This window comes from Romboutsia sp. LXY-2 (genome assembly GCF_056171995.1).
Genome location: NZ_JBKFGI010000014.1, coordinates 57672 through 160113, shown reverse-complemented (window position 1 = coordinate 160113; position 102442 = coordinate 57672). Strand labels below are relative to the sequence as shown.

Annotated in this window: 97 protein-coding genes and 2 pseudogenes (1 of these 99 running past the window's edge); 86 read left to right on the top strand and 13 right to left on the bottom strand. The window is 28.4% G+C overall.

Annotated features, from left to right (window positions below):
• The 21 genes and pseudogenes from ACI48P_RS18895 to ACI48P_RS18795 all read left to right on the top strand — a co-directional run.
• Positions 1–371, top strand: a pseudogene (locus ACI48P_RS18895) (hypothetical protein); the annotation flags it as partial.
• Between the two features lie 55 nt (positions 372–426).
• A complete protein-coding gene (srtB, locus tag ACI48P_RS18890; RefSeq protein WP_475218609.1) occupies positions 427–1161 on the top strand; it encodes a class B sortase in 735 nt (244 codons plus the stop codon).
• Between the two features lie 335 nt (positions 1162–1496).
• On the top strand, positions 1497–1799 hold the full coding sequence (locus ACI48P_RS18885; RefSeq protein WP_475218607.1) for a hypothetical protein: 303 nt from the start codon (positions 1497–1499) through the stop codon (positions 1797–1799).
• Between the two features lie 36 nt (positions 1800–1835).
• The gene (trxA, locus tag ACI48P_RS18880) at positions 1836–2153 is read left to right on the top strand and encodes a thioredoxin (protein WP_475218606.1); all 318 of its coding nucleotides are present in this window, start codon (positions 1836–1838) and stop codon (positions 2151–2153) included.
• Between the two features lie 140 nt (positions 2154–2293).
• Positions 2294–2626 (top strand): winged helix-turn-helix transcriptional regulator, encoded by a 333-nt coding sequence (locus tag ACI48P_RS18875; protein ID WP_475218605.1) that lies wholly within the window; start codon positions 2294–2296, stop codon positions 2624–2626.
• 181 nt (positions 2627–2807) lie between these two features.
• Positions 2808–4205 carry a dihydrolipoyl dehydrogenase family protein gene (locus ACI48P_RS18870; RefSeq protein WP_475218604.1) on the top strand — a complete coding sequence of 466 codons (1398 nt, stop codon included), beginning with the start codon at positions 2808–2810 and terminating at the stop codon, positions 4203–4205.
• Between the two features lie 22 nt (positions 4206–4227).
• Positions 4228–5445, top strand: a complete 1218-nt coding sequence (locus ACI48P_RS18865; RefSeq protein ID WP_475218602.1) for a redoxin family protein — start codon at positions 4228–4230, stop codon at positions 5443–5445.
• A gap of 247 nt (positions 5446–5692) precedes the next feature.
• Positions 5693–6562 (top strand): FAD binding domain-containing protein, encoded by an 870-nt coding sequence (locus tag ACI48P_RS18860; protein WP_475218600.1) that lies wholly within the window; start codon positions 5693–5695, stop codon positions 6560–6562.
• 1 nt (position 6563) lies between these two features.
• Entirely contained in the window at positions 6564–7037 is a 474-nt protein-coding gene (locus tag ACI48P_RS18855; RefSeq protein ID WP_475218599.1) for a (2Fe-2S)-binding protein, read from the top strand.
• Complete coding sequence (locus tag ACI48P_RS18850) at positions 7037–9361, top strand: xanthine dehydrogenase family protein molybdopterin-binding subunit (protein WP_475218597.1); 2325 nt, start codon at positions 7037–7039, stop codon at positions 9359–9361. The genes ACI48P_RS18855 and ACI48P_RS18850 overlap by 1 nt, the downstream gene beginning before the upstream one ends.
• A 230-nt stretch (positions 9362–9591) precedes the next feature.
• Complete coding sequence (locus ACI48P_RS18845) at positions 9592–9846, top strand: hypothetical protein (RefSeq protein WP_475218596.1); 255 nt, start codon at positions 9592–9594, stop codon at positions 9844–9846.
• Positions 9847–10358: 512 nt separating this feature from the next.
• The gene (locus ACI48P_RS18840) at positions 10359–11693 is read left to right on the top strand and encodes a CoA-disulfide reductase (protein ID WP_475218594.1); all 1335 of its coding nucleotides are present in this window, start codon (positions 10359–10361) and stop codon (positions 11691–11693) included.
• A gap of 44 nt (positions 11694–11737) precedes the next feature.
• A complete protein-coding gene (gene nhaC / locus ACI48P_RS18835) occupies positions 11738–13165 on the top strand; it encodes a Na+/H+ antiporter NhaC (RefSeq protein WP_475218593.1) in 1428 nt (475 codons plus the stop codon).
• A gap of 80 nt (positions 13166–13245) precedes the next feature.
• Positions 13246–15303 carry a sigma-54 interaction domain-containing protein gene (locus tag ACI48P_RS18830; RefSeq protein ID WP_475218591.1) on the top strand — a complete coding sequence of 686 codons (2058 nt, stop codon included), beginning with the start codon at positions 13246–13248 and terminating at the stop codon, positions 15301–15303.
• Between the two features lie 396 nt (positions 15304–15699).
• Positions 15700–16347, top strand: coding sequence for a PAQR family membrane homeostasis protein TrhA (trhA, locus tag ACI48P_RS18825; RefSeq protein ID WP_475218589.1), 648 nt, complete (start codon positions 15700–15702; stop codon positions 16345–16347).
• A 273-nt stretch (positions 16348–16620) separates the two neighbouring features.
• A complete protein-coding gene (locus ACI48P_RS18820) occupies positions 16621–16815 on the top strand; it encodes a hypothetical protein (RefSeq protein WP_475218587.1) in 195 nt (64 codons plus the stop codon).
• 15 nt (positions 16816–16830) lie between these two features.
• Positions 16831–18213, top strand: a complete 1383-nt coding sequence (locus ACI48P_RS18815; protein ID WP_475218585.1) for an MATE family efflux transporter — start codon at positions 16831–16833, stop codon at positions 18211–18213.
• A gap of 203 nt (positions 18214–18416) precedes the next feature.
• Complete coding sequence (locus ACI48P_RS18810; RefSeq protein ID WP_475218583.1) at positions 18417–18794, top strand: YtxH domain-containing protein; 378 nt, start codon at positions 18417–18419, stop codon at positions 18792–18794.
• A 1-nt stretch (position 18795) separates the two neighbouring features.
• On the top strand, positions 18796–19128 hold the full coding sequence (locus ACI48P_RS18805) for a hypothetical protein (RefSeq protein WP_475218582.1): 333 nt from the start codon (positions 18796–18798) through the stop codon (positions 19126–19128).
• Between the two features lie 163 nt (positions 19129–19291).
• Positions 19292–20095 (top strand): MerR family transcriptional regulator, encoded by an 804-nt coding sequence (locus tag ACI48P_RS18800; RefSeq protein WP_475218581.1) that lies wholly within the window; start codon positions 19292–19294, stop codon positions 20093–20095.
• Positions 20096–20184: 89 nt separating this feature from the next.
• Entirely contained in the window at positions 20185–21498 is a 1314-nt protein-coding gene (locus ACI48P_RS18795; protein WP_475218579.1) for an MATE family efflux transporter, read from the top strand.
• A gap of 137 nt (positions 21499–21635) precedes the next feature.
• Here ACI48P_RS18795 and ACI48P_RS18790 read toward each other — a convergent pair whose 3' ends face one another.
• Complete coding sequence (locus ACI48P_RS18790; protein ID WP_475218577.1) at positions 21636–22157, bottom strand: cob(I)yrinic acid a,c-diamide adenosyltransferase; 522 nt, start codon at positions 22155–22157, stop codon at positions 21636–21638.
• 236 nt (positions 22158–22393) lie between these two features.
• Between ACI48P_RS18790 and ACI48P_RS18785 the strand changes: the two genes are divergently transcribed.
• The 11 genes from ACI48P_RS18785 (at position 22394) to ACI48P_RS18735 (ending at position 34402) form a co-directional block, all read left to right on the top strand.
• Positions 22394–22840, top strand: a complete 447-nt coding sequence (locus tag ACI48P_RS18785; RefSeq protein WP_475218576.1) for a MarR family winged helix-turn-helix transcriptional regulator — start codon at positions 22394–22396, stop codon at positions 22838–22840.
• Positions 22841–22849: 9 nt separating this feature from the next.
• Positions 22850–24217, top strand: a complete 1368-nt coding sequence (locus ACI48P_RS18780; protein ID WP_475218574.1) for an MATE family efflux transporter — start codon at positions 22850–22852, stop codon at positions 24215–24217.
• A gap of 93 nt (positions 24218–24310) precedes the next feature.
• Complete coding sequence (gene bcp, locus ACI48P_RS18775; protein WP_475218572.1) at positions 24311–24766, top strand: thioredoxin-dependent thiol peroxidase; 456 nt, start codon at positions 24311–24313, stop codon at positions 24764–24766.
• A 341-nt stretch (positions 24767–25107) separates the two neighbouring features.
• Positions 25108–25410, top strand: a complete 303-nt coding sequence (locus tag ACI48P_RS18770; protein ID WP_475218570.1) for a hypothetical protein — start codon at positions 25108–25110, stop codon at positions 25408–25410.
• Positions 25411–25564: 154 nt separating this feature from the next.
• The gene (locus tag ACI48P_RS18765; protein ID WP_475218569.1) at positions 25565–25996 is read left to right on the top strand and encodes a MarR family winged helix-turn-helix transcriptional regulator; all 432 of its coding nucleotides are present in this window, start codon (positions 25565–25567) and stop codon (positions 25994–25996) included.
• Between the two features lie 541 nt (positions 25997–26537).
• Positions 26538–27479 carry an iron-hydroxamate ABC transporter substrate-binding protein gene (locus tag ACI48P_RS18760; protein ID WP_475218567.1) on the top strand — a complete coding sequence of 314 codons (942 nt, stop codon included), beginning with the start codon at positions 26538–26540 and terminating at the stop codon, positions 27477–27479.
• Between the two features lie 77 nt (positions 27480–27556).
• The gene (locus ACI48P_RS18755) at positions 27557–28570 is read left to right on the top strand and encodes a FecCD family ABC transporter permease (protein ID WP_475218565.1); all 1014 of its coding nucleotides are present in this window, start codon (positions 27557–27559) and stop codon (positions 28568–28570) included.
• 2 nt (positions 28571–28572) lie between these two features.
• Positions 28573–29586 (top strand): FecCD family ABC transporter permease, encoded by a 1014-nt coding sequence (locus ACI48P_RS18750; protein WP_475218563.1) that lies wholly within the window; start codon positions 28573–28575, stop codon positions 29584–29586.
• A gap of 48 nt (positions 29587–29634) precedes the next feature.
• Positions 29635–30420 carry an ABC transporter ATP-binding protein gene (locus tag ACI48P_RS18745; protein WP_475218561.1) on the top strand — a complete coding sequence of 262 codons (786 nt, stop codon included), beginning with the start codon at positions 29635–29637 and terminating at the stop codon, positions 30418–30420.
• Positions 30421–30434: 14 nt separating this feature from the next.
• Positions 30435–31775 (top strand): MATE family efflux transporter, encoded by a 1341-nt coding sequence (locus tag ACI48P_RS18740; protein WP_475218559.1) that lies wholly within the window; start codon positions 30435–30437, stop codon positions 31773–31775.
• 221 nt (positions 31776–31996) lie between these two features.
• Positions 31997–34402, top strand: a complete 2406-nt coding sequence (locus tag ACI48P_RS18735) for a PAS domain-containing sensor histidine kinase (protein WP_475218557.1) — start codon at positions 31997–31999, stop codon at positions 34400–34402.
• Between the two features lie 49 nt (positions 34403–34451).
• Here the strand turns inward: ACI48P_RS18735 and ACI48P_RS18730 are convergent, their stop codons facing one another.
• Entirely contained in the window at positions 34452–35012 is a 561-nt protein-coding gene (locus ACI48P_RS18730; RefSeq protein ID WP_475218556.1) for a TetR/AcrR family transcriptional regulator, read from the bottom strand.
• Positions 35013–35231: 219 nt separating this feature from the next.
• Between ACI48P_RS18730 and ACI48P_RS18725 the strand changes: the two genes are divergently transcribed.
• Together ACI48P_RS18725 and ACI48P_RS18720 are read left to right on the top strand one after the other, a co-directional pair.
• On the top strand, positions 35232–35933 hold the full coding sequence (locus tag ACI48P_RS18725; RefSeq protein WP_475218554.1) for an ABC transporter ATP-binding protein: 702 nt from the start codon (positions 35232–35234) through the stop codon (positions 35931–35933).
• Between the two features lie 12 nt (positions 35934–35945).
• On the top strand, positions 35946–39353 hold the full coding sequence (locus ACI48P_RS18720) for an FtsX-like permease family protein (RefSeq protein ID WP_475218552.1): 3408 nt from the start codon (positions 35946–35948) through the stop codon (positions 39351–39353).
• 209 nt (positions 39354–39562) lie between these two features.
• Here the strand turns inward: ACI48P_RS18720 and ACI48P_RS18715 are convergent, their stop codons facing one another.
• From ACI48P_RS18715 to ACI48P_RS18705, 3 genes are all read right to left on the bottom strand, one after another.
• Positions 39563–39844: a hypothetical protein gene (locus tag ACI48P_RS18715; protein ID WP_475218550.1), complete on the bottom strand. Its 282-nt coding sequence runs from the start codon at positions 39842–39844 to the stop codon at positions 39563–39565.
• A gap of 125 nt (positions 39845–39969) precedes the next feature.
• On the bottom strand, positions 39970–40677 hold the full coding sequence (locus ACI48P_RS18710) for a LytR/AlgR family response regulator transcription factor (protein WP_475218612.1): 708 nt from the start codon (positions 40675–40677) through the stop codon (positions 39970–39972).
• Between the two features lie 36 nt (positions 40678–40713).
• Positions 40714–40896 carry a hypothetical protein gene (locus ACI48P_RS18705; RefSeq protein ID WP_475218549.1) on the bottom strand — a complete coding sequence of 61 codons (183 nt, stop codon included), beginning with the start codon at positions 40894–40896 and terminating at the stop codon, positions 40714–40716.
• Between the two features lie 723 nt (positions 40897–41619).
• On the opposite strand from ACI48P_RS18705, the gene ACI48P_RS18700 reads away from it, so the two are divergent.
• The 7 genes and pseudogenes from ACI48P_RS18700 to ACI48P_RS18670 all read left to right on the top strand — a co-directional run bounded on the left by ACI48P_RS18700 (position 41620) and on the right by ACI48P_RS18670 (position 48001).
• The gene (locus ACI48P_RS18700; RefSeq protein ID WP_475218548.1) at positions 41620–42789 is read left to right on the top strand and encodes an MFS transporter; all 1170 of its coding nucleotides are present in this window, start codon (positions 41620–41622) and stop codon (positions 42787–42789) included.
• A gap of 300 nt (positions 42790–43089) precedes the next feature.
• Positions 43090–43691 (top strand): annotated as a pseudogene (locus tag ACI48P_RS18695) (DUF4300 family protein).
• A 37-nt stretch (positions 43692–43728) separates the two neighbouring features.
• A complete protein-coding gene (locus ACI48P_RS18690; protein WP_475218547.1) occupies positions 43729–44658 on the top strand; it encodes a polysaccharide deacetylase family protein in 930 nt (309 codons plus the stop codon).
• A gap of 411 nt (positions 44659–45069) precedes the next feature.
• The gene (gene hpf / locus ACI48P_RS18685) at positions 45070–45603 is read left to right on the top strand and encodes a ribosome hibernation-promoting factor, HPF/YfiA family (RefSeq protein ID WP_475218545.1); all 534 of its coding nucleotides are present in this window, start codon (positions 45070–45072) and stop codon (positions 45601–45603) included.
• A 157-nt stretch (positions 45604–45760) separates the two neighbouring features.
• Positions 45761–46546 (top strand): EcsC family protein, encoded by a 786-nt coding sequence (locus ACI48P_RS18680; RefSeq protein WP_475218544.1) that lies wholly within the window; start codon positions 45761–45763, stop codon positions 46544–46546.
• A 71-nt stretch (positions 46547–46617) separates the two neighbouring features.
• Positions 46618–47208: a helix-turn-helix domain-containing protein gene (locus ACI48P_RS18675; RefSeq protein WP_475218542.1), complete on the top strand. Its 591-nt coding sequence runs from the start codon at positions 46618–46620 to the stop codon at positions 47206–47208.
• 190 nt (positions 47209–47398) lie between these two features.
• Positions 47399–48001: a hypothetical protein gene (locus ACI48P_RS18670; protein WP_475218541.1), complete on the top strand. Its 603-nt coding sequence runs from the start codon at positions 47399–47401 to the stop codon at positions 47999–48001.
• 119 nt (positions 48002–48120) lie between these two features.
• On the opposite strand, the gene ACI48P_RS18665 is transcribed toward ACI48P_RS18670, so the two are convergent.
• Positions 48121–48672 (bottom strand): CD3072 family TudS-related putative desulfidase, encoded by a 552-nt coding sequence (locus ACI48P_RS18665; protein ID WP_475218539.1) that lies wholly within the window; start codon positions 48670–48672, stop codon positions 48121–48123.
• A 180-nt stretch (positions 48673–48852) separates the two neighbouring features.
• Between ACI48P_RS18665 and ACI48P_RS18660 the strand changes: the two genes are divergently transcribed.
• From ACI48P_RS18660 to nrdF, 6 genes are all read left to right on the top strand, one after another.
• Positions 48853–49428, top strand: a complete 576-nt coding sequence (locus ACI48P_RS18660; RefSeq protein WP_475218537.1) for a CD3073 family putative ECF transporter S component — start codon at positions 48853–48855, stop codon at positions 49426–49428.
• 234 nt (positions 49429–49662) lie between these two features.
• On the top strand, positions 49663–51084 hold the full coding sequence (locus ACI48P_RS18655; RefSeq protein ID WP_475218535.1) for an FAD-dependent oxidoreductase: 1422 nt from the start codon (positions 49663–49665) through the stop codon (positions 51082–51084).
• Between the two features lie 2 nt (positions 51085–51086).
• A complete protein-coding gene (locus tag ACI48P_RS18650; protein WP_475218533.1) occupies positions 51087–51980 on the top strand; it encodes an FAD-dependent oxidoreductase in 894 nt (297 codons plus the stop codon).
• Between the two features lie 317 nt (positions 51981–52297).
• Positions 52298–53014, top strand: a complete 717-nt coding sequence (locus ACI48P_RS18645) for a DeoR/GlpR family DNA-binding transcription regulator (protein ID WP_475218532.1) — start codon at positions 52298–52300, stop codon at positions 53012–53014.
• Positions 53015–53264: 250 nt separating this feature from the next.
• Positions 53265–55364 carry a class 1b ribonucleoside-diphosphate reductase subunit alpha gene (gene nrdE, locus ACI48P_RS18640; protein WP_475218530.1) on the top strand — a complete coding sequence of 700 codons (2100 nt, stop codon included), beginning with the start codon at positions 53265–53267 and terminating at the stop codon, positions 55362–55364.
• 13 nt (positions 55365–55377) lie between these two features.
• On the top strand, positions 55378–56349 hold the full coding sequence (nrdF, locus tag ACI48P_RS18635; protein ID WP_475218528.1) for a class 1b ribonucleoside-diphosphate reductase subunit beta: 972 nt from the start codon (positions 55378–55380) through the stop codon (positions 56347–56349).
• Between the two features lie 92 nt (positions 56350–56441).
• Here nrdF and ACI48P_RS18630 read toward each other — a convergent pair whose 3' ends face one another.
• Positions 56442–56837: an RrF2 family transcriptional regulator gene (locus tag ACI48P_RS18630; RefSeq protein WP_475218527.1), complete on the bottom strand. Its 396-nt coding sequence runs from the start codon at positions 56835–56837 to the stop codon at positions 56442–56444.
• 239 nt (positions 56838–57076) lie between these two features.
• On the opposite strand from ACI48P_RS18630, the gene ACI48P_RS18625 reads away from it, so the two are divergent.
• Entirely contained in the window at positions 57077–58405 is a 1329-nt protein-coding gene (locus ACI48P_RS18625; RefSeq protein WP_475218525.1) for an APC family permease, read from the top strand.
• 107 nt (positions 58406–58512) lie between these two features.
• Here the strand turns inward: ACI48P_RS18625 and ACI48P_RS18620 are convergent, their stop codons facing one another.
• Positions 58513–59406 carry a LysR family transcriptional regulator gene (locus ACI48P_RS18620; protein WP_475218523.1) on the bottom strand — a complete coding sequence of 298 codons (894 nt, stop codon included), beginning with the start codon at positions 59404–59406 and terminating at the stop codon, positions 58513–58515.
• Between the two features lie 237 nt (positions 59407–59643).
• Between ACI48P_RS18620 and ACI48P_RS18615 the strand changes: the two genes are divergently transcribed.
• The 4 genes from ACI48P_RS18615 (at position 59644) to ACI48P_RS18600 (ending at position 64058) form a co-directional block, all read left to right on the top strand.
• Positions 59644–61338 carry an FAD-dependent oxidoreductase gene (locus ACI48P_RS18615; RefSeq protein ID WP_475218522.1) on the top strand — a complete coding sequence of 565 codons (1695 nt, stop codon included), beginning with the start codon at positions 59644–59646 and terminating at the stop codon, positions 61336–61338.
• A 39-nt stretch (positions 61339–61377) separates the two neighbouring features.
• The gene (locus ACI48P_RS18610; RefSeq protein WP_475218520.1) at positions 61378–62658 is read left to right on the top strand and encodes a YeeE/YedE family protein; all 1281 of its coding nucleotides are present in this window, start codon (positions 61378–61380) and stop codon (positions 62656–62658) included.
• Positions 62659–62853: 195 nt separating this feature from the next.
• On the top strand, positions 62854–63567 hold the full coding sequence (locus ACI48P_RS18605) for an N-acetylmuramoyl-L-alanine amidase family protein (protein ID WP_475218518.1): 714 nt from the start codon (positions 62854–62856) through the stop codon (positions 63565–63567).
• A gap of 95 nt (positions 63568–63662) precedes the next feature.
• Positions 63663–64058, top strand: a complete 396-nt coding sequence (locus ACI48P_RS18600; protein WP_475218516.1) for a hypothetical protein — start codon at positions 63663–63665, stop codon at positions 64056–64058.
• 89 nt (positions 64059–64147) lie between these two features.
• Here the strand turns inward: ACI48P_RS18600 and ACI48P_RS18595 are convergent, their stop codons facing one another.
• The gene (locus ACI48P_RS18595) at positions 64148–64327 is read right to left on the bottom strand and encodes a hypothetical protein (RefSeq protein WP_475218514.1); all 180 of its coding nucleotides are present in this window, start codon (positions 64325–64327) and stop codon (positions 64148–64150) included.
• Positions 64328–64539: 212 nt separating this feature from the next.
• Here ACI48P_RS18595 and ACI48P_RS18590 point away from each other — a divergent pair, with 212 nt between their 5' ends.
• The 6 genes from ACI48P_RS18590 to ACI48P_RS18565 all read left to right on the top strand — a co-directional run bounded on the left by ACI48P_RS18590 (position 64540) and on the right by ACI48P_RS18565 (position 70490).
• Positions 64540–65376 (top strand): MerR family transcriptional regulator, encoded by an 837-nt coding sequence (locus ACI48P_RS18590; protein ID WP_475218512.1) that lies wholly within the window; start codon positions 64540–64542, stop codon positions 65374–65376.
• A 135-nt stretch (positions 65377–65511) separates the two neighbouring features.
• Positions 65512–65976: a GNAT family N-acetyltransferase gene (locus ACI48P_RS18585; RefSeq protein WP_475218510.1), complete on the top strand. Its 465-nt coding sequence runs from the start codon at positions 65512–65514 to the stop codon at positions 65974–65976.
• A gap of 1 nt (position 65977) precedes the next feature.
• Positions 65978–67339, top strand: a complete 1362-nt coding sequence (locus ACI48P_RS18580) for an MATE family efflux transporter (RefSeq protein ID WP_475218508.1) — start codon at positions 65978–65980, stop codon at positions 67337–67339.
• 127 nt (positions 67340–67466) lie between these two features.
• Complete coding sequence (pdxS, locus tag ACI48P_RS18575; protein WP_475218507.1) at positions 67467–68345, top strand: pyridoxal 5'-phosphate synthase lyase subunit PdxS; 879 nt, start codon at positions 67467–67469, stop codon at positions 68343–68345.
• A gap of 1 nt (position 68346) precedes the next feature.
• Positions 68347–68919 (top strand): pyridoxal 5'-phosphate synthase glutaminase subunit PdxT, encoded by a 573-nt coding sequence (pdxT, locus tag ACI48P_RS18570; protein ID WP_475218505.1) that lies wholly within the window; start codon positions 68347–68349, stop codon positions 68917–68919.
• Positions 68920–69017: 98 nt separating this feature from the next.
• Positions 69018–70490, top strand: coding sequence for a protein adenylyltransferase SelO (locus ACI48P_RS18565; RefSeq protein WP_475218503.1), 1473 nt, complete (start codon positions 69018–69020; stop codon positions 70488–70490).
• A gap of 149 nt (positions 70491–70639) precedes the next feature.
• On the opposite strand, the gene ACI48P_RS18560 is transcribed toward ACI48P_RS18565, so the two are convergent.
• Positions 70640–71185, bottom strand: a complete 546-nt coding sequence (locus ACI48P_RS18560; protein ID WP_475218502.1) for a DUF6143 family protein — start codon at positions 71183–71185, stop codon at positions 70640–70642.
• A 217-nt stretch (positions 71186–71402) separates the two neighbouring features.
• On the opposite strand from ACI48P_RS18560, the gene ACI48P_RS18555 reads away from it, so the two are divergent.
• The 6 genes from ACI48P_RS18555 (at position 71403) to phnX (ending at position 78682) form a co-directional block, all read left to right on the top strand.
• Positions 71403–72086, top strand: coding sequence for a DUF421 domain-containing protein (locus tag ACI48P_RS18555; RefSeq protein ID WP_475218501.1), 684 nt, complete (start codon positions 71403–71405; stop codon positions 72084–72086).
• Between the two features lie 134 nt (positions 72087–72220).
• Positions 72221–73087, top strand: a complete 867-nt coding sequence (locus tag ACI48P_RS18550) for a MurR/RpiR family transcriptional regulator (protein ID WP_475218499.1) — start codon at positions 72221–72223, stop codon at positions 73085–73087.
• A 127-nt stretch (positions 73088–73214) separates the two neighbouring features.
• Positions 73215–73967, top strand: a complete 753-nt coding sequence (locus tag ACI48P_RS18545) for an ABC transporter ATP-binding protein (RefSeq protein ID WP_475218497.1) — start codon at positions 73215–73217, stop codon at positions 73965–73967.
• Positions 73960–76623, top strand: a complete 2664-nt coding sequence (locus ACI48P_RS18540; protein WP_475218495.1) for an extracellular solute-binding protein — start codon at positions 73960–73962, stop codon at positions 76621–76623. The genes ACI48P_RS18545 and ACI48P_RS18540 overlap by 8 nt, the downstream gene beginning before the upstream one ends.
• Before the next feature lie 74 nt (positions 76624–76697).
• A complete protein-coding gene (gene phnW / locus ACI48P_RS18535) occupies positions 76698–77819 on the top strand; it encodes a 2-aminoethylphosphonate--pyruvate transaminase (protein WP_475218493.1) in 1122 nt (373 codons plus the stop codon).
• An 86-nt stretch (positions 77820–77905) separates the two neighbouring features.
• Entirely contained in the window at positions 77906–78682 is a 777-nt protein-coding gene (gene phnX, locus ACI48P_RS18530; RefSeq protein ID WP_475218491.1) for a phosphonoacetaldehyde hydrolase, read from the top strand.
• Between the two features lie 195 nt (positions 78683–78877).
• Here the strand turns inward: phnX and ACI48P_RS18525 are convergent, their stop codons facing one another.
• Complete coding sequence (locus ACI48P_RS18525; RefSeq protein ID WP_475218490.1) at positions 78878–80224, bottom strand: MATE family efflux transporter; 1347 nt, start codon at positions 80222–80224, stop codon at positions 78878–78880.
• A gap of 100 nt (positions 80225–80324) precedes the next feature.
• Here ACI48P_RS18525 and ACI48P_RS18520 point away from each other — a divergent pair, with 100 nt between their 5' ends.
• Together ACI48P_RS18520 and ACI48P_RS18515 are read left to right on the top strand one after the other, a co-directional pair.
• Positions 80325–81149 (top strand): MerR family transcriptional regulator, encoded by an 825-nt coding sequence (locus tag ACI48P_RS18520; protein WP_475218488.1) that lies wholly within the window; start codon positions 80325–80327, stop codon positions 81147–81149.
• A gap of 196 nt (positions 81150–81345) precedes the next feature.
• The gene (locus ACI48P_RS18515; protein ID WP_475218486.1) at positions 81346–83106 is read left to right on the top strand and encodes a hypothetical protein; all 1761 of its coding nucleotides are present in this window, start codon (positions 81346–81348) and stop codon (positions 83104–83106) included.
• 131 nt (positions 83107–83237) lie between these two features.
• Here the strand turns inward: ACI48P_RS18515 and ACI48P_RS18510 are convergent, their stop codons facing one another.
• The gene (locus ACI48P_RS18510; protein ID WP_475218484.1) at positions 83238–84032 is read right to left on the bottom strand and encodes a M55 family metallopeptidase; all 795 of its coding nucleotides are present in this window, start codon (positions 84030–84032) and stop codon (positions 83238–83240) included.
• A 629-nt stretch (positions 84033–84661) separates the two neighbouring features.
• Between ACI48P_RS18510 and ACI48P_RS18505 the strand changes: the two genes are divergently transcribed.
• From ACI48P_RS18505 to ACI48P_RS18410, 20 genes are all read left to right on the top strand, one after another.
• The gene (locus tag ACI48P_RS18505; RefSeq protein ID WP_475218482.1) at positions 84662–85354 is read left to right on the top strand and encodes a GntR family transcriptional regulator; all 693 of its coding nucleotides are present in this window, start codon (positions 84662–84664) and stop codon (positions 85352–85354) included.
• Positions 85355–85585: 231 nt separating this feature from the next.
• The gene (locus tag ACI48P_RS18500; protein WP_475218480.1) at positions 85586–85897 is read left to right on the top strand and encodes a PTS sugar transporter subunit IIB; all 312 of its coding nucleotides are present in this window, start codon (positions 85586–85588) and stop codon (positions 85895–85897) included.
• Between the two features lie 21 nt (positions 85898–85918).
• Positions 85919–87232 carry a PTS sugar transporter subunit IIC gene (locus tag ACI48P_RS18495; protein WP_475218478.1) on the top strand — a complete coding sequence of 438 codons (1314 nt, stop codon included), beginning with the start codon at positions 85919–85921 and terminating at the stop codon, positions 87230–87232.
• Positions 87233–87530: 298 nt separating this feature from the next.
• On the top strand, positions 87531–88841 hold the full coding sequence (locus ACI48P_RS18490; protein WP_475218476.1) for a 6-phospho-beta-glucosidase: 1311 nt from the start codon (positions 87531–87533) through the stop codon (positions 88839–88841).
• 8 nt (positions 88842–88849) lie between these two features.
• Positions 88850–89575, top strand: a complete 726-nt coding sequence (locus tag ACI48P_RS18485; protein WP_475218474.1) for a carbohydrate deacetylase — start codon at positions 88850–88852, stop codon at positions 89573–89575.
• 12 nt (positions 89576–89587) lie between these two features.
• Positions 89588–89905 (top strand): PTS lactose/cellobiose transporter subunit IIA, encoded by a 318-nt coding sequence (locus tag ACI48P_RS18480; protein WP_475218472.1) that lies wholly within the window; start codon positions 89588–89590, stop codon positions 89903–89905.
• Between the two features lie 260 nt (positions 89906–90165).
• Positions 90166–90477 (top strand): hypothetical protein, encoded by a 312-nt coding sequence (locus ACI48P_RS18475; RefSeq protein ID WP_475218470.1) that lies wholly within the window; start codon positions 90166–90168, stop codon positions 90475–90477.
• 37 nt (positions 90478–90514) lie between these two features.
• On the top strand, positions 90515–90772 hold the full coding sequence (locus tag ACI48P_RS18470; protein WP_475218468.1) for a hypothetical protein: 258 nt from the start codon (positions 90515–90517) through the stop codon (positions 90770–90772).
• A gap of 361 nt (positions 90773–91133) precedes the next feature.
• Positions 91134–91766, top strand: a complete 633-nt coding sequence (locus ACI48P_RS18465; RefSeq protein ID WP_475218466.1) for an HAD family hydrolase — start codon at positions 91134–91136, stop codon at positions 91764–91766.
• Positions 91767–92789: an ROK family protein gene (locus ACI48P_RS18460; RefSeq protein WP_475218464.1), complete on the top strand. Its 1023-nt coding sequence runs from the start codon at positions 91767–91769 to the stop codon at positions 92787–92789.
• Positions 92790–93066: 277 nt separating this feature from the next.
• On the top strand, positions 93067–93909 hold the full coding sequence (gene licT / locus ACI48P_RS18455; protein ID WP_475218462.1) for a BglG family transcription antiterminator LicT: 843 nt from the start codon (positions 93067–93069) through the stop codon (positions 93907–93909).
• Between the two features lie 27 nt (positions 93910–93936).
• On the top strand, positions 93937–94434 hold the full coding sequence (locus ACI48P_RS18450) for a PTS sugar transporter subunit IIA (protein WP_475218460.1): 498 nt from the start codon (positions 93937–93939) through the stop codon (positions 94432–94434).
• Between the two features lie 97 nt (positions 94435–94531).
• Positions 94532–95968: an N-acetylglucosamine-specific PTS transporter subunit IIBC gene (gene nagE, locus ACI48P_RS18445; protein WP_475218459.1), complete on the top strand. Its 1437-nt coding sequence runs from the start codon at positions 94532–94534 to the stop codon at positions 95966–95968.
• A gap of 112 nt (positions 95969–96080) precedes the next feature.
• Entirely contained in the window at positions 96081–96860 is a 780-nt protein-coding gene (locus ACI48P_RS18440; RefSeq protein ID WP_475218457.1) for a copper homeostasis protein CutC, read from the top strand.
• A 289-nt stretch (positions 96861–97149) separates the two neighbouring features.
• The gene (locus ACI48P_RS18435; protein ID WP_475218455.1) at positions 97150–97620 is read left to right on the top strand and encodes a GNAT family N-acetyltransferase; all 471 of its coding nucleotides are present in this window, start codon (positions 97150–97152) and stop codon (positions 97618–97620) included.
• Positions 97621–97669: 49 nt separating this feature from the next.
• Positions 97670–98899, top strand: coding sequence for an MFS transporter (locus ACI48P_RS18430; RefSeq protein ID WP_475218453.1), 1230 nt, complete (start codon positions 97670–97672; stop codon positions 98897–98899).
• A 45-nt stretch (positions 98900–98944) separates the two neighbouring features.
• Positions 98945–99505: a histidine phosphatase family protein gene (locus tag ACI48P_RS18425; RefSeq protein WP_475218451.1), complete on the top strand. Its 561-nt coding sequence runs from the start codon at positions 98945–98947 to the stop codon at positions 99503–99505.
• A 201-nt stretch (positions 99506–99706) separates the two neighbouring features.
• A complete protein-coding gene (locus ACI48P_RS18420) occupies positions 99707–100435 on the top strand; it encodes a hypothetical protein (RefSeq protein ID WP_475218449.1) in 729 nt (242 codons plus the stop codon).
• Between the two features lie 39 nt (positions 100436–100474).
• Positions 100475–101245: a bactofilin family protein gene (locus ACI48P_RS18415; protein WP_475218447.1), complete on the top strand. Its 771-nt coding sequence runs from the start codon at positions 100475–100477 to the stop codon at positions 101243–101245.
• A gap of 11 nt (positions 101246–101256) precedes the next feature.
• A complete protein-coding gene (locus ACI48P_RS18410) occupies positions 101257–101880 on the top strand; it encodes a DUF4004 family protein (RefSeq protein ID WP_475218446.1) in 624 nt (207 codons plus the stop codon).
• A 251-nt stretch (positions 101881–102131) separates the two neighbouring features.
• Here the strand turns inward: ACI48P_RS18410 and ACI48P_RS18405 are convergent, their stop codons facing one another.
• On the bottom strand, positions 102132–102442 hold the end of the coding sequence (locus ACI48P_RS18405; protein WP_475218444.1) for an MATE family efflux transporter. The gene runs 1078 nt beyond the window's last position; 311 of the gene's 1389 nt are visible here — the last part of the coding sequence; its start codon lies off the right edge, out of view; it ends in the stop codon at positions 102132–102134.

The following is a 102442-nucleotide window of genomic DNA, read 5'->3' as shown; positions in this document are numbered from 1 at the left end:
TTGATCCAACGAAACCGGAAGTGCCAGTTGATCCAACAAAACCGGAAGTGCCAGTTGATCCAACGAAGCCGGAAGTACCAGTTGATCCAACGAAGCCGGAAGTACCAGTTGATCCAATGAAACCGGAAGTGCCAGTTGATCCAACGAAGCCGGAAGTACCAGTTGATCCAACGAAACCGGAAGTGCCAGTTGATCCAACGAAGCCGGAAGTACCAAAGGAGTCAATAAAGTCGGATATAGAAAATAATGATATTACAGAAGATAAAAGTATTCCTAAAACAGGATATACACAATATTATGATGTTGCATTATTAGCAATGATAGCTTCAGCATCAATATTCTTCATAATTAGAAAAAAAGAATATAAATAATAAGCAAAAACGCCCCTTAAAAACATATAGGGGCGTTTATATATAGGTGGATATAATGAAAAAATTAAAATTTATTGAAATAATATTAATACTAATTTTTATAATATCCTTGGGGTATATAGGATGGAATAAATTTATAGAAAGAAAAGAAACTAAAGTCTATGATGATATAAAAAAAATTAAAGAAAAAGAGCTGAATGAACCGAGTAAGCTTGCAGAAGAAAATTATTTGAGATTAAAAGATATTAATAAAGATCTAGTAGGATGGATAAATATTAATAACACAAGCATAGATTATCCAATTTTACAAACTGAGGATAATGAGTTTTATTTAAATCACGATATTAATAAAGACAAAAGCAAAATAGGATCAATATATGTGGACTATGAAGTTAATCTTAAAGATTCTCCTAAAAATATAATTATATATGGCCATAACATGAATAATGATAGCATGTTTTCTAATCTAGATAAATTTAAAAGTAAAGAGTTTTATAAAGATAACTCAATAATTAGTATAAATTTGTTCGGGCAAGAAATGGAATATAAAATATTTGGTGTATGTATAATAGATATCAAAAGTAATGATGATACATTTAAATATAATCAATTTGTAAAACCTAAAAATAATGAAGAAGTACAGGATTATATAGAAGAAGTAAAAATGAGAAGTTTATATGACACAGGTGAAGATGCTTCATTAGAAGACGAATTTATAACATTATCTACATGCTCATCTGAATTAGATGATTTTAGACTTATTGTAGTAGGCAAAAAAATAAATATTTAAATAAGATAAGAAATGGGTATTGATTAAAATATTAATACCTATTTTTTACGCTTAAGTATATTATAATACTTCGAATTATGTGGATAAATTTTTAAGATAAGTAATATCAATAAACTGGTTTTGAGCGTAAAAAATATTTTGAGCAACGGACGAAGTCGTTGGCGACATGAGCAAAGCGAATTTTTTATTAAAGTAAATGAGTTGTTGTATATTTAGATGATGGTTACTAAAAAGTACCTAATTGAGAGCTAAATTAAGATTTGATATATTAACTATATAATAAATCTCAAGAAAGAATTTAAGGGAGAATAACCTTAAATATATAGGTGAACAATATGAACAATAAATTAACTTACAAAATAAAAGATGTGATAAATAAAAATGAATATAAAGATGTAATAATAAAGCACAAAATAGAAGGTGATGATGTACAGATAAACAATGCAAATGTAAGATTTAGATATGATGCAAAAGAAGATAAAGCATATTTAAGTTTTGGAAACTCTGAGGAATATACTGTATGTGAGGTTGAAGATAGCAGAATAAACGAAGTTATAATAGATAGTGATTCTTTAAGCATAGAAACTAATGAAAAAAGCTATTATTGTTATATAAGTGATGAAAAATTATATTATTAAGATAAAAATTATATTATTAAAAAAGGAGAAAGAAAAATGGCAAATATAATAAACAGCAATGAATTTATAAACGAAGTAGAAAATAAAGAGGGTGTAGTTGTAGTAGATTTCTTTGCAACTTGGTGTGGTCCGTGTAAAATGTTATCACCTGTGTATACTTCACTAGGAGAAGAGATGAAAGAAAAGGCAAACTTCTTAAAAGTAGATATAGATGAAAGTATGGAACTAGCTCAAAGATTTACTATAACAACAGTTCCTACTGTAGTGGTATTTAAGAACGGAGAAGAAATGGACAGATTAGTAGGATTTATTCCAAAAAATAGTTTAAAAGAGAAGGTAGAACAATATATATAGATAATTACTCAATAAAGAGCGTAGATGAATCTACGCTTTTTTTATATAATGAATATATCTTTATAGCTAGTATATTGTATTTTATGGTATAATGGATAACTATATAGTTAGAAAAATAATCAAAAGTGGGAGATGATAAGGTGTATAATATAGATGAAATCATATATGACTGTCCTGTAGAAGCTTTATCAAACATATTGGGTAAAAAATGGGTTGCTATAATAATATGGGAATTACAAGATAAAAAAATGAGATTTGGAGAGTTACAAAGAGCTGTAGAAGGTTGTACAAAGAAGATGCTTGCACAACAATTAGACTTGTTAATTGAGCATGAAATTGTGGTAAATGATAAAAAAGTAAGCAATAATACAGTAGAATCAACTTATTACTTAAGTAAGGCGGGATTAAATTTACTGCCTATTATGGAAACAATGATATATTGGAGTAATAAAAACCTTGCTTGTGATAATTAAATAGAAGTTACTAAAAGTGCCTAATTGAGGCACTTTTTTTATTACTATAGTTTATTTACGGAAAAAGATAAAAAATGGAGTGGAAATTTATCAGGTTACTAAAAAGTACCTAATTTAATTAAATCCATAATAGCTATATATTATAAGTAATTAATAAAACGAATAGGAAGGTGCGTTTAATATGATAAATAAATTTGACTCAATAATAATAGGATTTGGAAAAGGTGGAAAAACACTAGCTATGGACTTAGCTAATAAAGGTGAAAAAGTAGCATTAATAGAAGCATCTAAAGAAATGTATGGAGGAACATGTATAAATCAAGCATGTATACCAACTAAAATATTAGAAAATAAGTCAAGTGTTATAAGAAGATCAAATATAAGTGACTTTAATGAAAGAGAATTAAAATACCAAGAATCAATAGATAGCAAAGAAGAATTAATAACAAAGCTAAGAACAGCAAACTATAACAAATTAAATAACAATGAAAATATAACTATATTTACAGGACATGGTTCATTTACAAATGAAACTACAGTAGAAGTAAAATTAGCAGACGGTCAAAATATTTTATTAGAAGGTGAAAAGATATTTATAAACACAGGATCGAAGCCTAACATACCAAATATAAAAGGAGTAGATAACTCAAATATAGTTTATACAAATGAAAGCCTAATGAAGTTAAAAGAATTACCTAAAAAAATGACTATTATAGGAGCTGGATATATAGGATTAGAGTTTGCAGGAATATACGGGTCATTTGGTAGTGAAGTAACTGTAGTTAACAATCAAAGCGCCATACTTCCTAATGAAGATAATGACGATGCTGAAGAAGTAATAAAAATATTACAAAAAAGGAATGTAAGTTTTTTAAATGATGTTTCAATTGTTGAGATAAAAGAAGAAAACAATAAAGCTAAGTTAGCATATACAAAAAATGGACAACAAGAAGCTTTAGAAGTAGAAAGCGATATAATATTGGTAGCTACAGGTAGAAAAGCAAATACAGATGGAATAAACTTAGAAAATGCTAATATAGAATTAAATGAAAGAGGGTTTATAAAAGTAAATGAAGTCTTAGAAACTAGTACTAAAAATATATGGGCATTAGGTGATATAAATGGAGGACCTCAATTCACTTATATATCATTAGATGATTATCGTATAATAATAAACCAATTATTTGGAGATAAGACAAGAAAAACTACAGATAGAAAAAATGTACCAGGATCATTATTCTTAGATCCAGCGTTTTCTAAAGTAGGGTTAAATGTAAAAGAAGCTAAAGCTAAAGGTCATAATGTTTTGGTTGCAAAGATGGCAACAGAAGCTATACCAAGAGCTAAGCAAATAGGTAAAACTGATGGCTTTATCAAAATAGTTATAGATAAAGATAGTGAAATAATACTAGGGGCAACTATGATTTGTGAAGACTCTAGTGAAATGATACATTTAATACAATTAGCAATAGATATGGGATTAAAGTATACTTATTTAAGAGATAGAATATATGCTCATCCTACTATGACAGAAGCTCTTAATGATGTGCTATCACAAGCTTTTATTAAAGAAGCATAAGAAGAAATAAGCAGGAGGAGTAATGGAAAATTTAAATTTAGTAGTAGTTTTTATAGAAGGATTATTATCATTCTTATCACCTTGTATATTGCCAATATTGCCGGTGTATATAAGTATATTATCAAACAGTAGTGTAGAAAATTTAAATAATGGAAGTTTTGCTAAAAGTTCATTATTTAAAAATACATTATTCTTTACATTAGGTATATCAACTACGTTCTTTATATTAGGTTCATCAATGAATGTACTAAGCTCATTCTTTAGTACGAACAAAGACTTAATAATGATAGTTGGCGGAATAGTTATAATACTTATGGGGTTATTCTACATGGGTGTTTTAAAATCAAGCCTTTTAAATAGAGAAAAAAAATTCCAAATGAAATCTAAAGCTATGAATCCAATAACGTCATTTTTATTAGGTTTTACATTTAGTTTTGGATGGACTCCTTGTATAGGCCCTATACTTGCATCAGTGCTTATTATGTCTTCAAGTGCAGATAGCCAGTCTACATCTTATTTGTTATTAGGAGTTTATACAATAGGATTTATAATACCATTTCTATTAGTTTCATTATTTTACAATAAATTGATTACTAGTATTGATAAAATTAAAAAGCATATGGATATTATTAAGAAGTTTGGTGGTATAGTCCTTATAATATCAGGTATAGTGATGTTATCTAATGGAGTTAATATTAAGATAAACTCTTTAAATATTGAAAATAATAAAATAGAAAATAATCAAAGTGCAGGAAATGAACAAATAGAAGAACATGAACAAAGTAAAGATGAACAACCAGCTGAGGATGAAAAAATACCAGCTATAGACTTTACTTTATACGACCAATATGGAAAAGAGCACAAACTAAGTGATTATAGAGGAAAAACAGTATTTTTAAACTTCTGGGCTACTTGGTGCCCTCCATGTAGAGAAGAAATGCCTTATATAGAAGATTTATATAAAGAATACAATAAAAATAATGATGATGTAGTAATCCTTGGGATTGCATCACCAAATTTAGGAAATGAAGGTAACCAAGAACATATAGAAAAGTTTTTAAAAGATGAAGGTCATACTTTCCCTGTAGTATTTGATGAAGGAGGAAGTTTAGTTTACCAGTATGGTATTAGTGCTTTCCCATCAACATTTGTTATTGATAAAGATGGAAACATATCTCAATATGTAAGAGGTGGATTAGATAAAAATACTATGAAATATCTTATAGAGGTATCTAAATAGGAGTATGAGAAATAAATAAAGGCTTTGTAGATTATAATTCTGCAAAGCCTTTATTTTATTGCAATATAAAAATATGCTACTGTATTTATTAATATTGATTAAATAACTTCTATAGCTAAAATGACAAAAGTGCAACTATAAACCTTAAGGTAAAAGTATTTATTTGGTAAAATATAAAATATCATGAAATAGTTTATTAATACAGTCACTTAAAATAAGCGAATTTTTTATTTGAGGAGGATTATATATGGGAGAGTTAAAATACTATAAACCAACTACCTTAAAAGAAGCAGAGAATTTATTAATAGAAAATGGATCTGATTCAAAGATACTAAACGGTGGAACTTTTGTAGTATCGCAATTAAAACTAAATAATAGATTTGAAAAACCAACGGCATTAGTTGATATAAAGGGGATAAAAGAACTAAAACAAATTACTTTCTCAAAAGAGGAAGGGATATATATAGGGGCTACAATGACTATATCAGAAATAGCTCATCATAAAGATGTAGTAGAAAACTATACGGTATTAGCAGATGCGCTAGAATCAGTAGGTTCTGGGCAAATAAGAAATAGAGTAACTTTAGCAGGAAACAACTGTACAGTATCTCCTTTTGCTGATACTACTACACCATTACTGGTACTAGATGCAGTATTTGAAGTTTATTCAAAAGGAGAGTTTATAGATATACCTGTAAATGATTTTTATAGAGGATTTAGAAAGAATGCACTATCTCGTTCAGATATAGTAACAGGTATTAAAATACCTTACTATAAAAATCTTGAGGGAATATTTACAAAAATAGGTAGAAGAAAAGAGTTTGATTTATCTACTATAAGCTCCACAGTAGCTAAGGTAAATGGCGAATATAGAATAGGGCTACAAACTGTAGCACCAACTCCAATTAGAGCAAAACAAACAGAAGAATATTTGAAAGATATAGATTTTAAAAATAATAATATAGATTTAGAAATAGCTGAATTAGCTGGTGAAATAGCAAAGAGTGAGTGTTCACCAGTAGATGATTTAAGAGGAAGTAAAAAGTATAGATTACAAATGGTAAAAGTAGCAGTTAAGCGTAGTTTAATAGAGTTATTTGGCTTGGAGGTAAAATAAGATGTACAGTATAGAATTTACATTAAACAATGAATTAGTAGAAGTAAGTGTAAGTCCTGAGCTAACACTTGTAAAACTTCTTAGAGAAACCTTTGATTTAATAGGAGCAAAAGAAGGTTGTGGGCAAGGAGAATGTGGTACTTGCACTGTATTAATAGATGGAAAACCAATAAACTCGTGTTTAGTATTAGCAGTAGAAGTAGACAAAGCAGAGGTACTTACTATTGAGGGGTTAAGTGAAGATGATAAGTTAGATGTACTACAAAAGAGTTTTATGGATAAAGGGGCAATTCAATGCGGATACTGCACACCTGGAATGATAATGTCAGCAAAAGGACTTTTAAAAATTAATCCAAATCCTACAGAAGAAGAAGTGATAAAAGCAATAAGTGGAAATTTATGTAGGTGTAGTGGATATAAAAAAATAGTAGAAGCAGTACTAGATGCATCTTCAAAAGATGGTGGTGGTGAATAATGGATTATATAGGGAAGAGTATATTGAAATCAGATGGGATAAAAAAATCTACAGGAGATTTAAGGTATGTAGATGATATAAAAATTCCAAATATGTTATATGCAGCAGTAAAAAGAAGCCCATACCCACATGCAAAAATTATTAATATAGATATATCAAAAGCAAAGGAATTAAAAGGTGTAAAAGTAGTAATAACAGGAGAAGATGTTCCTAATAAAGTAGGGGCTCATTTAGGAGATAAAACATTTTTAGCAGTTGATATAGTTAGATATGTTGGAGAAGGAGTTGCAGCAGTTGCAGCAGAAACTGAAGAAATAGCTAAAAAAGCAATAAGTTTAATTAAGGTGGAGTATGAAAAACTTCAACCAGTTACAAATGCTAAGGAAGGTATAAAAGAAGATTCACCATTAGTGCATCCTAACCTTCATAATTATAGAAAAGCTAAAGTATTAAATTCGATAGAGGGTACTAATATCTGTGAGCATTTTAAATTGAGAAAAGGAAATGCAAAAGAAATATTTGAGAAAGCTGATTATGTATTTGAAAATGAATACCATGTGCCCCATATTCAACATTCTGCCTTAGAAAACCACTGTGCTATAGCAAAAGTTGAAAGAGATGGAGATACAACAGTATGGTCATGTACTCAATCTCCATATATAGTTCGAAGTATTTTAGCAGATGTTTACAATATACCTTTAAATAAATTAAGAATGATATCTCCAGCAGTTGGAGGTGGATTTGGATCTAAAACAGGAAATACCTTAGAAGGGATTGTATTACCACTAGCTAAAAAAGCAAAGGGAAGACCTGTAAAACTTACATATTCAAGAGAAGAAAGCTTTAGCAATTCATTTTTAAGACCTGCATTGTTTTCTAAATATAAAACAGCAGTTAATAAAGATGGAAAAATAATAGGTATGGAAGTTGAGTATATATGGGATGGTGGAGCCTATGCTGAGTTTATTACTAAAATAACTAAATCAGCAGGATATACTGCAGTAGGTCCATATGATATAGAAAATATATGGTGTGATTCTTACTGTGTTTATACAAATAATTTAGTAGGAGGTCCATACAGAAGCTTTGGAATGTCAGAGATACATTTTGGGATAGAGCAAAATATGGATGATATATCAAATAAATTAGGAATAGATTCATTAGAATTTAGAAAAATTAATGCACAAAAGCCAGGCGGAAAAATGCCAACAGGAGGACCTGTATATAACAATTGTAGCTATATAGATTGCTTAGATAAGGTAGCAAAATCAATAGAGATAGATAGGCCAAGTGAAAAGCCAAACGAAAAGTGGAAAGTAAGAGGTAAAGGTATAGCTGGAGGCGCAAAAGCACCATCAATGCCGCCAAATGCGTCTTCTTCAGCGATTATAAAATTAAATGAAGATGGTACAGCATATTTATCAATAAGCTCGCAAGATATAGGACAGGGTTCAAACACAGTTATGGCACAAATTGCAGCAGAGATCGTATCTATACCAGTAGAAAAAATATCTGTAAATACTGGAGATACAGCAACTACACCATATGAATGGCAAACTGTAGCAAGTAGAACGACTTACTCAACAGGAAATGCAGTATCAAAAGCCTGTGAAGATGCAAAATCACAGATATTAGAATTAGCAAGCATTAAATTTAATGAACCAAAGGAAAGCCTAGTATTAGAAAATGAGCAAGTAATATGTAAAAATGATAATAGCAAAAACATTAAAATTTCAGATATTGCTATAGGGTTAGTAGTAAAGGGTGGCTCTGGGATTCACGGCCCAATAATAGGTAGAGGATCATTTATACCAGAAGGGATAAAAGGACTAGACAAAGAAACTGGACAAGGTGATAAGCCAGCAGCCTTTTGGACTTATGGGGCAAATGGGGTAGAAGTTGAAATAGATATAGAAACAGGACAAATAGAAATAATAAAAATTACTTCATGTTGGGATGTAGGAAAAGTAATGAATCCTAAGTTGATCGAAGGTCAATGTGAAGGTGCAATGATGCAGGGAATAGGTTCTACTATTTTAGAAGAAGTAATATTTGATAATGGTAAGTTTGTAAATTCTTCTTTTACAAATTATAAAATACCAAATGCTTCAGATATGCCAAAGATGGTATGTGAATTTTTAGAAAATCCTCAGCATGATGGGCCATTTGGAGCAAGGGCAATAGGTGAACCTGCAATGATAGCAACAGCACCTGCAATTGCCAATGCAGTATATAATGCTATTGGTATTAGGATTTGTGACCTTCCTATAACGCCAGAAAAAATACTAAATGGTATAAATCTGAAAATGGGTGAAATAAGATAAATAATAAAACTGTTTATCCCATAAAAAACTGGGTAAATAATAAATACAGAATAATTAACATAAGCGCGATTTAAAAAACTTTATGGCAAAACCCCCTTTGAAAGCCAAACTTTATTAAAATATATAATTTTAAAATATATTTTATAGAGTTTGGCATATTTTTTGCTTTTATATAAATGTGAGATTTATAAATAATAAAAAATATAAAAGTATTTTAGGAGGATTTTAAAATGAAAGTAACAGTATTAGGAAGCCACTTATGTCCAGACACATTATATGCACTATGTAAATTAAGAGAAAAGGACATAGAGGTTGATTTTAAAGATTTATCATCTAGTTTAGGCGCTTTAAAGAAGTACTTATCATATCGTCAAAGTTTAGATATGTACAAAGATATAAGAGAAGCTGGTGGGATAGGAATACCATGCTTTACATTAGAAGATGGAACTCAAACTTTAGATTTAAATGAAGTATTAGCAAAATAACTAAAATGTGAAAAAAATAAGCCCCTTATTATAAATGAGTGGCTTATTTTTTTAAAAAATTTTATGTTTTTGGGGCTTAATATATACCCTAAATATACCAATAAAATTTGGAAAATTGAAATTTAATATAAAGATTATTGATATAGAGAATTAAAAAAGATAAAAGATAAGTGGTAAAGTACAGGATGGTTAAAAAATTTTGAAAAGTTAGAAAATATATACTATGTTTAAATAAAAATGGCATAGATATTGCTGATATAAAAAACGATTAATATTTTACATGGGTATGTTAATGGTAAAACAAGAAATACGTTGGGGTTTTGAAGTAAAAGTAAACTTTTAAATTTAAGAAGAAAGTGGGGGATTTAAAAAAGAAATACTATGTGTTAATTTTGAATTTAGGCAAATGTTTTAGTATTATTTTGAAATTAAATTATGAGTTTTATAAGTCAATAGCAACAATGGTAAAAAAGAGAAAATACATTTTAAAACAGATTTAAAGGAGAGTATTCATGAGGATTATAATAATTGGAGGAGTAGCTGCAGGGATGAGTGCAGCAGCAAAGTTAAAAAGGCTAAAACCAGAATATGAGGTTGTAGTATATGAAAAAAGCGATGTAGTTTCTTTTGGAGCATGTGGATTACCTTATTTTGTAGGTGGATTTTTTGATGAATCAAGTAATATGATATCTAGAAGTGTAGAGAAATTTATAGAATCAGGCATAGATTTAAAGGTATTTCATGAAGTTATTGGTGTAGATGATAAATTAAAAAGAATACAAGTTGAAGATATTAAAACTGGAAATATATTTGAAGATTCATATGATAAATTAATGATAGCAACTGGAGCAAGTAGTATAATTCCCCCTATAAAAAATATTAATCTCAAAAATATATCTACTTTGAAATCTATGGAAGATGGGATTAAAGTAAAGAATATATTAAAAAATGAAACTATACAAAAAGTAGTAATAATAGGTGCTGGATTTATTGGTATAGAATTTGTTGAGGCAGCAAAAAAACTAGGTAAAGAGGTAGTGATTGTTCAAGCTACAGATAGGATACTGGATCAAGTATTCGATAAAGAAATAACAGATATATTAGAAGATGAAATTAGATCTCAGAATGTAGAATTAAGAGTAGAAGAACTGGCAACAGAATTTATAGGAACAGATAAAGTTGAAGCTGTGATAACGAATAAAGGTAAAATAGAAGCAAATCTAGTGATAATAGCAACTGGAGTGAAGCCAAATACTAGTTTTTTAAAAAATACTAACATAGATATGCTAGCAAACGGAGCAATAGTAGTAGATGAATATGGCAAAACTTCTGTAGAAGATATATACTCTGCAGGTGACTGCGCTACTATAAAAAATTTAATAACTAATGATGATATGTTTGTACCATTAGCAACAGGTGCAAACAAATTAGGAAGAATAGTAGGAGAAAACTTAGCAGGATGCAACAAATCATTCCAAGGGTCTTTAGCTTCAAGCTGTATAAAAGTTATGTATATAGAAGCTGCTACAACAGGTATGACAGAGCAAAAAGCTAGAAATATGGGGATAAACTATAAAACTAAATTTATAAGTGATTTTAATCAAACAAACTATTATCCAGGTAGAGGAAAAATACATGTAAAGATTGTTTATGACAAAGAAAGTAAAAGAATATTAGGAGGGCAAGTCGTAGGCACTAAAGATTCGGTTCAAAGAGTAAATGTATTAGCTGCAGCTATATTTGGTAAAATGACTACTACACAATTGGGAATGTTAGATTTATGTTATGCACCCCCATTTTCTAGGACATGGGATGTTCTGAATGTTGTGGGGAATGTAAGCAAGTAAAAAAATTTTATGTTGGAAAATTTTAAAATAAAGGGGAGAAAATAATGAACCAAGTTAAAGAGAAAAAGAGCCCATCTTTTAAATTTGCACTGGCAGTGATATTAGCTGTTATTGTATTAACTTCAGTAGGTATGATTGTATTTAAAGCAAATATAGTAGCGATGTTTATGTTGTCGTGGTTAATAGTAGTTCCAGCGGCTATGAAGCTAGGATATACGAATTCAGAAATTGAAAAGTTTGCATTTGATGTTGCAAAAGATTCTATGCAATCAAATATGATAATACTTTCTGTAGGGGTATTAATTGGTACGTGGATTGCAGCAGGAACTATTCCAACAGTAGTTTATAGTGGATTAACAATAATAACACCAAAATACTTTTTGGTTACAACATTAATAGTATGTTCCCTTACTTCTATAGCGACAGGAACATCATGGGGAACTGTAGGTACATCAGGTATTGCTATGATGAGTATAGGAACTAGTATGGGAATACCTGTAGGTATTACAGCGGGAGCAATTATATCTGGTGCATATTTTGGGGATAAGATGTCTCCATTATCAGATTCAACAAATCTTGCAGCAGCGGTATGTAAAACAGATTTAATAACTCATATTAAACATATGCTTTATACAACGGGTCCAGCATATGCTATATGTATCGTATTATATACAGTTATAGGTTTTAAATATGCTGGTACTAATATAGACTATAATCAAATAAATGAAGTTATATCTGTTTTAAAGAACAACTTTAATATTGGGTTTGTAGCTGTACTCCCTATAGTTTTCTTATTAGGTTTATTATTGTTACAAAAGCCAGCGATTATTTCAATATTAGCATCATCAGTATTAGCATCAGTTATTGCTGTATTTTCAGAAGGTGAAAAAATAAGTAATGTTTTATCATATATGATTGATGGATATTCAATAGAAACGGGACTTGTATATACAGATAAGTTGCTAAATAGAGGGGGAGTAATGAGTATGGCTGAAACTGTGCTATTAGTCCTTGTAGTATTTATGATAGCAGGTATTTTACAAAAGACAGAAATACTAGAAGTAATGTTAAAACCAATGATAAATAAGGTTGGTAATTCTAGAATAAAGCTTATTGGATCAACATTTGTGGTTAGTTATTGTGCAAATGCATTTAGTTCTTCTATGATGTTTACGACTGTATTTGTTGGAACTGTTATGTCTCCGATATATAAAGAATTTAAGTTGAAGCCTGAAAATTTATCTAGAGTAATAGAAGATACATCTACTATGGGGGCAGCGCTTATTCCATGGAATTCAAATGCAATATTTTGTAGTCAAACATTAGGCATTTCTCCATATGAGTTTATACCATACTGTTTTTTAAATTGGATAACTCCTATAATATCTTTAATATACGGAATAACTGGAATAACTATGAAAACTTATACTGAAGAAGAATTTAGAGAATTACAAATGATAGAACAAATATAATACTTAAATTTTTGATTTATATGTAGATTATTGATATAATCGAATGTAATATTTATATTAATAGTGTATAAGGAGTAATTATGGGAATAAGAGAAATAGCTATAATAACATTAAAAAAAGATGCAGGAGAAGTTTATGCAAATCAAATAAAGGAATTTTTAGGCGACAACATAAAAATAAACTTGTACTCTTTTGAAGAAGGAAATATTACATTTTTAGAAGAAAAAGTAATAGTTCTCTCTGTAAAGTTAAAGTATGATGAGATTTCATCAATATGTGCAAAAGATGCACAAATAGTCATACCAAAACTAACTTTTGAAAAATCTAGTTATAATAAGATTTCAAAAGTAGATAAGACGAAGAATGTGTTCGTATACAATCTTTCTAGAAGTATGGCACTTGAAACTATAACAATCATACGTAGGCTAGGCTTTAACATACCAAACCTTATACCTAGTTACCCTGGTTCTGATAATATTTTACCTAATTCTGTAGTATTAACACCAGGAGAAAAAATTTTAATAGAATCTTACAATAGTGAGATTATAGACCTTGGATATAGAATAATAGACTTAGGATGTATCGCTGATATAGCTATTAAGTTAAATCTAGAACATTTGATTAAGGAAGACTTATTAAATAAGTTTATCGATAAGATTGTTCCGACTAGCTACATTGCACAAAAGCTTTTAGTAAGTCAAACTAAATTGGAAAATATGTTTGATGTTTTATTATATTCTATTGATGAAGGAATAGTATGTTTAAATGAAGATGGAATTGTAAAATTCTACACTCATGCTGCAAGAGAGATATTAGGTATCAATGACAATGAAATGATTGGTAAATATATTAGCGATTATATAAAATCTTTTGATTTTAAGAAAATAAAAGATATAGAAAATACAAACTTACAAAAACTTGTTAAGGTAAATAATATAGATATAAATTTCGAAATAAGATATACAGATACAAATAATTTTAGTGGCTATATAATAAAGCTAGTTAAGTTTTATGAAGCAGAAAAGAAACAAGCAAAACTTAGAGCTCAACTTATGAAATCAGGAAATGTAAGCAAATATAATTTTGATGATATAATAGGTTGTAGTAAAGAAATATCAAATACTAAAAGAATTGCCAACAAAATGGCTCAATCAAATTCTTCTATACTAATAATTGGTGAAAGTGGTACGGGAAAAGAATTATTTGCTCAATCTATACATAGTGCTTCGTCAAGAAGACAAGGACCTTTTGTAGCCGTGAACTGTAGTACTTTCCAAGAAGCATTACTTCAAAGTGAGCTTTTTGGATATGAAGAAGGTGCTTTTACTGGCGCTAAAAAGGGTGGAAAGAAAGGTCTATTTGAATTAGCCAACCACGGAACTATATTTTTAGATGAAATAGGAGAAATGGATTTGAATTCTCAGGCAACATTGCTTAGGGTTATACAAGAAAGAGAAATCAGAAGAGTCGGATCTGATAAGGTTATAGATCTAGATATAAGAATAATAGCTGCTACAAATAGGGATTTAAAAAAATTAGTTTGTGAAAATAAATTTAGGAAAGATTTATTTTATAGATTAAATGTCTTACCATTGAAAGTTAGCCCACTTAGAGATCGTATAGATGACTTATTTTTAATTTTAGATTCTTTTAAGAAAAACTTAGATGTACATTTTAAGTTATCGCCTGAAGTAGTGGATATATTCAAAAGATATCACTGGGAAGGTAATATAAGAGAGCTAAGAAACTTGGTTGAATATTGTTCTTATGCAGACAAGAGTATCATAGATGTATCAGATTTACCTGATTATATTTTAGACTCTCCAAAAACTAACAATCAATGTCCTAAAAAAATAGAAGCAAATAAATTACGACAAAATATAAACTTTAAAAGAGATCTAAATGACTATATTTATGTATTAGAAAAAATAAATCAAGCGTACAACCTTAAAGAAAGAATAGGTAGAAGAAGAATTTATGAATATGCTTTAAAGGAAGATATATTTTTAACAGAACAGCAAATAAGAAGTATTCTTCTAGAGTTACAAAATTTTGAGTTTGTAAAAGTTTTAGCTGGCCGTGGTGGAACTATTATAACTGAGAAGGGTAGAGAATTTTTGAAGGAAAATAAAGAATAGCATAAATATATTTGGATCTACATTTATAGCTGGTTACTGTGCAAATGCATTTAGTTCATCGATGTTATTTACATCAGTATTCGTAGGAACTGTAATGAGTCCATTAGAATTTATACCATATTGTTTCTTAAGTTAGATAACGCCAATAATAATAAAAGCCCATTATGAAATTTCATAATGGGCTTTTATTATTATTGGTTGACTTTTATATTAAAGAAAGATACAATTAATCTGTGGTCGGTCGGACGACCGACTGTGCGGGAGTGTAAAATTACATATTGAATATATAACTAATGTAATTATGTTTTTATAAATAATTATACGACGAAAAAACTACTTACAAAATATTATACTTGATGGAATTTAAATAAATAATAATTATCTAGGAGGTACCTTATGAAAACATATATTAGAGAGCCTATAAATGGGTTTACACATTTAGGAGGAGCGGTTCTTTCATTTATAGGACTTTTGGCCATGGTTATAAAAACTACACTAACTGGTCCATCTGTGGTAGATATGGCATCGGTTATTATATTTGGAATTAGTTTGATTTTACTTTATAGCGCTTCAGCTACATATCACTTAGTAGTTGCATCTGACAAAGTAATTGCTTTTCTAAGAAAAATAGATCACTCTATGATTTTTATTCTTATAGCAGGATCTTATACTCCATATTGCCTAATAGCATTAAATGGAGAAAAAGGATGGCTATTATTTGGTGTAATAGTTGCAATAGCAATATGTGGTGTATTATTTAAAATGATATGGTTTAACTGTCCTAGATGGATATCTACATCGATTTATGTAGGTATGGGATGGATATCGGTAGTTATGATAAAGCCATTATCAAATTCAATATCAGCAGGTGGAATGTTTTTATTAGTATTAGGTGGTATTTTCTATACTATAGGAGCTGTAATATATGGAGTTAAACCTAAAGCATTGGACTTTAAGCATCTAGGTTATCATGAGATATTTCATATATTCATTCTTTTAGGAAGTTTATGCCATTTTTTATCTATATTTAAATTTGTAATATAGAAACATATTAAAATCAAAAAGTAGCGTGAAAACTGAAATTGCTAAATTTTAATAATTAGCAATTTCTTTTTTACGTATTAGGAATTTATAATGGGTCACAGTCAGGGTATAGCTTTTATAATCATATGGTAATAAAACACCAATCTTAAGTAAGAAAACGAACGTTGGATAAAAATATAACGATAAATATTTGGATACAAGTAGTTGCATGGGGAACTACATTATGATAAACTATAATAGTTGCGCCTGCAACTAATGAAAGGCGGAATATGTATGTGTAAAGAAAATCTTAATTATGATAAAGAAATAGGTAATCAAATTTATAGATTATATGAGAATATAAGAAAACTAAGAAATAGTGAATTCACCATAGATTTAAGTGGTGTATTTGATGAGAATAAAAAAGAAATAAATGAGACTTTACATGTGTCAAACAATCTACCAGAAAAAGTAGGTGGAAATAAATAGAATACGAGGTAAAATATGAACAATGGTAATAATGTTTTAGGTACAGAAAGTATAAGTAAACTACTTATACAATACTCAGTACCCGCAATCATAGGAATGATGGTAAATGCACTTTACAATGTTGTTGATAGGATGTTTATAGGAAACATACCTGGAGCTGGTCCAATGGCTATAACAGGTCTCGGTGTAACTTTACCAATAACAACTATTATAATGGCATTCGGTACACTTGTAGGTATAGGTGCTACAACTAATATATCTATAAGACTAGGAGAAGGAAATAGAAAAGATGCGGAAAAAAATCTAGGAAATGCAATAACTTTAGCTGTAGTACTTGGAATATTACTTACTGTTATTGGAACGATATTCTTAGATCAAATACTTATGATATTTGGTGCAAGTGAAGGAACGCTAATGTACGCTAAATCTTACACTAGAATAATATTAGTAGGTACAGTATTTAGTTTAATGGCAATGATGTTTAGTAACTTAGTAAGAGGAGACGGAAATCCAAAGCTTTCAGCTATTATTATGGCTACGGGATGCTTTACTAACATAATACTAGACGCATTATTTATATTTGGATTTAATATGGGGATACAAGGGGCGGCTTTAGCCACTATAATTTCTCAAGGGCTTACTGCAATATGGGGACTTTTATATTATACAAGAGGAAAATCAAATGTTAGATTTGATAAAGCCTATTTAAAATTAGATAAGAAGATAGTATCAATAATATTTGCAATAGGAGCAGCACCATTTGCAATGCAGATAGCTAATAGTTTAGTTCAAGTTACAGTTAATAATTCTCTTAAAGTTTATGGAGGGGATTTAGCAATAGGAGCTATGGCTACTATAAACTCAATAACTATGATATTTGTAATGCCTGCTTTTGGATTTGTTCAAGCAATGCAACCTATAGTAGGATTCAACTTTGGTGCTAAAAAGTATGCAAGAGCGAAGCAAGCTTTTAAAATAACCCTATTAGCTACATCAGCAGTACTTGTAGTAGGGGCAGTGTTTGTACAATATGCACCTCATATTTTAGTGGGTATGTTTAATAGAGATGCAGAGCTTATGAGTATAACTATAAACGGATTAAGAAAGTACCTATTTGCACTACCAATAATAGGTATATCAATAGTAGGTACTAACTATGTACAGTCAACTGGAAATGCAAAAATAGCCATAGTTTTAAGTTTATTAAGACAAGTTATATTACTGATTCCTATGGCTTTAATATTACCTAAGTTTTTCGGACTAGATGGAGTTTGGTATGCACAACCAACATCAGATATACTATCTTGTGTGATAACAGGTATAGTTTTAATCAAAGATCTTAAAAAATATTCTTCTAATGATGAAATAGAAATATTTGAGGAAGCAGAAGCAGTATAATAATGAGGGGTGTTACTTAATGTAGCATCCTTTTTTACGTATAAGGAAACTATAATACTATGTAATAATTTGTAAAAATATAAGGAATAATCAACAAAAATCGTATTTTTGATTATTGTTAATTTATTCCAAAGGAATATAATTATATATAAAATAATCAACACATGTTACTTAAAATGTATTCATAGGAGAGGGTGGATTATATGAGCTTATTAAAAAAGATAGAAGATAAAAAAATTCAACAAAGAAGAAAAGATAGAAATAAAAAAGTTGGAATTGCAACTTTTGGTATAGCAGCAGGAGCAATAGCAGGAGCAGCTACAGGTATATTATTAGCTCCTAAGTCAGGAAAAGAAACTAGAGATGATATAAAAGAAAGATCTATAAAAGCTAAAGAAACAATAAATGATAATATAGATATTACCAAAAGCAAAGTAAATGAATCTAAAATAAAAATAAAAGAATATTTAGAGTCAAGAAGAAATCAACAAAATGAAAGTGAAATAATAGAGATTGAACCACTAGCATTAGTTGAAAATATAGATGATATAGATGAACTAGACAATATAGAAGAGGTTTAATATGTACATAGATTTAAATATAATATATTTTATATTAGCATTACTAGGATGTGTAGCTGTAGTATATTTAATAATGACATTGAATAATATTAATAGATTAGTGAAAATATCAAATGAATTTATGGTTGAGAATAAAGATTCAATACATAGGTCATTAGTGAATCTTCCTAAGGTTGTATCTAACTTTAATGATGTTAGTGAAAATATGAAAGATGTTACAGAGGTAATGACTGATGCTACTGCTGATTTTATAGTTACTAAGGACAATATTAAATCTAATATGGAAATAGGATTAGAAATTTTAAATATATTAAGAACTGTATTTTCGAAGTAATGCATACTTAAGAATAATTAAAGATATACTCAAAAAGTAAGTTAGATGAATTAATTAATATTTCATCTAACTTACTTTTTTGCGATATAAAAAATTATAAGGTTTTTACTTGGGAATTTAGTGTAAAATATTATATTAGGAAAATACTTAAAAGGAGCAGATTATGGCTACATACTTTACCATTGGAGAAATATCAAAATTCTTTAATATCTCCTTAAAAACACTAAGATACTATGATGAAATAGGATTATTAAAACCAGCATATGTAAATGAAGAGAATAGATATAGATATTATTCAATAGAGCAATTTGTAATAATTGATTTGATAAAGCAGTTTAAAGCTACAGGAATGTCCTTAGATATAATTAAAGGAATTTTGGGTTCAAAAAATTCTATGGAGTTTATTTTAGAAAATATAAAAACCCAATCTAATAAATTAGAAGATAAGATACAAGAGTTAACTACTATAAAAAACTACTTAGACGATCTTGATAAGGAGATTTCTCAAAATATTGAGTATGGACTAGAAAAAGTATTTATAATTCATAATAAAGAACGAAAATATATTAATTATGATGTTATCTCAAGTAATATACAAGAGTTAGATTTAAACTTAAGAGATGTAATATTAGACCTAGAAAAAAAAGGTGATGAAGTTTATATTAAATTAGGGTGTACAGTGTCTTATGAAGATTTAAAAAATAACCAAAAAGTTGTATATAAAGGTTTTAAGGCGTTTACAAAAAAAAATTACAACATAAGTTATTTACCGGAAGGTGACTATATAACAATAATCTTTGAAGGCGGTTTATATGAAAGTATAAAATACTACAATATTTTATTAGATTACATAAAGGAGAATAATATTAAAGTAGTTGGAGATTTTAATGAGACTTGGATTCTCAGTAAAATGGATGAAAATCTAAAAGAGAAAAGTTTGGTAAAAATTGATATTCTTAAAAAATGAATTAAAAAAATATTGACCCTCACCTTACTGGAGGGTTTATTATTTTTTTAGGGTTAAGAGATTTAGGTCACATTAGAAGGAGGCAACATATGACTAAACAATTTTTAGGATACGCAATACCATCAGCTGTAGCTATGTGCGTAGCTTCACTTAATTCAATTATAGATGGAATATTTCTAGGTAATGGAGTAGGCGATAATGCTCTTGCAGCCATTGGAATTGTAATGCCTATTGCTATAATATTTTTTGGATTAGCAACTATGATTGCAGTAGGCGGAGGAGCATTAATATCTAAACATTTTGGAGCCAATGAAGAAGACAAAGCAGTAAGTATATTTAGACAGGTTACTATTATGCTAATTGTACTTAGTTTAGGGTTAAGTATTATTTGTATTATATTTGCAAACCCAATAGTAAAGGCAATGGGGGCTACAGATATAATATCACCTTTAGCAACAGAGTACTTAGTATATTACTCAATATTCTGTTTACCTAATTTATTAGGAATAGCGTATAGTAGTTTTCTTAGAAATGATAACAAACCAAAGCTTGCAATGGTTGCAACTGTATGTGGAACAATAAGTAATATAATATTAAACTATATTTTTATATTCGTATTAGGCTTAGGAATAAAAAGTGCTGCAATTGCTACAGGTTTAGGTCAGACTGTTACATTATTAATAGCATTACCACACTTTATATTAAAAAAAGGAAAATTAACTTTTGGAAAACAAAAAATAGAGATGGAAACAATAGTAGAGGTATTGAGAGTAGGGATACCTTCATTCTTTGCAGAAGCAGCTTTTTCAATTATAATATTTATTCATAATATAGTAATAGCAAGAAATATTGGTGATATAGGAATATCCGCATATGCAATAGTAAATTATATTACTACTAATATTTATTTTATACTTTTAGGGATTACACTAGGAGCTCAACCACTAATAAGCTACAATTATGGTTCTAAGGATAGCAAAAAAATGCTAGAAGTTTATAAGCTATCTAATAAAACATCATTAATAGTAAGTATTGTATTTATAGCCTTATGTCTTGTATTTGGTAAAGAAATTATAGGCGTATTCACCAAGGATCAGCAATTAGTTGATATAACTTATAAAGCGGTTAATATAAATAATTTAGCGTACTTATTTATAGGTAAAAATCTAACTACTATTATGTATTATCAAGCAATGGATATAACTAAGTTCGCAAACTTAATATGTGCAATGAGGTCAATAATAGTGTTACCTATCGTTTTAATAATTTCCTCTAAATTATTTGGAGAAAATGGTATCTGGATTAGTATGGCTATATCAGAATTAATAACTATATTCATAATAGATAGAAAATATAAGGTGATTAAACATACAAATGCTTTTATGAATGAAGTAATTGCATAGTATTCGAATTAATAAATATAAAAATAAGGGCTTAATATATTATAGAAGTTAACTTCGTAATGTATAAGCCCTTATTTTTATGGTCATATTAAAAATTCTATACTAAGAATCAATTTTTGTTTAGTTTATATATAATACTAATATTTAATATATATTAACTCTTTCTCATTGTATCTAGCAATAGCGTAAATAACATCAGAAAGTCTGTTTATATATTTTAATAAAAAAGGATTAACAGGTTCTATTTTGCTTAAAGTTAAAATCCTTCTTTCTGATTTCCTACAAATAGTTCTTGCGATATGAAGGTTTGCAGAAATAAGACTAGTACCAGGGACTATGAAGGCATCCATTTTATCTATTTTTTCTATGTAAGAATCTATTATATCTTCCAATTCAATTACGTCTTTTTCATTTACTTTATTTTCATAGCTATTGTAGTCTTTAGTAGCAAGTTCTGCAGAAATTGCAAATAGCTTTATTTGTATATTTCTTAAAATATTTTTATCTTCATTACTAGCATAATTTGTACAAAGCCCTATATACGAATTTAGTTCATCTAAATTGCCATAAGACTCTACTCTTATATTATCTTTATCAACTCTAGTTCCGTCAAAAAGTGAAGTCTGGCCTTTATCCCCTGTTTTAGTATATATTTTCATTTTAGATTTCCTCTCTCTATATATTTATTTTTATTTCAGTAAATCCAATACTACTACTAATATACCCATATATAAGATGGATGTATTATAAAATTTTATTAAATTTAAAATCAAAACATGATAGTAACATAAAATGAAAATAGTTTTAAATAAAACTTTTTGTTTAACTTCTATAGATCGTGGTATATAATAAATACATAATAGTTTTAAATAAAACTAAAATGGAAGGTGAACTAATGAAAAACTTAGACTTTATTGAAAACTTAATGGTTATACACCATTTTACAAAAGGAATATTTGGATATTCCTCAATAAAAGAATTAGACTCTAATCTTAATGAAACACATGCAAAAATTTTATTATTTGTATATAAGCATGAACATAGAAAGATGAGTAAAATTAATTCTTATATAGGTATTCAAAAAGGAGCTTTTACAACATCTGTTGATATTTTAATAGATAATGGATACATATTAAAAGTCAAAGATGAAAAGGATAAAAGATCTACTAATTTAGAACTAACTGAGAAAGGAATACAAATGGCAGTTATGTTAGAAGAAAATTTATACAAAAGCATAAACGATATGTTTAATAGTATAGAAGAAAATGAAAAAGAAGAAGTAAATAAAGCATTAAAAGTATTATCAAAGTTCTGTATGAAAAATAAAAGAGCTCATAAATAGGAGGAGAATATGGACGATAAAAAAATAAGAGTTTTAAGAGATGAACCAGTTTCAAAAGCAATATTAAAATTATCTATACCTATGGTAATGGGTATGATGATTCAAGTTTTATATAATTTAGTAGATACTTTCTTTATAGGAAAGTTAAATGATCCTAATCAGTTGGCAGCAGCTAATATATCATTACCAGTGTTTATGATGTTAATGGCAATAGCAAGTATTGTAGGACTAGGTTCTTCTTCATATATATCAAGATGTTTAGGTAACAAAGATTATGAAGAAGCTAATAAAACAATATCAATAGCAACAGGTCTTTTAATAATTATGAGTATCATAGTTATGATAGGTGGTATAATCATGTCGCCTACGATAACAGTAGGTCTAGGGGCAACTGATGCTACTTATGATTATACTTACAGATATATTGTTATAATGTTTATAGGTGCAATACCTGTTATGTGTAGTTATGCCCTAGGTCAACTTCTTCGTTCAGAAGGTAATATAATGCAATCAGTTATAGGTCTTATGTTAGGTACTATATTAAATATAGTTTTAGACCCAATATTAATATTTGGATTTAAGCTTGAAATAACTGGTGCTGCAATAGCTACTGTAATAGGTCAGTTATCAACATTAATTTATTTCACATATGCATATTTAAGTGGTAAAACTACTTTAAAAATAAATTTAAAGAAATTTAAGTACGATAAAAATATATTTAAAGAAATATTTACAATAGGTGTTCCAGGTTCATTAAACCAAATGTTAATGGGAGCTGCTACTGTTATTGCTAATAATATAGCTGTTAGTTATGGAACTTTAACTGTTGCAGGTATGGGTGTTGCGATGAAGATAATGACTATAGGTACATTTGTATTTATGGGATTCTCTGCTGGATGTCAGCCTTTAGTTGGATACAACTATGGAGCGGGAAATATATCTAGAGTTAAAGAAATAATTAAAAAAGGTATAGTAATAACATCTATAATAGGATTAGGATTAGCGTTAACATTTGGTGTGTTTGCTAGCTCATTAATAGGAGTATTTGCAAGTGATGCAGAAGTTATAGATAAAGGTGCTACTATACTTAGAGCATTAATAATATCATTACCTTTTGTTGGTGGTCAGATGATATCTACAACATCTGCTCAGTCTATGGGTAAAGTTGTTGTGGCATTTGTATTATCAATATCAAGACAAGGAATATTATATATGCCTCTTTTAGTAATATTAAATAAATTATTTGGATTCTCAGGATTCATATATGCTCAACCTATAACAGATGTAGTTATGTTAGTATTCTCATCTATATTATTATTTAAGGTTATGCCAAAAGATAGTGCTAATGAGAGTTATACACTTAAGGAAGAATTTTAGTACAAAACTAAAATAACATTGGTAACAAAAAGTTTAAAACTAAAAAAACTTGGTATAATATGTAATATAAATAGGGAGCAAAGGAGAAAAACTATGTTAGAGGTAGGAGTAAAAGCACCGGAATTTAAATTACAAGATAAAGACGGAAATTTAGTAAGTTTATCAGACTTTAAAAATAAAAAAGTAGTATTGTATTTTTATCCAAGAGATAATACTCCAGGATGTACAAAGCAAGCTTGTTCATTTAGGGATAACTATGAAGAATTTAAATCTAAGGATGTAGTAGTTATAGGAATAAGTAAAGATAGTGTGAAATCTCACGAAAAGTTTGCACTAAAAAATGAATTACCATTTATATTATTATCAGATCCAGAACTTGAAGCTATAAAGGCTTATGATGTATGGCAAGAAAAGAAGCTATATGGAAAAGTAAGTATGGGAGTAGTTAGAACTACTTATGTAATAGATGAAAATGGTATAATAGAAAGAGTTTACGACAAAGTAAAAACAGATAAAAATGTAGGCGAAGTATTAGAATATTTAGGATAAAAGAGGATCAGATTTTTGATCCTCTTTTTTTATATATTTAAGAGTAAGTTTAGATTTTAGCTCTGCAAACACACTAATCATTGGTATAGTAATGGGACTTGTATTAGGAAAGTATCTAGGTATAAACAGGTCATTAACATTAGTTAGTCTTATAAAAACTTATTTAAATAACTTCATTTCAATTGAATAATCATAACATTACAAAAATGTTAGAAAAAAGTAATATAAATATATGGATGGAAAGAATATTTAGTTTTATAATAAGTGATATGAAAAGGAGTTAAAAAGATAATTAATATTACTTATAATGTCAGAATATCACATGACTTAGGAGGGGAAAGATGCAATCAAGATTTGAAGGTAAATTATTAGGACTTATTGGAGTTAATATATTAGCGTGGTTAGCAACTGTATTCACTTTTGGATTAGCTACACCATGGGCAATGTGTATAAAATATAAGTGGGAAGCTGAAAATACAGTAATAGAAGGAAGAAGGTTAGAGTTCGTTGGTACTGGTTCAAGTTTATTCTTACACTATATTAAATGGTGGGTATTAACAATAGTAACATTTGGTATATACGGACTTTGGTTATATATAAAGTTATTACAATGGAAAACTGAAAATACAATATTTAAAGACTAATATTTAAAACTCATATCAAATTTGATATGAGTTTTTATATTAAAAATAAAATATAAATAAAAATAATTGACAATAATAACAATAGTAATTATAATAAATTGTAGATTAGTTGAATTAAATTAAATTTAAAAAAATCATAATTGGAGATGTTTATATGGATAAATACGATAAGATAAAATTGGATAATCAATTATGTTTTTCATTATATGCTTTATCAAGAGAAGTAATAAAGTTATATAAGCCATTACTTGATAAATACAATTTAACATATACACAATATATTGCAATGCTTGTAATGTGGGAAGATGAAAAAATAATATTTAAAGAACTAGGGAAAAAGCTACACTTAGACTCAGGAACCTTAACACCTGTAGTTAAAAAATTAGAATCTATGGAATTGGTAACTAAATATAGAAATAAAGAAGATGATAGATTAGTTACTGTTGAGTTAACAGAAAAAGGTAGATTACTAAAAGAGGAAATAGTGGACGTTCCAGAAAAAATGTTTAATATGTGCCAAGGTAATCAAATAGACTTACAATGTATAAAAGCACAGTTGGATAATTTATTAAATATGTTAGATTAGTATGTGTATAAGAATATGGGTTAAATTCTGTATGGAATTTGACTCAAAACAATAACTAAATCAATTTGATTAAATTAAATTTGATTAAATTTAATAATATGAAAATATTTAATTGAAAAATAAAAAATACTACAATAATGATAGTATTAAAAGATGGAGAAGTTAAGGATTTAATACTAGTGGAGACGATATAAAGTGGAACTTCACAAAGTTTCTAGTGAATAGAAATGGTAAGGTGGTTGGTAGATTTGATCCTACTTGCGAACCAGAGAAATTAGAAAAAATTATAAAAGATTTAATGTAATATTTAAGAATAAAGGGCTATCTATATTATAGATTAGTCCTTTATTTAGTTTATAAAAGTATATAAGTATATTCGACAAAATAATTTTAAAAAATTATTTTTATAAAAATATTTGTTTTTTATAAAAAAATATTGACGCAATAAAACTTCATGATATAATAAGAATATAAATTAATTAATAACGATTATCAATAACTAAAGATAATGATTATACATAACAATGCAGGAGGAAAAACCATGAAAAGAATAAAGTCATTAGCGTTAATAGGATTAACCGTTGCGGCACTTTTGGTTGTAGGATGTTCATCAAATGCTAATAATGAAGATAATAATAAATCAAAAGAAACAAGAATAGTAGAAACAGTTAAAGGAGAAGTTGAGATACCAGCTAATCCTAAAAAAATAGTAGATATATCAGGAAGTAGTGAAGAGTTAGTATTACTTGGACATACTCCGGTAGCTACAGCAAACGTAGATTCATACGAAACAGATTCTGTTCCATCATATATCAAAGAACAACTAGGAGACGCGAAAGTAGTAGGTCACTCTATGATGGATACAATGGATATCGAAGCAATATTGGAAGCAGAACCAGATTTAATAATAATGGCACCAAGACAAGAGAAAATATATGATCAATTAAAAGAAATAGCTCCAGTAGTTATGTTAGAAGATCAATCAAATGATTGGGAAGCTAAATTTACAGATGTTGCTGAACTTTTCGGACAAGAAAAAGATGCTGAAAAATGGTTAAATGACTATTATGCAAAAGCAAAAGAAATAGGTGAAGAAATAAATAATGCTAATGGAGATAAAACTTATTTAACAGTTTTAGCTTCATCGGGTCAATTTATGGTATTCACTGAAGGTGGTATAGGAACAGTATTAAAAGAAGATATGGGACTTAAGCAACCAGAAAATATGCCAAAGCAAGATAGTATAACTTTACCTACTGTTACTATGGAAGGTTTAGCTGAAATAGATGCAGACCATATAATAGTTATTGCAACTGAATCAGATAAATCAGACTTAGCAAATAGCTCAGTTTGGGCTGAAATGAGAGCTGTTAAAGAAGGCAATGTAACAATACTTGATGCAAGTCCTTACTTCAGCCAAGCATACAACCCAATAGGAAGAGAATTAATATTAGAATCATTAAAAGCAGAATTAATAAAATAATTTAGATGGATAGTAGGTGGGAAAAGTGAGGTTACTTTTAACACCTACTATTTGTTTTTAAATACTAAGGAGAAGATATGAAGAAATTTAATAGAAAAACTGTAGCTTATTCATTTATGCTTATTGGAATAATGTTGCTAGTATTTGGAATAATTGCTTCTGTTTCGTTAGGAGCAAAAGATATAAATTTTACAACGATAGTTCAAAGTATTATTACTGATAGCAATGATATAAATACAAAAATAATAAGAGATGTTAGAATACCGAGAGCAGTTGTGGCAGCATTAGTAGGTGGATTTTTAGCTGTAGCTGGTGCGATAATGCAAGGTATAACTAGAAACCCAATAGCAGAACCATCTGTTATGGGTATTACACAAGGTGCTACATTCATGATAGCGGTAGCGTTTGTATTACAAAGAATTTATCCAAAGCTTGTAATAGGAAGTTTTGGACTTATGATATTTGCTTTTATGGGAGCTAGTATTAGTGGACTTTTAGTATATTTTATAAGTTCAAGGTCTGCTAGAAAAGTTGATCCAGTAAAGCTTGCCCTTGCAGGGACAGCATTAGGTACTTTGCTTATATCTTTAGCTATGGGAATATCAATGTATTTTAACTTATCACAACAACTAAGCTTTTGGATATCAGGAGGACTAGTTAGTGCAAAGTGGGAAGGTGTTAAGTTTTTAGTTATAGTTGGAGGTATAGCTTTTTTAGGAGCTATGATTTTATCTCCTAAAATAACTATATTAAGTTTAGGAGAAGAAGTAGCAATAGGATTAGGAACGAGAACAAATGCAGTAAGACTTGTAAGTATTATACTAGTAATACTCTTAACAGGTGCATCTGTTTCAGTAGCAGGTAACATAGTATTTGTAGGATTAATAGTTCCTCAAATTGCAAAATCAATAGTAGGAGCTGATTATAGATACATAATACCAAGTTCTATGATATTAGGATCTGTACTACTTGTATATAGTGATATATTAGCAAGAGTAATAAATCCTCCATACGAGACACCAATAGGATCTTTAACAGCGCTTTTAGGAGTTCCTATGTTTATATACCTTGTTAGAAAGGACGCAAGATAATTATGAAGATAGATAAAAATAAAAAATTTATTATAGTAATAGGTATTCTGATTTTACTAATATTTGCAACATTCTTAGTAAGCTTAAATATGGGGTCTTTATCAATTACACCATCAGAAGTTATAAGTACATTACTTGGACAAGGCTCTAAAGCTCACAAAATAGCAATATTTAAGCTAAGGCTACCAAGAATAGTAATTGGAATACTTGTAGGTACTGCACTTGCAGTAGCAGGTACTATATTACAGGGAGTTACAAAAAATGATTTAGCAGATTCGGGAATTTTGGGTATAAATTCAGGGGCGGCTTTATTTGTAGTAGTATACATATACTTTATGAATGGAAATGTTTATGACGGTATAAGTAATCTTACTATATTCACAATGCCTATCGTTGCCCTTACTGGAGCAATATTTGGTGCATTTTTAATATATGTACTAGCTTGGAAAAATGGTATAAATTCATCGAGGCTACTATTAGTAGGTATTGGTGTAAATATAGCTTTTACTTCATTACTGACAATATTCCAACTAAGATTTACTACTCAAGAATTTAATAGAGTAATGGCGTGGACCAATGGAAGTATATGGGGAGCAAGTTGGAAATATGTATTAGCAATTTTACCTTTTATAATAATATTTACACTATTAACTATGTATAAATCAAGATATTTAGATGCATTAAATTTAGGGGATGAAGTAGCCACAGGATTAGGTGTGGAAGTTGAAAAAGAGAGAAGAAAATTAATAGTATATTCAGTGATTTTAGCAGGGGTTGCAACTTCTGTAGCAGGAAGTATAGGATTTTTAGGATTAGTAGCTCCTCACATAGCTAGAAAATTAGTAGGACCAAAACATAAAAGATTAATCCCTACAGCAGCACTTGTAGGAAGTGTAATACTTTTAGTATCAGACACTATAGCAAGGAATTTAATAGCACCTATGGAAATTCCAGTAGGTATAGTTGTTGCGGTAATAGGAGTTCCTTATTTTATTTACTTAATGTTAGCAGAATAATAATTTTTAGATAAATGAAATGTAAAATAATTTTTGAAGGAGAATAATATGAGTTCAATAAGCACTAGAAATTTAAACATTTCTTATGGAAATTTAAATATAGTTAAAGATTTAAACTTAGATATACCTAAGGGTAAAATTACTACAATAATAGGATCTAATGGTTGTGGAAAATCAACAATATTAAAAACTATTGCAAGGATTATACAGCCTAAAAGCGGTGATATACTTGTGAATAATATTAATATTAAAGAACAGAGTCCGAAAGAATTGGCAAAGACTATGGCAGTTCTTCCACAAAGTCCTCAAGCTCCAGCAGGATTAACTGTAGAAGAATTGATAGCTTATGGAAGATTCCCTCATCAAAAGGGCTTTGGAAAGATGAAGAAAGACGATAATGATATAGTTACATGGGCGTTAAAATCAACAGGAATAGAAGAATTTAGAGATAGACCAATGGAAGCTTTATCAGGAGGTCAAAGACAAAGAGCTTGGATTGCAATGGCCCTTGCTCAACAGACAGACATACTTATACTTGATGAGCCAACAACATATCTAGATCTTGCTCACCAATTAGAAGTATTAAAGTTACTTGAAGAACTAAACCGAAAGCAAGGAACAACTATCGTAATGGTAATACATGAGCTAAACAATGCAGCAAGATTTGCTGATCATATGATAGGTGTTAAAAGTGGAAAAGTAATTTGTGAAGGTGAGCCATCACAAGTTTTTACAAAAGAAAATTTAAGAGAGTTATTTAATATAGATGCAGAAATAGTGAATGACCCTAGAAATAATAAGCCTGTATGCTTAACTTATGATATGGTCGGCTAGAAAAGGAGATCATTATGGAAAAACAAGAAGAATTAAGAAACGAAAATATTGGGCGGTTATTATTAAAATATTCAGTACCTGCAATACTTGCAATGATGGTAACCTCTTTATATAACACTGTAGATAGAGCATTTATTGGTTCTATAAAAGATGTAGGAGCACTTGCTATATCAGGTCTAGGGGTTACCATGCCACTATTTACAATATTAGGAGCCTTTTGTGTGGCAATAGCAGTTGGGGGAAGTACTAATATATCTATAAAGCTTGGTGAAGGTAATAAAGAAGAAGCTGAAAGAGTATTAGGAAACACATTTGCTTTAGAATTAATAGTGGGTATTATATTGTTTATAGTAGGTTTATTTTATTTAGATGATATACTTTATTTATTTGGAGCAAGTGTAGACACAATAACTTATGCAAGAGAATACATGAGTGTAATAATATTTGGAGCATGGTTTAACTTACCAGGGTTTGCTTTAAACAGTGCCATAAGAGCAGAAGGTAATCCTAAGTTTGCCGCGAATATGATGATTACTAGCTGTATTTTAAACTTAATATTTGACCCAATATTTATCTTTGGATTTAATATGGGAATAAAAGGCGCAGCGATAGGTACTGTATTGTGCCAGTTAATAATTTTTATTTGGTCTACTTATTACTTTACAAAAGGTAAATCAAATTTAAAACTAAGGTTAAATAATGTAAGAATAGATAAAAAAATAATGAAGATGATAGTGATTATAGCATTAACACCATTATTTATGGAACTTGCATCAGGATTTATACACTTAATAACAAACAGAGTGTTAAAGACTTATGGTGGAGATTTAGCTATAGGTGCAATGACAGCAATAACCTCAATAAATTTACTTTTCTTAATGCCTGTATTTGGTATAAGTCAAGGGATGCAGACAATTATTGCATATAACTATGGAGCTAAGGAATATGATCGTGCTAAAAAAGCATTATCTTTAGCTATAGTAGTTGCTACAATAATTTTAGGAATAGGATTAGTAGCTACAAGACTATGGCCTGAAGCTTTAATTAGAATATTTACAAATGATAGTGAACTTATGGAATTAGCACTTAATGGAATATCTATTTATTCATTAACGTTACCTACAATAGGTGTATCTATACTAGGAACAGTATATTTCCAATCAATTGGAAGCGCAAAAAAATCGATGATGCTAAGTTTATTAAGACAAGTTACAATATTAATACCTGTGATACTTATAATACCTAAGATTTACGGCCTTAATGGAGTATGGTTATCTCAGCCAATTGCAGATATAGGTGCAATGGTTGTCGTAGGTATGTGCTTATACAAAGAATTAAGAAAAATAAATAGATAAGTGAATATAAGAAAAATACGTATCATATTAAAGTATGTTAAAAAAAGAACTGACAGTAAGTTAGTTCTTTTTTGTGCATTAAACATGTGAAAAAACTATAGAGTAGAAGTGATTTTTATAAGTCCTTTACTTAAAAGTACAAAACGTTTAATATAGTATAGAATAAGGATGATTAAAAATGTTTTTTCATATATATCAACTTGAAATATATAGGGGGACGAATGGAAGGTATATTAAATATAGTAGACAATTACATAATTATATTGGATTATAATGGAAGAGTACAATTTTGTAATAAAGAGCTTTTGAAAAAGCTTAGCTACTCTTTAGAAGAGCTAAAAAATATAAATATCCAAGAGATTACTTGGGATAGACATGACGATGAAATACTAAAAATTATAAAGCATAAACTTAACCAGAAAATTCAGTTAGATTTAAGGTCTAAAGAAGAAGAAACAATATCTATTTATGGTGAAATAACAATAGATGAATTTAAAGGGAGTAAATCATTAATTTTTGTAGGAAAAGATATTACTGAAAAAACATATAAAATAAATCAATTAGATCAAATGTTAGATAATATGCCTTTCGATTGCTGGATGAAAAATAATGAGGGGCAATATATATATGTAAATGAGTCATATGCAAAAAAACTTAATTCTAGTAAATATGGTGCATTGGGCAAGACTTCAGAAGCATTTTGGAATGAGGGACTATCAAGTAAATTTGAGGAAATGGACAATGAAGTAATTCAAAGTAAAAAGTATCAACTTACAGAAACATATTCAAATTATGATGGTTTAGAATTATGGACGGAAGTATATAAAGCACCAGTAATTAATAATGACGAAGTAGAGTATATAATTGGATATACAAAAGATATTACTCTCCAAAGAAAGCTAGAAAATGAAATGTATATTAATAACCATGAAATAAATAACTTGAACAAATTACTAGCTAAAGCAAAAAATAAAAATACAATGGAAGAGTTATTAACGAATGTTGGAGATAGTATACTTAACTACTTCGAATGTGACGGAGTATCAATAGTATTAGTTAATAGGCAGGATTTATCTATTGATTTATCTGTGGATTGTGGGGTTGAAAATCAATATCCATTTACAACAGGAATTCTAGAATCTGATAGATTTGAATTTGAAAAGTTAAGCAAAGCTAAATATATGAATTTGTTTAGAAATGTTAATGATGTTGATGATCTTAGATTAAGGTACTATATGATACAAAATAAAATAGAATATTTAGGTATGTATAATATTTTTATAAATGATGATGTTGTAGGACTATTATCACTTAAATTTTTAAAAGGCAATAACATAAAATTCAATAGGCTGGATTATATAAAGTCTATATGTGAAAATATTGCAGCAATGGTTAAAAATCAATTATTATCTCAAGAGTTACAAAATGAATTTGATATGCGAAAAAGAATAGAAAACGAGCTGGAACATTTTTTAGATATATCGGTAGATCTTCTTGCAAAATTGAATTTAAAGGGAGATATAAATCATTTTAATAGTAATTGGAGTAAAAATTTAGGATGGTCTGAAGACGAATTAAAAAGTATGAATATCATAGATTTAGTTCATAAAGACTATAAAGATGAATATAGAAATATTATCAAAGGTATCGAAGATAGTGAAGGTTACATAGTAAGTCAACTTATGTGTAAAGATAAAAGCTTTAAATGGGTGGAGTTAAACTATAAAATTTTAAGAAATGAAGAAAAGTTTATTATAACAGTGAGAGATATTACGGAAGTAAAAAAACAAGAAGAAAAAAGAAAGAGACTTGAAGAAGCTATTCAAATGGAAGGTTTAAAAAATGAGTTTTTTGCAAATATTTCTCATGAATTTAGAACTCCTTTAAACATTATCTTAGGAACAATGCAACTTATGCAAAGTCATGTAAATAAAGGTAAGATACAGTGGGATGACAGCTTAAACTTAGAATCTCATATAAATTATATAAAGCAAAATTCATACAGGTTACTTAGATTAGTTAATAATCTTATTGATATTACAAGTATTGATTCTGGATATTATAATGTACAATTAGGTAATTATAATATAGTCGATATAGTGGAAAATATTACTTTATCAGTAGCTCAATATGTTAAGGATAAAGGTATAGATTTAACGTTTGATACAAACTATGAAGAAAAAATAATAGCTTGTGATCCAGATAAGATAGAAAGGATAGTATTAAACTTATTATCAAATGCAATCAAAAACACTGATAATAATGGAAGTATAGATGTTAACGTTTATGTATGTGATGAAATAGTAAAAGTATCAGTAAAAGATAATGGACTTGGTATATCAGAAGATAAACTAGATGTTATATTTAATAGATTCAAGAAATTAGATAATTACTTAAACAGAAAATGTGAAGGAAGTGGAATAGGATTATCTTTAGTAAAATCATTAGTAGAACTTCAAGGTGGAAAGATATACGTAGATAGTAAATTAGGAGAAGGTTCAGACTTTACATTTGAGTTGCCGATTAGTTTAGTTAAGGAAGACTTAGATTTATCTTTAAATAAAGAAATATTAAAAAGTACTCAAATTGAAAAGTGTAACATTGAGTTTTCAGATATATACTCATGACAAAAATTAAAAAATAAATAAAAGGCTTATAGTTTTATAAGCCTTTTTATTATATAAAAAATATGCGTTTAGTAATATTGTCCACGATATGTGCTATCTCACTAGGGCTTTCAGCTAAGTCATTTTCAAGCCAAGCTTTAATAATGCCAATGCTACCAGTTATTGCAAATCTCGTCATATAATTAAAGGTTTTTTCATCTAAGTATTTAAGCTTTGAATCAAATCTAATAATATCATGGTTATCTATAATATATAAAACACGATTTAATATTCTGCTGTCACCCTGTTTAAATAATAGTATTTTACATAAATCTTTATTTTCCTTACCTAATTCAAAAATTTTAGTCAAAACATCAATTTTGTTATCTTCTAAATAATCTTCACTAAGATATTCAAGGATTTTATCAAATAATTCATCTTCAATACTTTGAAGTAAATCAAAAGGATCGTTGTAATAATTGTAAAAGGTACCTCTGTTAATATCTGCTTCTTTACATATATCTGTAACAGTAATATTATGTATTTCATTATCTTGAAGTAATTTTATTAAGCTATTTCTAATTACCATCTTGCTATATAAAGTTCTGCGGTTGCCTTTAACTCCAGCCAAAGTATTCACTCCTTTTATATTAATTAAAATAAAAATAATCAAATTTTTTTTATATATCATTAATTAAACAAAATAATAAAAAATGTATACTTAATAACATAGAGTATACATTTGGTTATTGTGTACATTTAATATTCTGATTTATACTAGGAGTATATCATTAATTATACAATGTGTCTATTTAATGACTCTTGTACAAAGCATAAATGGGAGGTACAAATGTCATATATAAAAGTGGTTGATATATACAAAAAATATAGAATGGGAGAAAGTACAATTATAGCCAATAATGCTATCAACTTCTCCATAGAACAAGGTGAATTTGTAATAATACTTGGTCCAAGTGGAGCAGGAAAATCAACGGTTTTAAATATACTTGGTGGAATGGACAGTTGCGATGAAGGAAAAATAATAATTGATGGAGTTGATATATCAACCTTTAATCAAAAACAACTTACTAAGTATAGAAGACATGATGTAGGATTTGTTTTTCAGTTTTATAATTTAGTACAAAACTTAACAGCAAAAGAAAACGTTGAACTAGCATCACAAATAGCTCCTGATGCTTTAGATATAGATGAAACTCTTAAACTTGTTGGTTTAGAAAATCGTATGGATAATTTTCCAGCTCAATTATCTGGAGGAGAACAACAAAGAGTTGCAATAGCAAGGGCAATAGCTAAAAATCCAAAGTTACTACTTTGTGATGAACCTACTGGAGCACTTGATTATAATACAGGAAAGCAAATATTAAAAACTCTGCAAGATACTTGTAAAAATACAGGAACAACAGTAGTAGTAATAACTCATAACTCTGCATTAGCTCCAATGGCAAATAGAGTAATTAGGATAAATGATGCAAAAGTAAGAAGCATTGAAATAAATCCTAATCCAACTTCAGTTGAGCATATAGAGTGGTAGAGGTGAGTAAAAGTGAAAAATAGCGCATATAAAAAATCTATAATAAGAGAAATTAGTTCTTCAAAAGCTAGATTTGTATCAATATTAATAATAATCCTTTTAGGGGTTGCATTCTATTCTGGAATAAAAGCTACTAGTCCTAATATGGAAAGTTCTATCGAGAATTTTTATGAAAAACAAAACCTTATGGATAGCAAAATTGTATCTAGCTTAGGTTTAAATGATAGAGATTTAGATTTATTAAAAAATAGTGATAAAGTTTTAGATTATTATGGTTCGCATACTATAGATGCAAATCTAACCAATGTAAATAGTGTAGTAAGATTTATGGAATACGATAGTGAAAAATCTAATCCTATAAATGATTTAGTAGTGGTAGAAGGTAGACTTCCTGAAAATAGTGGAGAGATAGCTTTAGATGAGCAAGCATTTAGAGAAAATAATAAGTTGAAAATAGGTGGCACATACACTATAAAGGGTGATGAAGATACTATAAAATCCTTTAAAACAACAAGCTTTAAGATTGTAGGTATGGTAAAAAGCCCTATGTATATTGAGAAACTAGGCAAGGGTACAACTACTGTTGGAAAAGGAACTATAGATTACTTTGCTGTAATAAACAAAGAAGATATTTCTATGGACGTGTACACTGAAATCTATGTAAGATTCAAAAATGTTGAAAACGTAGATGCATATAGTGATGAGTATAAAGAAAAAATGGAGAAAAATAATAAATATCTTGAAGATTTATACTCAAACCGAATTATAGATAGAATAACAGAAGTAAAATCAGAAGCAAAAGAAGAAATTGATAAAGGTTATGAAGAAATAGAAAATGGCGAGCAAGAGTTAATAAATGCACAAAATAAAATTAATGATGGTAAAACACAGTTACAAGAAGGTAAAGAACAATACGAAAAAGCGCTAAAAGATTATAATAAGTCGATTGAAGACGGAGAAGCACAAATTGTTATAAATGCTAATAAGCTTAATGATGGTTTGAAGGAACTTGAAAAACAAAGTGAAGTACTAGAAAATGCTAAAGAACAATTAGATAATGCTAAATTGGAATTAGATAAAGCTGAGCAGGGATTAATAAATCAAGGGGTAGACCCGAATCAAAGTATAGAAGAATTAAATAATACAATAAAAAATCTAAATTCTTTAGTAACATCTTATGATAATCTTTCAAATGACATAAAAAATACTGTTAATAGTATAGGAGAAGGAAACAATATTCCAAGTGATAAAATTCAAGCTTGGAAAAATAATATATTAAGATTAGGACTAAAAGATTTCGAAAGCTTAATAAAGAATTTAGAAGAAAATCCTAGCCAAACTAATATTGCAATTAGTATAGCTAATGGTGTTGATAATGTTAGTAAAAATGTTAAAGCTAACATATCTAACCTAGAAACTTTAGTAGCAGGACTTAGTAAATATCAATCAGGTAAGCTGGAGTATAACAAACAATTACAGACTATAAACAATGCACAATCTCAAATAAAAGATGCTAAAGATAAACTATTAGCCGGGAAAACTCAGTTATCAAAAGCTAAAGAAGAATTGGAAAAAGGTAAGATAGAAGGCAAAAAAGAATTAGAAAAAGCTAAAAAAGCTTTAGATGATTCAGAAATAGAACTTCTTAATGGGGAAAAGGAAGTCGAAGAAAATAAATTAAAACTAACAGATGCTAAGTTAGAGCTTAAAGATGCTGAGGAGCAACTTAATAAAATAGATAACAGCAAATATTATGTATTCGATAGAAACGATAACCCTGGATATTCAGAATTTAATGATGTTGTAAAACGTATATCTGCAATAGCAACAGTATTCCCTATGTTCTTCTTTATAGTAGCAATATTAATTTGCTTAACTACTATGGCAAGAATGGTAGAAGAAAATAGAATAGAAATAGGTACTTTAAAGGCGCTAGGATATAACAATATAGAAATAGCTAAAAAGTATATAGTTTACGCATCTTTAGCAAGTATTATAGGAAGCATATTAGGAGTACTTATAGGATATAACTTATTCCCTAGTGTAATATACAATGCTTACAGTACTCAATACACTTTACCAAGCTTAGAGGTAGTATATTATCCAGCATATATAATTCAAGGTATAGTAATATCAATAGTATGTACTGTTGGAGCTGCTATGGTAGTATTAAAGGTCGATTTAAATAGTCATCCATCTACACTGATGAGACCTAAGGCTCCTAAGGTAGGGAAGAAGATATTATTAGAAAGAATTACACCGTTATGGAAAAGGTTAAACTTTAATCAAAAAGTTACTTGTAGAAATTTATTTAGATACAGACAACGTATGATAATGACAGTATTTGGTATCGCTGCATGTGCAGCTATGATTGTTACTGGATTTGGACTTCAAGATTCAATAAATGATCTTACAGATAAGCAATTTAATAAATTATGGAGCTACCAAGCTATTGTAACTTTTGAAGATGAGTCTAGTGAAAAAGACAATGAAGAATATAATAAGTTATTAAATGAGCTACCAGAATATAATAGTAGTTTAAATATACATCAAGAAATAGTAAGCTTTAGCAAAGAAAGTATGAATAAGCAAAATGTAACTTTATTTGTACCTGAGGACAATAAATCATTAGCTAAATTTGTTTTATTAAATGATAGAGTTTCTAGTGAAAAATATGAGCTTACTGATGATGGTGTTATAATAAATGAAAAGCTAGCTAAATTATTAGGAGCATCAGTTGGGGATGAAATTACTATGACTGATGAAAATAATAACTCTTATACTGTTAAAATTGATAATATAATAGAAAGTTATTTAAGTCATTCACTATATATTTCACCAAAGTATTATGAAGAAGTAATCGGAGAAAAACCAAATTATAATTCTCAATTATTAAGATTAGATGCAGACACAGAAGATGAAAATGAAATTGCAGCTAAGCTCATGGAAAGTAATAAGGTAATAAATGTAACTCTATCATCATACTTAGCATCAACGTCACAAGATACTATGGAAACATTAAATATTGTTGTAGTTATATTGATTGTTTCTGCAGGAGGATTAGCTCTTGTAGTATTATATAACTTAAATAATATTAACGTATCTGAGCGTATTAGAGAATTATCTACTATTAAGGTATTAGGATTCTATGATAATGAAGTTACTATGTATATTTTAAGAGAAAACTCTATATTAACAGCATTAGGAATATTTGTAGGTATGTTTATGGGCAAAGTACTTCATATGTTTGTTTTAAATACAGCAGAGTCGGATAACATGATGATGTCACCGTATATTTATCCGAGAAGCTTTATTTACTCAATTATGCTAACATTGTTATTCTCGATTATAGTAATGGTAATGATGCACCGTAAATTGAAGAAAGTAAATATGATTGATGCATTAAAATCTAATGAATAAAATACAAAAGACTATTGGTATTTAGCCGATAGTCTTTTATTTATATAGATTAACATTTAAGATAATCTCAATATTTATTTCATTAGCAGATTTAAATTTAGAATTTAATAAGCTATCAAGTACAATATTGTTTGTATAAATTGTTTTTTCAAGATTATTTGTTTCAATATTTAATTCTTATATATAATTAATTAAATCTTTTTCAAGATTTAGATTCTAATAAACTTACCATAATGCTCATATGTTTTTTTATCGTGATTCAATGCTTTTAATTCATCGAATACATATAAGGCAATATCTTTATACTCCTCAATGTAACTAAGCTGCTCACCTTTTAAAGAATTTGAACATAACTTCTCTAAGTGGGCTGATAAAATGTATATTATTATTAAAATAATCGTAAATGCAATAAATAAAGGGGCGGAAATATATAATATTAAATAACCCAACTGTTCATCACACTCATTTGAAAAAAATGTTAATGGTGTCAATATATTTTCTCTAAATAAAACTTCACGAATAGAAATTTCTCTATAGATTGTGCAATTAAATAAGACAATTGAAATTAAAAGAAATATCCAAAGATGCTTTAGTTTTTGCGTTTATATACGTGGACCTAACTTGAGAAATATTCTATAAATTTTCTATTTACTTCTTTTATTTTTAGCCTACTTATAGGAATTTTATCATTATTATTTAATATAAGGTGATTGTTATCAATCATATGTACATGTTCTAAATTTACTAAGTAAGACCTATGAGGTTTGATAAAACCTTTGTCGGATAATAATCCTTCTAGATTAGTAAACTTGATCTTAGCTTCTATCATATTTTTCGTTGTATAGATATGAACATTAGGGTAATACATAACGCAATATATTATGGATGAATAATCTAACTTAAAGGTTTTCTTATAGGATTCAAGTAATATAAAATTATCTTTGTTTATAATCCTATTTTTAGAAACCATATCTAAGCAGTGAAAAAATTTATTTTTATCTAAGGGTTTTAAAAGATATTGCAAAGCACCAACGTTATATCCGTGTAGAGCATAACTAGCAGTGGCTGTAATAAAAATAATTGAAACTTCTTTATCTTTTTCTCTTACAATATTAGAAACATCTATTCCAGAAATTTTGTTCATTGTAATATCTAAAAAAATAACATCGTAGTTTTTATTGTTCTCCCATTCAAATAAAAAACTTTCACCACTAGAAAAGGATTGTATATTAGTATTTACATTGTTTTCTTGAGACCATTCTTGAACATAACTACTTATCTGGTTAATTTGATATTTTTCATTTTCACATATTGCAATATTCATAGTCAATCACATTTAACTCCTTTTTATAACTAAAATTTAAGTTTTAGTTAAATTATTTACCCGATTATATCTTAGTATAAAAGTTTGTTCTTGTAAAATAATCTCATCTACCACAGAGCTTAGCATAATAACCTCATCAATATTTCCATAAGAAGAGTATAAATTTTCCAGAACGGACTTTAAAGTTGAAGCATTTTCTTCGGTTAGTTTGAATATCATATTTGTTCCCCCCTTTTATATTATTATAGTAATTTATAGGTTAATTGGTATAAATTTGATGTGAAATGTAAAATAATTGGGTGAGTGAAAGAAATAACTGCTAGGAAAAATTAATATCAAATCATATTATAATAAATTTCGAAAAAATAATTATTACTCAATAAAATTAATTTAAAAATATTATATATTTTATTATAAAAGTAATTTAAGGTATAATAAATTATTATGATTAGACATGAAAAATATTCAAAAAACTACAAAACGGATATAAATAAAAAATTTTATATAAAAATTTAATTATAATATAGCGAAAGCTGTAGAAATATCTTATATTATAATTAGACAACAAGTTATATCATATAAATAATAACAACAAGTTTGATCATATATATGGCAACTAAGGCAGAATGACATAACTAAGCCAGAAAGAAGACCATTGATGTATCTTCTTTCTGGATAACAATCTAATTAATCCCCCCAAAAAATTAATTAGGTTGTTAGTATAAATCTCGAAGACATTAAAGACTTTCAAAAAGTAAAAGCATCATAAATTTTTATTAAGTATTAACCCCTTTTGAAGACTGTATCGGAAACAGTCTTTTTTTTTTTGAATTTTTAAGAATATATAAGTGAAAGGCAATCTAATCTAAATAATACTAATGTTAATATGATAATGCATTATCTTAATGTATAATGTAAGTTGGGTTTAAAAAGGAGGGACATATGAACAAAACATATACAATTCTTATAATTAATTTTATAACCATGTCAACTTTTAACTTGGCACATCCTGTAACACCAAGATTGATAAATGAATTATCGTTACCATCGTTTATGTTTGGCGTATTATTTTCATTCATGGCTATAGCAAACTACATAATGTCACCTATATGGGGAAGTTTATCAGATTATAAAGGAAGAAAAAAATTCCTTATTATTGGGGTACTAGGTTATGGTATTAGCCAGTTAGGATTTGGAATAAGCCAAAATACGACATCAATACTATTTTTTAGACTTTTAGCAGGAGGATTAGCTGTAAGTTTTATAACATCGTCTATAGCATATCTAACCGATTTAACTGATGATAAAAATAGAGTAAAGTTTATATCTTTCCATACAGCAACTATGGCACTAGGAAGCTCAGTTGGATCTTTCATTGGTGGAATAATAGGTCAAAATAATTATAAATATTCATTCATAGCTCAATTTGTGCTGTGCTTATTAATTGCGGTTATTATTAAGCTAGTTATAAGAGATAATAAATTTTGTAAGGAAGGCAAGATTAAAATATCATTTGGTCACTTAAAACTACAAAATAATCTCTTATCTTTTAAGTCAACTTTATCAAGTATGATGATGGTAATAACACTTTTAACTATTACTACGACAATGTATAACTCCACAATCAGCTATTATGTAGAATCTGTATTAAAGTTACCAACAAGTGTAAATGGGCTTATAATGTCTATAGCTGGAGTTGTAGCTTTATGTATGAATGTATTTATAAATCCATACATAGCAAAAAAGTTTGATTTAAACAAAACAATAATGACAATGTTCTTTATAACAGGAATATCTATGGTTTTAGCAAGTATGGCTAGTAACCTTGTTACAAGTGCTATATTCTTATTATTATTTATAATAGGAAGTTCTTTAGCTATACCTATGTATCAAAGTATTATTGTAAAAATGTCGGATAATAATTATGGTGAAATAATGGGGATGCAAAATTCTGCGAAAGCCTTAGGCATGATAATAGGTTCTCTAGGTGCAGGCTTTATATTCACAATAGGTGAAAAATTACCATTCTTAGTTGGTGGTATAAGCTCTCTTATAGGGTTGATAATACTTATAAAAATGTTTATAAAAAAAAATGAGTGTTGTAGAGCATAAATAATAATGAATATTATTAATAATTTTAATAGTTTAAAAACGCATTGTGATGTTATTCAATGCGTTTTTTTGTGTATAAATACATAGAAAAAACTTTAAATATATCAGATTAGATTAAATTTTATTTTATGAAAAATTTCATAAAAAAAATTAAAAAATTTAAAACTTTTTAGTAAGAAAATGTGTCTTTATATATGTAGGGTTTAAACTGATGTAAGATTTATATTTAAATTTATAAACACCAGATTATTGAGGTTTTATTTATATATTAATACAAGGACTAAATAAGGGGGAAGGTATATGATTGCGAAACTTGGGCAAATGGCAAGAGCATTACTGCTGATGTTAACCGGATTCTCAGATAGTACTTCTTCTAACAGCCTATGTAATGATGTAAATAAGCAAACAAACTCTAAAGATGGATTCACTACTATAAATACACAACAAGTAGCATATGATGAAGCTAAATTATCTGAAACATGGGATTATAATAAGTTGATGTATACGGATTTTAACTGTAGACTAACCGCGTCTACCCTGTACAAAAACTTTATAAAGTATGATGAAAAAAATATATATGATGATTTTAATTTAATGTTTGATTTAGATGCAATTGAAAAGAATCCAGTGAGCGAATTCGCTGAGGAAGAGGTGTCAAAATTTAAAGCTCTGTATGCATCTATTCCAGTAGAAAATACTAAAGATGTAGATAAACTAGAAGAGAGAATAGTTAAGGAGTGGGGAAAAAAGAAAAATATGCTCCAGCTTTACCATATCAAGTATCTAAATTTAATAATATATCAGAGTTAAAAGATTACTTGATGAATAGATTAGATGTTAACACATCAGAAAATGGTGCATCTAAACCTATTATTATGGAAAATTATAAACTTATAAATTAGTAAGACAGTACAGTAAGACAATAGGAGAGATATGAGTATGGCAAACATAAATTTTAATAACAAGAAAAAGAAAAAAAGAGTTAATATCAAAAAAGTAATGATAATAGTAGTGGTATGTTTAGTATTAGTTGGTGTAGTGGGGAAAACATGGGCTTTTGTAGATGAACAAATCCAAGTTAAAGCGGAAGAAAAAAGATTAGAAGAAGAAAGAAAAAAAGCAGAAGAGGAAAGAAAAAAGGCTGAAGAAGAAAAGAAAAAATATATGGTTGGAGTGAGCCATGAAGCTAAAAAATATACATATGATGCTAAGAAAATAGGTGAAAAACTTAGTAAGTATGATTATTCTAATAACGGTGAAAAAATTGTATTTTTAACCTTTGATGATGGGACATCAGTTACAGTAACACCAAAAGTATTAAGAATTTTAAAAGAAGAAGATGTGAAAGCTACATTTTTCTTAACAGGGCAAAACATTGAAAGAGGCGGAGATAAAGCAAAAGAGCTAATTAAACAAGAATTTTCAGAAGGTCATGCTATAGCAAATCATTCATATAGCCATGATTATAAGACTTTATATCCAAATAGAACTTTAAATTTAGAAGCATTTAAGGCTGATTTTGCGAAGACTGATGAAATATTAAAGAATGTTTTAGGAAAGTATTTCTCAACAAGAGTAATAAGGTGTCCAGGTGGTCATATGTCATGGAAGGGAATGGAACCTTTAGATGCATATTTAGAAGAAAATAATATGGTTTCTATAGATTGGAATGCATTAAATGCTGATGCCGAAGGAAAAAGAAAAAGTGCGCCAGAGTTAGTAGAACATGCTATTAGAACTTCTGAAGGAAAAGAAATCGTAGTTCTTTTAATGCATGATACTTATGGTAAAGAAGAAACAGCTAAGGCTTTACCACAAATAATAAAATATTTTAAAGATAATGGGTATGATTTTAAGACACTTTCATAAGTAAAAGTACAATAGATTTGGTTAAAAAAAGGCACATTGATAATTTTATCAATGTGCCTTTTAAAAAATAATTGCTATTTAAAATAAATTAAATTAAGTATAAATTGAAAAATACCCCTTAACTACTATATTATCAGAAAAATTTGGAAAATAAAAGACTGACAATTTAACAATATATGTTGTACAATGTAATCATAAAAGGAACAAGATATTTAATACAACTGAATAATACACTAAAAGCTAGTAATTGCAACTAGTTAGAAAATCTAACCCAAGGTGTTATATTATAAAACACAAATATTAAAAGCGTTAGAAAACCTAAGGAAAAATTAAAACAAGTATATTACAATCTATAGTATTTATAGTTGCTAATATAGATAAAAAAGTGTTTCTTATTGGGAGGGTGTTATTATGAATATATCAATAGTTTCAAAAAACGTAGAGATAACAGATACAATCAGAAATAAAGTAGAAAATACGCTTAACAAGTTAGAAAAATATATAAAAAATGATATAAATATTAACGTTAAGTTAGATGTTAAAAAGAAACGCCAAAAAGTAGAAGTTACTCTATTCTTCAAAGATGGATATATAATTAGAGCTGAGGAAGTAAAATCAGATTTATATTCTGCTATAGATTTAATATACGATAAATTATATGGTCAAATAAGAAAGTACAAAACTCAGGCGATGAAAAAGAATAGAAAAAATGAAAGCATAAAATTCGAAAATGTAGATGAATACATAAATGATTTTAATGAAGATGATGATGTAATAAAGAGAAGAAAAAAATTAAACTTAGACAAGCCTATGACTCAAGATGAGGCAGTAATTCAAATGAATCTATTAGATCACAACTTCTTTGTATTTAGAGATATTGATACAGATAGTATAAGTATAATATATAAAAGACATGATGGTTTTGGTCTTATAGAACAAATGTAGACTAAAATTTATAATATAAAAAGAGCTAACTTATAATAGTTAGCTCTTTTTAGTATTGTGAGAAAATTGTTATTTGTATATTAATAGTAAAATTGTAGTTTTATTTTAATAATGTTAATATTATTGAAGAGAAAGAATATTTAAGATAGGTGATGAGATGGAAGATTATACTTTTGAAAAAGTAAAAGAGTTAGAAAAATGGAAAACTAAAATGAGAAAAAAGCCTTCTATAATAAATAAGGCATCAAAGGGGACTCAAAATAAAATAAATTCTATGCTACCAGAGGGCTATCACAATATATTAACATCAGCTATAAAAAATATGACCAAGGTAGTTTTATCTGGTTCAAAATACACTACAAAAACCCCTATAATAGGAATTTCTTTAGAAGAGAGAGATAAGCTAGCATATGAAAAAATAAAATTATACAAAAAAACAGCAGTTATAGAAGGGATAGGTACTGGAGCAGGTGGAATATTAGTAGGACTTGCTGACTTTCCTTTACTACTTAGTATAAAAATAAAACTTCTATATGAATTAGCGAGTATTTATGGATTTGATACGAAGAACTATAAAGAAAGACTATATATATTAGATATATTCCAGCTTGCTTTTTCAAGCCAAGATCATGTTAATGATATATTTATGAATATGGAAAACTGGAATCAATATGAGCATACATTATCTGATGATATTAATGAATTTGAGTGGAGAAAGTTCCAACAAGAATACAGAGACTATATTGATTTAGCAAAACTTTTACAATTAGTACCTGGTATTGGGGCGGTTGTAGGTGGATTTGTAAATAATAAATTAGTAGATAAGTTAGGTGAGTATGCTGTGTACTCTTATCATATGAGGATTTTAGATACTAGTGGCTATAAAGAAGAAAAACAAAGTTGGTTATATAAGAAATATAAAAATATTATAAAACGTAAATAATAAAACTCTACGATTCGTTTATTGAATGAAGTTCCTGTTTAGTATAAATTAATATATAAGAGGTGATACCAATGGATGCTGATAAGATTGGTAAGTTAATATATCAATTGAGAAAAGAAAAAAATATGACACAAAAACAAGTTGCTGATGCAATGAATATAAGTGACAAAACAATAAGCAAATGGGAACGAGGTCAAGGATGCCCTGATATATCTTTACTGAGAGAGCTAGCAAATATACTAGAGGTAAGTGTAGACTCAATATTATCAGGTGAGATAAATACAAACGATTCAGTAGGAGGAAATATGAATAAATTAAAATTTTACGTGTGCCCACAATGTAATAATCTAATGACAGCAACAGGGGAGGCAACAATATCTTGTTGTGGTAAGAAGATAGATCCATTAGAAGCTAAAAAAGCAGATGAGGATCATGTTTTAGATATAGAACCTGTAGAGGATGAGCTATATGTAACAGCTAAGCATGAGATGGAAAAAGATCATTATATTTCATTTGTAGCTTATGTTAAGGGAGATAGAGCTCTTATAGTAAAACAATATCCAGAATGGAATTTACAGTTTAGGTTTAGAAAACAAGGTACTGGTAAACTATTCTATTACTGTACAAAGGATGGATTATATTATCAATTAATCAAAAGATAATAAATATTAAAATATTAAAAAGGCCTCTATTAGTTTTTATTACATAGGGGCTTTTTACATATTTAATTCAGATAATCGATAAAAAAGTAATAGAATTTGTAATATATCTTTCTTAAAGAAGCAATTTTTTAAAACCTTTTTCATACAATCAAAGTCTAACAAGTAGAAAGAAAACTTTGGAGGATTAAATATGAAAATCAAGTTAGCATTATTACTATTAGGCGTAACATTAATAGGTGGATGTACAGTAAAAGAAGAAAAAAAACAAGTGCCAGAGAAAGAAGTAAAAGAAGAAATAACATTTAACGAAAATCAATCTCCGTATGATTTATATGGAGAAATAATAAAGACAAATGAAGAAATATACGCATTGTATGAATCTGTAGACAAAACTAGCTTAAAGTACACACATGATGATAATTTAAAATCATACTATTATGAGTATGATGGAGGAATTGCTCTAATGAATAGCATGCAAAACATAGAAAGTATAAATGATAAAAAGTTTAAGGAAATATTACAATCATTTTCCTTTGCATCAGAGATAAATCCAATATATGTATCTTATGATTACGCAATAGAATTAGTAAAAAAGGTACTTCCAGATGATATAAAGTTAGAAAGTAAAAATGATTACTTAGAAATAAATGATATAGGTTCAAGTGTGCTACATTTTAGTTCAAGTAAGGGTAATTTTGCAGTTAATTTTACATACGGATTTGGTGAAGATGGAGTAAATTACGATGCAAACAATATAGCAGGCATTACGTATTTAAAAGAGATAGATTTGTGAAGCAGTAATATATAAAGCGTATTAGTAAATATCTAATACGCTCTTTTAGCGATGGACGAAGTCGCTCAAGTAAGTAAATTTTTTGTTATACTTATACTTATTAAATATATAATATTTTATTAAAAAATATCATTAGATATTTTCTCTAAAGAATTTTCTAAATCTGATTCATCTAGACCTAATATATTAATATCTAGATTATTTTCTTCTAATAATTTAATAAATTCATCCATAAATACACCTCTGTCATTTATCATTTTAATATCATCTAATTTTTCAGAAAGATTTTTACAGCCACTTAATTCTCCAAACCAATTTTGTGATGAGCAAGTTTTTGCATATCCACAGCTAGGACTACCTTCTATTGCTATAATGCCTTTAATATCGTATCCACTTTTTAAATACATATCTATTTGGATTACATAGTCTTTTAGTATTTCTCTGCATTTATTTCTATACATCATATTATCGAACTGTTCTTTAACATGTCCCCATCTTTTTATTCCATATAAAATCATCTCAGGGCATGGCAATTGTATTATCCCGAAGCCTTCATCTATTAATTTTTTATTAAATTCTAAAGCACCATTATATTCAGATAAACCTTCTACTTTAGAATTACAGTTTAATATACAATGACAGACTATAATTATTTTCTTACTCCTTAGCATAAACTTCCTCCCTAAATAACTTAATATATACTATATTAAGTTATTTATAGCATTTATAAAATACAATATAGAAAATATCTATTTAGGCAGGATGAAACATAGTATTTATCAATTATACATCTATAGACAATTTATATATAATTGTAAGGGGTTTATTTAATTATATATTGGAGGATACATATGAAAACTAGATTATTAACTTTTAGCGCATTATGCATTGTTTTAAACGTTGTTGTAGGGATGACGGTGGATATGATTCAAATTCCACTATTATTTTTAGATACAATAGGTACTATAATCGGGGCAATAACATTAGGTCCACTTTATGGAGCAGCTATAGGAGGATGTACAAATCTTGTACTTGGAATTATAGCAGGACCTACAAATATTCCTTTTGCTCTTGTAAATATAACTTTAGGTATTTTTGTAGGAGTTATTGCAAATAAAGGTAAGTTTGATTATAAAAAAGCTATATTTGTTGGACTAGCATTAGCAGTTATTTGTCCTTTAGTTGGAACACCAATATCCGTATTAGTTTTTGGTGGTTTAAGTGGTAGTGGAGCAGATATATTAGTTGGTTTCTTAATGCAAACAGGACAAAAATTATTTACGGCAGCTTTTATTCCTAGAATACTAAGTAATATAGTTGATAAGCCACTATCTTGTATAATAGCAGTATTTTTAATTAGCAGAATGCCAAAATTATTTATAAATGATTTAAAAAGTATTAAAAATAAATCTACTAAGGTTGCATAAATATTTGAATAATATAAAGCGTATTGAATTATCATTTTCAGTACGCTTTTTTTATATAATAAATAAAGATGATATTAGAAAAATTGATGATTATCATATTTAACATCAATTTTACTTATAATTATTGAAGATATATAATAGTTACATTAAATAAACAAGGAAAGATAATAGTAAATTTAAAGAAACCTTATGAAAAATTGTATTTAAAGTAAAATACAAAAAGGAGTGTTGTTTATGAAGGATATAGTTATAATAGGAGCCGGTGTTGTAGGGTGTTCTATAGCGAGAGAGCTATCAAAATATAAATTAGATATAACAGTTTTAGATAAGAACGAAGATGTAGCAGAAGGTATTTCTAAAGCAAACAGTGGGATAATACACGGAGGCTACAATGAAAAAGAAAACACATTAAAAGCAAAATTAAATATTAAGGGAAATGAGATGATTGAACAATTATCTAAAGACCTAGATTTTAAGTTCAAAAAAAATGGAGCTTTAGTACTAGCTTTTAATAAAGAAGAATTGGAAAGAATAAATTTCCTAAAGGAAAATGGAGATAAACTTGGAGTATCAGGTCTTGAAATAATAGAAAAAGACGAAATCTTAAAATTAGAACCAAGTATAAATAATAATGTAGTAAAAGCATTACATGTAAAAAATTCTGGAATCGTAAGCCCTTATGAAATGACTATTGCATTAGGAGAAAATGCAGCAGAAAATGGAGTGGATTTTAGATTAGGAACTGAGGTTATAGATGTTAAAAGAGAATCTGAAGTTTATAATATATATCTAAAAGACGGTGAAATAGTTAAAGCTAAAATGATAATCAATGTAGCCGGGTTAAGTGGAGGGTTTATAAATAACTTAGTTAGTAATAAAAAATACACTATAAATCCAGTAAAAGGAGAATACTGCTTATTTGATAAAATAGCTGGTGCTATGTGTAACAAAACCATATTCCAAGTGCCTTCAAAGCTAAGTAAAGGAGTTTTAGTAACGCCAACAGTAGATGGGAATTTATTATTAGGACCAAATGCTAAAGCTAATGAAAGTATAAGCACTTCTAGAGAAGGTATAGATGAAATAATGGAAAAAAGCAAAAAAACTATTGAAGAGCTACCTTTTAATAGAGTATTAAATACTTTTAGTGGACTAAGACCAAAGATTGAGGGCGATGATTTTATTATTGAAGAAGCTGAAGATAGCAAAAACTTTATAAATGTAATCGGAATAGATTCTCCAGGATTAACTGCAGCACCGGCTATAGGTTGTTATGTAGCAGATTTACTAAAGGAAAAAATGAATTTAATTCCTAAAGAAAACTTTAAATCTACAAGAAAAGGTATAATAAGGTTTAATGAATTGAGTCTAGAAGAAAAAAACGCATTAATATCTAAAAATCCTTCTTATGGAAAAATGGTATGTAAGTGTGAGCTAGTAACAGAAGGTGAAATTATAGAATCTATGAATAGACCTTTAGGAGCTAGGACTATAGATGGTGTAAAAAGAAGAACTCGTGCTATGATGGGTGGATGTCAAGGTATAGGGTGTATGCTAACTATAGCAAACATACTAAGTAAAGAACTTGGAATGGACATGAGTGAAATAAATAAAAGTCAAAAGCATTCACAAGCAATAGGATTTAAGGAGGAGTAATTATGATAGAATATGATTTAATTATTGTTGGTGCTGGAGCATCAGGAATCTTATGTGCAATAGAAGCTAGTAAGAGAGGAATAGAAAAAATTTTATTAATAGAAAAAGATCCTATAATAGGTGGAGCCTTAAATTCAGGAGATTATAATATAAGTAAAAATAAAGTTATGACAGGCAAAGAATATAAAGAAGAATTATTAAAAAAACTAGATAAATTTAATAATATTAATACTAAATTGGGAACTATGGTTTTGAAAATAGAAGAAAATAATGAAGTTCTTTGCACAAGTGAGAAAGATGGAATAGAAAAGATAAAAGGTAAAAATATAATCTTATGTAATGGAGCTAAAGAAGGAAGTAGAAAAGCTATATATATGGTTGGAGATAGATGCTCTGGAATATATACATTAGGTATGGCTAAGAAGATTTTCAATATGAATAATATGGTTCCAGGAAAAAATATACTTATTTATGGTAATGAGACTTTATATATGTTAGAAAAAGATTTAAAAGAACATAATGTGAATATTGTAGGTATTGTCAACCAGAGCAATAATAAAGGAAACTTTGGACTTACAGATAAAATATATGATGGTTATGATATAACATCCATAGAAGGTGAAGGCAGAGTAAATCATGTGATTTTATCTAAAGGAAATGAAAATATAGAGGTAAGTTGTGATACAGTTATATTTGCTAGACCGATGCTTAGTGATGGTTTAGTTGCAATGAGAAGTGGAATAGACTTAAATCCAAGTACAACTGGACCATTAGTTAATAGTAATTTTATGACATCTAGAAAAAATATATATGCTTGTGGAAATGGAATTTATATACACAATAGCATAGAAGAAATAGAAGAAGAATGCGAAAAAGTAATAATAAATATAATATAAAACAATAAAAAATAAGCCTATAAATCAAGTAAAATATAAATATTTGATTTATGGGCGTTTTTTAATTAAAAAATTACATAAACTTATATATAAAAAGCGAGAACTATTTAAGTTCTCGCATATATAAAATATCACGCTAAGCATAACCTTATCACGCTATTTTATATTCACTTATAACTATATTATATAAGAATACAATAATATAATCAATATAAAATGATATAAAACAATAATAATAAATAAACAATAATAAAGAATAGTTTTTAAATTGTAAACTATGATATAATAAAATTATTGTAGAAGTTGAGGTGAAAAAAATGTTTTTAGAAGAACGATATGAAAAAATATTAGAAAAGGTTCAACAAGAAGGAAGAGTTAAAGTAAAAGACTTAGCAAAAGAATTTAAAGTAACAGAAGACTGTATAAGAAAAGATTTGCGTGAACTTGAAAATAGAGATAAATTAAAAAGAGTTTATGGTGGAGCAATCATACAAAGACCTCATCTAGATGTTAAGCCTATTGACGAAAGAAAAAATATAAATATTGATAAGAAGAGAAAAATAGCTAAAAATACAGTAGATATAATAAATAGTGGAGAAATAATATTTTTAGATACTTCAACTAACAACCTTGAAATAGCAAAAGAATTATGTAAGTCTAATAAAAAGGTAATAGTAGTAACAAATATGGTAGAAATAATTTTTGAACTTAGAAATAACCCAGATATAAAGGTTATATGTGTAGGTGGAGAGTTTAATAATAAAGTAGGTGCTATAATTGGAGCTGCAGCAGATAGATATATAATGAATTTTACTTTTGATAAAGCTTTTATAGGTGTTTGTGGAATAAATAAAGATACTGGATTTATAAGTACTATTGATTTAGAAGATGGAGCAACTAAGAAGACAATAATAGAATGTTCAAATGAAAGTTATTTAGTTATGGAAAAAGAAAAGTTTAACTATGATGAGTTTTATAAATTTGCATCTTTAGATGATATCAAGGGAATAGTAACTGAAGATGGACTTATATAAAGCCTAAAATTATATTTAATAAATATATATATACACAACAAAGCATTGAAAAAAGATGGGTTGCCTGATTATTAGGTGAGCCATTTTTTTATTTACAAATATATTTTACAAGGAAGAGTTTAAAGTGATAAGAAAAAGTGTATATACAATATGTAGTATAAAAGGTTATTATATAACCTACATATTGTATATTTATTTACATTATAACAACTACAACATTATAAACATCATATTTTAAAGGGGCGAGAAAATGAACTGGATAGAACTTAATAACCAAGTCATTATAAAGAATGAACAAGGCAAATATCAGCTTGAAAAAGATAAAGAAGCACTAGAAAGTTATATAAAAGAATATATAACACCAAGGCTTAGAAAATTTAATAATATTGAAGAAAAGTTAAAATATCTAATGAATAATGATTACTATTCAGAGGATGTAATAAATAGATATAGTATTGATTTTATAAAAAAGTTATATCAAGATATCTGTGATTGTAATTTTGAATTCCAATCATATATGAGTGCTAATAAGTTTTATCAAAACTATGCGCTTAAAAGTAATGATGGCAAAGAAATTTTAGAGACTTATAATGACAAAGTGCTGATAGTATCTTTAGCATTAGGAGATGGTAAAGAAGAGTTAGCCTCTAAATTAGCAGACAAACTAGTAAAACAAGAATTCCAACCAGCAACACCTACATTTTTAAATGCAGGGAGAAAGAGAGCTGGAGAAATGGTGTCTTGTTTTTTAATTTCTGTTGAAGATAGTACTGAAGGTATATCTTATGCAGTATCTTCATCGAATCACTTATCAAAAATAGGTGGAGGAGTAGCGATAAACTTATCTAGACTTAGAGCCACAGGAGAAGCCATAAAAGATATAGATGGTGTAGCAGGTGGAGTTATAGGTGTAGCTAAGATGTTAGAGCAATCATTTAGTTACTTTAACCAAATGGGAGCAAGACAGGGATCCGGAGCGGTTTATTTATCAGTGTTCCATCCTGATTTTGAAAGACTATTAGATACTAAGAAGATAAATGCAGATGAAAAGATAAGATTAGCGTCACTATCTTTAGGAGCGATTATACCTGATAAGTTTATGGAACTAGCAGAGAAAAACAAAGTGGCTTATGCATTTTATCCTCATTCTGTATATAAAAAGTATAATGTACATCTAGATGAAATTAACATGGACGAGTGGTATGAAACATTAGCACAAGATGAAGAAATTAAAAAGAAAGAAATGAATCCTAGACAAATGCTTACTAAGATTGCTCAAATGCAACAAGAAAGTGGATATCCATACGTTTTATTTATTGATACAGCAAATAGAGAACATGTATTACAGGATGTTGGAAAGATTAAGATGTCTAATTTATGTTGCGAAATCCTTCAATATCAAACACCATCACATATAGAAGGATATTGTGGAAATAACACTTGGGGACAAGATATAAGCTGTAACCTTGGGTCCTTAAATATTGCAAACGTAATGGATAACAAAGATATAGAAAATACAATAGATACAGCTATAAGAGCTCTTACTTTTGTAAGTGATAATACAGAAATAAAAGAAGTTCCTACTGTTAGAAATGGAAATGATAAATCTCACTCTATAGGACTAGGTGCAATGAATTTACATGGATACTTAGTAAGAGAAGATATTTTATATACATCACAAGAAGCAATAGATTTTTCAAATGTATTTTTTGCAATGGTTAGATATTATGCAATTAAAGCATCTATGAATATAGCTATAGAAAAAAATAAAGCTTTTGATGGATTTGAAAAATCAGAATATGCTAAAGGTAAAAATAGTAGTGTACTTTCTAAGTACTATGAAAACTCATATTTACCAAGTAGTGATAAAGTTAAAAGGTTATTTGAGGGAATTTATATACCAACAAAAGATGATTGGGCTGGGTTATTAGATAAAGTTAAAGAAAATGGAATATATAATGCTTATTTAACGGCAATAGCACCAACTCAAAGTATAAGTTATGTGCAAAATGCTACATCTAGTATAATGCCTATTACAGAGCCAGTAGAAGTAAGAACTTATGGAGATTCAACAACAATTTATCCAATGCCATTTTTAACTAATGAAAATATGTTATATTACCAATCAGCATTTAGAATGGATATGAGAAAGGTTATAGATATAGCATCAACAGTTCAACAGCATGTGGACCAAGGTATATCTACAACATTATTTGTAACAGATGATAAAACTACTAGAGATATAGCCAAGCTTTATATATATGCATATAAAAAAGGATTAAAAAGTTTATATTATACAAGAACAAAAATGACTAGAGAAGACAATGAGTGTTTAGTGTGCTCGGTATAGGGGGAAGACAAATATGACATTTGATTTAAGAAAAATACATCAAGCTGTTAACTGGAATAAAGAAGATGATAATTTTACACAAGCTTTTTGGGAACAAAATGTAAAACAGTTTTGGCTTCCAGAAGAAATATCCGTTTCTAAGGATATTAAAATTTGGAATGAATTAAATGATGAAGAAAAAGAATTGTACAAAAAAGTATTAGCAGGTTTAACTCTTTTAGATACAAAGCAAGGTAATAATGGTATTCCATCTATGATGAGTTTAACAGAAAACCTTCAAAGAAAAGCAGTATTATCATTTATGGGTACAATGGAAGAAATACATGCAAAAAGTTATTCTTCAATATTTATGACTTTACTTACTAACACTGAAATAGAAGAATTATTTGATTGGATTGAAACAGAACCAACATTACAAAGAAAAGCAGATTTAATATTAGCTCAATATGAAAATACTACGGAACAAAAAAGTTTATATCTATCAATGGCTACAAGTGTATTTTTAGAAAGTTTCTTATTCTATTCAGGATTTTTCTACCCATTATACTTAGCAGGTCAAGGAAAGATGGTTGCCAGTGGAGAAATTATATCTCTTATACTTAGAGATGAATCTTTACATGGAAAATATATAGGACTTTTAGCACAAGAAATCTATAACTCTTTTGGTGAAAATGAAAAAGTAATATTAAAAGAAAAGACTTATGTTATTTTTAATAGCTTAATGGAAAATGAAATAGAGTATACTAATAACATCTATAAAGGTAGTGGTCTTGAAGAAGAAGTAATAGACTTCTTAAAATACAATGCAAATAGAGCTTTAGAAAACTTAGGATTTGAAGCTGAATACAAAATAGATGAAATTAACCCAATAGTTCTAAATGGGTTAAGCACAGAAACCAAAACACATGATTTCTTCTCAACAAAAGGTAATGGATACCAAAAAGGAATTTATGAAGAATTGGAAGATGAAGATTTTATAATTTAAGACAAAATAAAAAGTTCCTCTCTATTTTTGTAGGAGGAACTTCTTATGCATAAGAAATTTATAATTTATAACTCAAACTATAGGATAAAAAACTAAAGTATGTCTTCTAATGTATATTCGCTAAATTTAAGAATAAATGCGTCTAAAGCTTCACTTATTATGGGCTTTAACCTACAACTTTTAACAATATTGCATGTATTATTCTCTAAAGAAAAGCACTCTACAATATTTAGGTTATCTTCCGTCACTTCAAGTAGTTTTCCTAAGTTAATATCTTTAGGATTCATACCTAATTTAATACCACCATTTCTACCTTTAGAAGATGCGATGTAGCCATTTTTAGCTAGTCTATAAATAATTTTCTTTATATGATGTGTAGACAATCCAAGTGTAGATGATAATTCATCAACTGTGAAAAGTTCATCAGGGTGGTTGCCTAAATATATTAATATCCTAAATCCATAATCACTAAACTTTGATAAATACATAAATAACTCCTTAATTAGAATTTTAAATTTATACTTATTATTATATAGATAATTGATTGTTAAATACAATAAAAATTGTGTATATAAAATATATATTAGAAAAATGTGATAAAAAATCAGAAAACATTTTTGAATATAAGAAAGAGTTATACTACATAAGAATGTGTTATCGCATTATATGTTGTTAATATAGTAACATTAGATATAATTAAAAAAATAACAAAAATGAGGGAGGTAGTATGAATAAAAAATTATCTATAATTGAAGTATTCGCCATTATTCTTGGTGCTATCATTGGATGGGGGGCATTCATGCTTCCAGGGACTAAATTTTTAGAGACAGCAGGAGTAATAAACACATCTATAGGTCTATTTTTAGGATCTATATGTATTATAATAATAGAACGTAGCTATCATATGATGATGCAAGAAACAACAGAAGAAGGTGGAGAATTTTCTTACATATATGATGAACTTGGAAAAAATCATGGATTTGTAGTAGGGTGGTTTTTATCTTTAGCTTATTTGACTATGATTCCTTTAAATGCTAGTGCATTTCCTCTTGTAATAAATAAGCTTTTTGAAGGAGCGTTAGATTTTGGATACTTGTACACTATAGCTGGAGATAGTATATACTTAGGTGAAATTCTTATTTCGTCTATTGTAATATTATTCTTTATGACTTTAAATCTAAAAGGAATCAAGGAAACTGGAAAAGTTCAGACCTATATTATACTTTTACTTGTTGCCTGTGTAGGTATTGTATTTTTTGGAATGACAGTAGCTGCAGGTACAGATACATTAGTTGATAGCTATATATCAAAATATCAATTTGATTTAAAACAAATTTTACAGGTATTCGCAATAACTCCGTTTTTATATGTTGGATTTGATGCAGTACCACAGCTTGCAACAAATTTTGGCTTCGATAATAAAAAAGCATCTAAACTTGCAATAGTATCTTTATTTGTAGGGATGATGATATATAATTTATTAAATATGGCTACAGCTATGGCATTTACACCAGAACAAGCTAGTAGCTTAGATTGGGCATTAGGTAGTGCCGTAATGAGTTTTGTAGGTAAGGGTGGTTTTTTAGTACTTGTTATTGCATTAGGGGCAGCAGTATCAAGTGGTATAAATGGATTTATGATTTGTAGTACAAAGCTTATTGGAGCTATGGGTTCAAGAGATGTAATACCATACAAGTTTAGTGAAAAAAATAAAAATGGTGAGTTGAAAGTAAGTATAATATTTGTTAGTATTATAAGCTTTATAGCAATACTGTTTGGTAGAGAAGTAATAATATGGATAGTAGATATGTCATCTCTAGGTGCCGCTATTGCATATTTATACGTATGTATGGTAACTTTTATGAAACAAACTTCATTAGGAAAAAAGGCTATAGCTTTTTTAGGTATGGGAAGCAGTATTTTGTTCATATCACTTTTATTATTGCCATTTTCACCGGCTAAATTATCAATAGAATCATTAATCGCCTTATCAGTATGGTCTGTTTTAGGAATGGTATTTTGGTTTAAGCATAAAGATGTAAAAGCATACGCATAAATTAGTGCAGGTTTGTAAAAACCTGCACCTTTATATTTAGGGAAAATAGCCATTTTATATTATTAACACTTTGATAAATAATAATATTATTTAAATTAGAGAGTACATTAGTAACAAAAACATCTGTGACTAGATGTTATAAATTCTATGAAAGATTTTTCATAACCTTTTAACTCATAATCACTTCTGTAAACTAGAGTAAATTTACACTGTAAAGATAAATCTTTAATAAATACTTTTTTTAGGTATTTATCGTGTAATTCATGTTTAATTACTAACTCAGGGAGAAAAGCATATATTTCACTATGCATTAGAGTTCTCTTTAATGCCTCATCAGAGTTTAAAGAAAACTGTATATTTAAATCATTAAACTCACGACCATGAGTTTTTAAGTCATTAGCTATGAACTTGTTAATAGTAGCAGTTGACTCTCTTGTAATTATAGGTAGTTCCATTAGTTCATCTAGATTTATACTAGAAGTTTTTAGATTATAATCACAAACTAATATTACATTACTCGTGATTATAGGAACTTCTGTCATATCAGTAATTGAATCTAAGGATTGTATAATCCCAATATTTATTTCTCTGTCTCTAAGTTTTTTTAAAACCTCACAAGATGTCATACTTAAAATATTTATATCTATATCATCATGTATTTGCTTGAAAGTATAAGTACTACAAGGTAGAGCATAGTCAGCTAAACTTGAGCAGGCTCCAATTGTAAGTTGGTTTTTAAAATTCTCTAATTCTTCTAGTTCTTTTCTCATATTTTCTTCTAAGGCTAGTATAGATTTAGCGTAATTAAAAACAACCTCGCCTTCAGGAGTAAGTGCAACTCCTTTGTTACTACGTTGTAAAAGTGTTTTACCGATACTACTTTCAAGTGACTGTAATTGAAAACTTAGTCCAGGTTGGCTAAGGTGTAACTTTTTAGCGGCAACTGAAATACTATTACATTTTGCAGTTACATATAAGGATTTCAGATATGTAATGTCCATTTTATCCTCCAATTTAATAATTAAGATATTTTTATTATAAATATAGTTTAACTAACTATTAGGATATTAACAACTTTTTTGAGTATTGTTAAGTATAAGACAAGCTTATTGCGCTATAAAACATACTTATTTTACGAAGATGATATAAGGTGTTAAAATATAGACAAAGGTTGTTTGTTAAATAATTAATGAAAGATAGACGATATAATATAAATTTAAAATATTGGAGGATTTAAGATGAGTAAAAAAATATTAATTGTTGGTGGAGTTGCTGGTGGAGCATCAGCTGCAGCAAGAATAAGAAGATTAGATGAGTCAGCTAACATAATAGTATTTGAAAGAGGACCACATGTGTCATTCTCTAACTGCTGCTTACCATACCATTTAAGTGGTCAAATTGAAAATCATGAAGATCTTGTTCTTATGACACCAGATAAGTTTTTTAATCAATATAATATAAACACACGTATATTTAATGAGGTATTATCAATAGATAGATTAAACAAAAAAATATATGTAAAGAATGTAGTTACAGGGAATACATACGAAGAATCATATGACAAGCTTATATTAGCACCAGGGGCAAACGCTATTGTTCCTCCGATTGAAGGAATAGAAAATGCTAAAACATTTGTTGTAAAAAATGTAGTAGATATATCAAAACTAAATAATTTTATAACATCAAAAGGGGCTAAGAATATATCTGTTATAGGAGCAGGATTTATAGGAATGGAAGTAGCTGAAAACCTAAAAGAAGCAGGCTACAATGTAACATTAATAGAGGCTGCTAGTCAAGTTATGAGAACTTTTGATGAAGACATGGTTCAAATAATTCATAAAGAATTATATGACCAAGGAATCGATTTAATATTAGGAGATAAAGTGACTAGATTTGAAGATAGTGATGTAATCTTAGAATCTGGTAGAAAAATAGAATCAGATGCAGTAGTTATGGCAATAGGTGTAAAACCAGAAGTAAAACTTGCAAAAGAATGCGGACTTGAAATAGGTGAAACAGGAGCACTTAAAGTAGACCAAAACTACAGAACAATAGATAAAGATATATATGCAGTAGGGGATGTAATAGAAGTATCAAATGCTATATCTAATAAAATTCAACATCTTCCATTAGCAGGACCTGCTCAAAAGCAAGCAAGAGCAGTAGCTGATCACATATATGGATTACCAGTTTCTAACACTGGATATATAGGCTCATCTTGTATAAAGGTATTTGATTACAATGCAGCATGTACAGGATTAACAGAAGCTCAATGTGAAAAACTTGGTATTAAATATGATAGTGCATATGTAATACCACAAGATAAGGTTGGATTAATGCCGAATAATAATCACATTCACTTTAAAGTAGTATTTGAAGTTCCAACGGGGAAAATATTAGGAGCTCAATCTATAGGTAAAGGAAATGTAGATAAGCGTGTAGATATAGTAGCAACATTAATAAAAATGGGTGGAAACTTAGATAACTTAAGAGACTTAGAATTATGTTATGCTCCACCATTTGGAACAGCAAAAGATGCAGTAAATCATGCTGCTTTAGTAGGACTTAATATAATGAAAGATTCATTTAAGCAAGTGCATGTTAGTGAAGTGCGTAAATTAGTTGAATCAAATGCATACATCATAGACGTAAGAGAAAAAAGCGAATATGAAGATGGGCATATAATAGGGGCAGTAAATATACCTTTAAGTGAATTAAGAAATAGAGTAGATGAAATACCTAATGATAAGCCAGTATATCTTCACTGTCGTAGTGCACAAAGAAGCTACAATGCATCTGTTGCATTAGATCACCTAGGATTTAATAACATATATAACATATCTGGAAGCTTCTTAGGAATTTGTTTCTATGAGTACTTTAAAGATAAGAGTGAAAATAGAAAGCCAATAGTTACGGCTTATAACTTTAACTAAAAATTTATTAAAAAATATTATATATTGGAGGGAATTGTTTTGAAAAAAAATATGGAATACATTCTAGGTTTCGTACTTCTTGCTACGATTCTAGTAATAGGTAAGACTAATCTTGCAAGCTCAATGTTATTCTTTAGATTAATTGCAGGTTTAGGGTTAGGGTATGCTCTTACTAGATCATTCTTTGGTTTTGCAGGTAGTGTAAATAGAAGTTACAGAGCAGGTTCTACAAAATTAATGAGAACATTAATGATATTATTTGTTGGAACAGCGATGGTTAGTGTATGCTTCTTTATAGGACAAGATGTAACTCAATATGACTTATGGGTTAACCCAATCAACTTAGGACTTATATTAGGTGGAATAATATTTGGTTTTGGTATGGCGTTTTCTTGTTGTTGTGCATCAGGGGTTCTTACTGATATAGTAACAGGATTTCCGCGTGCAGTAATAACATTAATATTCTTTGGAATAGGTGTGTATGTTGGATTCCCACTTCAAAGTTCAGCAACTTGGATATCTGATTCATTAATATCAACTGAAACATTTGCTAATGGAGTATTCTTACCAGACTTATTTAAGTGGGATGGATTAGAAGGATACTTAGGGGCAACTATAGTAACTATAATATTTGCAGGTATAACAATTTGGATAGCTAAAAAATATGAAGATAAGAGAAGATCTGAAAACACATATACAGGAGTAGATACAGAAATACTTCAAACAAGAAATTATAATGATGATGAGTCATTCAAGTTATTCAGTAAAAAAACTTACGATATATTATTTGTTAGACCTTGGACTCTTGGAATGGGAGCTGTTGTAATAGGTGGTATATTCGTACTTTTAATGGGAATAACTAAAGCTGGATGGGGGGCATCAACTCCTTATGGATTCTGGTTTGGAAGATTACTTGTAACATTTGGAATGTCTCCAGAGAGTGTAGCTACATTTGCTGGTAAGCCAGTTGAAATGTTTACAGCACCATTCTTCCAAAATGCAATAAATGTTCAAAACATTGGTATAATATTAGGAACACTTATAGCATTACTTTTAGCTGGAAGTTTTACAAAAACTTTCAAAGAAGGTTTATCTATAAGTTTTAAAGAAGCATTATTATACATTGTTGGTGGTTTTGCAATGGGATTCGGTACAAGATTATCGAATGGATGTAACGTTGGTGCTCTTTATACACCAATTGCCAACTTCTCATTATCAGGATGGATATTCCTTATATTCTTAGTAGTAGGTGGTATATTAGGGAATATAGTATTCAAAAAAGTAATGACAAAAAAGTGCTGTGAAAAGCAGTCTGCATAGTTAATTATAAAAAACTCACATCTAAAAAGGTGTGAGTTTTCTGCGTTTTATAAATATTATTTTTAAATCATATTTTTCATTATCCCAGTACAAATTTAAGCTAAAATTAAGGTTTATAAGCTATTATTAAATATAATAGTAACTTTTTGTATTTTAACAAAATTTAACTTGAAGAATAGGGGACACGTTAATCTCATGGCAAAGTCAAGAAATAAGAGTAAAAACAAGAGGAAGAGAAAAATATTTATAGGATCTGCGATAATTTTATTTGCTATTATTATGTATAATACATCTTTTAATTTAAAAGAGCAGATTAACTTAGTATTTAGTAATATTAATGACGAGGACAGTGAAAATAAAAAGGTAATAGTAATAGATATTGGGCATGGTGGAAATGATCAAGGTACTCAAAGTACAAATGGTAAACTAATAGAAAAAGATATAAATCTTCAAATTGGTAAAAAAGTAATAGAAATCTTAAAAAAAGATAGTAGTGTAGAGATAGTAGAAACTAGAAGTAATAATGAATATCTATCTTTGAGTGATAGAGTTGAAATATCAAACAATAATAATTCGGACTTATTTGTATCATTACACTGTAACGCAGACTACAATGGTACATCATCAATAAATGGAGTAGAAACTTTTTACTGGAAAGAAGATAATGGAAATTCTTATGAACTTGCAAATGAGATCCAAAGTAGCATAGTAAACACTTTAGAGGTAAGGGACAGAGGAGTAAAACAAGATGATTATGCAGTAATAAAAAGTACAAACTGCCCAGCAGTATTAGTTGAGATGGGCTTTTTAACTAATAATATTGAAGGGAATAACTTAGCAAATAATGAATACCAAACTATAATGGCTGAGTCTATAGCTAAAGGAATAATAAACTATATATTAAATTAAAAATATTTAACCAATATCTAACATAGTACAAGCTCAAATATTATACAATTATCTTAGAGATAGTTCTTCAAATATAAAATAATTGGAGTGGTATTATGAACAAAGCTATTAGTCCTAATTATAGTGAAGTAAACTCAGATGAAGTTACTGGCATAAGCACATTTTTTAAATCAGAAGGTGCTAGTAAGGTATATCAAAAGAAAGAGTATATTATCTTAAAGGTAAAAAAGGGGTACATAGTATATAATACTAAAAAAGAATTTGAAAATGGTCACACTCATCTTCATAGCTTTGAGATGTCAAAGACTGTTATAGATAATAGTATAAATAAAAAAAGACCTAAAACTAATAATGTATATCTATTAGAAAGTCACATAAGAATTACTAATGATAGTAAATATAAAAAGATATTACAAGAAATATTAAGCGCTAAAACTAATAAGACTAAAGATCATAAATATTATAATAAAGGGTGTTATAGTCTATGTTGAGTTTAGTATCAATCAAAAAAATAATTAAAATATAAAATAAAAGAGAGTTAGGAAAATCCTTTTGGATTAATCCTAACTCTCTAATTTATTTATTTACACTTTTCTATGAAATCTTCAACAGAATCTGCAGTAACTAATTCGTCACCTACATATCCTGTAAATTCTGAACCACACTCACCAATACAAGTGTCTTCTATTTCTCTTCCTAAAAGAGCTTCTTTTAAATCATCTATACTTATACCTGAACAAGCTGAACATATTTTTATCATAATTGAATTCCTCCTACTTTTTAGTTATTTTATTAAGGTATTTATTATATACCCAGGGAATATACATCAAAACAAAAAACGACAAAAAACATAAAAATAATGATTTTCATTATTAAGGAAATTATAAAAAGAGTAAATTTAGGTATATGATATAATCATTATGAATATTTAAATTATAAGTTAAAGATAAAATATGAATGCGAGATGATAACATGAAAGATAAATATTTAATAGGAGAAGTATGTAAGCTATTTGATATAACTAGAGATACTCTAGTGCACTATGATAGGATTGGTCTTTTAACACCTAAAAAAGACAATAATAATGGATATAGATATTATAATATTGAAGATTTAAATTGTTTAACGGATATTTTACTATTTAAAAAATTAAATTTACCACTAAGTGATATAGAGAAGGTTATAAAAGATTCTTCTCCTAAAGATATATTAGAAATAGTAAAGGATAAGGAGAAAGCTCTAGAAGAAGAATTGAAAAAAATTAATGAACTCCAAAAAATATTAGGAGCTATGAGGTCAAATATTCAATCTTGTATTGATAATTTAGATAAGATCGAGCTTAGAGAAGAAAAAGAGAATCTTCTTTTTATAGAGATAACTAAAGAAAATAAGTTTAATGATTTTATAGATATCATTGAAGGTATGTTAGAAATGGTAGAAGATGGAGAGATACTTCATAAAAACTTTTTAGACTATGTAAACTTTTCATTTTTAGTTGAAGATGGGGTACTTTTTGATAAAGATGCAGATAAAAAAGTTAAGTGGGGAGTTACTTTAAGAAAAAGTTATAATTTTACAGAAGATACTATGCTACATGAAAAAATAGAGTGTATACCTAAAAATAAATACATGTACACAATAGTAAAATTAGAAGATGGAGATTATGATGATTGGTTACCGATTATTAGAAAGATAATACTAGAAAATAATATTAATGTAGCAGGTCATATTCTAGGTAGAATGCTACTTACAGAGTATGATAAAGATATTGCTATAGACTATTATGAAGTTTTTATACCAATAAAATAAAAAATATTATTGACCTGTGTGTTACACACAGGTTTATTATTTTAGTAAAAGGGCACAAGTCATAAAATAAACTTAAACTTTTATAAAGTGTTTTACTGATTAAGCCACGAAAATAAGTTATAAGGAGTGGTTAATATGAATTTAACTGTAAATAAAATTAATAATAATAACTATAAAGAAATATTAGAGATTAAAGTATCTAAAGAACAAGAGAGCTTTATAGAACCTATAGAAGAATGTTTAAAAGAAGCTAGTGAGTATTCAGTTTGGAGGACAGTTGGAATATATAACGGGAAAGAAGCTATTGGATTTGCAATGTATGGTTTATTTTTAGATGAAGGTACAAATGGAAGAGTGTGGCTAGATAGATTTTTAATATCAAAGGAACATCAGGGGAAGGGATATGGAGAAAAAGGTGTTAGATTATTAATAAATCATTTGTATAAAGAATATGGATATAAAAAAATATACTTAAGTGTATATGATAATAACCCTGTTGCAATAGCTTTATATAAAAAAATAGGATTTGAATTTAATGGAGAGTTGGATATAAATGGTGAAAAAGTAATGGCTATCAACTTAACTAGAATTGAGGTGTAAAATGAATAAGGAAAATATATTTGAAAGAAAATCAATACAGCAATTAATTTTTATATTTTCTATTCCGACTATATGTTCTTTAGTTTTGGAATCGGTGTCATCTATGATTGATATAGTATTTGCAGGCCATTTAGGAGCAATGAGTAATGATGCATTGGCAGCTATGGGGATATTAAGTCCAGTTTTACTGTTATTAATAGCTGCGCAATTAATATTTGGAGTTTCTACTAGTATTGTAATATCAAAAAGATTAGGCGAAAATAATCATGATGGAGTTAATAATACCTTTAAGGTTGGGTTTTATGCAAGTTGTATATCAAGTGGGGCGATATCTTTACTAATATTTATGTTTCAAGATAGTTTATTAAATATTCTTGGAGCAAAAGGATCTGTATTAATATTAGCAAAAGAATATTTAAATATATCAATAATATACAATGTGTTTAGCTCAGTTGGATATATGTTACTTAATAATATAAGAGCTTTTGGATATCCGAAGATGGAAATTGTAGTTAGTATATTAGCAACTATAATACATATAGCTTTTAATATAATTTTCACCTTTGTTTTTAATATGGGTATTAAGGGCATTGCATTATCAACTCTAGTTAGTGAAGTATTTTATTTTGGAATTTCTTTATTATTCTTAATAAGAAAAGATAAGTGGATTAAGAAAAGTAATTTGATTTTGAGTGATGCAAAAGAAATATTAATATCTTTAGTTAAGATAGGTTTCGTACAGTTTTTGATGCAGTCATTAAATAGTATAAGTGGACTAATAATAAATAGAACTTTAATAAAATATGGAAATATTTCATATGTAGGTGCTTGGTCTATATGTGGGAATATAAATATGGTAATATTGTTACCACTTATTGGATTTACTCAAGGAGTTCAATCTGTAATAGCTTATTTCCATGGTAGTAAAAATAAGGATAAAGAAAATAAAGTTAAAGCTAAAATCGTTAAGTATAGCTTAGTATATTCTATAACTGTAACAACTTTAGTTTATATATCTGCAAGTATTTTAGTAAGAATATTTACTAACGATATTACATTAGTAGATTTGTCAGAAAATATAATTAGAATAGTAGTACTAGGGTTCCCATTTGTAGGGATTGTTTATACTCTTATTACATTCATGCAAGTTTCGGGTGAAGAAGAGAAAGCTAGTAAATTAGAAATAATAAGACAAATTGTAGTGCTAATACCTTTAGTGGTAGTGCTACCTATGATTTTTTCAAATTATAATATTTTGAATATATCACCACAAATAGCTATTTTCTTTGCAATACCAATATCTAACCTTGTGTTAGTACTTATGTATTCGAAAAAACTTAAAGCTAACGTAAAAATAAAATAAAAATCAGATAGGTAATTGTACCCATACAATGGTGAAAAGTATGGTACAATTACCTATTTTTATTGATACAATCTCTGTATTGTACTACTATTTAATTAAAATTAAAGAAAATTGGGGGTACAATTTAATGAATAGTAGATACAATTTGAATAAAAACTTAGCTCAGATGTTAAAAGGTGGAGTAATAATGGATGTAACAAATCCGAGTGAAGCAATAATAGCAGAAAAAGCAGGTGCATGTGCGGTAATGGCACTTGAAAGAGTACCATCTGATATAAGAAAACAAGGTGGAGTAGCTAGAATGTCTGATCCAAAGATGATAAAGGAAATACAAGAAGCAGTATCAATTCCTGTTATGGCAAAAGTAAGAATAGGTCATTTTGTTGAAGCACAAATATTAGAAGCCTTAGAAGTAGATTTTATAGATGAAAGTGAAGTATTAACACCAGCAGATAATATATATCATATAAATAAAAATGATTTTGAAGTTCCTTTTGTGTGCGGAGCTAGAAATTTAGGTGAAGCCCTAAGAAGAATTGGTGAAGGTGCTTCTATGATAAGAACAAAAGGGGAAGCAGGTACAGGTGATGTAGTAGAAGCAGTTAAGCATATGAGAACAATGACTACTGATATTAAAAAGATAGTGTCACTTGGAAAAGAAGAACTTATGAATGCAGCAAAAGAAATGGGAGCTCCATATGATTTAATAAAGTATGTACATGAAAATGGTAAATTGCCAGTAGTAAACTTTGCGGCAGGTGGAATAGCTACTCCAGCAGATGCAGCATTAATGATGCAATTAGGTTGTGATGGAGTATTTGTAGGATCTGGAATTTTTAAATCTGATAATCCAGAAAAAAGAGCAGAAGCAATAGTAAAAGCTGTTACAAACTACAACAATCCTAAAGCATTAGCAGAAATATCTGAAAATCTAGGTGAGGCAATGAGCGGTATATCTGTAGCAAGTCTAAAAGTAGAAGAGCAATTAGCAGTAAGAGGATGGTAATATGAAAATTGGCATATTGGCAATGCAAGGTGCTTATAAGGAGCATATTAAAATATTAAAAGATCTTAATGTAGATACTGTAGAAATTAGAAATGGCGATAATTTGGTAGATATAGATGGTCTTATTATTCCTGGTGGAGAAAGTACAACTATAGGAAAGCTTCTTAAGTCATTAGATATACATGATTATTTAAAGGAAAAGATAAATAATAAAATGCCTGTATGGGGAACTTGTGCAGGAATGATAATTTTAGCTAAATCTATAGAAAATCAAGAAAATACATATTTATCATCTATGGATATAGAAGTAAAGAGAAACGCTTATGGAAGGCAACTTGGAAGCTTTAATATTAAATCTCAAATGAAGGATGTTGGAGATGACATAGATATGGTATTTATAAGAGCACCGTATATAAATAAAGTAGGAAAAGATGTAGAGATTTTGTCAGTAGTAGATGAAAAAATAGTAGCAGCAAGGCAAAGTAATGTGTTAGTAACATCTTTTCATCCAGAACTTACGAAAGATTTTAGGGTTCATAAGTATTTTATAAATATGATTGATAAAACATTATAATTATATTTAAAGCTGTTAAATAATATTAGTTATTTAAAACTACACAAAGGGTATATTAATAAAAAATAGATTATTAATATAAAATGTGAGGTGATTAAATGACTAATATTAAGGATAGTAATATAAATGGTTGGAACTTACATAATACTTATACTAATTTACCAAAGATGTTTTTTAGTAAAATTAATTTAAATCCAGTAAGTTCACCAGAATTAGTTGTACTTAATGACGAGTTAGCAAAATATTTAGGTTTAGATATAAAATTTCTAGAAAGTAATTTTGGAATTTCAGTACTTGCAGGTAATGAAAAACTAAATGGTGGTGAATATATTGCTCAAGCTTATGCAGGTCATCAATTTGGACACTTTACAATGCTAGGAGATGGAAGGGCAGTATTAATAGGAGAGCAAGTATCACCATCAAATCAAAAATATGATGTTCAGCTTAAAGGATCAGGAATAACTCCATATTCACGTAGAGGAGATGGGCGAGCAGTTCTTGGACCAATGCTTAGAGAATATATAATAAGTGAAGCTATGTATGCTTTAGGCATTCCGACAACACGTAGTCTTGCTGTTGTTAAAACTGGTGAACCTGTATATCGTCAAGGTGTTGAAGAAGGTGCAATATTAGCAAGGATAGCTAGCAGTCATATAAGATTTGGTACTTTCCAATATGCATATAACTTTGGCAAAAATGAAGATATTAAAGAACTAGCAGACTATACTATAAAAAGGCATTATCCAAATATTAAAGATGATGAAAATAAGTATCTTAATTTACTTAAAGCAGTAATAAAAGCTCATGCATATTTAGTTGCAAAATGGCAGTCTGTTGGATTTATACATGGAGTTATGAATACGGACAATATGACTATTAGTGGAGAAACTATTGACTATGGTCCTTGTGCATTTATGGATACTTATGACCAAAATACAGTTTTTAGTTCTATTGATACTCAAGGTCGTTATGCATATAAGAATCAGCCAATAATGGCTGAGTGGAATATATGTAGATTGGCAGAAACCTTATTACCTTTATTACATGAAGACCAAAAGGAAGCTATAAAAATAGCACAAGAAGCAGTTTCAAGTTTTTATGAAGAATATTATTCATACTGGATGTCTAATATGAAATCAAAGCTTGGTATATTTAATGATGAACCTTTTGATAAAGCAATAGTTGAAGATTTACTTAGTATTATGGAAAAATATAAAGTTGATTTTACAAATACTTTTATATCATTAACTTATGATAAAAACAAAGATAGTGAAATGTTTAAAAGTGATGAGTTTAATAATTGGTATAAACTATGGCAAGAGAGGCTAGAAAGACAACCTGAATCAAAGGATATGGTTAATCAGCTAATGAAGGAATCAAATCCTTTAGTGATACCAAGGAATCATCGTGTGGAAGAAGCTCTAGAAGCTGCTAACAAAGGTGATTTTAGTGTAATGAAAAAACTTCTAAATATACTATCAAAGCCATATGAAGAATCTAAAGATAAGGAAGAGTACTCACAATTACCAAAAGTCTCAAGTTGTTCATATAGAACTTTCTGTGGAACATAAGTAATTAATATAATACTAATGCAATCTAAGTGATTAGAAAAACTTATAATACAAATATAATAAATAAGCACCCTTACTTATAGCATGGGTGCTTATTTAATTTTATAGATAAATATAATTTAAATTAACTTAATTACAATCCATTAAAATTAGCATTCACAATGGTTATGTTCTATTTTTTCTTCCCACCAACCAAAAGCAACTATGACACTATCAAATTGTATAGGTAAATATCCTCCGAGATAAACAAGAATACATGATTTTGGAGGTATAATTATTTGACCACCATCTATTACTGTAGTTGAATATGGAGCAACAATTCTACTAAATATTGGTACACCATCAATAGGTGAAACTGGATCTGAATCATTAAATTTTATTAATCCTTTGGGATTTGGAGGAGGAGTAATAGTAACATTAGTACAGCTTACATAAGGACTAGTATTTCCTATTGGAATCGATGATCTAAGGTAAATTCCAGCAGATAGACTCTCATTAGAAATATTTGAAACTGTTATTGCATTTAGATATATATTTACATTTGATTTTGTTGGGTTAACTAAAGCCGCAATAGCTTTGGAAGTTGGGCCAGTTAATATAGGTGTTTCACCTATGAAATATCTTCCCTTTTGTGATTGGAAAAGAGGATATTCAATTGATACTTCTTTAATTAATTTGTTATCGTTAAATGACATTATAATCACCTGCTAATAAAATTAAGGAATATCTATTCCTTATGATACAATATTCAAAAATTATAAAAAATGTTATAAATTTATATAGGATATAGAGATATATTCCAAATTCCTATGATTATTAATAAGTAATGTAAAAAAATAAATAATAATATAATGATTTATCAATAATATAAGTAGTAAACAATAGTAGTTATAAAACATAAGGAGCGTTTTTATGCATAATTATATGAATTTACTAATTAGATCAGTTGTTACATATTTTACTTTATTATTTTTCACTAGAATAATGGGTAGAAAGCAAATATCACAACTAACATATTTTGATTATATTGTTGGAATAACTATTGGATCCACAGCGGCAGTTGCTTCTATGGATAAGCATGTTAGTATGTTTGAAGGTATTTTCTCAATAGTAGTATGGAGTATTTTAACCATACTTATTTCTCAAATAACTTTGAAAAACATTAAATTAAGATTATTAATAGATAGCGAGCCATTGATGATAATTGAAAATGGGAAAGTAAATTATAATAATATGAAAAAAGCAAGATATAATATGGGAGATCTTTTAATGCAATTAAGGGATAAGGAAATATTTTATATAACAGAAGTAGAAATAGCTGTATTAGAGCCTGATGGAAAGCTAAGTGTTTTGAAAAAGTCAGAGTATTCTTCAGTGACAGTTGGAGATCTGAATATAAGTAAGCCTAAAACAGGTATGATGCTAGACTTAATTTTAGATGGAAAAATATTAACATCTCATTTAAATATTATAAATAAAGATGAAAAATGGATTATGAAAGAATTAGAAAATAGAAAAATTACTAATTTAAAAAATATTGTATTTGCAGGATTACAAGCTGATGGGCAAATATATATTGTAACCAAAGATAATTAAGGATAGAACAAATAACCTACATGTAGTAAAACATTTAATGTATTTTTAACATTATGTTAAAGAAAATCAATACTTTACTTTGATATAATCAAAAGCACAAATGTAGTTTTACTACTAAAAGGGGAGAAAATTAAATGAATAAAATTAGTTGTATATCAAATATAAAGAGTAAATACTTTGATTTAAGACCATCAGAAGTAAAAGTGGCAGATTATGTGCTCCGAAATGCAAAAGAAGTATCTAAAATTTCAATCGCAAATTTATCAGAAACCACAGGAGTAAGTGAGCCAACAATAATAAGATTTGTAAAATCCATAGGGTATAAGGGATACCGAGAATTTAAAGATCATATTATTGCAGATATGGTAGGCAATAAGCTAGATGAAAATATAAGTATGTTACATGGTTTCAAACTGCAAAAAGAAGATAAAATACAAAATGTACCACAAAAAACAATAAATACTACCATCAATATATTAGGGGAAACCTTAAAGTCAATATGTACAAAGTCCTATGAAGAATCCATAAATATGATAATAAATGCAAGAAGAATAGATATTTATGGTGTGGAAAACTCAATTAGCGTTATAAGTGATTTAACAAATAAGCTATTATATTTAGGTTTAGATGTAAGAAGACAAGAAGATATATACATGCAAAACTTATGTGCAAGTAGCTTAACAGAAGAAGATTTAGCTATAGGTATATCTTATTCTGGAACATCAAAAGATACTGTAGATATAATGAAAAGAGCTAAAAACTCTGGAGCTAAGACTTTAGTAATAACTAATTTTGATAAGTCCATGATAAGCAATTTTGCGGATGTTGTGATTCATGGAAGCAACTCAAAAAATGATATTTATGGTAATGCAATATTTTCTAGAACCTCTCAAATTGCTATAGTTGACATGATTTATATGGGAATAATACTTAGTGATTATGAGAGATTTTCAAAAACTTTAGATGTTAACGGTGACATATCAAGCCATAAAAGTTATTAAACTATGTTGTGTAGTAAAACTACATGATGTAGTTTTTTTTTAACAATTTATTAACTTCTAGTTAATCAAAAGCAGTTTTGCAAATGTTAAGATTAAATTGTTAAAACAACCAAAAGGAGATGAGCTAATGTTAAAGCTTAATAATATAAAGAAAAATTTCGATAACGCAGAAATATTAAAAGGAATCAGCATAGATGTAGAAGATGGAGAAATAGTTTCAATACTTGGGCCAAGTGGTAGTGGAAAAACTACACTATTAAATATAATACTTGGAATAACAGATTGTAGTGAAGGAAACATAATATTTAATCAAAAAGATATTACTGAAGTATCAATGGAGAAAAGAGGTTTTAATATAGTTTTTCAAGACTACGCACTTTTCCCAAACCTAGATGCTTATAGCAATATAACTTACGGCTTGAAAAATAAACCGAATATATCAACTAATGAAGAAGTAGATGAGCTGATAGAACTTTTAGGTTTATCTAAGCACATAGATAAAAAAATAGACCAACTATCAGGTGGACAAAAACAAAGAGTAGCATTAGCTAGAACCTTAGTAATGAAGCCAAAAATATTATTACTAGATGAGCCACTTAGTGCATTAGATGGAGTAATAAAGGAATCTATAAAAGAAAGAATTAAAAAAATAGCTAAAGAATACAACCTTACAATAATAATAGTAACTCATGATCCAGAAGAAGCATTAACTTTATCTGACAAGGTACTTATCTTAAATGAAGGAGTAGTTTCTCAATATTCTACACCACAAGAAATAATTGAAAAACCTAAAAATGATTTTATAAAAAAATTCATACTAAATCAGTTAAATATAAAAAGAAATAATATCTACTCATTATATGGAGGAAATCATGTTTAAAGAAAATAAGGAGAGTAAAGTAATATTTTCGGTAGTAAGTTTAATATTTATAGGATTTTTACTACTGCCAACAGTAATACTTTTATCTAAGTCATTTGAAAGTGATGGTGGTATTAGTCTTATAAATTATAAAAATATGCTTATGAGTGACACTTTTATTAGTTCTCTAAAAAATAGTGTTTTAGTATCAACATGTACAGCATTTTTATCTACTATTATAGCTTTTGTACTTGCTTATACCATCAATAACACAAATACCAATAATAACATAAAGTCATTTATAAAAAATATAACTACACTTCCAATGTTATTACCAACTATAACTTACGGATTTGCCATAATATATTCTTTTGGAAAGCAAGGATTAATAACAAAAATAATAGGATTTGAGCTATTTGAGATATATGGATTCTTTGGATTGTTATTAGGATACATAATATATACTTTGCCAATTTCATTTCTATTAATAAATAATACTTTTAAGTATATAGATAAAAAATATATGGTGGTATCAAGGGTAATGGGTGATAAGCCTATAAAAACTTTTTATACTACAATATTCAAACCACTAATAGGTACGTTAGTAGGTGCATTTATTCAGTCTTTCTTCTTAAGCTTTACTGATTTTGGAATACCAGCATCTGTAGGAGGAAATTTTAATGTAGTATCAACTACTTTATATACAGAAATGTTAGGTTCGATACCAAACTTCAATAATGGAGCAGTAATAGCGATGGTAATGCTTATACCATCAGCACTTGGAGTATTTGCACTAACATACTTAGAAAAGCATAACTTTAGATACAATAATGTTTCAGAAATAGAAATACCAAAAAATAAATTCAGAGACATAACATTTACATCAATATCTTTATTAACAGTATTAAGTATAATATCAATATTTGCAGTAATATTCATAGTACCTTTTATTACTAGATGGCCTTATGATATGAGTTTTACTTTTGATAATATCAAAAACATACTACAAACATCACCACTTAATAAAATATATATCAATTCACTGTTAATAGCATTATTAACAGCAGTATTTGGGACAATAATAGCTTATGGTTCAGCACTTATAACATGTAGAGGAAATGTAAATAAAAATATTAAATTAATAATAGATTCAATAGCTCTTATTACAAATACAATACCAGGAATGGTAGTAGGGATTGCATTTTTACTTACTTTTAGCGGAACAAGTATACAAAATACATTTGTGATATTAATAATATGTAACATTGTACACTTTTTCTCAACACCTTACCTAATGATGAAAAACTCTTTAAGTAAGTTAAATGGATCTTTTGAGACTACAGCTAAGTTATTAGGAGATAGTTATATAAAAACCGTAGTAAGAATAGTAACTCCGAATATAAAGCCAACTCTATATGAAATAATAAGTTATTATTTTGTACATTCAATGGTAACTATTAGTGCAGTAATATTCTTAACTAGTGCGAAGACAATGGTACTAACTACTAAAATAAAAGAACTTCAGCACTATGCAAAGTTTGATGAGATATTTGTATTATCAATATTAATATTCTTAACAAATATAGTAGTAAAAACAGCTTGTAACTTATTAGCAAACAAAGAAGAGATAAAAGAGAAATTAAATAACATTATTAAAGGGGAGAAGAGAGAGAATATGAAGTTTAAATCAAAATTTGTAACGGGAGCAATATTATTATTAACAGTTGCTGGAATAACTGTTGGATGCTCTTCAAAAAAATCTGAGGAAGTAATAATTTACTCAAATGCAGATGAAGAAGTAGTAACAGCAATGACTAACGCCCTTGATAACAATGGATATAACGGAAAATATATAATACAGTCATTTGGAACATCTGAATTAGGTGGAAAGCTTTTAGCAGAAGGAAAAAATATAGAAGCAGATTTAATAACTATGAGTTCTTATTATGTAGATACCGCTCAAGAAAAAAATAATATGTTTGTAGACTTAGGATTTGATACTAATACAATAGATGAATTTGCAGATTATCAAACACCAGTCACAGCACTTCAAGGAGCTTTAATAGTAAATACAGAGTTACTTAAAGAAAAAAATCTTGAAGCACCAAGTAGTTTAAAAGATTTAGGCGATGAAAAGTATGCGGGGCTAATATCAATACCTGATATAACTGGTTCATCTACAGGATGGTTATTAATACAAGGACTAATGAGTGAATACTCAGAAGAAGAAGCTAAAGAAATTATGACTAAAATAATAAAAAATGCTGGACCACATCTTGAATCTTCAGGATCTGCACCTATAAAGAAAGTTAGGGCTGGAGAAGTAGCAGTTGCATTTGGTCTTAGACATCAAGCAGTAAAAGATAAAAAAGATGGATTACCAATAGATTATATAGACCCAGTAGAAGGAAACTTCCAGCTGGCAGAATCAGTAGCAGTAGTAGATAAGGAATATGATGAAAAAGAAAAACTAGCTAAAGAAATGGCTGAATGCATAATAAAAAATGCTAGAGAAGAAATAGTTGATACTTATCAAAATGTTTTATATGAAGGAGAAGAGCTAGATTCATCAGTAGCAGCAAAATATCCAAAAGCATATAAAGAACCTTTAACAGTAGCATTATTAGAGAAGCATAAAGACTTTTCAGAAGCATGTAAAAATAATAAAAATATATAAACATTAAAAAATAATATAAAAAATAGATAATAATCAAATAAAAATATAAATTTTAAATTATTAGGAGATTGAAAATGAAAAATTATAAATTATTAACACCAGGACCATTAACTACTACAGACAGCGTAAAAAGAGAAATGTTATTTGACCATTGTACATGGGATGATGATTATAAATGTATAACACAAAAAATAAGAAATCAAATATTAGATTTAGCTCATGCAAGTGAAGATAAATATACAACAGTTCTTATGCAAGGAAGTGGAACTTTTGGAGTAGAGTCAGTAATTTCAAGTGTTATAGGTAAAGAAGATAAGTGTTTATTTATAGAAAATGGGGCTTATGGAGAAAGAATGGTATCTATTGCAAACTACCACAACATAAAGACTGTAGCTATAGAGCAAGAATATAACTTATTGCCAAGCTTAGAATTAATAGAAGAAACCTTAAAAAATGATAATGAAATAACTCATGTTATGATGGTCCACTGTGAGACTACAACAGGAATATTGAATGATATAAAATCAGTAGGAAAGTTGGCTAAGAAATACTCAAAAGTATTTATGGTAGATGCTATGAGTAGTTTCGGAGGTATAGATATAGATGTAAATGAATGTGAAATAGACTTCTTAATAAGTAGTTCTAACAAGTGTATTCAAGGTGTTCCAGGGTTCTCATTTATAATAGCTAATAAAGAATTACTTATAAATAGTAAAGGTAAAGCTAGAAGTTTATCTTTAGACTTATATGATCAATGGATAGGTATGGACAAGGATGGAAAGTGGAGATTTACATCACCAACTCATGTAGTATTAGCGTTTTCTAAAGCACTGGATGAATTAGAAGAAGAAGGCGGAGTATTAGCAAGATACAATAGATATTCAAATAATAACAAGTTATTAAGGAAGAGAATGGCTGAAATAGGTATAAACTCATACTTAGAAGACGAAATTCAATCTCCAATAATAACAACATTTGTATATGACAACAACGAATTTACATTTAGAGAAATGTATGACTATATAAAAGAAAGAGGATTTGCTATATATCCTGGAAAGTTAACTAAGGTAGAAACTTTCAGACTAGGAAATATAGGAGAAATTTATGAAGAAGATATAAATAATCTTTGTGATATATTTGAAGCTTTTTTCAATGAAATGACAGCTTGTAAAGAAATAGCTTGTGATATTAAGTAGTAATAGTAAGTGAATCCAAAAATAATTATAAATATAACGATATAAAATAGATATTTTAAATAATAAAATTGGAGGGAGATATTAATATGAGAAATATAGAAGCGGTAATATTTGATTGGGCTGGTACTACAGTAGATTATGGGTGTTTTGCTCCTGTTAGGGCATTTATGGAAGTATTTGAAGAGTATGGAATAAGCCCAACTATAGATGAAACAAGAGAACCAATGGGGATGTTAAAATGGGATCATATAAAAACTATGATGTCTATGCCAAGAATAAATGCTTTATGGAATGAAAAATATAATAGAAATTTTAATGATAAAGATATTGACGAAATGCATGATAAATTCTCAGATAAGCTTATGTCAATACTTCATAATTATGGAGAACCTAAGCCGTATGTAGTTGAAACAATAGCAAAGCTTAGAGATAAAGGAATAAAGATAGGTTCAACAACAGGATATACTGATGATATGATGGCTATAGTTACAAAAGCTGCTAAAGAACAAGGTTATGAACCAGATTGTTGGTTTAGTCCAACATCAACAAACAATATTGGAAGACCTTATCCATTTATGGTATTCAAAAATCTAGAGGAATTAAAAATATCTTCAATAAGCAATGTTATTAAGGTTGGAGATACTATATCAGATATATTAGAAGGAAAAAATGCAGGTGTAGTTACTGTAGGTATAATAGAAGGGAGTTCAGAAATGGCTCTTAATGAAGAAGAATATAGTGCACTTAGTGCTAAAGAAAAAGCTACAAGAGATGAAGAAATAGCTAATAGATACAAAAATGCAGGCGCAGATTTTGTAATAAGAGATATGAGAGAGCTAGTTAACTTAATAGAAAGCTTATAATATATAGTACATAACATGTAATAATAGATAAAAACTAATATTAGCAATAGTTTTAATAAAATCCAACTTATTAACTTCTATAAAATAATCCCCTTATTTTAGATAATTATGAAATAAGGGGATTATATATATTTAATATAATACTGTAAAAATACTATATGAAGGACAAAATTTTATAGAATAAAGAAAAGAAATCTAGGCTATTTCTAAAGATTCATACTGATTATTATTTAAATCTTCTTTTCTTTTATTAAGCATAAACTTAGCCATTATGAAGACTATAAGCTCTGATGCAAAAGTAGCAAACCAAATACCTTTACCTCCAAATATTAGGATCATTGTCGCTAAGCTTAATAGTATTATTACAAGACCTCTACCTAAAGATATAAAAGTAGCAAATCCAGGTTTTTCTGTAGAAACACAGAACCCAGAAACTATAATATTATATCCTAATAATAAAAATGCAAAGGAAGAAATTCTAAGTGTATTAACTGTGTAATTAAATAGCTCTATATTTGTTTTATCAATAAATATAGTAGTAATTGGCTTAGCAAATGCTATAACTACAAAGAAAGCAATCAATGAAGATTTTTTTATAGCACTTAAACTCATCTTTAATAAATCAAACACAGAGTCATAATCTCCACCACCATAGTAGAAGCTGCATATTGGTTGTAAACCTTGAGAAACACCTAACATTGTAGATAATACTAAAGTATTAATATAGCAAATTACACTATAGCTAACTAAAGCATCTTCTCCAATAAATCTTAAAATACTTTGGTTAAATAAAAGCACAACTACACCTAAGCTAGCTTCTGTCATACAATCAGGTACGCCTATTGATATTGCCCTTTTTACAAATCCAAAGTCGAACTTAAACTTACAGAAATGAAGCTTTCCCTTTTTACTTAAAAAATGAACTAAGAAAAATGTTATTGAGAATACTCTAGCAATTCCAGTTGCAAGAGCAGCTCCTTCAACACCCCAGTTCAATTTCAGTACAAATATGTAATCTAGTACTATATTTGTTATTGCTGATATAACAACACCTATAGTAGAAAGGTGAGGATAACCATCACATTTTATTAGTAATTCTAGACCATAAGATAATAAATAGCATGGTATAAATAGAATTATAATTCCTAAATATCCTTTAACATATTGCAGTGTTGCAGGTGTAGCACCTAAAAATAAACATAATTTGTCAAGATTAATCAATGATAATGCAATCATTATTATAGAAATAACTAATAATACTACATTGTTTAAAGTAAAGTATTCACTTGCCTTTTTTACATCTCCCTTACCTAAAGTCATAGATACTATAGTAGATGCACCTGTTGAGAAAAGTACTGATAAAGCAAATAAAGTATTTATAAATGGCATAGATATATTTACACCAGCTAGTGCCTCGGGACCAACACCCCTACTAACAAATGCACCATCTACCATCGAATATAATGAAAATACCCACATTGATGCTACTGAAGGTATTACATATTGTTTGAATTTTGATTTTAAATTAATTGTATTTTCCATAGTTTCCCTCCTGTTCTTCCTAGATGAATATAAACTATGGTATAATACTCAAGTCAATAACTTTATTTTAATAAAAATTTATAAATGAAGAGGTTGGGTTATGAAGAGAAAATATTACAAAACAGGAGAGCTTTCAAAAATATACAAATTAGGAAGAGATTCATTAAAATACTATGAAAAACTGGGACTTTTGAATCCTTCAAGAGATACAAATACATATAGAATGTACACGATAAAAGATATATGTAATCTAAATCTTATAAAAGAGCTTAGAAGTCTTGATTTTTCAATGCAAAAGATAAAAGAATACTTAAAAGATAGAAATATAAATACAACTAAAAAAATGCTACAAGAAGAGTTAAATCTTATAGATCAAAAGCTAGAGGCATTATTAATTCATAAAGATAGTATAAATAGAAGATTAAACTCTATTAATAACACTCTAGAACACACTAATTTCAACAGAATAGAGCTATTGTACATGAGTAAAAGAAAAGCAATAGCAACAAAGACTAGTGAAGAATTTAGTGAAAATGTTGATTATCTAATACAAAGATTGAATGACAAGCTAGAAGATAATTTTTATGTGGTAGGAAACAGTAACTTTGGCGGAATAATAGACCCTAGAGGTATGGAAAAAGGCATATATAATAATTACAAGTCTGTACTTTGTTTTGTGGAAGAAGATGCTACAAATTACAACTTAGTTTTAGATGAAGGATACTATGTAACCTACACTTACAAAGGTGATTATAAGCAGGCAAGCACAGTAATTCCAATGATGTACAAGTTTATTGAAGGTAATAATTATACTGTACTTGGAGACCCTATAGAGATTTATAAAATAGATATTTACGAAACCGAAGTAGAAGCTGAGTATGTTACTCAGGTTCAGATACCAATAAAGCTATTAATAGATATTTAAAGTACAAAAATAAACTTTATAAATAGAAAATTCTAGTGTTTTCCCTAAGTAAAGTTAATAAAAGTTTGTTCTGATAAGATAAAAGTGGGTATTATAACCTTAAAGAATATTAGAGTTTTAGTTGCAAATAATATATAAAAGTAATTTAAACTTAAAAAACAGCTTAATTAAAGTTATTAAAAGAGGAATAGTTATTATGATTAAAGAGAAAAGAAGAATAATTATAGATTTTGAGGTTTTATCAAAAGGTGGATTTTGGATGTGTTGTATGAAAGATTACAAGACACAAAGAGAGCACACTATAATAAATGATAGAGATGAACTTTTAAGAGTATACAATAAAAATAAAGACTCAGTATGGTTGGGATATAATATAAGAGGATATGATCAATGGATATTAAAAGCTATAATAGCAGGATTAAATCCTTGTGAGGTATCAGACAAACTTATTGAAAGAAATATGTCACCATGGCAAATAGATAGAAATATGAACAAGATACCTTTATTTATATTTGAAATAAGTGACACTTACAGAAGTTTAAAAGAGCTTGAACTATTTATGGGTGAAGATATTAAAGAAAGTACGGTACCTTTTGACCTAGATAGATACCCTAATAAAGAAGAAATAGAAGAATTAACTACTTATTGTTTACATGATGTCAGAATGACTTATAAAGTATTTGAAGAAGTCTACTATAGATATGAAGCACAATTAGGTCTTATAGAATACTTTGATTTAGATGATAGTATGTTTAATAAGACTGAAGCTCAGCTAAGTGCATATATTTTAGGAGCGAAGAAACCAAGCTATGACAGAGATGATACTAAAGATTTTGAAATTATAGATAGCTTAAAATTAAGCAAATATAATAATATTAAGCAGTGGTATGAAGACTATAATAATAGAGATTTTAAAAATTACCTCAGAGTTAATATATTTGGAGTAGAGACAGATTTTGGATGGGGAGGACTTCACTCTGCTAGGAAAAAATATAAAGCAGAAGACTTTATTGTAAACTCTGATGTAAGTTCATTTTATCCATCAATAATGATAGAATACAACTTACTAAGTAGAAATGTAAAAGATCCATCTAAATTTAAACAAATTAGAGATACTAGATTTGAATTAAAGAGAGAGAAAAATCCTATAGAAAAATCTTTAAAGCTTGTGCTTAACAGTACTTATGGTGCTTGTCTTGATGCTAATAATGATCTTTATGATCCAAGGCAAGGTATTGCTATATGTGTAAATGGACAATTATTACTACTAGATCTTATAGAAAAAGTGGAGCTAGAATTTGGTGATAGAGCAGAGTTTATACAAGGAAATACAGACGGTGTTATGTTTAAGTTCAGTAGTAAAGAAGATGTAGATAAATACCTAGAGATTTGTGATAAATGGTGTGAAAGAACAAAAATGGAACTTGAACATGATTTTATAAAAAAAATAATACAAAAAGATGTAAATAACTATGTATTTATAAAAGAAGATGGACAAGTTAAAAGTAAGGGTGCTTATGTTAAAAAGTTAAGCTTAATAGACAATGATTTACCTATTGTAAATAAAGCTTTAAAAGAAAAGTTAATTAAGGATATTGATATTGAAACAACAATTAATAACGCTAATGATCTTATAGATTTTCAAAAATGTGTAAAGATAACGGGTAAATATTCTCATGCAGTTCATGGAAGTGAGGAGCTAAAACTAAAGGTGGTTAGAGTATTTGCAAGTAAGTTAGCTAGTGATAGTGCAATAATGAAAATTAAAAATGACAATAAGTTTGAAAAGATTAGTTATACTCCGGATAGAGTGTTTATTGATAATGGTAATGTTCTAGATAAAAAGATACCTGATAAACTTGATAAAGATTGGTATATATCCTTAGCAAAGGAAAGGCTAGATAGTTTTTTGCCAGAAGATACTTTTACATTGTTTGATTACTTTGATAGTTTATAGAATTATGATAATGAAAAAATAAAGAAGACATTCTATCTTATATAAGAGTGTCTTCTTATTTTTGTTTATTTAAAAAGTTAGTATATATTAATAGACTATCACTAGTATCTGCTTGGATTAATCATGTTCTATTATATAAATAGTAGCATTCTTAAAAATTCATAGTAGTCAGTTGTAACAAATTTTATAATTTGAGAGTCAATTTGCTCAACACCAGGATAGAAAGACGCAAAATAAGCTTCTTTATGTTGTTTAAATTTAATTTCAATTTCAAATTCTTTAGGTAAAGAAATTATATGTCTAGATAAATCTCCAGACAATGCTTCTTTAACACCTTCTTCTATTTTTTTTATAGCTAGATTAGGATGAATAGATATAGAAGCTTCACCAATACCTTTAGATACACCGACCGTTACAATATTAGGGAAAAGCTCTTTGGCATCATTACATACCTTTTCATCACCACTTATAAAAGCAACAGGAGTATCATAATAAATAGAAGTATAAGCATTTATCATAAATTCTGTGGCAATACGACCATTGATTTTTATGTAGTCATAAGTAGTACTCATAGTATGAGATAGTGGGCTTTCGTTGTGCGAACCGCCACAGTGATATCCAATATATAAGCTAGCATCAAACTTTTCATCTATACCAGCCATCATTATAAGTGGATTTTTAGTCCAACCTCTAATTATTTTTGCATTTTCAGGCAATAAAGAAGGTATTATACTTCTTGCACTATCATGAGCGTCTTTTATTAAAATATCATTAGAAGATAGAGCATTTGCTCCAATACAAGCAGCATTTACTTCTTTGGTCATTTGTTCTTTGAAGTAAGAAGATGACGGACTATGTAAATGTGTCTCTTCCCAATCAACTATTCCGCATACCCCTTCAATATCAGCACTTATGTATATTTTCATATAGCATTACCCCCGTATTTATAATAATTATAGTTACTTAGATTAAAATCTCTTTATGTTAATTGTATTACATCTATTTATATAATAGTTATGTAATATTAATTAGTAGTGTATTAATTATTTATATTAAATTATTTAAGTAAAAAGTAGGACATCAAAAACATAGATGTCCTACTATATGTCAACGAGTGATTCTGTAGAACCCCATATAAATCCAAATTTTGAATAAATATGGCTTTAGTATGAAATTCAACATAATCATCTTCGGAAAAGATGACTACAATGTTTTTATCAACATTGAAGTCTTTAGCATATTGTTTTATAAATTTTTTAAAGAGCAAGTATTAATTTTATAAGATAAACTTTAGATGTATGGCATGTCTTGCTAATTAATTTTATAATATGCTTGTTTGATTATTTGGTTACTAAAATAATAATAAGATTAGAATAATAAAAAACATTATATAATGAAATGATTTTTGATATGATATAAGGTTGATTTATTATTGTAATTAATATAATGTATATGTATAGACATTTAAAATTAAAATGTATAGTTCAATAAATGAAAAAATCAATTATTTAAATAAATTATTATTTTCAAAGGAGTGTAGAAGATGGGGCAACCGATGTACAAAATAATAGAGGCATATGTAAAGGGATTAATAGACTCGGGTAAGCTAAATGAAGGTGACTTAATACCATCAGAAAAGATGTTAAGTGAAGAATTTAATGTAACTAGAATGACTGTTAGATCTGCTTTAAGTAATTTAGTTCAAGAAGGCTATATTACAAGAAGAAGAGGTATCGGTAGTATAGTTTTGGGAAGAAATATATATGACAATATATCTGCAGTAAGTGGATTTACTGAAGAGATGGAACGCAAAAATCAAGAAGTTTCAAATATATTAGTAAGTCTTAAGGTTTTAGAGGCGGACGAAGAATTGGCTAAATACCTTAACTTAAGCCTTGGCGAAAATGTATGGGAGATAGAAAGAATAAGGCTAGCAGATAAAAAAAGAGTGTCTTATATGGTGACTTATATGCCTGTAAAATTATTCCCAAACCTTACAAAAAGCCATTGTGAGGGGTCTTTATATAAGTTTATAGAAGAAACTTGTGGACATAAAATAATATCTTCTGATAGAGAAGTTGAAGCTGTTGTATCTACAGAAGAAATAGAGGAACATTTAAGTTTAAAGAAAAAAGAACCTTTATTATATATAAGACAGGTTAGTAAATTAGATAATAATGAGATATTTGAATACTCTCACACTTATCATTATAGATATACTTTAACATTAAGTGCACTTTCACAATAAATTTGAAAAAAAAAATAAAAAATCAAAAACGTTTTCTTGAAATGTCTATACATTTGCTATATAATATACTTAATAAAGCAAATGTATAGACATTTTGTATATATGTATACTTTCGATAGAAGAGAAAACGTAATCATAAAGTAGTTTATTAGGAAATAGGTTAAAAGATAAATGTATATACAAATATGGCTAATGTAAAAAATAAAACATATTAATTGGAGGAATAAAAAAATGATGAGAATAATGTTAGCTTGTTCAGCAGGTATGTCAACAAGTTTATTAGTAACAAAAATGCAAGCAGCAGCGAAGGAAGCAGGAATAGAAGCAGAAATATGGGCAATATCAGAAGCTAATATAGACAAAGAAGTAGCAAATTGTGATGTTATATTACTTGGACCACAAGTGAGATTTGTATTAAACAGAGCTCAGGAAATAGCTAAACCTTACAATGTACCAGTAGAAGTAATAAATATGATGCAATATGGAAGATGTGACGGTAAAGCAGTTTTAGAAAGAGCGATAGAAATAATAAATTCAAAATAATTAAAACAGGGGGAAGAAATTATGGAAAAATTTATGGCTTTCATGGAACGTTACTTAGTTCCAGTTGCAGCAAAGTTTGGAGCACAAAGACATCTAGTAGCAGTTAGAGATGGTTTCGTTGGAATGATACCAATAGCAATGATAGGAGCATTTGGTTCTCTTTTAAAGAACTTACCTTTTGATCCTTATCAAAACTTCTTAGCAAACACTACAATAGGGGGACATATAGCAACACTAGGAGGGAACTTATGGTGGGGATCTCTAGCATTAATGTCTCTATTCTTAGTAGTATCAGTTGCATATGCACTTGCTAATTCTTATAATGCAAATGCATTACAAGCAGGTCTTATAGCGTTATGTTCATTCTTAATACTAAGTCCTCAAACTATGAGTATAGTATCAGAGGGTGGAGAAGCGATAGTTGGTTGGGGAGCTATTCCTTGGACATATGTTTCTACAAATGGATTGTTTACAGCAATGGTAGTTGGTTTAGTATCTACAGAATTATTTGTTAAGTTATCTAATGTTTCTGGTTTAACAATAAAAATGCCAGACAGTGTACCACCAGCAGTTTCGAGATCATTTGCAAAGTTACTGCCAGGTTTATTTACAATAACAATAATGGCTATAATTGGAATAATAGTTGCAACACTTTCAGATGGTAAATTCATAAATGATTTATTACAAACTTACTTAGCTAAGCCTTTAACAGGTGTAGCCGATTCATTAGGTGGGGCAATATTCGTTGCAATATTCGTTCACGTATTATGGATATTTGGTTTACATGGTGCTAATATAGCATTACCAGTAATAGAGCCGATATTATTAGAACTTGGTGGAAAAAATGCTGAGTTAGCTGCGGCAGGAGCTACAGAAGGATACCATGTGTTTGCAGGAGCATTCCTAGATGCATTTGTATACTTAGGTGGATCAGGTATGATAATAGGTCTTGTTATAGCATTAATAATAGCAGGAAGAAGACGTAAAGATATGATAGCTTTAGGTGGACCTCCAGCTTTATTCAATATAAATGAGCCAATGATATTTGGTATGCCAATAGTATTAAACCCAATATATATGATACCTTTTGTATTAGCTCCAATAATATGTGTTATAACAGCATATTTAGCTATATCTTCAGGTTTAGTACCACCGGTAATAATGGCTAAAATACCTTGGATAACACCACCAGTATTTGGTGCAATAATGGCAACAGGAAGTATAAAAGGAGGAATATTAGCATTTGTTAATATAGTATTATCAGTACTAGTATACTTACCATTCGTTGCAGCAGATGAAAGAGCAGCGAAGAAACAATTACAAAAGAATGCATAATATTAATTTAATATAGAACAAATAATAGCCATTGGTGTATTTACCAATGGCTACTATTTTTAATACAAAGGGTAGATAGTAATTAGGAAAAATAAAAAAAGAACTGTAGAAAATGTTTTCTTGAAATGTATATACATTTGATATATAATATAAATAGATAAATAAATGTATATACATTTGAAGATAAGTATATACATTTTAGAAATTAGCTTGCAATTTAAAAACAAGCATGCATTTTATATGAAAGCATTACAAAATAAGTTCAATAAATATGCATTCGAATAGGATGGTGAATAATATGAAAAGCGGATTAAAAATAGTTACTATTGGAGGAGGATCTAGTTACACTCCAGAATTAGTAGAAGGATTTATAAAAAGACACAAAGAATTACCGGTAAAAGAACTATGGCTTGTAGATGTTGAAGAAGGAAAAGAAAAGTTAGAAATAGTTGGAAACTTAGCTAAAAGAATGGTTAAAAAATCAGGAATAGATATGGAGATTCATCTAACTTTAGATAGGAGAGAAGCTTTAGCTAATGCTGATTTCGTAACTACTCAATTTAGAGTTGGTCTTTTAGATGCAAGAATAAAAGATGAAAGTATACCATTATCACATGGTGTTATAGGTCAAGAAACTAATGGTGCTGGTGGTTTATTTAAAGCACTTCGTACTGTACCAGTAGTACTTGATATAATAAAAGATGTTGAAGAATTATGTCCGAATGCATGGATAGTAAACTTCACAAACCCAACAGGAATAATAACTGAAGCAGTATTTAGATATACAAATTTCAAGAGATATATAGGATTATGTAATGTACCAATAGGTGTTAGAAATGGAGTTGCTAAACTATTTGATGTTGAGCACGAAAGAGTGCACATGGACTTTGCAGGTTTAAACCACATGGTATACGGATTAAACGTAGCTTTAGATGGTAAAGATGTAACAAAAGAAGCTATAGACAAGTTCGTTGATTCGAAAATAAGTATGGAAAACATAAAGGCTATAGACTTTAACCCTGAGTTTATCAAGGCTCTTGGAGCTATACCATGTCCATACCATAGATACTACTATAAGACTAGTGAAATGTTAAAAGAAGAATTACACGAGTTTAGTAAAGGAAAAGCTAGAGGTCAAGTTGTTAAGGAATTAGAAGATCAATTATTCGAGCTTTACAAAGATGAGAATTTAGACATAAAGCCACCTCAATTAGAAAAAAGAGGGGGAGCATACTATAGTGATGCAGCATGTAACTTAATAAGTTCTATATATAATGATAAAAAAGATATTCAAGTAGTAAATACTTTAAATAATGGAGCTATAAGAAACTTTAGAGATGACCACGCTGTGGAGGTAAGTAGTGTTATAACTAAGGAAGGTCCAAAACCTTTATCTATAGGATACTTACCAGAAGCTACAGATGGATTAGTAAGCCAAATAAAATCATTTGAATTATTAGCTGCGAAAGCTGCGGTATTTGGTGATTATGAAAGTGCATTATTATCACTTTGTATAAATCCATTAATACCATCTGATGATTTAGCTAAGACTATATTAGATGAAATGATGGAAGCTCATAAAAAGTATTTACCTCAATTTAATAAGTAGGTGATAAAATGACTAAGTTAATTATAAACGCAGATGATTTTGGATATTGTGAAGCTGTAAATTACGGAATAATATCAGCTCACAAAGCAGGTGCAGTAAAATCTACTACAACGATGGCTAATATGCCTGGATTTGAACATGCAATGGAACTTCTAAAAGAAAATCAAGGACTAGGATGTGGTGTCCATATGACACTAAGTTGCTATAAACCAGTACTTACAAGCCATAAGACTATAGTAGATGAGAATGGAATGTTTTTTAGAAGAGTTACAAATGAAGCGATAGATACTATGGATTTAGATGAAATATATGAAGAGTTTTGTGCCCAAATTGATAAAGTTAAAGCTAACGCTACTATAACTCATCTTGATAGTCATCATCATGTTCATACTCTTGAAAAACTAAGACCTGTAATTGAAAAAATAATAAAAAAGTATGATTTACCTATTAGAGGTGGATTTGAATATGATTTAAATTACCCTAAAATAGTTCCTATGATAGATACATTTTACAACAATAACATAGAAGAAGATTATTTTGTGAAAAATGTAGATGAACTAAAGAAGTATGAGGTTGCTGATATAATGGCGCATCCTGCATATATTGATGATTTTGTTTTACAATCTACATCTTATTCAATAATGAGAACAAAAGAGCATAAAATATTGACATCAAAGGCCGTAATAGAATTTTTACAAGATAACTTTGAAATAAGTAATTACAGTAACTTATAGGGGGACAACAATATGGATGAAAAAATATTTGAAATATCTTTCGGGATAATCGGATTTGCAGGAGATGCAAAGAGTTTAGCTTTTGAAGCTATAAGTGAAGCTAAAAAAGGAAAGATAGAAGAAGCTAGAGCGAAGATTAAAGAATCTAAGGAAGTTATGGTTCAAGCTCATAGATTCCAAACAGAATTAATTCAAAATGAAGCTAGTGGAAATAAGACTGAAATGAGTGTTATATTAGTTCACGCTCAAGATCACCTTATGAATGCTATGAACTTCCAACAATTAGCTGAAGAGTTCATAGATTTATATGAAAGATTAGAAAATAAATAGATATATAAAGAACTGTTGCATGAACAATTTTTAATTGTTTTGTAGCAGTTCTTTTTACGTAGAAGATAGTTGTGATAGATCATAATCTATGTATAACTCATGCAACTATGTAATACTAATAAACTAATTGGAAGTAATGATAAATATTATACTTTGAAATTATTATTAAAGCTAATAAATTCTATTGTATTAATCATTAAAAGAATTTAAAATTATAGAATAAATGGATTTTAATTTAATATTATTAGGAGGACGTTTTAGTGAAGACTTTAGAAAAGAATAAAGGCAACACAGGAAAAAAGAATGATACATTTCTTCAAAAGGTTCTAAGATTTTTTAAGGGAGCAGTTATAGCAGTAGTAGCGTATTTAATGCTAGGAGTTTTATTTTCTGACTTTATAATGAATGAAGATTACTATGAATATACAAAAACTACTCAAGAGTTAAACGATTTACTTTATGAATTAGATGATATAAAAGCTAATGGTTTAGAAAAGAGAAAAGCTGAATTAGAAAAAGAGCTTAAAGAAGCTAAGCAAGCTTATGAAAAAGCATTAGAAGAGTCTAAATAGCAACTACTTAAAATAATTAGAAATAGGGAGATATAATATGAAATTTTTAGATACTATCAAAAAATTTGTTATAAACAATAAAATTGCCTTAATTTGCGGAGTTGGGCTGTTTGCTCTTGTTGCTTTTTATCCTGTAGACTATGCAAAAGAAGCAGCAGTATTTGAAGCTAAGATAGAAGAAGTACAAAAAGAAATAGATGAATTCAACAAGAATTTAGATGAAAATGAATTAAAAGATTTAGTAAATGAGATTGAAGCAATTAAAAAAGAAACAGAAGAAATTAAAAATAGATAATAGAAAAAGTTGTCTAAGGTAGAAAACCTTAGAAAATTTTTTCTATATTAAGGTATTATGACTTATCTGGTTTGTAGATAAGTTATAATACCAACCGCTTTAAACTTGAGCAAAGGGATGTGAAGTGGTTCGCAGACGTAGTCGCTCAAAGCTTGCCGAGCAGACGTTGGCGACATGAGCGAAGCGAATTTTTGTTTAAATAATTCGTTATTCTTGATTGAAAATTAGATATAGATGTGATAAAATACTTTTGAAAGAAACTTACAAAAGTATAAAGATAATAGTTAGGATGGTAAGTGTTTAGCAACTTGTAATCCATGCAGAATAATAAAAGAATTAGGTGAAAAGTAGGGAGATAAAAATGGCAAAAAAATATAAATGCATAATATTTGACTTAGATGGAACTGTACTAAACACGGAAAGAATGAATTTTATACCACTACAAAGGTTAATAAAAGAGGAAAAAGGTATAGACGTAGAATACGAAAGTTTATTAAAATACAAACCTTATGCTGGAAAGAAAACACTAGAACTTCTAGGTTTTGAAGAAATAGAAAACACATATGAAAAATGGGTTAGATACGTAAATGAATTTGAAGAAAGTGCATCACTATTCGAAGGATTTGATGAAGTAATAAAGACTTTACATGAAAATGGAATAATATGTGGAGTAGCAAGCTCAAAAATGAAAAAACAATATGAAATAGATTTTATACCAACAGGACTACACGAATATATGCAAAGTGTTGTTCTAGCAGAGGATACACAAAATCATAAGCCACATCCAGAACCATTATTAAAAGCTATAGAATTATTTGATGTAGAACCGGAAGAGTGCATATATATAGGTGATACTATATTAGATTTTAAATCTTCAAAATCAGCAGGTATGGATTTTGCTTTAGCAGTATGGGGTGCAGCTGATTTAACAGGAATAGAAGCTGATTACAATTTAAATCATCCTACAGATTTATTAAAGGAGTTAGGTCTATAAGTGAGCAATGTATCAGGAAAACCAAAAGAGCTAAAAAGGATTAATACTTCATTAATATTAAACTCTATTAAAAGTAGAAGCATCGCAACCAGAGCCGACATAGTAGAAGACACTAAAATAAGCCATACCACTGTAAGGGTTATATTAAGAGAGTTAATAGATAATGAAGAAATAATATCTATAGGTTTAGGAGATTCAAGTGGAGGAAGAAGAGCAGAACAATATATAATAAATTCTAATAAAAAGTGTGTATTAGTTTTATTATTAGAAAAATCAAAAGTGTATTATGAAGTAATAAATATACTTGGAGAAAGAATAGATAGTGGAAGTATAACCATTAAGGGGCTAGATGATAAAGAAACGGTCTTAAATTTAATAGACAATGTATGTGAATTACATGAAAATATCAAAAGCATAGGCCTTAGTGTGCCAGGTATTGTTACTGATAGAGGATATATATCAGGGTTAAAAGAAGAAAATTGGAAAGAAATAAATATTAAAGAGTGTATAGAAGAAAAAGTTGAATTACCAATAATATTAGAAAATGACTTAAATTTAGCAGCCTTAGGTTTTTACAATGAATACCAAGAAAATTATAATAAAAATAATATTAGTCTGGCATATCTAAATTTTACGACTTTAGGAGCTGGTGCAGGTATAATAGCCAATGGACAGCTTGTAAAAGGTGATAATAATTGTGCGGGTGAGATTGGGATATTGCCAATGAAAGATTCAACCCTTAATGAACTATTATTGAAAGAAATTGATGATTCAGATTATATAGATATTATTTTAGATACTATAAAAATAGTTACATGTATTTTTAATCCGGAGACTGTAGTTCTAGGTGGAAATAACTTTAAAGAGAATTTAGGGAAAGAAATAGTAAAAAAATATAATGAAGTTAGTAACATAAAGTCAAATATTTTAATAGAAACTAAGGACAAAAATCATATTTTAGAAGGAATAAAAGGAATAACTTTAAATACAATAAATAGTCAGGTGATTTTAATAAATACTTAGGTTAATAAATAAAAGTATTAAATTAATTAAATTAATTAAATTAAGTAATTTGAGTATATAGAAGCTAATTATAAAAAAAATAAATAAAGTACCCGTTGACAAATATAAGCATACTTATTATACTTATAAATATAAAACTGGATACCAAATTTATTTGGAGTGTTACTGATTAAGCAGGCAAAACCAAATTTCCTAAAGCATTATCCTTTAATGCTTTATGAAGTTTGGTTATTTTTAATTTATACACTATTTTTTAGAAAGAGGCATGATAATATTTATGAAAATTACAAAAGTGATTAATAATAATGTTGTTTGTGCTTGCAATACCGATAATAAAGAAGTTGTCGTCATGGGAAAAGGCATTGGTTTTAATGCAAGAGAAGGAACTATTGTAGATAAGAAAAAAGTAGAAAAAGTTTTCAAAATAGACAGTAAGTCTACTATAGATAAACTAAAGGATTTACTCGAAAAACTACCTATGGAGCATGTAAAAGTATCTTATGAAATTATTAGTTATGCAAAGCGAACGTTAGGAAAAAGATTAAATCAGAATATATATATTACATTAACTGACCATATCAGCTTTGCTGTACACAGATATGAAAATGGTATGCAATTTACAAATCCACTGTTATGGGAAATAAAGAAATTTTATAGAAGTGAATTCTTAATAGGAGAATATGCTGTTGAGTTAATTGAAAAAAAATTAGGCATAAAAATGGGTGAAGATGAAGCTGCAAGTATAGCTCTTCACATAGTAAATGCAGAGTACAACACGGATATGAATGACGCAATGAAAATTACTACTTTAGTTGGAGATATATTAACTATTGTAACTGATTTTTATCAAGCAGAGTTAGATCAAGATAGTCTACATTACTCAAGATTAATAACTCACTTAAAATTCTTATCACAAAGAGTTTTTATGAATGAATTATTACAAAACACTGAGGACATTTTAGTAGATGCAATAATACAGGCATACCCGAAAGAGTATGAGTGTAGCAAAAGAATAAAAAAGTATATTAAAGACAACTATGAAAAGGAAATTTCAAATGAAGAACTAGCGTACTTAACTGTACATATAAAGCGTGTTTCATCATTTGTTAATGAAAAATAGAAATCAAAATTGTTAGGAGAAAGTAGTATGTTTAAGAAATTAAAGGAAAAACTAGGAATGAAAGAAAATAAAGGAATCTTAATAGGTTCACCAATAGAAGGTGAAGCAGTTTCTATAAAAGAAGTAAATGACCCTACATTTTCACAAGAAATATTAGGTAAAGGTATTGCAATAAAGCCAAGTAAAGGAAGAGTAGTTGCACCAGTAGATGGAGAAATAGCTCTTATATTTGAAACTAAGCATGCTATATCTTTAGCTACAGAGCAAGGTGTAGAAATATTAATACACGTTGGATTAGATACAGTTAACTTAAAAGGAGAGCACTTCACAGCTCACGTTAAGGCAGGAGATAAAGTAAAAGCAGGAGACTTATTAGTTGAGTTTGATGCAGAAAAAATAAGAGAAGCAGGATACGATACAATAACACCAATGGTAATATGTAACACTGCTGATTTTGCAGAAATAAAAGAATCTAACTTAGGAAATGTTAAAGAATTAGATTCAGTTTTAGAAATAGTTAAATAATTAAAATATTAAATTATATGAATATAGCTTGTTTTTATAGTTTATTTTAGGATTTTTCCTTAAATATATAAATTTTTAGAGAGAGGGGTATATCGATATGATGAAAACATTACAGAGATTAGGAAAATCTCTAATGCTTCCAGTAGCTTGTTTACCAGTAGCAAGTATATTTATGGGGATTGGTTATTACATTGACCCAACTGGATGGGGAGCAAACAGTATAATAGCTGCTTTCTTAATTAAAGCTGGAGCGGCTTTAATAGACAACATGGGTGTATTATTCGCAATAGGAGTTGGACTTGGAATGTCTGATGAAAATGATGGAGCAGGTGGCTTAGCTGCCATTGTTTCATGGCTAATAATAACAACATTATTATCTACAGGCGTTGTTGCATTATTTAAAGGAATTGATCCGGCGGAAGTTCCAGCTGCATTTGGAAAGATTCAAAATCAAGCAATAGGTATATTATCAGGTATTATAGGATCTAGTTGTTATAATAAATTTAAAGGAACTAAACTTCCGGATGCATTAGCATTCTTTAGTGGAAAGAGATGTGTTGCCATAGTTACAGCAGGAGTTTCACTTATTGCTTCAGTAGTATTATTCTTTGTATGGCCAACAGTATACAATGCATTAGTATCTTTTGGTACTTCTATAGTGTCAACAGGTGCAATAGGTTCAGGTATATATGCATTCGCAAACAGACTACTTATACCAACAGGACTTCACCATGCACTTAACTCAGTATTCTGGTTTGACGTTGCTGGAATAAACGATATAGGTAACTTCTGGGCAGGTACAGGAACTCCTGGAGTTACAGGAATGTACATGTCTGGGTTCTTCCCAGTAATGATGTTTGGTTTACCAGCAGGAGCTTTAGCTATGTATCACACTGCAAAAGATAGCAAAAAGAAAACTGCATACGGATTATTATTAGCGGCTTCAATATCTTGTTTCGTAACTGGTGTTACTGAGCCATTAGAATTTGCATTCATGTTCTTAGCACCACCACTATACTTAGTGCATGCTGTACTTACAGGTATAACTGCAGCAGTAGTTGCATTATTACCATTCAGAGCTGGATTTAACTTTAGTGCTGGTCTTATAGACTGGGTATTAAGTTTCAAGGCTCCAATGGCAGTAAACCCATGGATGTTAATACCAATAGGTTTAGTAGTTGGTTTAATCTACTATGTAGTATTTAGATTTATGATAGTTAAGTTTAACTTAAAGACTCCAGGTAGAGAAGATGATGATACTGAAGAAGAGCAAAAAATAACATTAAGTAACGATGACTTCACAACAATGGCTTCTATAATATTAGAAGGATTAGGTGGAAGAGAAAATATAGTATCTATAGATAACTGTATAACAAGACTTCGTATAGAAATAAAAGACCAATCAAAAGTTGATGAAAAGAAAATAAAATCTGCAGGTATTGCAGGTATAATAAGACCAGGAAAAACAAGTATTCAAGTTATAGTTGGAACTAAAGTTCAATTCGTAGCTGATGAGCTTAAGAAAATGGTTTAATATTAAAAGTACTTAAATTAAAAACAAATAATACTTATATAAAAAAGGTATCGCCAAACAGCGATACCTTTTTTAAAATAAATATATGAATATTTAAAAGAGAGGTTTGACTATGGAAAAGTACATATTAGAATGTTGTGTAGATTCTGTAGAATCAGCAATAGAAGCAAAAAAGGGTGGAGCTAATAGATTGGAATTATGTTCCAATTTAATAATTGGGGGAACATCACCAAGTATTGCATTATTTAAGAGTATAAGAAAAAACGTAGATATAAAGATAAATGTTTTACTTAGACCTAGATTTGGAGATTTCCTATATACTGACAATGAATTTAATATAATAAAAGAAGAAGTAAAGATGTTTAAAGAAGCAGGAGCTGATGGAATAGTAATCGGGTGCCTAAAAAGTGATGGTTCACTTGATATAGAAAAAATGGAAGTATTAATTAAAGAAGCTGGCGGAATGCATGTAACGCTACATAGAGCTTTTGATGTTATGAAAGATCCATTTTTAGGTTTAGAGCAAGCTAAAGAACTTGGAGTAAATACAATACTAACTTCAGGACAAAAAAATACTGCTCTAGAAGGTAAGAATTTAATATCAGAGTTAATAGAAAAGGCTTCAAATGACATTGAAATATTAATAGGAAGTGGAGTTGATGCACAGGTAATAAAAAGCTTCCTACAAGATACAAATGCTAATGCATTTCATATGTCAGGGAAAGAAACACTAGATAGCAAAATGGAATATAGAAAAGAAAATGTATCAATGGGATTACCTATGATGAGTGAATATGAAATATGGCAAACTAGTAGAAATAAAATAGAAGAAGCTTATAAGGTGATAAATAGTCAGAAAAATAAAAAATATTCACAAAATACACAAAGTTAAAATAAATAGCGGTGGATAATGTGGATAACTTTAACAAGAGTATTTAAATTGCTAACTTACAAAAGAGTAATATTATACTTTGAGTGTGGATAAGTGTTAGAAAATTTCGAAAGTATTATAGTAAAACCCCTTATACCTAGGGGTTTTTATTATGTACTAAAATTGGAGTATAATAAATAGTAGATGTTTTTATTACAATAATATAGTATATAATTATATGAATATTTATTAAGTAATAGATTTGATATTTATTTTTACTTTTACATATAAGTTTTGGAGGGGATATATATTGATTGAATTATGTAAAGCGACCCACAGGGATTTGCCTTTTATCTGCCAAGTATGCAAGTCTACAGAGGAAATATACTCAAACATAATGCCAGGAGCTTTTTCTAAGCAAGGAAAAAAGTATGAAAAGTTTGGATTACCACTAGATTATGATATCCACATTATTAAAATGGATGAAAATCCTATAGGATTTTTAGGATTAACACAATTAAAGGAAGATAGTGTATACTTAGTAGCCTTATATTTACTTAAAGATTTTTATAGACAGAATATAGGAAGCCATACTTTAGATTATTTATGTAGCCAACTAAATCAAAAGGGGATTAGCGAGATAATACTTCAAGCTCATGTTCATGCTTATTGGGCAATAAATTTTTATAAGAAAAATGGATTTAAAGAAATAGCAGGTGATGAACAACATATTAAAAACATTATTATGAAAAATACTGTTATTATGAAAAAGCAGTTCTAATAAATATAGATTATGTAATAAACATAATAAATATTGGGGGGAGAGTACTTTGTCAAATCAAAATAAAAAGATAATACTGCTATTCTTTATGGTAGTTTCGTTTTGCGCTTTAGCAGCAGGTTTTAGTGATACAATTCTTTCTAATTACTTTAAAGATGTATATGATATAAATGCAGTTCAGCGTGGAATTATAGAATTTCCAAGAGAATTACCTGGAGTTATATCTATATTTGCAGTATCAACCTTAGCTTTTTTAGGCAATTATAAAATTGGTATAGTAGCACAATTACTTAGTGGATTTGGGATATTAGTACTAGCTTTTTTTACACCGTCATTCAATATAATGCTAGTATTTTTATTTATATACTCATTAGGGACTCATATGTTTATGCCTGTTCAGGATTCAATAGCAATATCGCTATTTCGTGATGAGAATCTTGGGAAAAGAATGGGTCAATATAAAGCTATAGCAACGGCTTGTAGTACAATTGCAGCAGTAATAATATTTTTTGGATTTAGATATGATTTATTAACTTTCTCTTCAAGAATAAAACCTACCTTTGTGATTTCATTTATATTTATTATATTAACATCAATATGCCTAGTTTATATAAATACAGTTAAAAAAGAAAAAGTAAATCAAGAGATAAAACAAAGAAGCAAAGTTAAATTTGTTTTTAGAAAAGAATACAAGCTATATTATATTTTATCTATATTACATGGAACTCAAAAACAGATTATGTTAGTATTTGGACCGTGGGTGCTTATAGACTTATTGTCACAAGGTGCAGATACAATAGCACTTCTAACAATAATAAGTTCTTTTGTAGGGATATTCTTTGTTCAGGCTCTTGGAAAGTGGATAGATAGTCTGGGTATTCGTAAAATTATGTATCTTGATGCGATAAGTTTTATTGGTGTTTACTTAACTTATGGATTTATCACGGCAGCAATTTTAAATGGAAAATTAACAAATGTAACTTTAGCTGTAGTTTTATCTGGTGGTTTATTTGTTTGTGATAGAATTTCTATGCAGATAGGCATGGTTAGAAGTATGTATCTAAATTCTATAATAGTGGATAAGAGTGAGATGACTCAAACACTTACAACAGGAGTTAGTTTAGATCATATTGTAACTATTGCATTTGCTCCTATTGCAGGATATATATGGACTAATATTGGACCTCAGTATATATTCTTTATTGCAGCAGGTGTATCATTGATAAATGTATATATTGCTAAGATAGCTAAAATAGAGGAAGTAGCAACTAATGACTAAGGATTTTACAGTTTATTTAAAATAATGAAAACTTAAGGGGGAATTATGAATAGAGTATATTTTGTTAGGCATGCTAAACCAGATTTTTCTGTACATGATGATTTAACTAGACCGCTAACAGTAGAAGGACTAGAAGATAGTAAAAAAATAGCTGAGATTTTAAAAAATAAAAACATTTCGAAGATATACTGCAGTCCATATAAAAGAGCTGTAGATACAGTAAAAGATTTAGCTGAAATACTAAATCTAGAAATTACCTTAGTTGATGATTTTAGAGAACGAAAAATAAGTGATGAATGGATAGAAGATTTTAATGCTTTTAGTAAGAATCAATGGGAAGACTTTAATCATAAATTAGATAATGGAGAAAGTTTAAAAGAAGTTCAAGATAGGAATATTAAAGAATTAACCAAAATTCTTAGTGAAAATGATGAAGAAATTATTGTTATAGAAACACATGGAACATCATTAAGTTGTATAATAAATCATTTTGATAAATCTTTTGGTTATATGCAATTTGAAGAAATAAAAAATGTAATGCCTTTGATAATTATAATGGAATTCGAAGGATTAAATATATCAAACTATAGCGTACATGAATATTAAGTGATAAGAAAGAAGAGGATTAATATATTAAAGTAATTAAAAAAATAAATATAAATAAAGCTGTAAATAAGAAGCTAAGTTAAACTTAGCTTTTTTTATGTTTAATGATTGCAAAAATATAAATAAAATATCCTTGACAGTGTAACATTGTTCTATTAAACTCATATATATAATAAAACAATGTTACGAAGAGGTGAGTATATGAATGAAAATAAACACAATTTAGATTTAAGTGGACTAGGAACTTGTTCTGGAGGAGAATTTAATAAAGTTGATATATCTGGAAAAGGAAAAGTTAATGGAGATATTAAGTGCATTAAATTTGATGCGTCAGGTATGGCTACAGTAAATGGAAATATTATTTGCCATAACTTTTCTACATCAGGTATGTCAAAGGTAAAAGGAAGCATAAATGGTAAGGAAATAGAAGTATCGGGAACACTAAACGTTGATAGTAACACTACAACAGAGCTTTTAGACGTAAGTGGTATGGTTAAAATAAACGGAAATGTTAGAGCGAATGAAGTAAAATGTGAAGGCTTTTTAAAAGTAGAAGAAGATATTGAATGTGAAACAATAGATGTATACGGTGTCTTAGATAGCAAAGGTTTAATCAATTGCGAAAGCTTAAATATTATATTATCAGCAGAGTGTAATTGTAGAGAAATAGGAGCTACAAGTGTTGTAATTGAATGTGATGATAGCCCTACATCAATATTTAGTTTTCTAGCGCCAAAGAGATTTAGAAGAAAAAGATTATATGCATCTTTAATAGAGGGGGACGACATTAAGCTAGAAAATTGTGAAGCTAAAATAGTAAGAGGTAAAAATATAAAAATAGGTCCAAATTGTAAAATAGATGTTATAGAATACAGTGAAAGTATAGAAGTAGATTCAAATTCGAAGGTTATAGATACTAATAAAATATAAATAAGGTATAATTAATTACTTTATACAGGAGACTAATTTATGGAAAAAAATAATATAAAAATAGCAGGTAGTGGATTTATTAGCGAAGGAAGCTACGGTAAAATAAAAATTATGGGAAGTGCCAGCTCTAATGGAAATATATGTGGTGAACACGTAGTAATAAATGGAGATGCAAGCTTTAACGGCAATTTAGATTTTAATTACTTTAAAGTCAATGGAGATACAAGAATAGAGGGGCATTTAAAGGCAAAAGAAGTAAAGTTAAATGGAGACTTAACAATAAGCGGTAATTGTGAAATAGATAAATTAGTTGTAAGTGGAGATTTTAAAATTAATGGTGTAATAAAGTGTAACAATGTTACGATAAGAGGGGATTTAAAAGGAAATGACAGTATATATGCTCATGAGCTAAACATATATGGAAGAATAAAAATGGATAAGAATGTAGAAGGAGAAAATATAAAAATACACGGTGATATAAAGTGTGATGGATTATTAACGGGAGAAAAAGTATTGATATATCCCAGTGGAAGAAGTACATGTAAAGAAATTGGAGCTACAAATTTAGATATATTAAAGTACAAAAATATTGGAATATGGCCTTTTAGAATATCATTTGGAAGCAGAGGAAGCCTAAAGTGTGATTTAATAGAAGGTGATAACATTAACTTAGAAAAGACAACTGCAAAAATAATTAGAGGAAAGAATGTGTCTTTACTTAGTAAGTGTGAAGTTGGTAATATAGAATATAGTGATACTGTAGAAATATCAACAGACTCTACTGTAAAAAGCAGTACGAAGGTAATCTAAGGAGAAAGACTATGGAAGAAATATTAATATCAAAAAAAGATTTACTAGCTCAAACAGGAATATCTTATGGGCAATTATATAGATGGAAAAGAAAAAATATAATACCAGAGGACTGGTTTATAAAAAAATCAACTTTCACAGGTCAAGAGACATTCTTCCCAAAAGAAAAAATATTGGAAAGAATAGAAATTATATTATCAATGAAAGATGGGATATCTTTAGACGATATAGCAAATATGTTTGTTGAGAAGAAAAGCAATAAAAAATATAGCTTAGATATACTATTGGAAAAAGGCGCTATAGGAAACTATACAAAAGAAGTATTTAAGAATATTTATAAGGGTGAAAAAGAAATAGAAAAGAGTGAACTATTAATACTTAGTATAATAGAGAATTTCCTAATTAGCTCAACAATAACTCTAGAAGAACTTAAAAATATAGCTAGCATAATAGGAGATAACTTTAACGAAATTTTCAACGAAAACGGTAAGATATACTTATACAGAAAATTAGGTATACCATTTATAATAGCAACTAGCGATAGTACAAAAATAATAACAGATGAAAATATGGTAAAAGTAATAGAAATAAACGTAATGAAAGAAATAAGTGATATTTCTATGAAACTAGTATAAATAAAATATTCATAACTACTTTTCGGATAAAATAATGCCACAACAAATTTTATTTGCTGTGGCATTATTTTATCCGAAAAAAAAGCTACTCTTGGGGGAAGAAGTAGCTTTAATGTATGGGGGAGATCGGATATATGTTTTTTATTCCGTTCATATTTTAATTATTGACTGTTTTGGAATTAATATACATTTAAAATAAAAATATTTAAAAAAATAAGGATTCCACAAAATAAATTGTGGAATCCTTTATTTTACTCATTGCTTGAGTCACTTGCAAGTTCTGCATCAGAATATGAAATTTTAGAAATATCTTTAATAACAGCTTTTGTTTTCCATCTACCACTCTTATAATAAATGCCTGTAACTACTAAGCCTACCAACCATCCAATAGGTATACCCATCCATATTCCATTAACTCCAAATATTCCTGACAGTAAGTATGCAGCTGGAATTCTTGCTAGCCATAAAGAAATCATAGAACTTATTAAAGCGAATACTGAATCACCAGCACCTCTTATAGCACTTGAAAGCATAAAGGAAGTAGCTATAAATAAGAAGAATG

What these genes read in the sequence shown, in the direction of transcription:
- ACI48P_RS18805 (WP_475218582.1), top strand. Translation starts at nt 18,796, where the DNA reads ATGTACATAGATTTAAATATAATATATTTTATATTAGCATTACTAGGA.
- ACI48P_RS18505 (WP_475218482.1), top strand. Translation starts at nt 84,662, where the DNA reads ATGTACAAAATAATAGAGGCATATGTAAAGGGATTAATAGACTCGGGT.
- licT (WP_475218462.1), top strand. Translation starts at nt 93,067, where the DNA reads ATGAAAATTACAAAAGTGATTAATAATAATGTTGTTTGTGCTTGCAAT.
- ACI48P_RS18675 (WP_475218542.1), top strand. Translation starts at nt 46,618, where the DNA reads ATGGATGCTGATAAGATTGGTAAGTTAATATATCAATTGAGAAAAGAA.
- ACI48P_RS18550 (WP_475218499.1), top strand. Translation starts at nt 72,221, where the DNA reads ATGAATAAAATTAGTTGTATATCAAATATAAAGAGTAAATACTTTGAT.
- ACI48P_RS18680 (WP_475218544.1), top strand. Translation starts at nt 45,761, where the DNA reads ATGGAAGATTATACTTTTGAAAAAGTAAAAGAGTTAGAAAAATGGAAA.
- ACI48P_RS18655 (WP_475218535.1), top strand. Translation starts at nt 49,663, where the DNA reads ATGAAGGATATAGTTATAATAGGAGCCGGTGTTGTAGGGTGTTCTATA.
- ACI48P_RS18710 (WP_475218612.1), bottom strand. Translation starts at nt 40,677, where the DNA reads ATGAATATTGCAATATGTGAAAATGAAAAATATCAAATTAACCAGATA.
- ACI48P_RS18605 (WP_475218518.1), top strand. Translation starts at nt 62,854, where the DNA reads ATGGCAAAGTCAAGAAATAAGAGTAAAAACAAGAGGAAGAGAAAAATA.
- ACI48P_RS18830 (WP_475218591.1), top strand. Translation starts at nt 13,246, where the DNA reads ATGGGAATAAGAGAAATAGCTATAATAACATTAAAAAAAGATGCAGGA.
- ACI48P_RS18545 (WP_475218497.1), top strand. Translation starts at nt 73,215, where the DNA reads ATGTTAAAGCTTAATAATATAAAGAAAAATTTCGATAACGCAGAAATA.
- ACI48P_RS18440 (WP_475218457.1), top strand. Translation starts at nt 96,081, where the DNA reads ATGGAAAAGTACATATTAGAATGTTGTGTAGATTCTGTAGAATCAGCA.
- ACI48P_RS18865 (WP_475218602.1), top strand. Translation starts at nt 4,228, where the DNA reads ATGGAAAATTTAAATTTAGTAGTAGTTTTTATAGAAGGATTATTATCA.
- ACI48P_RS18420 (WP_475218449.1), top strand. Translation starts at nt 99,707, where the DNA reads ATGAATGAAAATAAACACAATTTAGATTTAAGTGGACTAGGAACTTGT.
- ACI48P_RS18800 (WP_475218581.1), top strand. Translation starts at nt 19,292, where the DNA reads ATGGCTACATACTTTACCATTGGAGAAATATCAAAATTCTTTAATATC.
- ACI48P_RS18745 (WP_475218561.1), top strand. Translation starts at nt 29,635, where the DNA reads ATGAGTTCAATAAGCACTAGAAATTTAAACATTTCTTATGGAAATTTA.
- ACI48P_RS18815 (WP_475218585.1), top strand. Translation starts at nt 16,831, where the DNA reads ATGAACAATGGTAATAATGTTTTAGGTACAGAAAGTATAAGTAAACTA.
- ACI48P_RS18525 (WP_475218490.1), bottom strand. Translation starts at nt 80,224, where the DNA reads ATGGAAAATACAATTAATTTAAAATCAAAATTCAAACAATATGTAATA.
- ACI48P_RS18795 (WP_475218579.1), top strand. Translation starts at nt 20,185, where the DNA reads ATGACTAAACAATTTTTAGGATACGCAATACCATCAGCTGTAGCTATG.
- ACI48P_RS18415 (WP_475218447.1), top strand. Translation starts at nt 100,475, where the DNA reads ATGGAAAAAAATAATATAAAAATAGCAGGTAGTGGATTTATTAGCGAA.
- ACI48P_RS18770 (WP_475218570.1), top strand. Translation starts at nt 25,108, where the DNA reads ATGCAATCAAGATTTGAAGGTAAATTATTAGGACTTATTGGAGTTAAT.
- ACI48P_RS18700 (WP_475218548.1), top strand. Translation starts at nt 41,620, where the DNA reads ATGAACAAAACATATACAATTCTTATAATTAATTTTATAACCATGTCA.
- ACI48P_RS18495 (WP_475218478.1), top strand. Translation starts at nt 85,919, where the DNA reads ATGGAAAAATTTATGGCTTTCATGGAACGTTACTTAGTTCCAGTTGCA.
- ACI48P_RS18565 (WP_475218503.1), top strand. Translation starts at nt 69,018, where the DNA reads ATGACTAATATTAAGGATAGTAATATAAATGGTTGGAACTTACATAAT.
- ACI48P_RS18425 (WP_475218451.1), top strand. Translation starts at nt 98,945, where the DNA reads ATGAATAGAGTATATTTTGTTAGGCATGCTAAACCAGATTTTTCTGTA.
- ACI48P_RS18620 (WP_475218523.1), bottom strand. Translation starts at nt 59,406, where the DNA reads ATGGACATTACATATCTGAAATCCTTATATGTAACTGCAAAATGTAAT.
- ACI48P_RS18555 (WP_475218501.1), top strand. Translation starts at nt 71,403, where the DNA reads ATGCATAATTATATGAATTTACTAATTAGATCAGTTGTTACATATTTT.
- ACI48P_RS18515 (WP_475218486.1), top strand. Translation starts at nt 81,346, where the DNA reads ATGATTAAAGAGAAAAGAAGAATAATTATAGATTTTGAGGTTTTATCA.
- ACI48P_RS18410 (WP_475218446.1), top strand. Translation starts at nt 101,257, where the DNA reads ATGGAAGAAATATTAATATCAAAAAAAGATTTACTAGCTCAAACAGGA.
- phnX (WP_475218491.1), top strand. Translation starts at nt 77,906, where the DNA reads ATGAGAAATATAGAAGCGGTAATATTTGATTGGGCTGGTACTACAGTA.
- ACI48P_RS18520 (WP_475218488.1), top strand. Translation starts at nt 80,325, where the DNA reads ATGAAGAGAAAATATTACAAAACAGGAGAGCTTTCAAAAATATACAAA.
- ACI48P_RS18690 (WP_475218547.1), top strand. Translation starts at nt 43,729, where the DNA reads ATGGCAAACATAAATTTTAATAACAAGAAAAAGAAAAAAAGAGTTAAT.
- ACI48P_RS18615 (WP_475218522.1), top strand. Translation starts at nt 59,644, where the DNA reads ATGAGTAAAAAAATATTAATTGTTGGTGGAGTTGCTGGTGGAGCATCA.
- nhaC (WP_475218593.1), top strand. Translation starts at nt 11,738, where the DNA reads ATGAACCAAGTTAAAGAGAAAAAGAGCCCATCTTTTAAATTTGCACTG.
- pdxS (WP_475218507.1), top strand. Translation starts at nt 67,467, where the DNA reads ATGAATAGTAGATACAATTTGAATAAAAACTTAGCTCAGATGTTAAAA.
- ACI48P_RS18540 (WP_475218495.1), top strand. Translation starts at nt 73,960, where the DNA reads ATGTTTAAAGAAAATAAGGAGAGTAAAGTAATATTTTCGGTAGTAAGT.
- trhA (WP_475218589.1), top strand. Translation starts at nt 15,700, where the DNA reads ATGAAAACATATATTAGAGAGCCTATAAATGGGTTTACACATTTAGGA.
- ACI48P_RS18490 (WP_475218476.1), top strand. Translation starts at nt 87,531, where the DNA reads ATGAAAAGCGGATTAAAAATAGTTACTATTGGAGGAGGATCTAGTTAC.
- ACI48P_RS18780 (WP_475218574.1), top strand. Translation starts at nt 22,850, where the DNA reads ATGGACGATAAAAAAATAAGAGTTTTAAGAGATGAACCAGTTTCAAAA.
- ACI48P_RS18580 (WP_475218508.1), top strand. Translation starts at nt 65,978, where the DNA reads ATGAATAAGGAAAATATATTTGAAAGAAAATCAATACAGCAATTAATT.
- nrdE (WP_475218530.1), top strand. Translation starts at nt 53,265, where the DNA reads ATGAACTGGATAGAACTTAATAACCAAGTCATTATAAAGAATGAACAA.
- ACI48P_RS18500 (WP_475218480.1), top strand. Translation starts at nt 85,586, where the DNA reads ATGATGAGAATAATGTTAGCTTGTTCAGCAGGTATGTCAACAAGTTTA.
- bcp (WP_475218572.1), top strand. Translation starts at nt 24,311, where the DNA reads ATGTTAGAGGTAGGAGTAAAAGCACCGGAATTTAAATTACAAGATAAA.
- ACI48P_RS18645 (WP_475218532.1), top strand. Translation starts at nt 52,298, where the DNA reads ATGTTTTTAGAAGAACGATATGAAAAAATATTAGAAAAGGTTCAACAA.
- ACI48P_RS18650 (WP_475218533.1), top strand. Translation starts at nt 51,087, where the DNA reads ATGATAGAATATGATTTAATTATTGTTGGTGCTGGAGCATCAGGAATC.
- ACI48P_RS18660 (WP_475218537.1), top strand. Translation starts at nt 48,853, where the DNA reads ATGAAAACTAGATTATTAACTTTTAGCGCATTATGCATTGTTTTAAAC.
- ACI48P_RS18820 (WP_475218587.1), top strand. Translation starts at nt 16,621, where the DNA reads ATGTGTAAAGAAAATCTTAATTATGATAAAGAAATAGGTAATCAAATT.
- trxA (WP_475218606.1), top strand. Translation starts at nt 1,836, where the DNA reads ATGGCAAATATAATAAACAGCAATGAATTTATAAACGAAGTAGAAAAT.
- ACI48P_RS18765 (WP_475218569.1), top strand. Translation starts at nt 25,565, where the DNA reads ATGGATAAATACGATAAGATAAAATTGGATAATCAATTATGTTTTTCA.
- ACI48P_RS18785 (WP_475218576.1), top strand. Translation starts at nt 22,394, where the DNA reads ATGAAAAACTTAGACTTTATTGAAAACTTAATGGTTATACACCATTTT.
- nrdF (WP_475218528.1), top strand. Translation starts at nt 55,378, where the DNA reads ATGACATTTGATTTAAGAAAAATACATCAAGCTGTTAACTGGAATAAA.
- ACI48P_RS18600 (WP_475218516.1), top strand. Translation starts at nt 63,663, where the DNA reads ATGAACAAAGCTATTAGTCCTAATTATAGTGAAGTAAACTCAGATGAA.
- ACI48P_RS18670 (WP_475218541.1), top strand. Translation starts at nt 47,399, where the DNA reads ATGAAAATCAAGTTAGCATTATTACTATTAGGCGTAACATTAATAGGT.
- ACI48P_RS18740 (WP_475218559.1), top strand. Translation starts at nt 30,435, where the DNA reads ATGGAAAAACAAGAAGAATTAAGAAACGAAAATATTGGGCGGTTATTA.
- ACI48P_RS18860 (WP_475218600.1), top strand. Translation starts at nt 5,693, where the DNA reads ATGGGAGAGTTAAAATACTATAAACCAACTACCTTAAAAGAAGCAGAG.
- ACI48P_RS18560 (WP_475218502.1), bottom strand. Translation starts at nt 71,185, where the DNA reads ATGTCATTTAACGATAACAAATTAATTAAAGAAGTATCAATTGAATAT.
- ACI48P_RS18850 (WP_475218597.1), top strand. Translation starts at nt 7,037, where the DNA reads ATGGATTATATAGGGAAGAGTATATTGAAATCAGATGGGATAAAAAAA.
- ACI48P_RS18585 (WP_475218510.1), top strand. Translation starts at nt 65,512, where the DNA reads ATGAATTTAACTGTAAATAAAATTAATAATAATAACTATAAAGAAATA.
- hpf (WP_475218545.1), top strand. Translation starts at nt 45,070, where the DNA reads ATGAATATATCAATAGTTTCAAAAAACGTAGAGATAACAGATACAATC.
- pdxT (WP_475218505.1), top strand. Translation starts at nt 68,347, where the DNA reads ATGAAAATTGGCATATTGGCAATGCAAGGTGCTTATAAGGAGCATATT.
- nagE (WP_475218459.1), top strand. Translation starts at nt 94,532, where the DNA reads ATGATGAAAACATTACAGAGATTAGGAAAATCTCTAATGCTTCCAGTA.
- ACI48P_RS18790 (WP_475218577.1), bottom strand. Translation starts at nt 22,157, where the DNA reads ATGAAAATATATACTAAAACAGGGGATAAAGGCCAGACTTCACTTTTT.
- ACI48P_RS18705 (WP_475218549.1), bottom strand. Translation starts at nt 40,896, where the DNA reads ATGATATTCAAACTAACCGAAGAAAATGCTTCAACTTTAAAGTCCGTT.
- ACI48P_RS18885 (WP_475218607.1), top strand. Translation starts at nt 1,497, where the DNA reads ATGAACAATAAATTAACTTACAAAATAAAAGATGTGATAAATAAAAAT.
- ACI48P_RS18840 (WP_475218594.1), top strand. Translation starts at nt 10,359, where the DNA reads ATGAGGATTATAATAATTGGAGGAGTAGCTGCAGGGATGAGTGCAGCA.
- ACI48P_RS18450 (WP_475218460.1), top strand. Translation starts at nt 93,937, where the DNA reads ATGTTTAAGAAATTAAAGGAAAAACTAGGAATGAAAGAAAATAAAGGA.
- ACI48P_RS18465 (WP_475218466.1), top strand. Translation starts at nt 91,134, where the DNA reads ATGGCAAAAAAATATAAATGCATAATATTTGACTTAGATGGAACTGTA.
- phnW (WP_475218493.1), top strand. Translation starts at nt 76,698, where the DNA reads ATGAAAAATTATAAATTATTAACACCAGGACCATTAACTACTACAGAC.
- ACI48P_RS18845 (WP_475218596.1), top strand. Translation starts at nt 9,592, where the DNA reads ATGAAAGTAACAGTATTAGGAAGCCACTTATGTCCAGACACATTATAT.
- ACI48P_RS18625 (WP_475218525.1), top strand. Translation starts at nt 57,077, where the DNA reads ATGAATAAAAAATTATCTATAATTGAAGTATTCGCCATTATTCTTGGT.
- ACI48P_RS18595 (WP_475218514.1), bottom strand. Translation starts at nt 64,327, where the DNA reads ATGATAAAAATATGTTCAGCTTGTTCAGGTATAAGTATAGATGATTTA.
- ACI48P_RS18855 (WP_475218599.1), top strand. Translation starts at nt 6,564, where the DNA reads ATGTACAGTATAGAATTTACATTAAACAATGAATTAGTAGAAGTAAGT.
- ACI48P_RS18755 (WP_475218565.1), top strand. Translation starts at nt 27,557, where the DNA reads ATGAAGAAATTTAATAGAAAAACTGTAGCTTATTCATTTATGCTTATT.
- ACI48P_RS18485 (WP_475218474.1), top strand. Translation starts at nt 88,850, where the DNA reads ATGACTAAGTTAATTATAAACGCAGATGATTTTGGATATTGTGAAGCT.
- ACI48P_RS18725 (WP_475218554.1), top strand. Translation starts at nt 35,232, where the DNA reads ATGTCATATATAAAAGTGGTTGATATATACAAAAAATATAGAATGGGA.
- ACI48P_RS18665 (WP_475218539.1), bottom strand. Translation starts at nt 48,672, where the DNA reads ATGCTAAGGAGTAAGAAAATAATTATAGTCTGTCATTGTATATTAAAC.
- ACI48P_RS18510 (WP_475218484.1), bottom strand. Translation starts at nt 84,032, where the DNA reads ATGAAAATATACATAAGTGCTGATATTGAAGGGGTATGCGGAATAGTT.
- ACI48P_RS18470 (WP_475218468.1), top strand. Translation starts at nt 90,515, where the DNA reads ATGAAATTTTTAGATACTATCAAAAAATTTGTTATAAACAATAAAATT.
- srtB (WP_475218609.1), top strand. Translation starts at nt 427, where the DNA reads ATGAAAAAATTAAAATTTATTGAAATAATATTAATACTAATTTTTATA.
- ACI48P_RS18870 (WP_475218604.1), top strand. Translation starts at nt 2,808, where the DNA reads ATGATAAATAAATTTGACTCAATAATAATAGGATTTGGAAAAGGTGGA.
- ACI48P_RS18810 (WP_475218583.1), top strand. Translation starts at nt 18,417, where the DNA reads ATGAGCTTATTAAAAAAGATAGAAGATAAAAAAATTCAACAAAGAAGA.
- ACI48P_RS18760 (WP_475218567.1), top strand. Translation starts at nt 26,538, where the DNA reads ATGAAAAGAATAAAGTCATTAGCGTTAATAGGATTAACCGTTGCGGCA.
- ACI48P_RS18590 (WP_475218512.1), top strand. Translation starts at nt 64,540, where the DNA reads ATGAAAGATAAATATTTAATAGGAGAAGTATGTAAGCTATTTGATATA.
- ACI48P_RS18750 (WP_475218563.1), top strand. Translation starts at nt 28,573, where the DNA reads ATGAAGATAGATAAAAATAAAAAATTTATTATAGTAATAGGTATTCTG.
- ACI48P_RS18480 (WP_475218472.1), top strand. Translation starts at nt 89,588, where the DNA reads ATGGATGAAAAAATATTTGAAATATCTTTCGGGATAATCGGATTTGCA.
- ACI48P_RS18735 (WP_475218557.1), top strand. Translation starts at nt 31,997, where the DNA reads ATGGAAGGTATATTAAATATAGTAGACAATTACATAATTATATTGGAT.
- ACI48P_RS18630 (WP_475218527.1), bottom strand. Translation starts at nt 56,837, where the DNA reads ATGTATTTATCAAAGTTTAGTGATTATGGATTTAGGATATTAATATAT.